We start from the raw sequence: 111,962 nt of genomic DNA on the forward strand, positions 1-111,962 counted from the left end.
GTCCAGCTTTAGCAATAATTTCCGCTTCTTTAGCATGGTTTTTAGCATTTAAAACTGCATGAGGAATATGCTCTTTATCTAGACGCTGCGACAAATATTCTGAAGTCTCCACGGCTACAGTCCCTACCAAAATCGGTTGCCCTTTAGCGTGTCTTTTCTTAATATCATCCACAACCGCATTAAACTTACTTTTTAAATTTATATATAACTTATCGGGATGATCCACCCGTGCAACAGGTTTATTGGTAGGAATGACAATAACTGCCATATTGTAAATTTCACGAAATTCTTCTTCTTCTGTTTTCGCAGTACCGGTCATGCCGGCTAACTTATCATACATTCTAAAAAAGTTCTGATAAGTAATATTAGCCATAGTTTTGGTTTCATCTTGAATTGGTACACCCTCTTTAGCCTCAATGGCTTGGTGCAGCCCATCTGAAAACCGCCGACCTTCCATGACCCGTCCCGTAAAGGAATCGACAATCATAACCTTTTTATTAGTGACCACATAATCTTTATCTTTATCCATAATAAAATTGGCCCGCAAAGCCTGATCAATATGATGATTTAATAAGGTATTATCAATATCATACAGATTTTTTAAACCAAAAGTTTTTTCACCTTTTCGAATACCGCTTTCAGTTAAGCCAATAGTTTTGGTCGGCCAATCAATCTTATAATCATCGGGTACTAAGCTTTTCGCAAAACGGTCGGCGCGCAAATACAGCGCTGTTGACTGTTCGGCTTGCCCGGAAATAATTAAAGGCGTCCGCGCTTCATCAATTAAAATCGAGTCTACCTCATCGACGATAGCATAATTTAATGGACGTTGAACCATTTGCTCTTGATAAACCACCATGTTATCCCGTAAATAATCAAATCCCAATTCGCTATTAGTGGAATAAGTGATATCACAGTTATAAGCTTCCCGTTTTTCATCAGGAGATTTAGAATTTAAATTCAAACCAACAGAAAGTCCTAACCAATTATATAAACGTCCCATTTCTGTAGCATCACGTTGTGATAGATACTCATTAACAGTAACAACATGGACCCCTTTACCTGTCAGAGCATTGAGATAAACCGGCAAAGTGGCTGTCAAAGTCTTTCCTTCACCAGTCTTCATTTCAGCAATATTACCTTCATGCAAAGTAATACCACCAATTATTTGGACATAAAAGGGATATAATCCTAAAACTCGTTTAGCGCCTTCACGAGCCGTCGCAAAGGCTTCAGGTAAAATATCATCAAGAGTTTCTCCTTGTTGCAGGCGTGCTTTGAATTCAGGCGTCTTAGCCTGCAGATCAGCGTCGGAAAGTTTGGCATATTCGTCAGCGTAAGCGGCCACTTTATCAGCTGTTTTACTCATACGCTTAACTTCGCGCTTATCACTTTCTACCCATTTTTTAATTGGATTTACCATTTATTTAAATCTCTCCTGTACTTTTACATATCTACAATATCTTATCATTTTAACACTAATAATCAAACTAATATTAATTAAGACAGTCAAAAAAGTGGTTGGAATCCAAATAATCCCAACCACTAATCGCATGAATCTTATTCACCGGTTTCAATCAAACCATAGCGACCGTCATTTCTTTTATAAACGATACTAGTTCCATTAGTCTCAGCATCCTCAAATACAAAGAAGTTATGACCTAACATATCCATTTGTAAAACTGCCTCTTGGGCATCCATTGGTTTTAGGGATACATGTTTTGTCCTTACAATTGACAAATCATCAGATTTCTCAGCTTCTTCGTCACTAGGGCCAATTAAATCAAAATCTTTAATTCCCTTTTCCCGCGATTTGCGATTAATTCTGGTTTTGAATTTACGAATCTGACGTTCTAATTTTTCGAAAACAATATCAATTCCCCGATACATATCCGGATCTGTTTTTTCTGCTCGTAAAATTAGATACGGAAGCGGAATTGTTACCTCTACTTTGGTACTTTTATTACCATAAACTTTTAAATTAACATGAGCAATCGGATTTTCCGTATCTTTAAAGTATTTATTTAAATTATTGAGACGCTTGTTAATATAACTTTTAATAGCATCGGTTACTTCAATATTTTCTCCTCGAACATTGATCTTTAACATCAGAAACGCTCCTTTAAGGTTATTAGGAATTGAGTAAAGAAAAATAGGGCTTTATAGTAAGTTTTCTGTTAATTTTAAAATAACTAACCACAACAGAAACTTTATCATCTCAAATCCTTCACTTCTATTATAATTTTTTTTAGAAGGAACAACAACATAAATAATTATTATCGCGCCAAAGAAAGCGAAACCAACTTTCCGGTATAACCTTGTTGACGTAAGCAATCATGCACATGAAAAATGGTTCTTCCCGTAGTATAAATATCATCTAAAATAGTAATTTGTTGAGCCTGCAGTACCGAAGTATATTGCGAATTAAATTGTAAAAATTGTGGTGCTTGCATTCTTTCCTGGCGACTCTTTTGTGCTTGAGCTTTTGTTGTAGGCAATTTAATCAAAGCCGGTGTTAATTTTACTATTTCGCTAAACAAGCCCCATACCGGGTCAAATTGACGGCTTTGCCAATGTTGAAAATCACTGGGGACATAAATAAAAGGCGGAGAAAAATGACGCAAGGCTCGTAATAAATAAGGCTGAAAAACTAAACGTAAATGATAATCCCCATAACGCTTATAACGTTTAAAATAATCATGCATCGCTGTATTATACTTAAAGAGTGCTCGATGCTGAAAGTTGGAATAACCCTGCTGTTGCCACATTTGACAATCCTGACATTGTTTAATACTGCCACTTCTGCCACATGTAGGACAGCAAGGTTTTCTAATCAACTGAAATTCGGCCCGACAGCGTTGGCAAAGATAATCCGGCATTAATTTTTTCCCTGCTAAAATTTCCTGAGGGCGCAGTTCATGAATTATCGTACTTTGACATAAAAGGCATTTACTAGTCATGATTCAGCTTCCTGATTTGGCAAATAGCCTGGTTAATGGCTTGAGTGTATTTCTCAGCAAAAAATATTACTTGATTATCACTATGTTGCGCACTTCGCCCCGCCCGACCGGCAATCTGTACTAAGGTTTGGGTATTAAAGCGAGGTGAATCAGCTTGCCAAACTATTACATCGATATCAAAAAACGTAACCCCGCGTTCCAATACTGTAGTAGTTACTAAAGCCTGCCATTTTCCTTCACGAAAGGCTTGTATTTTAGAACCCCGCCAGGGATCTTTTGCATGAACAAAAGTTTGTTTTAACTGGGGTAGCTGCTTTTTGATTAATTGGGACAATAATTCTGCCTGACGAATACTTGAGACAAATAATAAAAAGCGCTGCTGAATTTGGGTCAAATTGTTTAAGCAGCGGCGTAATTGCCGGTTAAGTTTACCTGCACGTTGAGTATAAATTAACCGAAATTGCGGTTCCGGTAAATCCTGTCCATGAAAACGCCGATTCAATAAACTATAATTTAACTGCTGGTGAGCAATTCGCTGTTGATATTCCCAACTCGGAGTCGCTGACAAATAAATAAGGGTATGTCGAAGTTTCAATGCTTGTCGTACTGCTTGATGGAGCATTAAGTTATTAACATAGGGATAGGAATCACATTCATCCAAAACTAATAAATCAAAGGCTTGACGAAATTTTAATAATTGATGAACCGTACAGATTAATATTTGCGTATAATGATAAATTTCCGCTCCTTGACCATGAAGTAAGCAGATACTTACCGCTTTAAAGGCTGCTTTAATCCGCGGATATAATTCATTACAAACATCAACACGGGGTGCAACTAAAGCAATTCGGTCACCTTGCACTACAGCTTGAGCAATCATTGCAAATAACATTTCCGTTTTGCCGCTACCAGTAACTGCCCAGACTAAATGTTCCTGTTTTTGTTGATGAACCTGACATAATTTTTGCGAAATCTGTTGCTGCTTGTGCGTTAAAGTTCCTGTCCAAGTTAGCGGCGCTGGCGGTATTGAAAAATTATTTTGTTCAGGATAAGCTAAAAGATAATCTTGATTAGTTAATCTGCCTAAACCCAAACAGGCCGGACAATAAAATAATCCCGGATAAATGGTATAGACACTTTGATCATTAATCATTTGACAACGCTGGCAACAAAATTGATTATTAGCCAAACGAATAAGTGCCGGAAATTTGTGATCATGCTGATCTGCAGCGGTCGTAACTATTAAACGTCCCGACAAATTTTCTTGCTGACTCAAAATATCACCCAGTATTTAATTACAATAACAAAGGAGAATCATTCTTATCAAAACTTATATTACAATAAAAAAAAATTATCAACATGAGTTGATAATCAAAAAATCCCGCTTTATTACGCATTTGGCTCGAGTAGATACAGTTTTAAAAGCAGAAAATTTCATTCAACAAATTAAAAAACAAGAAGCTAGTGCTACTCACAACTGCAGTGCTTATTTAATTGGCGAGCGCAATCAGTATCAACACGCTAATGACAATGGTGAACCATCCGGCACTGCCGGAGTTCCTATGCTTCAAACTTTGCAGCAAATGCAGGTACAAAATGTGGTAGCGGTAGTTACCCGTTATTTTGGCGGCATTAAACTGGGCAGTGGTGGTTTAATTAGAGCCTATCGTAATAGTGTCTCTCAAGCTATTAATGCAGTGGGACGTGTCCGCGGAATTCCAAAACAAGAATTAATTATTACAATTAATTATAAACAGCTAGATATTCTCCAATACTGGCTGCAACAAGAACAACTGCCGCTCCAAAATATCGCATATACTGAGCACATCACTGTGAATACTTTGGTTTCCCCAAATCAAGTTTCTACAGTTAAAACAACCTTAAATAATTTGTTTCACGCTCAGTTGCCCATTAAATTAGGAACAACTACTTTTCAGGAAGTACCATTGGCAGACGATTAATGTTTTTCTAAACGTTTCACCAAATGCTGAATAGCGTGTAATAAGGGTTGGCGATTTTCCCCTACTAAACCGATTGATTCTACAAATAATTCTAAACCGATCACCACCGCGATTGTTAAAAGAATTCCACCCCAAAAAGATGATACCGGATATAACAAAGCTATAAATGAAAACACCAATGATAAACCATAGATAACTAAAACCGTTTGGCGATGAGATAAGCCTAGCTGCATTAAGCGATGATGCAAGTGATGCCGGTCGGCCTGCGAAATCGGCCTATTGTTCAAAAAGCGGCGTAACATAGCATAAACTGTATCCGTGATAGGAACTCCTAAAATTACAATTGGAATAATTAAAGAGACAAAGGTAACATTTTTTAGTCCCTTTAAAGAAAAGACAGCAATCATAAAGCCGATGAACAAAGCACCGGTATCTCCCAGGAATATCTTGGCTGGATGAAAATTATGCGGCAAAAATCCTAATAATGAAGCTACCATAGCAAAAATCCAGATGGAAACATAAGTATCGGTCGTCGTTAAAAAGAAATAACCGATTACGCCCATGGTAAATAACGCAATAATCGAAACTCCCGTGGCTAAACCATCTAAACCATCAATTAAATTGACTGCATTAGTAATCGCTAAAATCCAAAAAATTGTGACCGGTAAACTAAGCCAGCCAAGTTGAAAACTCCCAAAAAATGGTAAAACCACATAGGTCATCTTAATCCCGGCCAAAAAATAAACCACCAAAGACGCAATAAAAATTCCCAACATTTTTTGTGCCGGTTTCAGTTCACGAATATCATCAATTAAACCAGTCAAAATTATAATGCATTCTGCTAAAAAAACACTAAATAATTCATGAGTAGGAAATTGGGGGCGCAGCAGTACAAAAGTCGAAAAAGTAAATGATAAAAAGATCGCCAATCCTCCGACTGTGGGCATGGGCTTTTTGTTAACTCGGCGCGCATTCGGATTATCAACTGCTCCCAGTACAAAAGCTAATTTGCGCACGAAAGGAGTGATTATTGCTGCAATAATCATTGTAAGAAATAATTTGACGATAATATTAAACATGTGTAGCAAACTCCTTTCACATAATATGAATTATAATAGTTAGCACAAATTTATACAACTTTTCTCAAATTATTTACACTAAAAATGCTTATGCCTTATTTGGCATAAGCAATTTTTCTAATTTCTCTAATTACTGTTACTTTGATATGTCCCGGATACTCTAACTCTTTTTCAATTTGGTTTTTAATCTTCCGAGCTAAAATGGTAGCCTGATTATCTGTTATTTTCTCAGGTTTGACCATCACTCTAATTTCCCGTCCAGCTTGAATTGCATAGCAATGATCAACGCCATCATAGCTATTAGCAATTGTTTCCAATTTTTCCAGACGATGGATATAATTCTCCATTGATTCAGAACGAGCCCCTGGGCGAGCAGCAGAGATCGCATCTGCTGCTGCCACCAGAGTTGCGATCATCGAAGTTGGCTCAACATCACCATGACTAGAGGCAATAGTATTAATTACTACTTTGGGTTCTTTGTACTTAGTAGTAATATCAACACCGATTTCCACGTGTGAGCCTTCAATTTCGTGATCTAGAGCTTTCCCTATATCGTGTAACAATCCTGCGCGTTTCGCTAAAGTCTCATCTTCTCCTAATTCAGCAGCCATTGTACCAGCTATTTTGGCAACCTCAATCGAATGACTTAAGATATTTTGGCCATAACTAGTCCGAAAATTAAGACGACCGACAATCTTGATTAAATCCGGATTCATATTATGAATTCCTAAATCATATACCGTCTGTTCTCCTAATTCTCTAATTCTGGTATCCATTTCTTTTCTAGCTTTATCAACTGTTTCTTCGATCCTGCCCGGATGAATCCGCCCATCGGCAATTAATTTCTCCAAAGTTAATCGTGCTATTTCCCGACGAATTGGATCAAACCCGCTTAAAGCTACCGCCAAAGGAGTATCATCAATAATAATATCAATACCTGTTAATGATTCAATTGTTCGAATATTACGGCCTTCGCGGCCAATTATCCGTCCTTTCATTTCTTCGTTAGGTAAAGCTACAGTTGTTACAGTAGATTCAGAAACTGTATCAGCAGCCGATTGTTGAATGGCCTCGACGATTAATTGTTTCGCCTGTTTTTGGGCATCCTGTTGCGCTGCTTGTTCACTGGCCCGAATCATCTGCGCTTTTTCTTGAGTTAATTCATTATCCAATTGATTTAATAAATAATTGCTGGCCTGTTCATGCGTCATTCCCGCAATTTCTTCCAGCTTTTGCTGCTGTTTTTCTAAGGTAGAAGTGACTTCTTTTTGTTGATTCTCTAACTTTTGCTCTGTACTATCAATTTTTTCTTCGCGCTTTTCTAAAGAATGTTCACGTTGATCCAACGAGTTGTCCTTACGATCTAGGGTTTCTTCTCGTTGTAACATTCTGTTTTCTTGCCGTTGAAGTTCTTTGCGTCGTTCACGCAAATCATCTTCTTGTTGCTGACGATACTTATGGCCTTCTTCACGAGCCTCAATCAGGATTTCTTTTTTAGCTGAAGCAGCTTCTTTTTTTGCTGTTGCCAGAATATTTTCAGCTGATTGTCCTGCTTGTTTTAGGCTCTTTTCATAAGCACCCTTCCGCACAAAAAAACCGATTACAGCACCAATTATTAGCATCAAAACTGCGACCGCGAGGATAGCGAGACTAAATGACATTTGCTTACCTCCAAGTCACATTGTACTAGTTTGGTTTAAAAAATTTTATGGTACACAATAATATTATGGTTTCTTGGACTAACTGTCAACGATGTTTACCTAATAAAAAAGAAGAATCATTTAAGATTCTTCTGGAGTTGCAGTTTTATTTGTAAGAGGGGATGATTCTTTTTTCTTTTTAGTTGCAGAAGCACTCTCCTTCTGGTTTTCACTGGCCTCATCCATGCCATAAGCTGCTCGAACCTTTTGCCGAATTTCTGATTTTATGTTGGGATGTTCATCCAGATATTTCTTGGCATTTTCACGACCTTGACCAATGCGTTCATTATTATAGGAATACCAAGAACCACTTTTATTAACAATATCTTTGTCGACACCCATATCAATAATCTCGCCTGTTTGGGAAATTCCCTTACCATACATCATATCGACCTGAGCTACTTTAAAAGGCGGGGCTACTTTATTTTTCACTACTTTAATTTTCACACGATTGCCAATAGCTTCAGAACCATCCTTAATTTGTTCAGCCCGTCTTACTTCCAAACGAATAGTAGAATAGAATTTCAATGCCCGCCCGCCAGGCGTAGTCTCCGGATTACCAAATACTATTCCCACTTTTTCACGGATTTGATTAATAAATAAAGCAATAGTCCGTGTCTTGTTTAAAGTACCTGATAACTTACGCAAGGCTTGAGACATCAAACGAGCCTGCAAGCCGACATGAGCGTCGCCCATTTCACCATCAATTTCTGCACGGGGAACTAAAGCTGCTACTGAATCAATAACCAAAATATCAACAGCGCCACTGGATACTAAGGCATCAGCAATTTGCAAGCCCTGTTCGCCGGTATCAGGTTGAGATAATAATAAGTTATCGATATCAACTCCTAAAGCTGTGGCATAGGCGGGATCCATCGCATTTTCAGCATCAATATAGGCCGCTGTCCCTCCATTTTTTTGAACTTCAGCGACTGCATGTAAAGCTACTGTGGTTTTTCCAGAACTTTCCGGACCATAGATTTCGACAATTCTTCCCCTTGGAAATCCCCCTACGCCTAAAGCATTATCAAGCGCTAAAGATCCGCTAGAAACTGTCGAAATTTGTGTCTGGGCACTCTCACCCAAGCGCATAACAGCGCCTTTACCAAAATCTTTTTCGATCTTTTTTAAAGCAATATCTAAAGCCGCCTGCCGCTCATCTTTTGCCAAAAAAATACCTCCCTTTCGAACGTACGTTCTCACAAACAATATTATAACTCATCTGTAATCATAATGAAAGCAGCGACTACACTTTTCTGCCGAACGTCATTGCGGGAACCAGAAAAATGAAATTGCTGGGCTTTTAAACTATTAGGACCTTTAACTGCAATCCACACGGTGCCTGCCTGTTGTCCTTCTAAGGAGTCAGGTCCGGCAACTCCGGTTAACCCCACTCCCCATTCACTATGGATAAGGTGTGCACTTTGTTGTGCCATTTGTTCAGCTGTCCAACGGCTCACTACTCCATAATGTTGTAATTTAGCAATCGGTAAGTTTAAAAGTTGAGCTTTCATTTCTAACGAATAGGTAACAAAGCCGCCCTTTAAAACTGCCGAAGCTCCCGAAATTGCGGCTAAAGTAGCTTGAAACAAACCGGCAGTTAAGCTTTCAGCTGCTGTAATAGTCTGGTGATGCTGGGTTAAAGAATGTACCGTCTGTTGGAAAAGTGGTTGATAAGCTGTTAACTTAAAAGGTTCTTTGCTTGCTATTGCTGTAGTAAACTGTTGAATTAATTCATGCATAAATTTCACCTTCATTTTTAATTACAACTAATTATAAAATTTTTACAACTACTTTAAACAAAAAACGAGTCCTTTCATCTTTGCAGATTCAAGATCTCGTTTCCAATAAATTATTTAAAATCTGAGTAGTACTGTTTATTTTGCACCAGATAGTCATAAGCAGAATAAACAGTGAATATCAAACAGATATACAGCATAATTGTTCCAAAAGGCAGATGCCAATAACTGAAGATCGGGTCATTTAACAATAAAAAGACAATTGCTAACATCTGGGTAGTAGTTTTTATCTTTCCCGGCATTTGAGCGGCCATAACCTGCCCGCCTTGTTCTACTATTAGTAATCGCAAGGTGGTAATTAACAATTCACGACAAGCAATAATTGCAATTACCCAAGCAGGTGCTTGCTGATGAGCGGCCAAATAAATAAAAGCTGTCAACACCAGCATCTTATCGGCCAAAGGATCCATAAATTTCCCAAAATTAGTAACCAAATGCCGGCTACGGGCAATTTTACCATCGGCCAAATCCGTCAGTGCTGCAACTACAAAAATAATAGCCGCAATCAAATATTCCCAAGATATCGTAGTTCCCAAAAATTGTACTTGTCCCAAATGAAAATTAATAGACATAAAAATCATAAATATTGGGATTAAAATAATACGAACAAGAGTTAACTTGTTAGGTAAATTCATTAATACTACTCCTTAATCGTTAGCGTATAAGTGTGCACAGTTCCAGTCTGATGTTCGGAAACAGGTAATTGCTCATCATTAATATAAACCTGAGTTGCCGGTGCGTTACCAGTTTTAATTTGCACTTCATTAATATCATTCGGTAAATCTATGCTCTGACTACTTTGGGCATTAATCACACCTTGCCATAAAGCTTGACTTTGATTATTGGTGCTAACGGTTATCCAAGCATTGGCGGTTGTTGCATTTAATTTTAAAACATGATTGCTGACACTTTGCCAATTATGGGCAATAAATTTATCACTTTGTGTCGAATCAGCTTTGAGAGACAATTTTTTCTGAACCGCAGCAGCATTTTTCTTCTTGGAAGAAGTTTGCGATTTTGCTTTTGTCTGGGCTTTCTTTTTGGCCTTATCAGTCTTAGCTGGTGCTTGTTTAACTTGCGTTGTTCTCGGAATTTGCTGGCTATTTTGTTGATGAGCTCTAACCATTACAAATCCCACTAAACAAACAATAATAATGGCTGCCGCTAAAATTCCTATCTGTGGCAGATGGTTACGAATATTATTCCACAAAGTTTCTTTTTTAGGTTTTGGCGGTGTAACAGGTACTTCTTCTGGCTGCACCCGTGGAATTTCATTACTATACTCTTCTAGCAAAGCCGTACTATCTAAGCCAACACTATCAGCATATTGCTTTACAAAAGCTCTAACATAAAAATCTCCTGGCAATTGGTCAAACTTGCCCTCTTCAATCGCCGCTAAATAACGTTTTTGAATTTTAGTTTTCTTTTGTAAATCATCAATCGTATATCCTCGCTCAATTCGAGCACTCCGTAATTTTTCTCCTATTTCACTCATTATCAAACCACCGTCATTTATTTAATTTGAGTATAACATAATCTTTCAAATTTATTCTAGCCAACCGCCAGTAATATATAAGGTTTGGCCTGTTAAATACTGAGATTTCTTATTCAACAAAATTTGAACCCAATAGCTAATATCTTGCCCCTGCGCTAGTCGACCAGTAGGAATTTGCGTTCGCAAATCTTCTAAATTAGCTGGTGAAAATTGATCTAACATTGCTGTAGCAACCGCACCAGGGGCTAGAACATTAATGGTAATACCTAAACTGGCAATTTCCTGGGCATAAGCTTTGGCAAAAGCTGATAAGGCACCTTTAGTCATGCTATAAGCAACCTCCATTGCACTACCGTGTTTGCCATAGACAGACCCAATTAAAATAATTCTTCCCGCTGTCGCATGAGCTAATTTTCCCTGCAAACGCTGAATTATCAACAGCGGAATGCGGACATTAATATTTAACAATTGGGTTAACTTCTCACTGGTTAATTGGGAAAACAACCCATAAGTTGTTGCTCCTTGAGCAGCAATAAGAGCATCCAAACTAAAAATACTCTCTACGACCTTGTCTACAGAATTCTCCTGTCGAAAATCAGCCGAAATAATCAAAAAATCCTGTTGAGGATATTTTTGCTGCCATATTTTTACTTTTTGCTTTAATCTTTCTAAATGCCGATTACCTTGTAAATACAAAGACCAGCCCTTTTTTGCCAAATCCGCACTGATTTGCTGACCAATCCCACCACTAGCTCCTAAAATTAAAGCCCATTTCATTCATTTACTCCGGATATAAAATTGTTTTGGTTAAATTGGCTGACTGTAAAACCTCCAGCGCTAAACTCTGTAAATCGCTCACTTGAATTTGCCCTAAAAGTCGCGGGACTTGATTAATGGCTACCCCATAAAAATCCAACTCGCAAGCTTCAGTAGTCAAATTTTCCAAATAATCTTGGGCAAACAGATAAGCCCCAATACTATCACGACGAATAAGTTCTAAATTATCAACGGTTAGCTCTGAGCAATATTGCTGCTGTATCAAATACGACTCTATTTGAGCTAGCAAAGCTTGGGGATGTTGACTTTCACCGCTAATAAGAATAAAAGCATATTGTCTTTCAACTACTACATTATACCCAAAAGAATCATCAATCAAACCCTCTTTAATTAAATTTTGATGAAATTTTGACATATCACCTAAAATGAGCTCTAACAAAAGGTCCAGCTGGTTTTGTAATAAGATCATTGCTGATAAATTTGCAGCTTTTGGAGTCACTCTAATGCCTACCATAAAATGGGGTCTTTGAGCTTTAAAAGAAAGCACTGCTTGAGAGTGAACGACCGCTTTTCGCGGTGCCAATCGTAACGGAACCGTTTCTTGGCGCTTGGTCAATTGTTGAAGTGCAATATTTTTATCTAAAGCTTGATTAATTGCTGCTTTAACCTCAGAAACATTGACTTGACCGGCAAGATATAGCCGTAAATTACTGGGAACATAATACTGTTGATACGTTTGTTGCAGCAGCTGGGGGGTAATTTTTTTAATAGACTGGATACTGCCCGCAATATCTTGAGCAATAGGATCTTGGGGAAACAGATTATTTAAAGTAGTCTGCTCAATCATCCAATCCGGCATATCAGCATACATTTGAATTTCCTGATTAATAATAGCTTGCTCTCGGGCTACATTTTCTTTGGTAAAATACGTCTGACTAATCAAGTCCAAAAGTGTAGCTACATTTTCTGCAACATGACCGACACATTTAAACTGAAAAGCTGTCTTCGTATAGCTAGTAAAAGCATTCGTCTCGGCTCCAAATTGTGCAAAACGCTGATCGCTATTATAGGTGGGCTTTGCAAACAACTTATGTTCCAAAAAATGAGCAATACCAGCAGGAAAATCAGCTAAAGTATCAACTGAACCAAAATCTACCATGACCAGGGCATAAGTTTGATTAAATTGTTGATTTATTAAAGCGCGGACTGGGAAATTTAATTGACTATCAATATCTTTAATTTCTAAATTATTCATGAAAATACTTTTACTCCTTATCTTGTCCGATTAAATAATAACCAGCTATTTTGTGCAGCTGTTGAGTAGCAGCTTGCACGTCAGCCAGTTGAACTCGCTTGATTTCTTGAATATATTGTTGATCATCGATAATGGCCTGCGGATTCAAGGCTTTCAGTAAAAGCCGATTAGCAGAGACGGCAATAGTATCTGCCAATTCCAAGCGTTGATTAATGAGGGCCAATTGAGCATGGTGCAATAATTCGGTCAAATTTTCCTGAGTTAAGCGCACAATTTGTTGTTTTATTAAAGTTTCTGTCAAAGATACTTGAGAACCGTCAACACCGGCTTGAACATAAATAAGTTGTTGATAGGTATTAACATTACTATAAATAGAATAAGCCAGGCCATGATGTTCACGAACCTGTTGAAATAATAAAGATTGATCATCACCGCCGAACATCATATTTAAAACTTGCAAAACGGACCAGCGGCCAGAGGTTTGATAGGCTAGAGCCAGTTGACTTTGCTGTAGCGGTTCGATTTTAGTTTGCTGCAAAGGCTTTGGCGAATTACTCTTCAAATCTTTAATTCGAAAAGCAAATTTTTGTTGCCGCGGACTAAAATTCTGTAAGGCAGTTAAAACTTTTTGCACGGTTTTTGTAGACACTGCCCCGACGAGCGTAACAATAATTCGGTTATTTTTTAATAAGTTATCATATTGCTGACGTACTTGAATGGGTGTTAACTGTTGCAATTGCTCCAGAGTCCCAAAAGCAGGAATTGCTAAGTCTCTAACATTTTGATACACAAGCCGTCTTAAAGCCAAAGAAGCTTGTAAAGGGTAATCATCAGCGATGCTTTCATAAGCATGGTTTAAATTAACTTGTTCTATTTTAAAAGCATTCGCAGCAAACTGCTGTTGTTGTTCATCAAGGTTGGGCCGCCACAAACAATTCCATAACAGTTGTTGGGCACTTTCAAAAATCTCCTGTTGTTGATATTCCAAAGCTGAACTGATAGCTACTGATAAGATATTAAGGTTTTGTAAAATCGTTGTTCTGGCGACTAATTCCGCACCATATAATCCGGCTAATTGGCGAGATAATAAAGCTTCAGTGGGCCATTCAGCACTGGAACGTTGTAGTAAATTAGCTAACATTTTTCGAGCGGTGGTTTCTGGTAAATGTTGTGGCGTCAAAAAATTGACTTCTAAACGGGCAATATGGAATTTAGTCGTCGGCAACCACCATAATTCCACTCCCGGAGCTACAGTAAAAGTATGGATTTCACTCATCTTGATTGTCTTTTTCACCTGGCTTTTTAATTAAAACTTTTCGCGGTTTAGCCCCACGCGCTGGGCCAACAATACCGCGTTGTTCCATATAGTCTACTAAACGGGCCGCTCTATTATAACCGATCTGAAAATGCCGCTGCAACATTGAAACACTTGCTTTTTGTTCTTGAGTAACTAAAGCAATAGCTGAACGCCAATATTCATCATCAGGTTCCTTCTTTGAATTTTCCGCAGCTTCATTATCACTATCTGTCGGGATCATATCTTGATCGTATTTTACAGTTTGCTGAGCACTGACAAACTTGACTATTTTTTCAACATCGGCCGAGGAAATATAAGCTCCTTGAATACGTTGCGGTTTAGATTGACCCATCGGTTCAAACAGCATATCTCCGCGACCTAACAATTTTTCAGCACCCGGAGCATCCAAAATAGTTCGCGAATCAACATTGCTGGAAACTGCAAAAGCCATTCGCGAAGGAATATTAGCTTTAATTAAACCAGTAATAACATCTACAGACGGTCGTTGCGTCGCAATAATTAAATGCATCCCTGCAGCTCGCGCCTTTTGCGCCAAACGCACAATCGAAACTTCCACTTCATGTCCCGCTGCCATCATCAAATCTGATAATTCATCAATAATAATGACAATATAAGGCAATTTTTCCAGGGGTGAATTATTTTTGTTACTATTATTTTTTTCCACGGCTTGATTATATTCTTCAATTTTACGATGGCCGGTTTTTTCAAAGAGCCGATACCGCCGCTCCATTTCACTAACAGCTTTTTGCAGCGCAGAATTGGCTCGTTTAGCCTCGGTTACTACAGGAATTAACAGATGAGGAATTCCGTTGTAGACACTTAGCTCCACCATTTTAGGATCAATTAGAATTAGTTTAACTTCACTAGGATGAGCCTGCATTAAAATGCCTGTAATAATTGTATTAATAGCCACCGATTTACCACTGCCCGTAGATCCCGCAATGAGCAAATGCGGCAAGTGGGTTAAGTCACACATCGCAATTTGGCCATAAACATCTTTTCCCAACGGCACAGCCAAAATTTGGCCCGGATGGGGCGGTTCATGCTCTACCACATCTCGAAAAGAAACAATAGAAGGTGTCTTATTAGGCACCTCAATTCCGACATAGGGTTTACCCGGAATTGGTGCTTCAATTCGAATATCTTTAGCTGCTAAGGCTAAAGCTAAATCATCTGCCAAATTGACAATCTTACTAACTTTGACCCCTACAGCAGGCTGAACTTCATATTTCGTAACTGTGGGTCCTAAAGTAGCTTTTTTGACTTCAACTTGAACTCCAAAACTATCTAATGTTTGTTTTAATTTTTGGCGATTAGTAGCAATTAAATGGTATTCATCAGTTTGATCAGTTTCTGGAATGGCAGTTAATAAATCTACTGTGGGTAATTGATAATCGTCATCATTCTGATTACCAGCTGCTGTTGTCCCAGAGTCTTCTTTAGCACTAGTTACCTGAGTTGAAGCTGTGGGCTGAGATTTTGGTAATTCAATTTGAAACTCATCAGTTTGCTCCGCAGCAGTAGTTTCTATATCCGGCATTGTTGGCTGAGTAAAATCATGCTTCGATGTTTGCTCTGGTACTTTTGCGTCCGGATCACTTTCTCTAGCAGTATGGTCACGATGCCTTTGTCTAACTGCACCTATGAAGTGGTATAAATTATGCCCCCATTTTCGGCAGCTATTAATTACCTGTGCTAATCTAATATTACAGATCAACAACAAACCAATGATGGCGAACACCGAACTTATTAAAAAAGTCCCTAATAGCGAAAATAAAGGTTTAAAGATGCTGAATAATAAGGCTCCTAACATGCCGCCACCCACATCGGTTGCCACTTGATTATTATGCAGATCACTTAAAAGCAAACGCCAAGAAACTCCCAGAATATCATTATTTAAAGCCAATTTTTGAAATAGTAAAGCCTGCATAATGGTTAGGATACTAATTGCTAAAAGTAAAAAGCCCAAATAAAATTTAAATCCTAAAGCGGGCATTTTCCCTAATAAAAACAGCAAAATTCCAAAAATAAATAAGATTATAGCCAAAACCTGAAATCCATTACCGGCCACAATTCGATAACAATTGGCCAAAAAGCGTCCTACCAAGCCGCATTTTAAACCTGCTAGAATTGAAACAAAAACTAAGAATAAGCCCAAGATGTTAAGCGTATAATTAGTAGAATTTGTTTTTTTGCGTTGGGAATTTTTTCCCTTTCTTTTTCGCTTAGTTGCCATTTCCGTCTCCTACTTTAATAGTCCAATTTATATTATTACATAAGATTGTTGTTTACTATAATTTGGAAACTCTTTTTAAAACTTTTTTAAGACGTGTTAGAATTTTACTTAATCTAAAAAAGCCGCACAAATGCGGTTTTTATTTTCTAATTGTCAGATTTAACTTATAACTAATTCAAAGAACTTAGCGTTTATTTTGCTAATAATATTTTAAGTCTTGATAAAACTGGGGCCTTAAGTATCAACAGACCTGCCAAATAAATGGATATTCCTGCTGCTACCTCTACAAAGAAGGTCAAAAGGGTAAATTTCCAGTGTAAATGTAAATAAAAAACAATTACAAACATTATCAGACCAGCAAAGAGATATTTCCAAAATTCATTAAACAAAAAGCGTAACGGTAACTCTTGACGAATAGCGTACAGCTGATAAAAGGCTACTGCAAATTCACAGACCACAGAGACTATCATTGCTCCTTGGGTTTGAAACAAAAGAATTAAGGGAACATTCAGAACAATACTGATCAGAGCTCCCAAAAGTACAGAATTAGTATAAGTCCGATTTCTACCTAGCGGAATCAAATATTGATTTCCAATGACGCTGGTCCAAGTCACCGGTAAAATTAATAAAGTTTCTATTATCATCAAATAAGCTACTGGACTATAACCAGCTCCCAAAAAACTGGGTACAAATTTTAAAGAAACTGCTGCAATGCCAAACATCAACGGTACTGCCAAAGCACTAGCAAAATCAAAAGATAATTGAGTATACTTATTAACTTGTTTTATGTCACCATGAATAAAAGTGTTAGCTACACGCGGCATCATCACTGTTGCCAAAGAAGTCCCCAAAGTTAACACGGCACGAATAGTATTATCAGAATAAGTATAAAAACCTGTAGCTTTCACCGAAACTAACCAACCAACCATTGTTTTATTTAAAATTAAGTAAATTTGCATAGCCACTTGCGGCAAAAATAAAGCCAAAGAAGGTCGTAAATGCTGCCAAATTTGTAGTTGACGCCATTGAGGCCAGTTAATATAGTGCCGTAAATACGGAAATAAGGCTAAATTACCTAGCAATTGCGATAAAGATAAAATAAAAATATAAATGATTACATCGTTTTTCGTCTTCACTAAGGTAAAGATGAATAAAATAGAGAAAATTTTAACAATCACATTACGTGAAACGGTAACCTTAAAATTCTCTACTCCCATAAAAAACCAAGATATATCTAACGCAGTTGCTATAATTAAAATTGACTGCATCAAATAAGCCCCTTGATATGTATGATTAAAATAAACAAAAATGTAAAAACTACTTAATGCAACTAAGGTCGTTAAACACCGTAGTAAAAATATTTCCCAAAAAGCTTGGGAAACTCGTTGTTTATTATCTCGTAAATAAGCAATCTGCCGATTACCATAAAGTGTTATGCCTAGACTTCCTAACAAAATAAAATATTGTGTATTAGCACTGGTCAAATAATTAATCCCGCTACCGGTAGGACCTAATACACGTGAGATATAGGGCATGGTAATTAGCGGCACAATGAGAATAAACAGTTGGTAAAACACGTTATAAAGATAATTTTTAATTAGTTGCAAATTAATTACCTACGAATTATTTTTTTCGATTCAGACATTTTTTTAAGGCCGCTGGCCACTGAGGCAGTGAAAAGCCGGCAGCTAAGACCTTATCGAGGCTTAACAAAGATCGACGGGGGCGATATGCTGTTTGTCGATATTGCTGTGATGTAACCGGCACAACTTGGACAGGCTGGTTTTTTAAAATCTCTTGGGCAAATTCATACCACGAACAGCTGCCGGCATTAGCCAAGTGATAAGTACCGAATTGCAGAGCATGCTCCCAAGCAAAAACCATAAATTCAGCCAACGTTCTGGTCCAAGTAGGTCGCCCAAATTGATCGTTAACCACCGTAATTTCAGGTTGCGACTTAGCTAAATGCAACATTGTTTGAACAAAATTATGACCATATTGACCAAAAAGCCATGATGTGCGAATTATATAATACTTGTTTAATATCTGTCTAATATGTTGTTCACCAGCTAATTTGGCTTTTCCATATTCATTTTGGGGATTAGGTTGATCCTCAATTTGATAAGGCGTTGGCTGCAATCCGTCAAAAACATAATCAGTACTTAAATAAAATAAGGTGGCATTCAGATTTTGAGCTGCTTGAGCCAAGTATAATGTTCCTAAATCATTAATTTGCCAGTTTAAATTTTTCCCCGGATCTTGCTCGGCTGCATCAACGTTAGTATAAGCGGCACAATCAAAAATAATTTGTGGCCGCCATTTTGATAAATAATTCATGATGGAATTTTTGCTGGTGAGATCCAATTGTTGTGAATCAGGAGACAAAAACTGTAAATTTTTACTTTGTAATAGAATCTGTAATTCTGTCCCTAATTGTCCACTGGCGCCAATAATTAAAACTCTGCTATTGTCCATTTTTTTGATACGCACTTTCTACGGCTTTTTTCTCGGCTCGCCACCATGCTTGATGACTACTATACCAATCAATTGTTTGCTGCAACCCGCTTGCAAAATTAGTAAATTGCGGCCGCCAGCCGAGCTCTTGTTGTAATTTAGTAGCATCAATCGCATAGCGTAGGTCATGTCCGGGTCGATCTTTTACCCAGTCAAAAGCATTTTGAGGTTGATGCATTAATTTTAAAATCAATTGTAAAACTTCCAGGTTGCTTTTTTCACCATTAGCACCAATTAAATAAGTTGCTCCGATTTGTCCGCGATTTAAAATAGTCCACACAGCGCGGGAGTGATCTTGGGTATGAATCCAATCACGGACATTTTGCCCATTACCATATAATTTAGGACGCAAGCCGCAAAGGATATTGGTAATTTGGCGGGGAATGAATTTTTCAATATGCTGATAAGGACCATAATTATTAGAACAATTGGAAATAGTTGCCTGTAAACCAAAAGAACGTACCCAAGCCCGCACTAACAAATCTGAGCTAGCCTTAGAGGCAGAATAAGGACTACTGGGATTATAACAGCTTTTAGTAGTAAATTTCTCCTTGGGACCTTCCCCATGGTGAGGCAGATTTTTACGTAATGGTAAATCTCCATAAACTTCATCAGTGGAAATATGATGGTAACGAATTTTATATTTACAGCAAGCCTGAATTAGAGTATAAGTGCCTACAATATTAGTTTGAATAAAAGGATCCGGATTTCTTAAAGAATTATCATTATGAGTTTCAGCAGCATAATGAACTACAGCATCTACTTTGGAGACTAATCTTTCTACTAAAGATTTATCGCAGACATCGCCTACTATTAAATGTACTTTATTTGATGGTAAATCGGCCAGATTAGCACGATTACCCGCATATGTCAGTTTATCCAAGACCATTATTTGTTGTACTTGCGGCTGGTTTTGAATTAAGTAATGTACAAAATTAGAACCAATAAATCCAGCTCCACCAGTTATTAAAATTTTTCGATACATTAAATTTCTCCATAAATAAAAGGATTATTTTCTAAAAATTCACTTAAGCTGGGCTGATGCGCATCTTTAGTTGAGACGATCACTTGTTTTAAGTCAACTGGCCATTCAATATTGAGCTGCTCATCACGATAGGAAATTCCGGCATCGGCTTGAGCATCATAATAATTGTCACATTTGTATAAAAAATTAACATTATCCGTTAAAGTGACAAAACCATGGGCAAAGCCTTTGGGAATTAATAATTGGCGATGATTAATTTCTGACAAAAGATAGCCCTGCCATTTTAAATAGGTAGGTGAACCATCACGTAGATCGACAATGACATCCCAGATCATTCCACTCACTACCCGCACTAATTTGGTTTGGGCTGCTTGACCATTTTGAAAGTGTAAACCTCGTAAAATACCTTTTTTACTGGACCAAGAATGATTGTCTTGAACAAAACTATAATTAATTCCCCCAGCTTGAAAATCGCGTTGCGAATAAGCCTCCGTAAAGAAACCTCTTTGATCACCAAAAACTTGAGGTGTCAGTAATTTAACATCTTGTAAATCAGTTGTCTCTATTTTTAATTGACCCATTATTATTTTTCACCAACCTTAATAAATATTGACCATAATCAGTTTGTTTTAATGGTTGTGCCAATTTATCTACTTGTTCTGAAGTAATATATCCCATTCGATAAGCGATTTCTTCTAAACAAGCCACTTTTAAATTTTGATTATGTTGAATAGTTGCAATAAAGTTACTGGCTTCTTGAAGCGAATCAGGCGTTCCCGTATCTAACCAAGCATAGCCGCGGCGCAGAATCTCAACCGATAATTGCCCTTGAGCCAAGTAATATTGGTTTATGCTAGTTATTTCCAATTCACCGCGGTCTGAAGGCTGCACTTGAGAAGCAATATCAACTACTTGATTATCATAAAAATATAATCCCGTAATCGCATAATCACTAGCAGGATGCTGTGGCTTTTCCACAATTGATTGCACCTGCTTTTTAGCATCAAATTCTAAGACCCCAAAACGTTTCGGATCTTTGACATGATAGCCAAAAACTGTTGCTCCCTGATTTTTTTTGGTACATTGCTGTAATAATTTAGATAAGTCACTCCCATAAAAAATATTATCACCTAAAATTAAACAAACAGTATCTTTGCCGATAAAATTTTTACCAATAATAAAAGCTTCTGCTAATCCACGTGGAGTTGTTTGCACCGCATAACTGAGATTTATTCCCAAGTACTGGCCGTCAGTCAACAATTCTTGAAAGCGCGGCAAATCTTTAGGAGTAGAAATAATCAAAATATCGCGAATACCAGCCAACATTAAAACTGATAAGGGATAATAGATCATAGGCTTATCATAAACGGGGAGTAATTGCTTGGAAATCACTTTTGTCATTGGATAAAGCCGGGTTCCTGAGCCACCAGCTAAAATAATACCCTTCATTATCAATCACACCTTCACAATCAAAATTGTTAACAAAAGTAACCAGAATCAATGTGTGTATTTTTTAAATTTTTGCCATATATCGTATAAGTAATCATATAAGCGAGCATAATTTAAACTTAGTTTAAAAAGCCTTTTTTAAGTAGCCTATTTTCCAAACCGAATCATTTAAATCGCCAAATCGGCGTGATCCTCTCAAAGTGGGCTGAGTTTCTAGCTGATATAAAGGTGCAAACATCGTCTTACTATCCAGATTAATATAATCAGCTATAGAATTATTATTAAATTCCGACACAAACTTTAAAGCTCCCTCTTGCACAGACTGGCTAAACTGACTTTGCTTATTTTGTTGATTGCCACATTTCAAGCTGTCCTGGCTTGTCTTGAGAGTATGGTTACTCACAAAGTCAATTAAAAATTTAAAATCTTGTAAGTGACAAACAAATAAATCTTGATAATTCTTTATGGTGCTAATCTTATCGAAAGTTGATCTTAGTAACAACTTAGGCATTGCTCAAACCTCGATTATTGAAGGATTTCAATCTATAACGGATAGTCAATTTAATTCGTTAAAGCAATATCTAGAGTAGCAATATTTCCAAGAATAGATTCAGCTCCTATTTTATTATTTAATTCAAAAAAAATTAAATGAAAACCATTTCTCCCAAAATTCTAATAAGTCCAAATTTTAAATAACCATTTTTTAGAATTATAAATATTCGAACAATTTTATTCTGATGTTTCATAATATTGAGATAATTATTAATAATTTCTGTACTTTGAGAGTTGAAATTATAATTATCTTGTAAAAATTGAGCTTGAATAAAAGTATCATTCAATGATTGCTTAACCTGTTTTAAATTCCCTAACTTCTTTATTAGATCTACTAGTACATTTTTAATACCGACTAAATTATCTTTATGCTGTCGATAAAGAACAGTCGCTTGTGGTATAAAAATAATTTGACCAGAACAATTGGCGATGAGAGCAATAAACCAATCATGCATAATAGCTTTAGTAAAATCAGGTTGAATAATTTTCATTAAAGCTTTATTCCAAACCATCGTACAGCCAGTAACATTATTTTGAACTAAGAGTCTTTGCAATTTATGATTAAAACCATTAATTTTACCCATTTTTACAAAAGAACGATTAATCAATTTTAAATTTTGGTCTACGACCGTTAGATCAGTATGTACTAATATCGGTGGCTGCTGATAAATTAATGGTTGTATACTTATCGCTATTTTATTGTTTTTCCAAAAATCATCTTGATCACTCAACATAAAATAATCAAAATCATGGAGGCAATTGGCTTTAACGTAGCTAATCAGATTGGCAAAATTAGTTTTAACTCCTCGAACATCATGATCGTTTTTGATTAATAATATTTTTTGGGGATAAACTGCCTCATAATCGTGAATAATATCCAGGGTATTATCAGAAGAGTGATCATCACTAATAAATAAAACAAAGTTTTGATATGTTTGCTTCAAAATAGAATTAAGCTGTTGTTTAAGGTACTTGCTACCATTATAAGTTGCCATCAAAATAGCCACTTTACCACTATTATTCTCCATAAAAGCTCCTTATGTTTTTAATTAAATCCGAAAGGCTACATATTTAATGGCACTTCGAATAATTAAACTCGGAATTAAGTAAAACAATTTTTGAGAAATTAAAAAATCCAATTCATATTTAACTAATTTTATACCTTCGGATGTTGCACCTCCAAATTGTTTTCTAATCCAGGGATACTGCTTATGAAAATTACTAATTTTACGATAACGCTTGTAAAGCTGGTAATAGTTCAAACCTTGGTTATGAATACAAGTAGCCTGAGCACAGTAACCAATACTATACTGAGCCTTAATCGCCAAGGATGCCATTAACATATCTTCAGAAAAATTAACCTTTTCCGGAAAATTACCTAGTTTCAGTAAGATATTTTTATCATATATTGCAAATGCATCAGAAGAAAAAACAGTCTTTAAACCATAAAGTTTGCGGTTTTGCCAATTTTTTATTAAAGAGGTATCAGAATAATTAAATTGACGATCTAATGCATTTAACCAGCCCACTACCTGAGGGTCACTGCGTTGTTTCCCATAAGCAAGAGCCATATTACGATTTGAGCGAATAAATTCCAAGATATTTTTCAGTGCATTTTCTTGTAAATATACATCTTGAGATAAAAAGACAATATAATCGCAGTCAGAAAGTAAATTAACAGCTATCCTTCTTACTTTACCATGTGTAAAAGTTATTCGCGGAATAGTTTTATATTCAAACCCAGCTTGCTGAGCTAGTTGAATGGTATTGTCAGTTGATTCACTGTCAATAATTAATTTGCGTAATTCAAAGTTTCCAGCTTGCTGATTAACCATACTGATAGTTTTTTTAAAATTAATTCCGGGATTAAGAGTAGGTATAAATAAGCCAATTTTTAACATTATTAATATATACCCCTTTTATTGAGATAAAAACTAAATTAGTAGTTTTAACTATCGCAATTATTTTTATCATTTAATCTTCAGCTAATTAGTTTTAGTAAGCAGTATTAGGCATAATCATGATCTTGACAGTCCGTAATAATATTTTCAAATCCAGCCAAAGATTACAATGGGCGATATAAGTTAGATCAAGTCGCAGCATGTCATGAAAACCAACATTACTACGAACACTAACTTGCCATAAACCGGTACATCCTGGTTTCACATTTAATCTCTGTAGATCATAATCCGTATAGTCAATAACTTCTCGTTCTAAAGGGGGGCGTGGACCTACTAAGGACATATCTCCTTTTAAAACATTAAACAACTGCGGAATCTCATCTAAACTATGAGATCTGATTTTTTCACCAATTTTAGTTACACGGGGATCATGTTCCATTTTAAACATGGGACCTTCAGCCTCGTTTTTAGTTAACAAACTGCTTAGTTGTTGATCGGCTCCTTCTTTCATTGACCTAAATTTATACATTTTAAAAGGTTTTCTATTTTTGCCAATCCGAATTTGTGTATAAAAAATCCTTCCTTTTGGTTCTTCAGCCTTAATTAAATAAGCAATAACTAATCCGGGCAGAATAAATAATAATAAACCTAATAAACTGAGAACAATGTCAAAAATTCGTTTGAGAGTTCGATACACATAGCGCTTTTGTTGAAAAGAAAAATCCAAATTATGATTAGCTATAGGTTTATTAACACTTACTAAATCTTTTTTCACTTTTCTTATCCCCAATTAGAATATTACCCTACTGATGGTCGGGTTTTTGTTTCTCACCTGTTGTAGGCTGAAAATCTAATTGATAACCATGATCCAAAGTCATTGCAGTTAATTGATAAGTAATAATTTGAATTTGTTCCACTAGTGGTTGTGATAGCTCTTGCATCTGCTCGGCATTTAATTGTAAAGGCTCATCCGGTTTCCAATCAGGAAATTGAATAACTTGCCCAATCAAACCAGAAATGGCAAAAGGAGCCTTTTCCGGATGAATACCAAACGGCGTCATAATTTGAATCATTTTCCCTTCTGACTGCTGCTCGGAATCTTCATAATCTTGAACTTGAACTTGTAAGTTGGTTCTTATTTCACTATCGGGATCTACTAAATCGTAATGATAGGACTGAACCACAATTGGACCTTTCGCTACTTTCATATTGATTTCCCCCTCAATAAACAAAAATTAATGCAATTTATCATGTGCATAACGATGAGTTAATTCCATTCCCACAAAATGTTGTTGACAAACAGCTTCATAGATCACCAACGCGCATGAATTGGATAAATTCAAAGCTCGGATGTTAGCAGTCATGGGAATACGCAAACATTTTTCTGGATTTTCCCGCATAAATTTTTCAGGTAAACCCGTTGTTTCTTTGCCAAACAAAAAATAATGATCTTGCGTAATATCAGAATAATCAACATCTGTATAAATTCTATCAGAAAATTTAGAAATTAAATACAAATATCTTTGATCAGGGATTGTTGCTAAAAAATCTGCCAAATCATCATGCACAATTAATTTCACTTTATCCCAATAATCCAAACCTGCTCTTTTCATATGTTTATCATCCAAACTAAAACCTAAAGGCCGAATCAGATGTAAAACAGTATTAGTACCAGCACAAGTCCGGGCAATATTACCAGTATTTGCTGGCATTAATGGTTCAAACAAAGCAATATGATTAGTCATTTCAACACTTCTTTCAATCTTTTTAATTTTAACATAAATAAACGAAAAAAACGCATTCTCTCGGCTCTCGCAGCAAGAAAATACGTTAGTACGCAGATATCGAATCCTTTTATCAAACCAGCATCTGATAAAAGGCCCCGAATTGGCGCTTAAAACAATATATCTCAATTAATTGTTAAATGCAAGTATAAATTAAGGCTTGACTTATTTATAAAATATATTTAAATATTAAGTGGCGAACAATTATAAAATAATTTTTTAAATAGTTCGCAAATAAGTTTAAGGTGGTTTCTTTTTAATGGAGAATAATCCTTTTAGTGTTTTTGATTACGAAGATATCCAATTAATTCCCCAAAAATGCATCCTGGAACACCGCTCACAAGCAGATACTTCTGCTCAGTTAGGCTCGCATACCTTTAAAATTCCCGTTGTTCCAGCGAATATGTCCAGTATTATTGACGAAAAATTAGCGCAATGGCTGGCAAAAAATAACTATTTTTATGTTATGCATCGTTTTGAACCTGACAAACGTTTGGCCTTCGTGCAAAAAATGCAGGAGCAACATCTGATTGCTTCCATCAGTGTGGGAGTTCAACCTCATGACTATCAATTAATTGATCAATTAGCGCAACAACAGTTAATTCCGGAATACATCACGATTGATATTGCTCATGGCTACGCTAAAACTGTTGCTGATATGATTCAGTATATTAAAAGTAAATTGCCGACTACGTTTGTAATTGCGGGTAATATTGCTACTGCTGATGCCGTTCACTTCTTAGAAGAAGCGGGAGCAGACGCTACTAAAGTCGGTATCGGCCCTGGAAGAGCCTGTATTACTAAAATTAAAACTGGTTTTGGCACTGCGGGCTGGCAATTAGCTGCCATCCGGCTCTGCGCCAAAGCTGCCCGTAAGCCAATTATTGCCGATGGCGGCATTCGAACCAACGGTGATATTGCCAAATCTCTCAGATTTGGAGCGAGTTTTGTTATGATCGGTTCTCTCTTAGCTGGTCATGATGAAAATCCGGGTGAAATTTTAGAACGTAATGGTCAAAAATTTAAGGTCTATTATGGTTCAGCTTCTGCCCTACAAAAAAAAGAAGTTAAAAACATCGAAGGTAAAAAGGTAATTGTACCTTATAAAGGCTCTTTACAGGCTACTTTAAAAGAAATGCAGGAAGACTTGCAATCGGCTATTTCTTATGCGGGTGGTACCCAATTATCTGATTTACGCCACGTTAATTATGTAGTAATTAAAAATTCTATTTATAACGGTGATGCAGCTGTAATTAATCATGATTTAGGTAACCTTAACAGTTAATAAATTTTATTATTTTCCAACTCAAGAAGAGGATAAGATAGATATCTATCTCGTCCTCTTCTTTTTTAATAAGCAATTATAATTTTAATTATTTATTTTCTTCCGTGGAAGTGTCCTTTTCATACCAAGAAGAATTTTGCTGAATCCAAGCAAATATTTTACTTACTAAAATTTTTAAAATCGCATAGAGGGGAATCCCGCCAATGACGCCCAATAAACCAAACATTCCCCCGGAAATTAACAAAACAAAAATAGTAGTTACCGGATGCATGTTCATTTTATTACCTACGACCAACGGTGACACTACCCGAGTTTCAATTGTTTGTTCGATAGCAAAAATGATAATAACATATAACAGCATATTATGACCATTAATTAAAGCCAAGATAATTGCTGGTATTAAACCAATTGCAGAACCGATATAGGGAATCAAGTTACAAACTCCCGCAAAAATTCCTAAGATAATTCCATAAGGCATGCCCGCAATTAAATAACCCACAGCAAACATTACCGCTACCCAAAATGCTACCGTCAATTGGCCACGCACATAAGAACTTAAAGCTTGATTAACCTCTGTCAAAGTCGCTGAAAGCGAATCCTGAAGACGTTGGGGTACATATTTTAAAATGCTTGGTTTAATTTTTTGATCATCTTTTAGCATAAAAAACAATACAAACGGCGCAGTCAAAATAATCATAACTACATTACTTACTATGCCTACAGCCGAAGTAATATTGCCCACTGCATTATTAAAAACTCCATTCAGACTACTAGAAAGAGATTTGGTTAATTTTAAGGGGGAAAATTTATTGGCGAGATGCAGGCTCTGTAAATGAGGTTCCGAACTGAGTTTCATGAGCATCTCTTGTAAAGTTCGCCAATAATTGGGAATATTATGAATTAAAGAAGTGGCTTGATTTTGAATAATAGGAATTAGCGAAACAATAATCCAAACCAGTATGGCAAAAATAATAATAAAAATCACACTAATTGACCAAACCCGCTTAATATGAAAGCGCCGTTCCAACAAATCAATTAAGGGATTAATCAAATAATACAAAATACCAGCTACAATCAGAGGCGGTAAGATAATTCCTAATATCTGTTGGATCGGACGAAAAATATAACTAACTTTTATAAAAGCAGAAATAATTAAGAAAATTAATAAAATATTTAGTAAGACAATTGTTACTTTATTATTTAAAAACCACTTGGTAAACCACGTTTGGTGATTAGAATTCATACTTGTTCCTCCGTTATCATATAAATCAGTTATTCCAAAAAATCAATAAGATATTATCTAAAAAGTGCAACAATAGAATCCCGATCACTTAATTTTTATTCACTATTTTGCATTATAATAACAATTGTTCAGTGAATATACTTAAGATAATAATGCCGTCAATCCCCTAAGTATCGACCAGCAATCAACTTTACTTATAATCTTACAGTAATTCTACCAGCATTTTGCAAAGGTTTGTTATAAAATGTTGTTCAAAGGAGTGATTTCTAACATGCAAGAAAATCTACTAATTGGAGGCTACACACGGCAAACCAGTAAAGGCATTTATCAGTTACAGTTTAATACTGAAAATGCTCAACTTTCAACTGCTGACTTGGCAATTAAATTAGCTGGACCCACTTACTTTGCAATTTCTAATGAAAATATACTTTATTCTGTGATCAAAGATGGTGATCAAGGTGGCGTAGCTGCTTATGATATCAAGCACAACTTTAAATACTTAGGCAGTGCCCTGCAACCCAAAAATTCACCTGCTTATGTGGAAGTTTCCGATCGTAAACAACTGGTTTTTTCTGCTAATTTTCATACCGGTATTGTAACGGTGCATAAAATTAATTCAGATAAAACTCTAACTATTACTGATAAAATTCAATTGACCGGTCACAGCGTGCGTCCTGAACAGGATGCTTCGCATCCGCATTTAGCGCATCTTACACCCGATGGTAATTTGGTTATTTGCGATTATGGTAGTGATAAGATTCTCACCTATAGTATAGATGCCAATGGAAAAGCTTCTTTTGTGAGTGAATTCCAAGCTCCGGCTGGATCTGCACCGCGACATTTGGTTTTTAATCCCCAACATCCTGATTGGGCTTATTGTATTTGTGAGCTGGCGTCAATAATTTTAGTCTTGCATTATCATCAGGGTAAATTTACCCAACTATGTACCTATCCTTTAATGCCCGCCGGCTATCAAGGGGATAATATTGCTGCTGCTATTAAGATTAGTGCTGATGGACAATTTTTATATACTTCCAATCGAGGCCACAATTCTTTGGTTACTTTTAAAGTTAGTGCGGACGGGCAAACTCTGGAGCACCTGCAAACTATTCAAACGCAAGGAGACTTCCCTCGTGATTTTGCTTTTGATTTAACTGGAAAGTATATTTTAGTTCCGCATCAAAAATCTAATAACGTTTCGATTTTTCAACGCAATTTAACAACTGGTTATTTAACCTTTATCAATAATGATACCCAAGTACCGGAAGGAACTTGCATTGTTTTCTATTAAATTATCTGGAGTGTAGTCTTTTATGTTAAATATTATTAAGGCAGTTATTCTTGGCATTATTGAAGGAATTACCGAATTTTTGCCTATCAGTTCAACGGGACACCTTTATTTAGCCAATGAATTTGTTAAATTACAAGAATCACAAGCTTTTATCAATATGTTCATGGTAGTTATTCAGTTGGGCGCTATTTTAGCAGTTGTCGTCATTTATTTTCATAAATTAAATCCGTTCTCTCCTCAGAAAAATCCTTCTGAAAAAAAGGCGACTTGGATTCTTTGGCTAAAGGTCATCGTGGCGTGTCTTCCTTCCGTTATTATCGGTTTACCCCTTAATGACTTCATGGATGCTCATTTTAATAACTGGCAAGTAATTTCAGCAACCTTACTAATTTATGGTATTTTGTTTATAGTCGTGGAAAATTATAATCATCATCGGCATCCGCATTTGACTGATCTTAACACTTTACCGTATTCTATTGCTTTAGCCATTGGTGCTTTTCAAGTTTTATCCCTGGTACCGGGAACTTCACGTTCTGGTGCTACCATCTTAGGGGCGATGTTAATTGGCAGTTCACGATTTGTCGCTACTGAGTTTTCCTTTTTCTTAGCTATTCCTACAATGTTTGGAGCTAGTGGTTTAAAACTATTTAAATACTTTATTCATGGTCATAGCTTTACCGGCGCTCAAAGCATTGTCTTAATCGTAGGTACTTTAGTATCTTTTATTGTAGCCTATGCTGCTATTAAATTTTTACTGGATTATATTAAGAAAAATGACTTTAAAGCTTTCGGTTGGTATCGCATTATTCTAGCAATTATTGTTATTGGTTATTTTGGATTTCTCAAATAATTATTAAAATTATAAATAAAATTTCTCGAAAAAAGATGCAAACCCTCAAGGCTGCATCTTTTTTTAAATAATTTTTGCTTTTATAAACCCGTGAAAAAGCCCATAAATAAACTAGCAATATTAAAATAAATCAATACACTGGTTAAATCACTTAAGGTACTAATAAAGGGGCCACTAGCTACAGCAGGATCAAAGCCGATTTTAGCCATCAACATGGGAATTAAACTACCCGCTAAATTAGCAACAGTAATAGCCACCATCATGGCAAGTCCAATAACAGCGCCCAAAACAAAATTCTTCTTCCACAAACCGACTACTACTAAAATCGTCAGCCCAGTAACTAAACCAATAATTAAGCCCGTAATTAATTCTTTCAGTAATAACATTAATAAATGCCGCGGTTTGTTATTGGTCAAAGACAAACGTCTGACTGCAACAGCTAAACTTTGGGTTCCGGCATTACCAGCAGTTCCCGTAATTAAAGAAATAAAAACCGCTAAAATGCTGGCTTGACTAAGTAAATTTTCAAAATGGGAAATTAAAGTTGCAGTAATCATTCCTAAAAACAGTAAAGTAATTAACCATGGCAACCGACTGCTCGCCGCTTTCACCGGAGTGCTTTTAGATTCATCCACATCAACACCGGCTAATTTGGAATAGTCATCTTGTGCTTCATCATCAATAACTTCGATCACATCATCAACGGTAACAATGCCCATCAGTTTATGTGCATGATCAACTACCGGCAAAGCCACAAATTCGTAATCCCGAAATACTTGCGCTACGGCCTCTTGATCATCATCCACAAAAACTGAAATCACATTTCTGGTCATAATAGTACTCAAAATTGCTTTTTGGTTATGAACAAATAATTCTCGTAAAGACAATGTGCCCACTAAATCATTATCAGCATCAATGACGTATAAATAATAAATGGTTTCAGCAGTACGTGCATATTTACGTAGTAAATCTAAAGCTTCTTTGACGGTTAAATCCTGATACATAACTACATAATCAGTGGTCATTAAACCACCGGCAGTTTGGGTATCATAATGTAATAAGCCTCGCAATTGATTAGCATCTGCTTGCGGCATTAACGATAAATAACGATCGACTTCACTTTTATCTAAATGCTCCAAAAAATCGGCCGCATTATCATCATACATACTGTTAAGCACTTGTGAAGCATATTTAAGATCCATTTCTGCCAGAATTTGGGACATGTCTAATTGATCATCTTCCAAAGTATCAAACATATCTCCCATTTCATCAGGATCCATAATTTGATACAACAGCTGGCGCTGATCGTGATTCAGGGTTAAAAAAAATTGTCCCTGCTCATAAAAATGCATATCTAAGAAACGTTTGCGAAATTGCTTGGTATGTCGTTTATTTAATAATTCTCTTAACTGCCGAAATTGTAATTTAATATCTTTTTCTAAAATTTGCACAGTCGTCACCTCACATTCAGAAAACAAAATAATCATTTTTCTAGTTTCTCATAAATTTGAGTAATTTTCCAAAATTTAATCTTCAGAATGCAATAACTTTTTTAAATCTAATGGCAGTGGCGCCCTTACCGTCACTCTTTTTTGTACAGGCTGGTTCAAAAAACTAATCCTACAACAATGTAAGGCTTGGCGTGAAAGCAAATCGTGCCGCCCGCCATATGCCTCATCTCCTACTAAAGGATGTCCTAAATAAGCAAAATGCACCCTAATTTGGTGGGTTCGACCAGTTACTAACTGAACTTTAACCCAAGTAAAATTAGAATATTGACGTATTACACGATATTTGGTTACAGCCCATTTGCCTTGGTCAGTAACACAGCGTAAGTTATGATTATGACAATCTACGCCAATGGGAGCGCAAATTTGCCCCTGTAACTGGTCTTGGGAAAATTTTCCTTGGACAAAGGCATCATATTCTTTAGTAATAGCTGTAGTTTGAAATTCACTCGCTAACAAGCTATGGGCATATGCATTTTTAGCAAATGTTACAATCCCGGAAGTATCACGATCTAAACGGGAAACCAAATGAATGACGTCATTATTGGCTTGGCTGGTTTGCAGATAAGATTTTACATAATTAGCCAAAGTAGCACTATTAATATTCATAACCGGCAAAGAAGCCAGGCCAGCCGGTTTATTAACCAATAAATAATTATCATCTTCATATAAAACTGTCACCGGTCCTGCCAGAGGCTGAATTTTAGTAGAAGTTTTTTCTTGGGGTAACACTACATGAATTTCATCATTTTGCTGTAATTGATAATTAAAATAGCGTCGATGATGATTTACATAAACTTGACCCTGATGAAATCTTAGTTTTTTTAACTGAGTTTTGGAGAAACCTTGTCGCCCTAGGAAATTCCCTAATTTTTGCGGACAGGCATCCTGTTTTTGCCATCGATAAATCATTAGTTATCATCCACCAAAAAAGCATTACGTACGCGCAGCCAAAATCTCTTGGGACGATAAGAGGCAATTTTAATTGTTTCCTGAGAAATTTGGTACTCTACCTTTTGCACAGAACAATGATCATAGGATAAGTTATCAATGGTAATGATATAATCCCCTTGCGGCTCCGGCATTACTGTTAAGACTTGGCTCTGGGGCAAAATCAATGATGAATTAACAGTCCGGTAAACACGATTATTAATCGGGGCAATCTCATTAAATTGCATCACCGCCAACGAGGGATCAACAAGCGCACCTCCTAAAGATTTGGAATAAGCAGTAGAACCGGTTGGCGTAGATAAAGCTACCCCATCACCACGAAAACGTTCAAAACGCCGACCATCAATCAAAATATCAGCACGCATAGTTTGCGAAACCCGTTTTAAAATGGACTCATTTAAAGAAAGAAAATGACTCACTACACCACTTTTAAAAGTGACCCTGACCTCTAACAAAGGAAAACTGATTACGCTTCTTTTCCCGTTAGCAATCCGTCGGGCAAGTTCTTCAACTTCGCTATCTTGCCAATCAGTATAAAATCCTAAGTGTCCTGTATGAATTCCCACAAATTCCACATGTTCTAACTGATTATTAAAACGATGAAAGGCACTCAAAAAAGTTCCATCACCGCCAACTGTAACTACCAAATCGGGATTATCCTTACTAAATTGAACTCCATAAGCTAAAAGTCGATTTGTTAACTTATGGGCAACATTTTGCGAGATGTCTTTAGTGTTATTTTGAATCCAAACTTTCATGTTCTGACTCCTTGGAAAGTGTCGGCTCTGGGCCCTTTTGATGCGAAAAATACTGTTGTGCTTCTTGAATCTCACCCCGAATTTTAGACATTTCTTCATCTAACATAAAAGAAGCCTCGGCGGCTCTTTTTAAGCGGGCATTAATGTCCTTCGGAAAATCACCCTGATATTTATAATTTAATGAATGCTCAATGGTGGACCAAAAATTCATCGCCAGAGTCCGAATTTGAATTTCTGCTAAAATATCTTTGACACCAGTAGCTTGTTGAATTGGATACTTAATTACCATATGATAAGAGCGATAACCGCTGGGCTTACTATTAGCAATATAATCACGTTCTTCAACTACTGATAAATCGGTGCGATCATGCAGCAAATCCACTACCTGATAAATATCTTCCACAAACTGACATTGAATGCGAATCCCAGCTATATCCTGCATATCTTGCTCCAAGAGTTCTGCTTTGATATAGCGACGCTGCATTTTTTCTTTAATACTGTCGACGGATTTAACGCGCCCAATGACGTATTCAATCGGTGAATGTTCACCTTTTTCAATATATTCTTTACGTAAACTACGTAATTTGATTTTTAATTCGTTAACTGCTTGTTCATAAGGCAATAAAAAAACTTTCCAATTTCTTTTTGTCATTGTGACCACCTCAACGTGTCTACTATACCATATTATGTTAGAGATTCTAGAAATATATTTTTACCCGTAAAAAGCGCAAAAGGATTGCAACTTTGCCAAAATTTGGTAATGTAGTATGTGAACTTTAGCCAAACTTCATTATTAAGGAGGGTTTTTCATGTGGGAAATTTTCATCTTTGTTAACCCCATTGGAAATCGCTGTTTAAAAACTGAAAAAACCATTATCCAATTTACTCAACAACATAAAATTAATGCTCACTTTAAATTTGTTGCGCTCAATAATGTTTATGCAGTTGATGATTATATTTTGCGCAATCATTTAGATATACATAATATTGCATTGCGCAACCAAATTACTCGAAGTATTCATCAAGCCACTTTGTATTATACGGCGGCCACTTTTCAAGGAAACCGTAAGGGCCGCAATTTTCTCATGTTATTACAAGATGAGATCAACCTGAAACACTATAAATTCAGCACGGAATTAGTTCGTTTCGTTGCCAGAAAAGTAGGCCTGGACTGGCCAACGCTTGTGCAAGATAAGAATAGTCAACTCATCAGCAGCCAATGTCAACTAGATCGCAATAAAGCGGCGCAGTTTGAAATTAATGCCACTCCAGCCATAGTTATTTATGACTATTCCAACCATTTATACGAACAAGGTGTTCTGATTAAATCCTGTTCTCCGCCGCAACTGTTAAGTTATTTAAATAAATTGGTCAAACAAGATTATCAAATTTTGCGTAATCAGCAGCTGCACATGCTTGAATAGCCGCAGTTGTTACTAATGGCAAAAAAGTCGTGACTGAGTAATGAAGTTGCCACAGTAAAGGCAAATAACAAGGTCGATAAATATATACCGGAAACATCGTCTGCGACGGTGTTTTTTTAATGAATTCTATTAAGGATAAGCGATGCGAGTAACACCAATTCTGTAAGATAATAAATTGGCGATTAGGATGTTGTTGTTGCTGTTGATACCATTTTTGCCAATTAATTGGCTGTAAAGAATAAAACGGCTTTGTGATTCTTAACTGTAATAATTGTTGCCAGTGTTTAATTTTTCTTTGTTGCCAATGTAAAATTGTAGTATGAGGTTCTATTTGGTAATGACAATTTAACCGTAAAAAGTTGTCCTGCGGTAACTTAAAGAGCACATAAAAGCCCCATTGCGAAGAATAACTGACAATATTTTGCAAATGACGTAAGTTATGTATTCGTCGATAATGTTGCGGACCAAAAATCCAGAGCGGACGTAAAGTTTTCTTTATGTATAATTGATTACGCCGGGCTAATTCTGCCTTGCTAATAGGTGAACATTGATATTCGACTGCTAAACGCCAATGCGAATTGCGAACGAAGAGATCCAAGCGCTGTTCTGCATCCCAAACATATTCGAGATCTACTTTAAAAAAGGGCCGGAAAAAATTAGCCAGCCATTTTTTACCTGCTAAATGCACAGCCGATTCAGCCTGCAGATTTGACTTTACACCAATATGACGAAAATATGGACGCTTTTTCCCAGTAATTAATTGGACTATTTGATGACATTTTGGACACATAAAAGGTCCCTGCAACCCTAATTGATTGGCATAAACCAGCTTGCCTTTGCGATCATAAGCAGCAAAAATAAGATCACCCTTATTTTAATTACCGCAAAAAAATAGAAAAAATTCCTATTATTCTGATATAAATTACTAGATCATACTTCATATCAATTTTTTGACTCTACAATTTTTATGCTATAGATATCACTAATTTTGATTAACTGTTTCCCGATCATAATATAGTCTTGAAAACAACCCATAATTTTGCCCTGGATGCAGTAATTGGCTATTAAATCAGAATTAACAATTGCCGGCTCCACTTTGACGGTCAAATGTTTCATTACAGCTTGATTAATGATTTGTATAATTTGGGTCTCAGACATTTGTGCAGAAGCTAAATGTTGATGTTGCAATCGCGCTTTTGCTTGTTCTTGGTCTTGATTCAGTTTAGCAGTATGATCACTCAAATAAAATCCCTGCCATTTTAACATACCGCGATCTTGATATTCACTGAGAAAGCGCTGCACTAAACTAGGATCATAGTCATAATTATTGCTACTCATAAGCATTACCGCCAGCATGACCCCCGACCAATCCATCACGACTAATAGCAGTTGCTCCTGGTACTAGACTGGATAATTTAACAATAGACTTGAAACCATACTTACGTCGAATTTGATCAATGGTTTGATCAAGAGAATGTTGTTTGAGAAGGGTTTTATGAGTATCAAAAAGCTCCAGTTGAATTTGACTGTCAGGTACTAATTGGGAACAGCTTACAGCTAAATTACGTACACTTTCCCCCTGCCATGTTTGTTCAAAAAGCTGAATAATTGTTTGGGCTAAGATTTGATTATTATTAGTTGCAGTAATCTTGGTTGAACGGCCAAAGCCGGTGCGGCTGTATTGTTTCACGGCTGCAAGAGAAAAACCGACGTGCAGACTAACTACAGTAGCAGCTAAATGATGCGCTCGAATCCTTGCTCCTACTTGTTCGGCAATTTCGCGCAAAATAATTTCAATTTCTTGTTTATTAACATAATCTCGGGGCAAAACTTGCGAATTACCATAAGATTTATCAGCAACTTGATACTTTTGGCGAATTAACGCCCGGTCAATGCCCCACGAAAAGGCAAATAATTGGCTGCCCATAACCCCCATCATATCCTTTAATTGGTAGGGATTATAGTGAGCTAAATCATACATACTAGCAATACCAATTTTATTTAGTTTACTAGCAGTTCGCCCTCCAATTGACCACACGCTGGTTAAATCGGTTATAGGCCATAATTTATCGGGCAGGTTCTCATAATGCCATTCACCAAGCAAACTATGAGCATATTTAGCCTCTAAATCCAGCGCTAATTTAGCCAGCAAAGGATTATCACCAATTCCTACTGTAACATATAAGCCTAACTCTGATTTAATTTGAAGTTGGATCTTACGGGCCACTTCATAAGGACTATTACCAAACAGCTTCCAGCTCTCATTCATATCAATAAGAGATTCATCAATGGAATAAGGATGGATATCTTCTTCGGCAGCAAATTGCTGAAAAATTTTATTAATGGCCAAATTATATTTAATATAGAGATTCATGCGTGGCGGCACAATGATTAGCCGTGAATCATTAGGTAAATCACGCCGCCGAGTAACGTTATTAATACCAAAAATTTTTTTAGCCCTGGGGCTGCTGGCTAAAACCAAACCTCCATTAGTATTGGCAGTTTCAGACATCACTACCAAAATTGCTTTTAAAGGATTCAGTCCTCGCTGGACGGCCTCTACACTAGCGTAAAAAGACTTGTTATCAATCATAAAAATTACCCGACGGGGTTCATTACTGTAATCGTACATCAGATTTCACCTTGAACTAATCGAAATTATATTCTTATTATACGAACATATGTTTGTATTTTCAAGAAGTGGTTTTCTTAGACAAAATTATTCTGCCCTACTAAAACTAGAAAACTGTGCTTGACTAACTTTTCAAGATGCACTTGCTACCATACAATTATAAACAGCACTTTTTTATAATTTTAAGGTTAATCAAATATCAAAAAAGGACTAACACCGAAATACCGGAAGCTAGTCCTTTTTTAAAATTTAATAATCTGCTCTTTTTAGATGACTCAGATCAGTTTTGGTTCAGTGAGTAACAACAATAATTACTTAAAATAATAACGCGCCAATTCTAAAGCAGACTGCTCCATCACAGCTTGACCAAATTCCGCTAAAATCTCTGGCGATTCTTGCACCAATTGGCCATACTCTTGAATTAAAGCTACTAAATTGTCCATCGTAATACTATGCAATTCATCTACATAAACAGTCAATTCCAAGTAATAGGTGCCTTGATACTTAAAAAGTGTGCTCAAAATGCTTTCAGCCGTCAGCACTTTACTTAAAGAAACAAAATCTTCAAAATCTGTAAATTTAAAAACCAGCACCTTAGTAACTGAAGAACTATCAGTATTGTCAACTGTATCAGCCACATCATCTGTCGTATCTACAAGGCCTAAGGTTTGTAATAATTGATTTTCATCTTGTGAAGACTTATCTTGGCCATTTTTAGGTGCTTTAGAAATTAGTAATTCTAAACCATTATTTTTGGGCACAACTTGAAAAGTAACTGTCTGATCTTGAGTAAAGGTATGGTCAGTATCTACTTCTTCTAGAATACTATAAAAGAAGGCCTCTATTTGCTTGCGATTTCCCAGCAGATCCAGCATTGTTACCCCACGCTCTTCCAGATCATGACTGCCTAAGACTACACGAATCATATTTTCACTTACGTGCTCTACTTCCATGGCTGTCAACCACCAATCTTTTCTTACTTATCTACCTATTTTAACAGTCGCGTGATGAATGTAAAGTGATTACCCCCGAGATACAAGCTCAGAAAGACAGATCATCTAAAAATTATGTTTCAAAGTTCAAAAATCTCACAAAAAAAGTGAAACAAAAATGTTTCACTCATTAATCAGCTCTGCAATTCTATTAAATAGACTGAGCTTGCTGTAATTGCTTTAATTCCATGACACGAACTTTACGTGGCAAAAATCGACGAATTTCATCTTCATTATAACCAACTTGTAAACTCTTATCATCCATCATAATCGGACGGCGTAAGAGTCCTGGATTTTTTTCAATCAGACTAATCAACTGATCAATCGTCAAATCGTTAATATCCATTTTTAAGGCTTGATAAGCCTTAGAACGAGTGGAGATGATTTCTTCGGTACCATCTTCAGTCATTTGGAGAATTTTCTTAATCTCATCTTTCGAAAGTGGCTGAGCAAAGATATTACGTTCTTTAAAAGGAATATTATGTTCCTTAAACCATTTCTTTGCCTTTCGACAAGATGTACAGCTTGGAGATGTATATAAAGTTACCATTAATGAATCTCCCCTTTCATCATAATGTAGTAACTATTATGTTACAAAATTTATTATAATATTTTTTTATAGCAATGTCCATATATTTTGGAAAAAACGCGAAAATTTGTTCTGTTTTCACAAGCCCATTTATTTTAATTAACTAATATATTAGCTCTTTTTTTTCAAAGTAAATTATTATTGTTCAGCATTTTCACTAATATTTTTAATAATTTAATATTTATACTAAAAGACAATTTTTAAACCTGTATGAGCCCGTAAAGTCGTTACTTCCCCAGCTGCTTGTTGAGCTTCCATTAATAACTGATCCAAAGAATATTCTTGAGGTAAGTGCGAAATAATTAGTCTTTGTACCTGAGATTGCTGCGCTAAATAGCCTGATTGTTGTGAGGTCATATGCCATATTTGACCCGATTTGTCCGCTGGAAAATTAGTATCCGTAATGAGTACATCTGCTCCTTGAGCAAAAGTGATTAATTCATTAAAATAAGCAGTATCAGCCGTAAAAACTAAAGTCTTGTGATCTCTTTGTGAAGTAATCCGGACAGCATAAGCTGGCACTGGATGGATTGTTCTTAAAAAGGTTAATACAAATGGCCCTAAATTTAAGGACTGCAGATCAGAATACGGATAGCCTTGACTAACTTGGGGTAAAGTTAAGGCCGCAAAATGAAGAGGATCCTGCGTATGTCCGTAAATAGGCAAAAACTGCTGCTTTTTGGCACCGGATTTCAATTGCCAATAATATTGCAACACACCTAAATCAGCCGTATGATCATGATGATAATGTGTTATTAATACTGCGTCTAGTTGGAGCGGATCCAAAAACGACTCTAAAACATTTAAAACTCCACTACCACAATCGAGTAACAAATTAAAATTTTGTTCTTGAATCAAATAACCGCTGGTTGCTTGTCCACGATAAGGATAACCACCATAATAACCGAGTACTGTTAATTTCATTATCACACCTCATAGGAGAAAATTATGTTTGATTTAATTATTAATTTAGGAACTAAAAAATTTTTGGTTCCCTACATTACTAAAAATAGTATTTTTGCTTATAACATCCAATATGCTGAAGATTATATTTTAATCAATTTTCACCAGTCACCACAATTAGCCATGACAAGCTGTTGGCAAGCACAAAGCCTGAAATTAAATCCCTTTTTAAGTAAAGACTTTTTCTTAATCTACCTCAATTTAAATCTTGATAATCAAAAATTACTTTTTAACCAAGCAAGACAAAAGCAATTAGATTGTAATTTATACCAACGTGCAGATCAAAGAGAATTATTAGTCTTTACCAAAAATCCCGGGATTTTATCTACAATCGCTGCACTACTACACTTACAAACCAAGCAACTACCAGCTGCCATAGTACACTATTGTCGGGTTACTAAAGACAGCTAAATTTTTAAAAGTAAAGCATTAATGGCAACTACTACAGTAGATAAGGACATCAAAATTGCTCCGACTGCCGGGCTCAAGACTATCCCGGCAAAAGCAAATAAACCACTAGCTAAGGGTAACGCAATAATATTATAACCTGCGCCCCACCATAAATTTTGAATAGTTTTACGATGCGTATTTTGCGCTAAATTTAAAAACTTTAAGATATCCAGCGGATTGCTATTAACTAAGACCACATCAGCGGAGTCAATGGCTACATCTGTTCCAGCCCCGATTGCCACTCCAATATTAGCTTGCGCCAAACTAGGAGCATCATTAATACCATCACCAACCATCATTACTTGATGTCCTGCCGCTTGTAATTTCAAAATTTCAGTTTGTTTATCTTTTGGCAATAAATCAGCTTTAAATTCGGTGATTTTTAATTGTTGCGCCAGTTTAGCAGCAACCGCTTGATTATCACCAGTAAGCATCATCGGTGTAATATTGTGTTGCTTTAGTTGAGCAATTAACTCAGCCGCCCCGTCCTTTACCTGATCTCCAATACTTAAATAGCCCTGTACCTGTGCATCAGTTATTAAATAGCTGGTAGTTAAAGTTGAATCTTGGATTTTGGGTAGTTTTAAGCCCTGTTCTTGAACAGCTTTAGCGTTTAACAATTGGTACTCTTTTCCGGCAACTTGTCCCTTTAAACCCTGTCCGGCAATCGTAGTTACTTTTTCCGCAGTCAAAGCTGACAAATCACGTTTTTGCCAATACTCTTGTACACTTTTAGCAATTGGATGATTGGAATGGGCTTCTAAAGCGGCAATAATCTGTAAGATTTTTTGATCAGATAATTGTGAATTCACAGAACGACATTCACGTACTTGGAATTTACCTTCAGTCAAGGTTCCCGTTTTATCTAATAGGACATAATCAATTTTTGAACTGGTATCAATTACTTGTCGATGACGAATGAGAAGTCCATTTTGTGAACTCAAAGTCGTACTACGGGCGTTAACTAAGGGAATGGCTAAGCCTAAAGCATGCGGACAAGCAATCACCAAAACTGTGACCATTCTTTGAAGACCAGTAGCAAAATCAATAAGACTCGCCCACACAATTAAGGCAATCACACCAATAATTAGGGCAGCATAAAACAGCCACCCTGCGACTTTATCTGCCAATGATTGTAACTGTGATTTGTTATTTTGTGACTCTTGCACTAAATGCTCTACATTAGCCAGAAAACCGGTTTTTACAGTTTGGGTAGCTTCTACAATCAGCGTTTGCTCACCATTAATTGAGCCGCCAATTACTTGATCGCCACTTTTTTTACTGACAGCTTGGCTTTCACCAGTGACCAAAGATTCATTAACCGAACTCTGTCCAGTTATTACTTTCCCGTCTAAAGGAATTGCTTCGCCCGAGCGGACTTCAAAATGGGCTCCTGTCGCTACTTGATTTAAAGCCACGTCTTTAATTTTGCCGTCTTGTTGTAAATGTACTTTGTCTGGCAGTAAAGAAGCAAGGTCACTGACTGAACTTTGCGCCTGCATCAAAGTTTTCATTTCCAACCAATGTCCTAATAACATAATTAGAATTAAGGTGGCTAACTCCCAAAAGAAATCCATGACCATGGTTTCACTATGGAAAATATTATTTACCACAAAGGCATAAAGACTGTAAACGTAAGAAACAGTAATTCCTAAAGAAATTAAAGTCATCATTTCCGGACGACGCTGTTTAAGTTCTGCTTGGGCCCCCTTTAAAAAGGGTGCTCCACCATAAAAAAACAGGGCCGTTGCAAAAATGACAACTACAAAATCAGAACCTGGAAATTGAAACTGAAAAGGCAAATGAATTCCCATGGCTGGCGATAAAAACAAGATTGGAACTGCCAATATGAGAGAAAGCCAAAATTTTTGCCGCAAGTTGCCCATATGCATCATAGAACCCCCCTGCATCATGGACCCTCCATGCATCATATTATCATGCGAATTATTACCCATCTTCATATTATTCATGCTCTAATCTCCCCCTTAAACAATCACAAGCAACTTCTTGAGGTGCGCTCAGCGCCTTTTGCTTTAAAAGTGTTTGTAATTTTACAATATCACTTTGCGATAAAGTAGTGGCGTTTATTAAAGTCAATAAGGTATGGCCTTTTTTCATATTGCAGAGATGTGAAAAGAGATTTGTAGCTGCTTGATCCATTGCCTCATTTTCGGCAACTAAAGGATAATAGACGTAAGGACGTTTTTGCCGCCGAACAGCTAGACAACCCTTCTTCACTAAACGGCCAATTAAAGTTTTAATAGTGGCTGGCTGCCAGTTATAATGGTTTAAATTTGTAATAACTTCTTGTGCAGTGGCCTGTTTTAAAGTCCAAATCACACGCATTACTTCCCATTCAGCATTGGTAATTTCTTCCATAAATAAAGCTCCTTACTCAGATTATCTTAAATTTACAGTTGTAAACACAGATTGTCAATTATTTACTATTAACTACCTTAGTTTGAAAACTAATCGGTAACTAAAGCTCTCCACAACATGAAAGCAATCTAGAAAGGTCAAAGACAGTACACTAGTGCCAGAAATAGAAGTAAGCATTGGTGTCTAATTACTCCATTGTGCAGATTACTAAATAAGGAGTTTTTCATATTAGAAGATTGGGCTGATACTGGCTTTACCTTTTATATTAAAAAAAGACCTAACCCCAGAAAAAACTGAGTTAAGTCCTTATTTACAATAATTAATGACGATGCTCTTCGACAAATTTAGTTACCAACTGCTTATTTTCCTCATTAGTCAGAGAAACGTTAATGGCCTGCTCTACTAATTCTTGCAGTTCATTCGTATCTAAATGTTTCATCAAAGAACGCACCCGTAAAATGGAAGTAGCACTCATTGAATATTCATCCAGACCCATACCCATCAGTAAAGGAGTCATAATCGAATCGCCCGCTGCTTCACCACACATACCAACCCATTTACCTTCTTGATGAGCCGCATCAATTGTCCGCTTAATGAGCCGTAAAATCGAAGGATTATATGGCTGATAGAGATAGGAAACCTGATCGTTTCCCCGATCTGCTGCCATCGTGTACTGGATAAGATCATTAGTTCCAATACTAAAGAAATCAACTTCTTTAGCAAACTGATCCGCTAAGACAGCAGCTGCAGGAATTTCTACCATAATTCCAACTTGTAAATCTTTTTCATCATAGGCAATTCCATCAGCTTTAAGTTTTTGCATTTCCTCTTGCAAAATAGCCTTAGCCTGTCTAAATTCTTGCAAAGTAGCAATCATCGGAAACATGATACATAATTTCCCAAAGGCAGAAGCCCGTAATAAGGCTCGTAATTGAGTCCGAAAAATATCTTGCCGATCTAAACTAATTCGAATAGCCCGATAACCTAGAAAAGGATTCATTTCTTCTGGTAGTGGCAGATATGGTAAATGTTTGTCACCGCCAATATCCATGGTTCGCACTACCACAGGCTTATTATTCATACCTTCTAAAACTGTTTTATAAGCCTGAAATTGATCTTCTTCACTAGGTAACTCCGCAGAATCCATATACAAAAACTCAGTGCGATAAAGACCAATAGCCTCAGCCCCATTAGCATTAGCCCCGGCCAAGTCTTTGGGAGTTCCAATGTTAGCAGCAATATCAAAATGCTTGCCATCAGCAGTTACGGTAGCACTATTTTTTAATTTGGACCATTCTGCTTTTTCCGAAGCATATTCAGCGGCTGCTTTTTGATAGTGATCACTATCAGCTGCACTTGGTTGAATGACGACATCACCATTAACTCCATCTACAATGAGCTCATCGCCATTGGCAACGTCTTTAGTAATTGTATTAGTCCCGACAACAGCCGGAATTTCCAAAGAGCGAGCCATAATGGCAGAATGTGCTGTCCGCCCGCCAACATCAGTGGCGAAGGCTTTGACATATTTTTTATTTAATTGTGCTGTGTCACTAGGAGTCAAATCATGAGCAATAACAATAACTTCATGATCAATTAAAGCTGGATTGGGTAATTGCACCCCTAATAAATGACTCATAATTCGTTTAGTTACATCACGCACATCAGCTGCACGCTCTTGCATGTACTTATTATCAGTCATCGCTTCAAAAGTTGTAATAAAATTATCGGTTACAGTTCTAAGAACTTGTTCCGCATTCAGCTTTTGGTCCTTAATTTGGCTTTCAATTGCTCCAACAAATTCCGGATCAGCCAGAATCATTTTGTGCGCATCAAAAACTTGGGCTTCTTCTTCGCCTAAGGTTTTCTGAGCTGTATCACGAATTTTGGTTAATTCTGCATCGGATTCTTGAACCGCTGCTTTAAGGCGTTGTACTTCCGCTTGAACGTCTTTGATCGTTGTTTTCTTAAAGGAAAGATCAGGTTCAACCAATAAGTACGCTGGAGCCGTTGCAAAGCCATCACTAGCAGCAATTCCCTTTAAGGTTTTAGTCATTATTCTGAAAGGCCTTCCTTTGTCATAGTCTCCGAAATTGCAGTCATGGCATCGCTCGCATCATCCCCATCAGCTGTAATGGTAACGTCAGCATTTTGACCAACTCCAAGAGACATTACACCCATAATTGATTTTAAATTAACAGTTTTACCAGAATATTCCAAGTTAATGTCAGAACTGAACTTACTTGCAGTTTGAACTAACATTGTAGCTGGACGAGCGTGAATACCTGTTTCTGCAATTATATGAAAATCTTTCTTCTCCATTTTAAAAAACCTCACTTCAACTAGTAATAATTCCCAACTTTAATGTAAAGAAATAACTTAACATCAAAATTAACATTACCATTATTCAAAATACATGGCAAGTCTTTAGCCATTAAACTTCAAACCCCAGTCTCATTAGGCATTGCCGTCTTTTACAAAATGATAATCAACTTTGCCATCTCGCTGAGCTGTACCAATGATCTGTTTATGCTGTGGACATGCTAACCAAGCCTGATTAAAAGCAAAAAAATCCCCTTCGTTAACCTCAATTTCCTGAATTTTGCCGGCGATCAGATCTTGCAGTAAGCTAGAAAAATCCATTTATGCACCTTCTTTAACTATTTCTACTATTATAGTATAACTAATAAATTGCCCGTTAAATAAGCAAATAAAAATTTTCTATTTCCAAGACTTAGCACTTGCATGTTCCGAGTGCTAATCGTATAATAATAATCGTACTAAATGATTAGTACAGATTTATAGTTATACAAATGATTAATAAAATAGATGGACCTCAAAATTATTAAGTTTTACTCGGCATTACTTTTATTAGTTTACTAATTTAACTTAAGAAAGGTGGAATCGGGTTAATGCTTTGTCAAAATTGTCATAAAAATGAAGCAACTATCCATCTCTATACGAGTGTTAATGGTCGCAGAGCAGAAGTTAATCTCTGCCAAAACTGTTATCAAAAATTAAGAGAACAACAGGCCCAAGGAGGTAGTTCAATGATTTATAACGATCCTTTTGGCTTTGGTGATTTAAGTGAATTATTTGGAACAATCGATCCGCAACAAGCGGCCCAAAGAGGCCAGGAAATTCCGCGGCAGGCTCAACGTGGCGGTAATAACCGTCGCGGCGGTGGCAACGGCATTTTAGATCAATATGGTGTTGATTTAACTGCTCAAGCTAAAGCTGGTAAAATTGATCCGGTCATCGGTCGTGACCAAGAAATTGCCCGCGTTATTGAAATTTTAAATCGACGTACTAAAAATAATCCGGTTTTAATTGGTGAAGCCGGAGTCGGCAAAACTGCCGTAGTTGAAGGTTTGGCTCAAAAAATTGTTGATAGTCAAGTGCCTGAAAAATTGCAAAATAAGCGTGTTATTCGTCTAGATGTAGTTTCTTTAGTTCAAGGTACCGGTGTTCGGGGACAGTTTGAACAAAGAATGCAGCAATTAATTAAAGAACTGGAACAAAACAAGAATATTATTCTGTTTATTGACGAAATCCATGAAATTGTTGGCGCGGGCAACGCTGAAGGTGGAATGGATGCCGGCAATGTTTTAAAACCGGCACTGGCACGTGGCGAGTTGCAGTTAGTCGGAGCCACAACTTTTAATGAATATCGTCAAATTGAAAAAGATTCCGCACTGGCTAGAAGACTGCAGCCAGTGGAAGTGAATGAACCGTCTGTAGAACAGACTTTACAAATTCTAAAAGGTATTCAGCCGAAATATGAAAGCTATCATCACGTTAAATATACCGATGAAGCTATTGAAGCAGCCGCAACTTTATCTAATCGCTATATACAAGATCGTTTCTTGCCTGATAAAGCCATCGACTTGCTGGATGAATCCGGATCACGCAAGAACTTAACTCTGGATGCTATTGATCCTAAAGATGTTCAACAAAAAATTGATTCAGCGGAGCAACAAAAACAAAATGCTCTCAAGCAAGAAGACTATGAGAAAGCGGCTTTTTATCGCGATCAAGTGAAAAAATTTGAAGCTATGCGTGATAATAAGGTTAATACCGAAAAAGAACCTACTGTTAATGAAAAAGACATTGAAAAAATTGTCGAAGAGATGACTAATATTCCGGTCGGTGAACTAAAATCGCAAGAACAAGAACAATTACGCAATTTAACTCCGGATTTGGAAGCTCATGTAATTGGTCAAAACAATGCTGTGGAGCAAGTTAGCCGGGCTATCCGCCGGAATCGGGTCGGTTTCAATAAGACCGGTCGCCCAATTGGTTCTTTTCTCTTTGTCGGACCTACAGGAGTAGGTAAAACTGAATTAGCTAAACAGTTAGCCCGCCAGCTATTCGGCAGTAAAGATGCGATGATTCGTTTTGATATGTCGGAATATATGGAAAAACACAGCGTTTCTAAATTAATTGGTTCGCCTCCGGGGTATGTAGGCTACGAAGAAGCTGGTCAATTAACCGAACAAGTTCGGCGTCATCCTTATAGTTTAATCTTATTAGATGAAATTGAAAAAGCTCATCCCGATGTTATGCATATGTTCTTACAAATCATGGATGACGGGCGGTTGACTGATTCTCAGGGGCGGACAGTCAGTTTCAAAGATACTATCTTAATTATGACATCTAATGCCGGCCAAGGAACTACTGAAGCCAGCGTCGGTTTTGGTGCGGAAGCGAATGGAACCACTAATTCTGTGATTGATAAATTAGGCAATTATTTCAAACCGGAATTTTTAAACCGTTTTGATGGTATTATTGAATTCAAGCCGTTAGCGAAAGAAAGTCTGTTAAAGATTGTCGATTTAATGATTGCCGACACCAATCAAATGATTGCCGATCAAAACTTAAATATTACCGTTACAGATGCCGCTAAAGAAAAAATTGTACAGTTAGGATATAATCCCAGCATGGGAGCACGGCCTTTAAGAAGAGTCATTCAAGACCAAATTGAAGACAAAGTGGCCGATTATTATCTGGATCATCCTGATGTACAGCATTTACAAGCTGACGTTCAAGACGACAAAATTCAAATTAGTGCTGCGCCAACCACTGCATCATCCGAAAATGCTTAAAACTAAAAGCCAAAATCTAACGATTTTGGCTTTTTTTTACATATGTTACACCAGCTGCTCTTGAAGCAAAATCAATACCTGATTAATTCATTGAGGAAAGTTAATCTAAAAATATTTTCCAATATTAATTTCTTAGACTAAGGTTTCTAATTATACTTTTCAGCTGCTGAAACATCTCAATTCCATTATTGCAGTACTCAGGTGCTCTACTTTGGCATTTTGAGCTGAACTCTCAATCTTTTATTTTAATAAGACCTTGATCGCCGCTAATTTCTAAAGTATTGGTGGTACTTTTTTGCCGTCTTAAAGATCCAGCGTATTGTTTTTGATGATAATAAATTGTCGTATCACCATTAATCATTAAACTTAAATCGGGATTATCAGAGTAACAGTTTAAATTTAATTTCGTAGCTTGAATTTTATTTTTTCCTTTCATTTCTGTAGCTAAGATTTGTCCTTGGAGTTTATCAGCTTGCAGCTGCATTGTTTGTAATTGTGACTGCTTAATAGTTAGCCGGCTGCTATGAGCTGTACTGATCAGATTATGCACTTGACAATTATTGAAGTAGATACTATTTGCATCCGCATTGAAAGTTGCCTGCTGTTGAATTTGGGTTCGTTGTAAAAACAGAGCTGACTTTTCTCCCGACACATGCAGCTGTTGCATTAGCAAATTACTAATAGTTACAGGAGCTTGGGCAGTTATATTTAAACTTTTTAAGGCTGCTTTAGAAGGTAGAGTAATTAATAATCGTGGCCGCGATTGGCCTAAACTTTTTTTATAATTATTAATTTGAAAAGTTTGGGGAAAATTATTCTCCAGTTGTTTTATTTGCAGTTTGTCTTGTTTTACTGTAACTGTTAACAATTGCTGCGACTGGACTTGAACTTGATACTGAGAGCCTAAACGTATTTCCACTTCTATATCTTGAACATCAATATCTGCCCGACTAAAGCTTTTCTTTATCGAGTAATTGTGCGGATTATCCGATAAAACCAGTAACGGACTTGTAGAGCTGGTACTGGCAATCGTTTTAAACCCCTGATGACAATAGCCCAGCAGACACAGTAAAGCTCCCAGCAACAAAACACTACCACTTATCAAATAATATTTCTTCATTTGTTTTCTCCTTAAAATCGCTTCTTTTTAAAAATTAAGTAACCTAAAATCAAGAAGAAAAAGATATAAGCTAGTGATCCGGTTAATAATTGCAGATTATTTAAATGGCTGGTTTGATGATAAACGGGATAATTATAATATTGAGTTACTAAATTAGTCATATTGAGCGGATTCCATTTAATTAAATCCAACCAACGACTTCCACTTCTTAACCAATCAGCCGACAAGCTGCCACCCATAAAAAAGATACCTAAATTAACGGCAATAACTACCGCATTATTATTAATCAAACAAGAAACAAGAAAAATTAGGCTAATAATTAAAGTTGAAGCAATTAAATCTAAAAAAGAAGTATGCAGCATGTTTAACCACAAGGGTTGCTGATATTGATAAGTCGCTATCCAATTAACAGTCCCGCCAAGGGCAAAGGCTTTGAGCAGCAACGTAAATACAATGGCTAAAACATGTAAAGCCAAATTATAAACAAATATCACAATTATTTTGGCTAAGTAAACCTCGCTTTTATGTGGTGCTTTATAAAGCAGTATTAAAATGGCATTATTTTGAAATTCCATTGAAAAAATTGTAGAAGCCGTAATAATCAATAACAACATAATCCAGTTATCAGAAAAATAAGTATCCATCGCTAACAAACGATTTTCTTGAGCACTCAGACTCAAAGCAGCAAAAATCATTAACAATAATAAAATGATTGGGATAATCCAGATCATTTTTTTATGAAGTAGTTTATAAAATTCCTGTTTTAAGCACGTTTTCACTTTGAAACCTCCCTAAACACCTAAAGAACTCACACTTTGTGGTTTTGAAAAAATTGATAACCCAGTCCTAAAAAGATAAGAGTATAAATTAAAACTGCTAGCAGCAATTAGGAATTCTCTAAAGTTGAATGCTGTGCATAATTAACCTGCGGCAACTGATTAATAATATTGATCATATTTAAAGGGTTCCATTTTAAAAGATTTTGATAGTGGGGAAAAGAATCCATCAGAAGCTGCGAGAAACTGGCGCCTAAAAACCCCAAGGCAATCCCGATACCAATTACAGCCACATTGACTTTAATTAAAGTAAATAAGAAAAAACAGAGTGCTATGATAAAGAGCAAATAGACAATACTTCCCCCAATATTAAGTAATAAAGTCGTGATTAGATCTTGCGTATTTTCATAAATGATCGTCCAAGAATATTTATCCCCGACAAAAAGACTTTTCAGCCCTAAGGCAAAGATAAAGCCGCCTGCATCCAACAATAGTCCATAACTAAAAGTTAATAAGAATTTAGCGCAATATATATTTTTCTTATTAGAGTTCTTATAAAAAAGAGTAATAATCGTGTTATTTTTATATTCCAGAGCCAAAAATGTGGGACTGATCGTTATCATAATTAAGATCACCCACTGTCCCAAACCAAAACCTTGAGCAATAATGCGCGGTTTAATTGGACCGGAAATAGCAGTTTCCAGCATGAATAACGCTAACGCGGCCATACCGTAAAAGGGAAAATGTTGATGCCAAAATTTGAAATTTTCTTGTTTTAAACAATCAATCATACGTGCATCTTCCTTTGCTGCTGTAACAAATCTACAATAAGTTCTTCAAAATTGGCTTTTACGGGCGCCAATTCTAATAAATGTAAGTTATGTGTGTAAAATACGGTTTGCGCTGACAAAATATCAGCGTGAGAAATCAACAAATAAGGTCCGCTGGAGCTAAACTTAATCTGCTTTTTTTGTAGTAACTCTTGGGCTTGACTTTGATTATCGGTTAATACTTGATATTGCTGTTGAGGTTCTTGCGTAAACTCTTTTACGGTTTTATCCATGACAACTTGACCTGCATTGAGCAAAACAATTCCGGTCATCACTTTTTGTAGTTCACTGAGAACATGGCTGGAGATTAAAAAGGCAGTTCCTTGCTGAGCGTATTGCTTAATAACTTTTCTAATAGTAATCGTGGCCTCAATATCTAAACCGTTCATCGGCTCATCTAAAATAACCAGCCGGGGTTTATTCAATAAAGCCAGCGCAATGCCCAATTTTTGTTTCATACCTAAGGAATAATTTTTGGCTCTTTGGTTCAGATAGCTCTCCATTTGCACGAGCGAAACTACTTCTTGCAGATCCTGGTGATCCTGACTATATAATTCTAAATTTTGTAAACCGGTTAAAAACGGATAAATTGCTGGATGTTCAATTAAGGCTCCCACTTGTTGTAAAGCTTGGTGATTATTTTCGGTTACCTCTTGATTATCAATCTGGATGCTGCCGCTAAATTTGGTTAAACCTAAAATTGTTTTCATAATAGTGGTTTTTCCAGCCCCATTAGGCCCTACCAACCCTATAACTGCTCCGGCAGGCACTTGAAAAGAGGCTTGGTGAATAATTTCTTTTTGATTAATAAACACATCTACATTTTGTACTGACAACATTATTAATTAGCCTCCTTGCAGTTTCAGTTGACCATCATCGCTATGAATATCTAAAAAATTAATTGAAGAATTATTTTGCTGCAGCTGGCGCCGCTTAGGCTGATGATTATGAATAATATCTAAATGACCACTGGTGTTAATGCTTAAATCTGGATTGAGATCTTCTAAAGTTAGTTGTAAATCATTAGCCTTAATTAAGTTATCTTGTCCTAAAGCGGTCGCTAATATTTTCAAGGTTATCGTATTGGCGTTTAGATCCAAATTGGTTAATTGCGAATGTTGAATTTGCAAGTGGGCATCATTGAGGTCAAATTTAGGAGCTACCAAGCGGCAATTATCTAATTGATAACGGCAATCACTATCGTTAATTTGGGCTTGACGGATAATGCTTACTTGATGCCAGTCAGCCTGGGAGTTAGTATTATCTAAAACTAACTTATTAACAGCCACATTTTGAAAAGATAACCGACAATTATCCGCTTTTAGTTTCAAAGCCGCTAATGTTTGCTTAGGAGGAATAGTAATAACTAAGCGGGAGTATTGAACTGGGGAACGATCTTGGGGAGCTCGAAGATGAACTTCATTAACTTGGTTGGGATATTGTTTTTGGATAATTTGTAGTTGGTGATCTCTTACTGCCACTTGGACATACTGCTTACTGGTAAATTCTGCTTTCAACTGCGGGCCGGGTTTAACAACCAGTTGCGTATTTTTAATAGTAATATCTGCTGTTGTAAATTGTTTAGTTGTCGTCAAGGTTCGCTGAATTCTGCGCGGGTTATTTTTCAAAACTACCAGCGGTCCTTGGCCATTATTAGTACCAATAGTTTGGAAACCCCGATTGAAATAGCCGATACCACAAATTAAAAGTCCGAGAAAAAACAGGCCGCCGATTATTTGATAATATTTTTTCATTTAGCAGCGCCTCCAGGATAATATTTACCAATTAGAACTTTACGCCCTAACCACCTTGCTATCCGAGCTACTAAAGAAACGACTCCGCGAACCATTCGCCAACATACAGGCCCCACGAGAAAAATCACTGCGAATACTATAATACCGGCACCAATATAAAAACAGCCCACCGCCCAATTACTAGTCAACAATAATGGGAAAGCTTTATACATAATCCAGCCGGTGGGAAGCAAAAGACCAGCCAACACTCCCACAAGAAGCACAATTAAAATGATAAAAAAGAGGATAACCGCCACTAAAATTAAAAATAACGGCAAACCTAAGGGAACAGCACATAATCCCAACAAAATCCATTTAATAGCCTGCAAATTATGCTGCGGTTGCTCTACATTAGCAGTGGCTGGATCGGTCTTTGAAATGGTTAAAGAATAATCGGCCATAATTTTATGTGCCAATTTTTTGGGAGTGCCTAGTTCTTTTTCAATGTCATAACGACTAAATAAATGAGCATCCAAGAGAAATTCTCGATAGAATTCTTCTAATTCTGCACGTTCAGTGGGATCTAACTGTTCTAAATTCCTATCCAATTGCTTGATATAAGTTTCAATTTCTTGATTCATCTTGATCTCCCAATACTTGATTTACTTTCTTATTAAAATCTTGCCAATCACACTTGATACTAGCCAGTCGCTGTTGACCCAAGTCGGTTATTTGATAATAACGACGGTTGCGTCCTTGATAAGGTTGATCGTAAGTCGTTAAATATTGCTCTTTTTTCAGGCGACGTAATACGGGATAAATTGTTGATTCCGAAATATCAAAGATAGATTGCACTTGTTGCGTTAAAGCGTAACCATATAAATCAGCCTGCTGTAAAGCTGCTAATACAATTCCTTCTAGAATCTCGGAAGAAATTTGAATTGCCATGTAGTTGCTTCCTTTCATACAAATGAAGCTGGTTTTTAGTTTATATCCAATACTTGCTGTTATCTTAACTGTTTTTGATTAAAGCTGGTTTTATTTGCAGCTGATATGAAAAAATTTTAATAGCTATACTATATTTCATATAATATTGTACTGTAATTAATATCAAAAGACAATAAAAAAGCAAATCACCGAGTTTGATTTGCTTTTAAACAATTAATCTTTTTTTGATTACAATTTAGCAGTCAACTTAACTTGGGGATATTTATCTTTAAACCAGTTTTCAGCAAAACGATTCTCAAATAAGAACAACGGCTGTTCGGACATATCCTTTACTAATAAATTACGGGCTGAAGACATAGTAGGATCAAGTTGCTGGGGATCAATCCAGCGCGCAATTCTCGAACCAATTGGTTTCATTACTACTTCTGTATTATATTCATTTTGCATCCGGAATTTAAAAACTTCAAATTGTAATTGTCCAACAGCACCTAAAATATAATCCCCCGTTTGGTAATTACGATATAACTGGACCGCTCCTTCTTGGACTAACTGCTGCATCCCTTTATGGAAGGATTTTTGCTTCATCACATTTTTAGCGGTAACTTCCATAAAAATTTCGGGTGTAAATTGTGGTAAAGCTGGATATTTCCGTTCAGGTTTGCCACTATAAAGTGTATCGCCAATTTGGAAATTTCCTGTATCATACAAACCGACAATATCACCAGCTACTGCTGTCTTTACTTGTTCACGCTGTGCTGACATAAATTCCGTTGCATTATTTAAGCGCAAAGTTTTAGCGGTTCTTTGCAAGGTGACATCCATTCCCTTATCAAATTCTCCTGAACCGATTCTTACAAAAGCAATCCGATCACGATGTTTAGGATTCATATTAGCCTGAATTTTAAAAACAAAACCTGAAAACTGTGGATCACTAGCTGGCAAATTGGCACCATCCTGCATTTCATGAGTACTAGGTGCAGGAGCCAATTTTAAAAATTCATCCAAAAAAGTTTGCACGCCAAAATTAGTCAGCGCCGAGCCGAAGAAAATTGGAGTTTGCTCTCCGCGGGCAATTTTATCCGGGTCAAAAGTGTTCCCTGCCCCTTTAATTAATTCAATTTCATCTAAGGTCTGTTGATAAATACTGTCTTGTGTTAATTCTTCTGTAGCTGCCAACTTTCCGGTGGCATCTAAGGGTAAAAACTGGGATTCATTAGCTTGGGGCCGGTATAGTTCAATCCGATTATGATAAATATCATATAAGCCCTTCAGCGTTTTTCCGCTGCCCATAGGCCAGTTCATCGCGCAACCTTCAATTTTTAAGAGATCTTCTAATTCGCCAATCAGATCTAACGGTTCGCGCCCATCACGATCTAATTTATTCATAAAAGTAAAAATAGGAATACCGCGTTTTTTAACAACCTTAAATAACTTCTTAGTTTGCGCCTCAATTCCTTTTGCCGAATCGATAACCATTACTGCTGCATCGACTGCCATCAGTGTTCGATAAGTATCTTCTGAAAAATCCTCGTGTCCAGGAGTATCCAAGATATTAACATGTTTACCTTGATAATCAAATTCCATCACCGAACTGGTAACAGAAATACCCCGCTTTTTTTCAATTTCCATCCAATCAGAAGTGGCGTAATTTCCTGTTTTTTTACCTTTAACAGTGCCGGCGGAGCGAATAACTCCCCCAAACAATAACATTTGTTCAGTAATTGTAGTTTTTCCCGCGTCCGGGTGTGAGATAATTGCAAAAGTCCGCCGCTTAGCTACTTCTTGTTGTAATTCTTGCTGATTCATTTTTTCGCCCCATTTAACATACTGATTAAAATTATAGCAAAAAACTGCTTCTGTGCATGTTTTTACTCAACTAATATTGCTCGATAAGTTATAATAATGACGAAAGGAAATCATTATGTCAAATAAAAAAATCTTCATCATTTATACTTTTCTCTTTATTATTCCCTATTTCTTATGCCTCTCCTTAATTGGAACAGGTTATAATGCCCTAATTAATCACTACAATAGCTGGTGGCGGCTGGGTATTTGCGCCTTAATCGGTGCAATTTTAATGGTTGCTGTTAAATCTATTGCCCACCGTCCAATTAGTATTATTGCCAAACAGACCAGTAATCCTTATCTGCGTCGATTAATTAATTTTTTTAACATTTTAGACTATAATTCTAGTAATTTTTATTGGAATTTTGCGATTGATTTTGTCTTAACTATTATTTTTGCCAAATTAATTCATCAACTTTTTGCTCCTTATCAGATTCTGGGAACTTTAGCAGGATGGATTATTGCACTTTTAATTATTTCGTTAATTTTAGCCTCTAATTTAGAATATAGTACTTTAAGCATCGATCCGGAACAAAAATAGAGAAAATTATCATGAAAAAATTATTTAATGCCACTATTACTTCACCTTTAGGACCGCTTTTAATTGTCGCTACTGCTCAACAATTGTTGGCAGTTTGGATGCAGGATCAAAAATATTTTGGCCATAAAATAGATTTAAAGAGCTTATCAGGACAACAAAATCATCTCACTGACGCTGCTAGTCGATGGTTGCAACAATATTTTGCCGGTCAAAAGCCTCAGGTAACTGCCTTGCCCCTTAATCCTCAAGGAACAGCCTTTCAACGCCAAGTATGGCAAGCAATTAGTCAAATTCCTTATGGTCAAGTTAAAACTTATCAACAACTGGCAGAGGATCTGCAACGTCCTCATTCAGCCCGGGCTATTGGTCAAGCAGTAGGACATAATCCCATCTCCATTATTATTCCCTGTCATCGCGTAGTAGGAAGTCAAGGCCAATTAACCGGATATGCAGGAGGTCTTTCCCGTAAGCGGTGGTTACTTAACCATGAGCAAAAATAGAGCATGCTATAATTTTATTATTAAAAAGCATTTTTAATTTCCCGCCGCAGTGCAATTTAAGGCGGGCTTTTTATTTTTCTAACTCATTGTTCTTCAAAATTGCTTTTATTTTCTATAATTAATAAAAGTATTTGTGATATTTTTACTATGATGGTTAAAATTTTAGTTCGTCATACTGCTTAACTGTTGCCAAAGATGCGCATTTGTGCACTTTGACTGAAGTTGTTTTAAACTGATTGGCGCTGATTATTTTCTCAATCAAACCAGCAAAACAAAAGGGCGGGGATTGATCCCGCCTTTTTCATAGCTAATTCATTAAGCATGATGTAATAATTCTTGATAACGTCGCTGCCACAGTTCCACATATCCGGGGGAAAAGGGGCCCTTTTGCTTTTTAATCCAACTAATCAAGACTTCCGTACTATACTTTAAAATATCATCGATGGTATCTGAATAATGCCATAAATGACGATGGGCTGCATACTCATCAACATCCAAAAGCCGAATTTCACCATCGGGAAAAACCTTAATATCCAGATCATAATCAATGTACTTTAAGGCTTCGGAATCTAAAACAAAAGGGGTTGCTAAATTACAATAATATGATGGTCCATTATCGCGCAACATAGTAACAATATTAAACCAATAATGCCGATGAAAATAAACTAAGGCTGTTTCGTGTGTATACCAACGTCGTCGATCTGATTCGGTTACTAAAGTATGATCATTACAACCAATAATTTCATTTTCGCTGGTTTTTAAAACCATCGTATCACGCCAAGTGCGATGCAAGTGGCCATCATGTTTATAACTCTGAATTGCTATGTAATCTCCTTCTTTAGGAACTTGCATAGTTTGACCCAGCTTTCCAATTTCTCTTGCACTTTGATTATAACAAAGCTATCCACATGTGCCACCCTTAATTTAATTCTTGTAAAAAATTACTAATTTCCCCACTGTTAAATCCGCGCCGGGCCAAGGCTGCATATAATTTTTGCCGACCATTAGTCTGCTTTTGATAGCGACGCCATAACTTCTGCCCCGTTTGAGCCAGTAATTGCTGCTCGTGTTTTAAATCCGGCTGCAAATCTAATTGAGCCAATGCTTGTGTAACAACTGTTGCGGGATAACCAGCAGTCTGCAACCGTTTTTTTATTTTTTGTAAAACGGCTTGGTAAGATTGGTTATGGGCCTGCTTTTGAACTTTTTGTGCCAATTTGACAGCGTTTTGCTCCATTAAAGCTGGCGTAAATAATGTCAAAGATTGCTGGATTTGCACAGCCGCTACTTTTTTACGTTGTAATTTTCGGGTAATTTTACCAGGTCCATCCAGAGAAATTTTGATAGCAGTCCGCACAAAACTATCGGCATATTGTTGATCATTTAAATATTGCTGTTGACTTAGCTGGGCTATTACTTGTTGAATGAGTGCATTATCATATTCTAAAGTTTGTAAATGTTCTCTTATTTCAGCGACACTGCGTAATTGATAACTCAAATAATTGAGCGCCTGATTATAGGCTTGAAAATACTGCTCCGTTTCTTGAATTTGTTGGATTATCGCTGGATCCAATTCTTGACCCTTAGCTAAATGATATTTAATTAAAACGTCCTCAGTTACTGCCCAAGCATAATGGCCGTCTAAAAAAATATTATAGCGGCCCTTGCGTTTTTGTGTACTAATCTTAGTAATTTTCGCCATACAGACCTCCACATGCTATACTGGATAATATCATAGCAGAAATAAGGAAGATTTTTTTGAAAAAAACTCAAAATAAACTCAAAATTGGTATGCGTATGCAACTAACCATTAAAAGAATGGGAATTAATGGTGAAGGTATTGCCTATTATCAAAATACTCTTATTTTTATTCCTCAAGCTTTACCCGGAGAGATTATTCTGGGCGAAATCACCGCCATTACACATAATTTTTGCCGCGCCCGCCTGTTACAAATTATTCGCTCCAGTAAGCTGCGCAATCCCAACCCGCCCCAACTTTTTGGTCAAGTAGGCGGCTTAGAATTAGCTCATTTAAGTTATCCCCAACAATTAAAATACAAAAGATTAATGGTAACTGAAGCTTTGCGCCACTTTCGTCCCCAAGGTTACCGTTCTTATTTGGTAAAATCCACCATCAAAGCTGATAACCCCTGGCACTATCGTAATAAAGCACAGTTTCAATTACGTCAAAAAAAGGGCAAGTTAATTTGTGGGCTTTATCAAACTGGAACACATCAAGTAGTTGATTCTTTAGAGATTCCCACCCAAAGACCACTAACACTCCAAATTCTTCAATCACTCTTGCCCATCATTGAAGAACTACAAATTCCGATTTATGACCCGCACAGTCATTCCGGAATTATTAAAACACTGGTGGTGCGTGAATCGGTAGCTTATCAGCAAGCTCAGCTAACTTTTATTACTAATTCGCGCAAATTACCACACAAATCACAGCTAATTGCACAAATTAAACAAAAAATTCCTGCCGTAATTTCCATTGCCCAAAATTTCAATCCACAAACTACCGGTCCTTTATGGGGAGCAGAAACCACTATTTTATGGGGCGATAATTATCTGCGGGAAAAAATTGGCAATTATGATTTCTTTTTATCACCAGCAGCTTTTTTCCAACTCAATCCGGAACAAACTACCAAATTATATCAAATAGCCACAGCTGCTTTGAATCCGCAACCTAATGATATTGTGATAGATGCTTACGCGGGGGTGGGTACCATTGGTATTAGTTTAGCCCAGCAAGTCCAGCAAGTTCTGGGTGCAGAAATCATTCCGGCAGCAGTTAAAGATGCGCAATTGAATCTGCGGCAAAATCACATTACTAATGCTTCTTATCAAGTAGGCGCCGTCGAAAAGCTTTATCCACAATGGCTGCAGCAAGGTATTCAGCCCACTGCCTTAATAGTTGATCCACCTCGCAGTGGATTAACGCAGGAATTTATAAAATTTATTCAGCAGTCACAACCCGCTAAGTTCGTTTATATATCTTGCAATCCAGCCACTCTGGCACGCGATTTGAAATATTTAACCAGCTTTTATCATGTAGATTGGCTCCAGCCTTTGGACATGTTCCCGCAAACTCCGCAAGTTGAAGTCATAACCAAATTAAGCCGAAGATTTTCCTAAAACTTATTTCACTAAAGGGCTCTGACAGCAGAAATCTGCTGTCAGAGTCTTTTTTGAAGCTTGGAAATCAGTTTATTAATTAAATTTTCCCAATGTAAACTATTCTTTTAGATCAATTAACTAAAAAATAAAAGACCGTGAATTGAATCACGGCCTTAACGTGGCTTAGATGATGGCAACTGCTTCTTATCCGAACAGTAACTCTACACCCTTTTACATCTAGATGAAAACATCTCAATGACGCCATGTTTACTTAAGAAATTTTGATGACTGATTTTCAGGATCATCCTTGTATTCAAATTATTGTCATTTTAATGTATCCATCTTTTCTTCTACAACAATCTGTCTTTTCAGACGATCATCTCCATCAATAATATTTCTTTATATCCAGTTTGAATCAATAACCTTTAATTAAATATCGCTGATATTTAAACCATGCAGTTGCAGGTAGGCTAATCATCTTTCCACAACCCCATAATAGCATGCTTTTAAAATTCATGCAAGCGTTTTATTTATAAAAGCGTTCATGATTTTCCACTTTGAAGAGACGATGACCGGTTTCTCTTTTAGAAGGAATAAGTTGGCTAGAGCCATCGGTCACTAGATGCTGTTGGAATATCTGCTCATACTCCTTAATAGTTAATTTTTTCCTTTGCGCCAGTAATTCTTGATGCTTGTGCGGATTTAGACTATTCTGATATCCTGGTTGCAACCGCCCAAAAAATAATTCAGCTACAGCACCTGAGCCATAACTAAAAAGACCAATGCGATCATTCGGCTTTAAAGTATCATCATTTTCTAAAAGTGATAATAAACTCAAATATAGTGATCCAGTGTAAATATTACCCACATTTTTGCCATAAATAATACTCTTATTAAAGCGTTGTTCCAATCTTTGATAATCACTATCTGTCAGTTGCGTTGTCAAAGTTTGTAAAGCTTTCCGTCCCATTTTAGAAAATGGAATATGAAACAAAAGTGCAGCTAAACTTTTTTCACTAATTAATTCGGCTGCCTGCTGATAAACTTGGCTAAACATCTGTAAATAAAGTTCTTCTGAGTATTTACCTCGAGCAAATGCTTCTTGAGAATAATTAGGCCGCCAGAAATCATTAGCATTTTGACTCCGATAAATTGACTGTTTTTCAAGAGCCAAAATACGCGGCTTTTGACTAATGAGTAAAGCCACTGCTCCAGCTCCTTGAGTTACTTCTCCCGCAGTTTTTAAGCCATAACGGGCAATATCACTGGCAATCACCAAAGCTTTTTGCTCTGGATGTAAACTAACAAAATCATAGGCCCATCCAAGAGCTGCCGTAGCTCCGTAACAAGCTTCTTTAATCTCCACAGCCCGCAAATTATGATGCAAGTGCAATAATTCTTGCACAAATAAAGCAGCTGCTTTAGATTGATCGACCCCACTTTCAGTAGCAACAATTAACAGGCCAATTTTTTGTCGATCTTCAGCATCTAAAATTTCTTCAGCGGCATTGGCAGCCATAGCTACTATATCTTGATCCATATCTGCTACAGCCATTTTACTTTGGCCAATTCCAATTAAATACTTATTCGGATCGACCTGACGAGCTTGGGCTAAATCTTTTAAATCCAAGTATTGCTGAGGAGTATAAAAACCTATTTTATCAATTCCAACCATGATTCTTATTTTTCCTTTCGTAATTGTTGTAACTTTAATTTAACAGCAGCTAAATTGGCCTTTTGCGGATATTTCTTTAAATAAGAAACTAGCGGCGTAATTTCCTCTGCTTGAGCTCCCGCCATGAGTGCCAAACTTTGCCATTGTAGATTCATATGACCTGCTTGAATGCCGGTGGTCACTAAGGCCCTTAAAGCAGATAAATTCGATGCCAGTCCCACAGACGCAATAATGCCCATTAACTGTGCGGCATTGGGTCGACGTAAAATGCGCAGAGCTAATTGTGCACTCGGTAAGGTGGAAATGGCTCCGCCGACACTTCCCAACGGCAAAGGTACTTTAATGGTTCCGATTAAATTTTGCCCTTGCAGCTGCCATTTAGTTAATAGCGGATGCTGCTCATTTAAAAATGAATAAATTGCAGCACTCAGATTTCTCGTATCATTACCAGTAGCTAAAGCCACCGCAATAATGCCATTCATGATACCTTTATTATGAGTGGCAGCTCGTGCTCTTGACATTTGGGCAAAACGGCTGGCAGCTACCATTCTTTGGGCTACTTGCAAGCCATCACACTGCTCAGTTGCCAATTCACTAACCTTAACTTTTACTTGGGCTTGCGCTAATTGTTGCGGATTATGATTAGATAAAATCGACATTAGCAATTGTAATTGCGGCAATTGCTGCTGCAAATAATGAGCTTCGGCCTCTAAAATCGTATTAACAATGTTAGCTCCCATGGCTTCAGCTGAATCAATTAATAAATCAAATTCAACAAAATCATCATATTTTTGGATAGTAATATTTTTTAACCCACCGCCATGCTGACGCAAAGTAGGATGAGTTTGATCCGCAATTTCTTTTAATCGGAGATATTGTTGCTGCAAAAATTGTTCGCCATCAATAGACAATTGTCCTTGAAAGACAATTTGGCCCTGAATACCCACGCGCTGAACTTGAGTATGAAAGCCGCCACAATGACTGATCCGCTGAGCGGCATTACAGGCTGCGGCAATCACTGAAGGTTCTTCTGTGACCATTGGAATTAAATAATCTTGCTGATCAATCACAAAATTATTGGCCAGTCCTAAAGGTAAAGAAAAATTTCCAATGTAGTTCTCTACTAAATGACTACCTGTTTGGGTAGTTAAAGTGCTGCCAGTCTCTAAAAAATAGCAGTCTGCTTGACTAAGATAGCCTTGCTGATATAATTGTTTAATTCTTTGAGCAGTTGTTAATTTATAAAATTTGGTCATTGCAAATTTTCCACCTCTAAAGCAATCGCTTGACCGCCGCCAATACATAAGGCTGCAATTCCGTATTGTTGACGGGTCCGAATTAAATTATGAACTAACGTAGTTACAATTCGGCTGCCGGATGATCCTAAGGCATGACCTAACGCCAGAGCACCACCGCTCACATTATAGCGTTCCGGAGCAATTTGTAATTCTTGTTGCACAACCAATGCTTGGACCGCAAAGGCCTCATTAACCTCAAATAAATCAATATCACTTACTTGCTGATTTTTTTTTGCCAAAAGTTTTTGGATAGCAATTACAGGAGCATATCCCATCAATTCCGGATAATAACCGACCTCTTGATAAGCTGTAATCCGGGCTAACGGCAACATTCCTGCAGCTTGTGCAGTTTCGGCTTTCATTAATAACAAAGCTGAAGCTCCATCACTTAATGGTGAAGAGTTACCCGCAGTCACACTGCCTTGTTTTTGATACACTGGTGGTAACTTCCCCAAAGTCTGCAAGTCAGTATGAAGACGTATAGGTTCATCATAACTCAACGGAGATATTTTTAAAATTTCCTGATCAAAGTTCCCGGCTTGCGATGCTTTTGTGGCCCGTTTTTGGGACTGAAGTGCATACTGATCTTGCTGCTTGCGGGATATGTGAAATTTTTGTGCAAGTTTTTCTGCCGTCACTCCCATTGCATAATGGCCAAAATCATCCTGTAAGCCATCTTCTTGTAAACTATCATGAATAGACTGTTGTAAAAATTCATTTTTCCCACTTCGGGGTACAAAAGCCGGTGCATTCGACATACTCTCGACTCCCCCTGCAATAACAGCACGGGCATCATTCATTACTAAGGCTTCTTGAGCTAACCGAATAGCTTTTAATCCGGATCCGCAGACCTGATTAACAGTCATGGCACTTCCTGTGGGCTCTAGACCGGCATTGAGTTGGACTTGGCGCGCCAAATTTTGGCCCGTTCCACTACTTAAGACATTACCCAAAATCACCTGATCGATAATGTTTTTCTCAAAATTGGTTACGGCTAACATTTTTGTCACTAATTGACTAGCTAATTGGGCTGAACTAAAGGGTTGCAATTGTCCCCAAAATTTTCCTGTTGGAGTTCGATAGGCTGCAGCAATAACAACTTGTTGATCTATCAACTTCTTACACCTCATTTTAATTATTACGAAAGGAATTTACGGTGAACGTAAAAACTTTAATTCAATTACTTGCCGATGTTAAAAATAATAGTCCTGTCTTCTTTGAAGATGAACAACATCGACACTACAGAATCTCCAGTATATCATCAGAAGTTATTGATGAAAACTATTATCTATTGCTCAATGTGAATTCTCATTCTTCAAAAACTTTAAAAATCTGGGAACTACTAGTACTATTACAACAACAAGAGCCAACAGCCTTAATTTTTATTCACAAACAAAAAGATCGCCAGCAAATCTTTGGTCTTAGATTTGCTGACGGTCAAGTTTATTTAAAATAACTCACTTTATTTTTTTGCCGCTAGTTTTTGTCCCAAAGCAATAATGTATTGTCTCAATTCATCTTTAATTTCCGGATGCGTTAGGCCGTATTCAATGCTGGTTTTCATATAACCAAACTTATTTCCGACATCAAAACGCTCACCGGTAAATTCATGCGCAAAAACCCGCTGGGTAGTGTTTAAACGATCAATCGCATCAGTTAATTGAATCTCGTTACCAGCGCCCGGCTTTTGAGTTTCTAAGACATCAAAAATATCGGGTGTTAACAAATAACGGCCAATAATAGCTAAATTGCTGGGAGCCTGATCAACCGCCGGCTTCTCTACAAAATTTTTCACACGATAAAGACCTTTTTTGGCTTCACCATCAGGTGCAATTACTCCATATTTGGAAACATCTTTTTTAGGAACTTGCATCACTGCCAGAGTTGAAGCATGTGTCTCATTATAATCATTAATTAACTGTTGAGTCAGGGGAACTTTATCCCGCATTAAGTCATCCCCCAACATGACCACAAAAGGTTCATCACCAATAAAGGACTTGGCTAAACGAACAGCATCACCTAAACCCTTCGGGTAAGCCTGCCGGATAAAATACATATGCACGCCAATATTAGTTGTATCCTGCACTAATTTTAATAAGTTATCTTTATGCTTTTCTTTGAGATTTTGCTCTAATTCCGGAGCGGAATCAAAATGATCTTCAATCGGCCGCTTACCTTTGCCAGTAATAATTAGTATATCTTCAATTCCCGATTCTTTAGCCTCTTCCACAATAAACTGGATAGTCGGCTTATCAACAATAGGCAGCATTTCTTTTGCCATTGCCTTAGTTATGGGCAAAAAGCGCGTTCCTAATCCTGCTGCCGGGATCACAGCTTTTCTCACCTTTTGCATAATTAATCTCCTCACAATCAGATTAAATATCTTCACCAGAAAAATATATTTCTGCTCACAGTAATTAATTGCTCAAATAGATGCTAGAATCGACATTTGCAGCAGTCCGGTAATAATACCTTCATTTACTACATTACCTATGGGTGATCCGCTACACAGTGTATAAATAAATTTATCTGATGATGATCATTATTTCTCAGTTTTAAATTACAGACATCATTATTATATCACAGCTCTACTGGCTGTAATCAAAGAGGTGGCGACTGCCTTTTAGACAAAAACTTAAGCCGACTTTGCTGTTGTAAAGTACCTACCCAGCCTTCAGTAAAAGCCGCATTCAAAGAAGCTCCAATCATAAAAATGTAGCCAATAAAATTAAGCCATAAAATTAAAATAAAGAAAGTTCCAATCGTGCCGTAAGAATTCCAGCGCCGCCCAAAATAATGTAAATAAAGTGAAAAGAATTGAACCAAAACAATAAAACCGACAGCAGAAAAAATCGCTCCTGGCCACACATAGCGTAATTTCACATGGGTATTAGGTAGTAAAAAATAGGCCGCTAACATGATTAACATCAAAATAGCAACTGTTACCGGCCATTTCCAACGGGCAAAAATATTTAAAAAAGCTGGTACCCACACAAAGAAAGGCTGAATCCAGTTTAACAACTGTTGCCCAATAACCAAAGTAACCAGCAGGGCAATTAAGGCAATAATGAATAAAGCTGTTAATACAATCGACACCAATCTTAATATAATATAATTAATAAAAGATTGGTCAGTTTGTGTGTACATTTTCTCATTATCAAAGCCATAAACATCATTAACACTGCGGCGTAAAATATTAACCACACCTGAACTAGTCCACAGAGTACCGATAATCCCAAAAGACAATAAACCTCCACTAGATTTAGTCAATAATTGTACAACTAGCGGTTCAATCAGTTGTTGCAGCTTTTGCGGGGTTAAAAGCTGTAAATAGCCCAAAATGGTCTGCACATTCAAATGAAACCAGGGAATAATACTCCCCAACAGCGAAATCAGGGGAAAAAAGGATAAAAGGCCATAGTAAACGATGGCTTTGGAAGACAATCCTACATTCCCATTTTTAAATTTTTGAGCTACGAGCTGCCCGAACCCGCTCATTTTAGCGAAAATTGATTGATCAGTTTTAAATAAAGGGCTTTGTGAGTGTATTTTCATAATTATCAGTTTTTATAAATATTTTTTGTCAAATTCCGGATCTTGCGAAGTGAGAATTTTCGGACCATTTTTGGTAATTGCTAAAGTATGCTCATACTGAGCTGAGGTGGATCCGTCTGCAGATACGAAATACTCCCAATCTTCATCTGTAAACTTACTTTTAATTTTCCAAGTACCTAGATTAACCATCGGTTCAATAGTAATAGTCATTCCTTCACGTAAACGCAAACCTTTTCCCGGTTCACCATAGTGCGGTACGTTAGGGGCTTCATGCATTGATGGCTGAATTCCGTGTCCAATTAAATCACGAACATCACCCATATGTTCTTCATCTTCCACATAATGTTGAATTGCCCAGCCAATATCACCGAGACGATTGCCGATCACAGCCTGATCAATTCCCAGATATAAGGCTTTTTTGGTCACATCCATGAGATGTTTTTTCTCAGCAGAAATTTCGCCCACAGCATAGGTCCAGCAAGAATCACTTTGATAGCCATCAAGGGCTACGGTCATATCTACTTTGACAATATCGCCATTTTTCAAAATTAATTTTTCACGCGGTTCGGCATGCGCTACTTCATCATTTACACAAACACAGGTGGCAAATTGATAACCTTCAAATCCCTTTTCGGAAGGAATACCACCATTTTTCGTAATAAAATTATCCGCAAAATTTTCAATTTCCATGCTGGAAATTCCCGGTTTAATAATGTTGCGTAAGCCGATATGCGTTTGTGCAAGTAAGGCTCCTGAACGACGCATACCTTCTATTTCACGTTCTGATTTTAATGTAATCAAACTATTATTACCTCCACTTTCTAACTGTACACATTATAGCGCATATCAGCTATTAATTTATTAATTACCAAACATTTTTAATTCTCAGATCCGTAAATTTGTTATAATATAATTTATGAATTTATATAATGAGGATGGAGATTGTGACTAAAATTAAAATTGTTTACGCCAGTATGACTGGCAACGATGAAGACATCGCCGATATTCTGAGTGAAGATTTTGAAGAGGCCGGTATGCAAGTTGATCTCTCAGAAATCTCTCAAACTGACGTGGCTGACTATTTACAAGCAGATGTCTGCATCATGGTTAGTTACACTTATTCTGATGGCCTAGAAGGAAATATCCCAGACGAAGGTTTAGACTTTTATCATGATTTACTGGAAAGTGATCTCAGTAATAAAATTTTTGGTGTTTGCGGCTCTGGTGATACTTTTTATCCCGAATTTTGTGTGGCTGTTGATCAGTTTGAAAAAGCTTTTCTACAGGCTCACGCCCGCCAAGGAGCTAAGAGTGTTAAAATTGAATTAGCACCAAATAATGACGATATTGTAAAATTAGATCATTTTGCTCAAACAATTGTTGAGAATTGCCAATAACAAAGAAGACAACCCCATGAAAGTTTATAAAAGATATCGCAATTTTATAATCTATAGCATTTTTGGCTTTTTAGCTTCACTTTTAAATATTATCGTTTTTAACTGGCTGCACAATCATGCGCAAATAACACTGCTTATTGCTAATACTATTGCTTGGTTTGTAGCCAATTTATTTTCGTTTATTGCTAATAAAAAAATTGTTTTTCAATCACGTTATCAAACACCAAAAACTTTGCTGAAAGAGATGGTACTTTTTTTATCTCAGAGGATTTTAGCTCTGATTTTAGATAATATCCTAATGTGGCTGGGTATTAATTGGCTGCATTGGCATAATTTAATTGTTAAAGTAATTGACCAAATTATTGTTGGTTTAGTCAATTACTTTTCCACACAAGCTATTTTTACACATGAAAATAAAATATTACAAAAACGCTTGGAGAACTTGCGGCAACGCCAAAAAAATCTCCACTAAAAAATGCTTTCTCTAAAGATAGAGAGAGTATTTTTCTTTGCCTAATTATTTTACTTAAAATCCAAGGGACGTTTTTTAGTTTGCTGAAAGTAATAACGTAAAGCCGCACAAATTCTTTGACTAGCCTGACCATCACCATAAGGATTTTTGGCCTGGGCCATCGACTGATATTCTTTGGGGTCATTTAAGAGTTGTTCCATTTCTTTTTTAACACTGTCGTAGTGCGTTCCCACTAATTTTAAAGTTCCTGCCTGGACTCCTTCCGGGCGTTCAGTAGTATCACGTAAAACCAAAACCGGCTTCTTTAAGGCCGGAGCCTCCTCTTGGACACCCCCGGAATCACTCATTATGAAATAAGAACGATCAATCAAATTATGAAAATCTAAAACATCCAGTGGTTCAATTAAGTGAATGCGTTTTTGCTTACCTAAAATTTCTTGGGCAGTTTTTTGAACTACCGGATTTAGATGCACAGGATAAATAACTTCTACATCGGAATAAGCCTGAACCACATCTCTAATTGCCCGGAAAACCTGCCGCATAGGTTCACCTTGGTTTTCTCGGCGATGCATGGTAACTAATATCATTCTTTTTTGCGGGTCAATTAAATCCAGAACTTGATGATGATAATCAGCTTGAACAGTTTGAGCTAGTGCATCAATGGCCGTATTACCCGTAACAAAAATATTTTGTTGCGGATGATTTTCTTTTAGTAAATTGGCCCGACTTTGAGCAGTAGGAGCAAAATATAAGTCGGCTAAATTATCAGTCATTTGCCGGTTCATTTCTTCAGGCCATGGTGAATACTTCTTCCAAGTTCTTAAGCCGGCTTCAACATGTCCGACTGCAATTTGATGATAAAAAGCCGATAACGCTGCTGCAAAAGTTGTGGTGGTATCACCATGAACCAAAACTATTTGCGGTTGTTCTTTTTCTAAAACCGCATCTAAATCCAGAATCACCGAACTGGTAATACCACTGAGAGTCTGCTTTCTTTTCATAATATTTAGATCATAATCCGGTTTAATTTGAAAAATGTCCAAGACTGAATCCAGCATTTCTCGATGCTGTGCTGTAACCACAATAACGGTCTCAAAATAAGCATTTTGTTTTTTTAATTCTAAAACTAACGGTGCCATCTTAATTGCTTCCGGCCGGGTGCCGAAAATAGCCATTACCTTGATTTTTTGCATTTTTTACTTCCTAATAAACTTATTAAATTATAAAAAAAGAACTGGCTCCAAAAATAATTTCCAGCTCTCCTGGTTAATATCCTAATTTTCCACTAACCTTGAGCAATCTAATCCACAGAACAAAATCTCAACTGTGGAATTAATACCATAAATTTGCTTAGTTAATCAATATTTCCTAATTTATTTGCAGATCAATGATCTCGATCGGATTCGAACCGATGACCTACTGCTTAGGAGGCAGTTGCTCTATCCAGCTGAGCCACGAGACCGAGATAATAAACTTATTATCAAGCAACAAATTTATCTTGCCACGAAATCAGCTTTCTGTAAAGTACTTAATTGGGTTTCCGATGATTTTTTGAGGAGCGTTTCTTTTTCCCAGCCCGCTTTTTCGCGGTTTTAGAAACAGAATTGTCCGTTTTGGTTTTGGCTATGGGAGCTTTTAAAAGTGTACTCTTTTCCAATTTAATTCCCGCTTCTTGCAATAAAGCCTGTAATTGGCGGCGATCATGCTGATTACCTAAAGTAATAATTTCTCCGTGGCGACCCATACGCCCCGCTCGACCACTGCGGTGAATATATTCAGTCAAAGTATTGGGGTTTTCCCAATTAATAACCGTTGTTAAATCAGTAATATCCATTCCCCGCGCTGCTACATCTGTTGTTAACAATAATGAAGTCTTTTGATTGCGAAAATCTGCCAAAGCATCCGCCCGCCGCTTTTTGGGATCACTGGTATCTAAAACTGTAAAATAAACTTTGCGATAACGTAAAGTTGCCGCTAAACGATGCAATTGTTTACTCGATTGACAAAAAACCAAGTTCTTTTTATTTTTTCGGTGGGCTAATCTTTGTAAGATATCCGGCTTATGCTGATTATCAACTTTTAGAAAATAATGCTGTAAACCTGACCGAAAGAAAGAATCATTTGTCAAATCCACCGTTACAAAATCTGAGGCAAACCAAGTATGCAAATCCTTAAATAAAGGAATTTTAGTTGCTGAAAAAAAGGCTAATTGTAAAGAACTATTTAAGCGATTAATTAAAGAACGAATATTATCTAACTGATCTGTCAATAATTCATCGGCTTCATCTACCAGCAGGGTATCTATGTGTTGTAATTTAATTTTTTTTCTGGCAATAAGATCTTGAAGACGGCCTAACGTTGCTACTACTACTTCCGGTTTTTGTTTTAAACTCTCAATTTGGCGTTTTAAATTAGCCCCACCGATGAGGCCATAAATTTGTATATCAGGGTTCAAAGTCCGCAAAACATCACGGGTTTGAATTGCTAATTCCTGGGAAGGTTCCAAGATTAGTTTTTGAATGCCGCCACCAGGTTGAACTTGTTGTAATAATGGCATCCCAAAAGCTAGTGTTTTCCCTGATCCTGTCGGAGCTAAGGCTAAAACATTCTGGTGTTTTAATAATAATGGATATACTTGCTCTTGAATAGGAGTTAAATGTAAAAAATGATGTGCTTGAAAATAGTCCTGGTAGACTATAGGAATCTGCATTTATACCTCATTTCTATCGGCAGCAAATTTGATTTTTGCTGTTAAACGAATTTGTGTTAATAATTGATTTACTTGATCGGCCAATTTCCAGAGAGTCTGAAATTGGTGTTGATCATGTTCAGTAAGAATTTGGGCAAAAGTTTGCGCTTCTGCTAACATTGGATTATGTGACGGTGCGTTCAACTGCCAGGTATTATAATTATTCCAAATTTTTCTAATAGTTCCCCCATCACTGAAAGATAAAGTTTGCTTTCCGCTATAAATTTCCGAGGGCAAATTAGAATTACTGATTTTACCGACTAACAAAGTGGCGTTAAAATGCGGATATTGCAAAATTATCGTGCCCTGTCCATCCACGCCCGTTGCTAACATTTGGGGAAAATAGTGGACAGCTTGAGGAAAGCCGAATAAACACAGCGCATCATATAATAAATAAACGCCTAAATCATACAAAGCGCCTCCGGAAAATTTAGGTGAAAAAATATTGGGCTCTTCTCCTGCCAGCACTAAATCATAGCGACTGGAATATTTTTGATAGACCAGTGTCGCCCCATCTATCTGCGGCAAATTGTGTACCTGCTTTTGTAACAATTTAAACTCATTTTCATGAATATGACGCGCAGCTTCCAGCACGAATACATCTGGATATTGCGTCAGTAGTTCTTGGATCTTTAAAAATTCCCTGCGCGTCGATACCAGCGGCTTTTCGACAATTACCTGCTTATGTGCTCTAATTGCTTGGCAAATATAATGATAATGCAAACTATTCGGTGAGGCAATATAAACTACATCTAAGCGCGGATTATTAAAAAAATCCGTTAAGTCAGTTGTTATTGCCACTTCGGGTTTTGCCAGCTGATTAGCTAAATTTTGGGCATGTGCAACGCTTCGAGAATAAATTGATAATAAGTTAAAAGTATGCGTAGTTTGGACAGCTTCAATAAATTGCCGTGTAATCCAATTAGTTCCAATAACACCTAATTGTAACATTTAATAACCTCCTGTTTGCAGAAAATGCTGCCAATTACTTTGATCTCCGACAAAAACTGACATATGAAATAAATTTGTTGATGCTAAACTGGGTATTTTCCCCTGATTGTCATATTCCCAAAAAACTAGACGTGATTTTTGTCGCGGCTGCCTAGCACTTTGTATCCAAATTGCGGCATTCGGAAATAAATCAGCAAAAACAGGCGCGGTTTGAATAATGACTTTTCTTTGATACGTTGTTACCAAGAGCGTCTGTAATTCCAAAACAGATTTCTTGATTTTGGATCGGGCAGGGCGCGGTTTTTGATAATCATTTACCTGAATAACAATCGGTAAAGTGCCAATTTGCGCGCCGACACTATCACGAAAATTCTGCATTTGTTCCTGCGGCGAAGAGGTAAAACTAAAATAGTGATACACTCCTACAGGTAATTGTGCTCCTTGAATGCGCCAATAGTTATCTAAAAATTTATCATCAAAGTAATCAGCTCCTTGTGTAGCTTTTAAATAAACAAAACCTACACCATGATTTTTTAAAAGATGAAAATCTTGATAACCATCTTCTTGGCTTAAGCTGATCCCCAGCACCGGATAAGTATTTTTATCAGGTCGACCGGAATTTTGCCAATGACGCAAAAGCCCGAAACCAATAAGAACACTGATTAAAAGCGCCGAGACTATCAATAAAAACCATCTTTGATGCCAAAGTAAAGTTTTTTGAACGTGCCGAGCATGATACATTGTCATATTAAAAGCTCCACAATCCTTATTAAGTTTATCTTAGCACGACTTGCACCTTAATAGTTAGGCAAAAAAAAGACGGTCACAGCCTGAATTAACTGGACCAGCTTTAATCTTAAATTAATCATTTTTTATATGAACTAAAGTATAATTCTTTTTACCTTTACGAACAATCATATATTTACCCTCAAAGTGTTCATCCGGTTGCACAAGTAACTGTTCATCTGTGACTAGATTGCCATTGAGAGAAATTGCTCCATTGTGAACATCTTCTCGGGCCTGGCGTTTGGAAGGTTCCAATTTTAAATCTACAAGCCAATTAATAATGTTCTGCGGCTGGGCACTGGCTTGTACAGAAGGCATTTTGGCAAAGGCTTGTTCAATTTGGGCAACAGAAAGTTCTTTAATATCACCGCCGAAGAGAATTTGCGATATCTTTTCTGCTTCCTGCATGGCGGCTTTACCGTGGACAAAAGTCGTTACTTCCTGCGCCAAGCGTCTTTGTGCTGTCCGTTTTTCCGGATGATGCGCTACTTCGACTGCCAACTGATCAATTTCTTCATGACTCAAAAAGGTAAAGAATTTTAGATATTTAATCACATCTCGATCATCTTGATTAAGCCAAAATTGATAGAATTCAAACGGTGATGTCTTTTTCGGATCTAACCAGACCGCACCGCCGGCAGTTTTCCCGAACTTGGTACCATCAGCCTTTAACATTAAGGGAATTGTCAAAGCAAAAACTTCTGCTTGGGGTTGTTTTTTATGGATTAGATCCATTCCCGCTGTTAAATTGCCCCATTGATCGGCACCACCAATTTGTACTTGTACTTGTTCGTATTTAAATAAATGCCAAAAATCTACTGATTGGAGAATTTGGTAAGTAAATTCGGTAAAGGAAATCCCGGCTTCCAAGCGCCGAGCCACTATCTCTTTATTAAGCATGGTATTTACATTAAATAATTTCCCGTAATCTCGTAAAAAATCCAGTAAAGATATTTTACTGAGCCAATCATAATTATCCACAATCGTAAAATTATCTTGTCCAAATATATGCCGCATCTGTTGGGTTAAAGCCGCCTTATTGCGATTAACTTGATCCATAGTTTGCAGCTGCCGCTCAGTTTTACGGCCACTGGGATCACCAATAGAGCCGGTACCTCCGCCAATGACAATATACGGATGATGACCAGCTTGTTGAAATCTTTTTAACATAATAAATGGAATTAAATGTCCAATATGCAAACTGTCACCAGTGGGATCCACTCCACAATATAAAGAAATCTTTTTGCCAGAGGCCAATAATCTTTTGAAATTAGTCTCATCACTAACTTGCTGAATTGCTTGACGCCATTGTAAATCTTCTAAAATATCCATAATTTCTCCTTTATTTGATAAACAAAAAATCCCAGAACTAAATTAATAGTTCTGGGACGAAATAGCCGCGGTACCACCCATTTTCGTGCTGAATGCACCTCATATAATTATAACGTTATTAACTATTAGACAATTAAAAGCGAGAAGTGTAATTGAGAAAGTTGCTTTGCATAGTTCACAGCCACCACTATGTTTCTGAGCCAGGGAACACTTTCCTACTGAAATTCTCTTGCCAAAAATATTAAATTTTACATTTCTAATATTAAAAATCTTTAAATCTGTAATTAGTTATTATGAAGCTATTTTGCTAAAAAAGTTAATTTGCTGCTACTGAACTTTAACAACCCAGCCTTCAGGGCCTTTTACATCGCCAAATTGAATTCCTGTTAACAAATCATAAAGCTTCCGTGTTACCGGTCCAACTTCCGTTTCACTATAAAAGACATGCAATTTACCATTATGCTCTAAGCCGCCGATTGGAGAAATAACAGCTGCTGTCCCACAAGCTCCTGCTTCTTTGAAACGATCCAAATCATCAATATAGACATCCCCTTGTTCTGTTTCCATGCCTAATTCATGTTCGGCTAAGTATAAAAGCGAATATTTAGTGATACTTGGCAAAATAGATGGTGATTTAGGGGTCACAAATTTATCATCTTTGGTAATGCCAAAGAAATTAGCGGATCCAACTTCTTCAATCTTTTGATGGTTAATTGGATCTAAGTAAACGCAGTCAGAGAATCCATGTTGATGGGCTTGCTCTCCGGGCATTAAACTAGCAGCATAATTACCACCGACTTTGCTTTGACCTGTACCTTTATGGGCCGCACGATCATATTCTGAAGTTGTAAAATTAGTTGGAGTTAAGCCACCCTTAAAGTAATTGCCAACCGGCATGACAAAAATTCTAAACAAATATTCATCTGCGGGATGAACTCCAATTACTCCACCTACACCCCACATTACCGGGCGAATATATAAAGTAGCGCCGTTACCATAAGGGGGAACAAAATCTGCGTTAGCTTTAACAACCTGCTTTACTGCATCAACAAACATATCCGTGGGTACTTGAGGCATTAATAAGCGTTCACAACTATGCTGCATTCGGACAGCGTTTTGATCGGGTCGAAATAATTGAATTGTACCATCTTTAGTTCGATAAGCTTTCAAGCCTTCAAAATCAGACTGGCCGTAATGTAAAGCAGTAGAGCCTTCACTAATGCAGACATCACTCTCTTCTACTAAGCCAGCATCTTGCCACTTACCATCTTTCCAGTATGCCTGATAACGATAAGGCAAGTCCATATAATCAAAACTCAAATTATTAAAATCAACATCTGTTGCCTTAACTTTAGCCATGATTAATACCTCCATTTTTAATTTTGTTTTAATAAAAACAATACCATTAAATCAAATAAAGTCAATGATTATTAGAGAAAAAATTATCAAAAAATGAGAAATCGCTAAACATTTGGTAATAATATCCAGCAGAATAAGTCTTTATAAAATCTTCCTTGAAAAAAATTATTATAGAAAAGAGCAGCAGATCATGCCCTAAATTATCTTTTTGAACTTTTTTGCACTAAAAAACCATGCTGTTGCAAAAACTGGTGTGCTACCTGCGAAGCTTTTTTATGTTGAACAGTAACTTGATAATTCATAGTCTGCATTTGCTTAGTAGTAATCTGTCCTTGTAATTTATTGAGACTTTTTATTATTTGCGGATGACTCCGGGCAAACTCGGTTCTCACTAATGGTGCTCCTTGATACGGTGGGAAAAAAGAGCGGGAATCATTTAAGACAACTAACTTATACTTTTTAATTTGCGGATCAGTAGTGTAACCATCAGTAACAGCTACTTTACCCTTAGCTAAAGCTTCATAGCGTAAAGCCGGTTCCATCGTTTTGACATTTTGAAAATGTAAATGATAGAACTTTTTTAAACCCGGATAGCCATCACTTTGTTGATAAAAATCAGGATCAAAAGCCGCCTTTAAAGCCGGAAATTGGGTCAAATCGGCAATGGTGTGTAAATGATACTTTGCAGCGGTAGAACGACGAACCACTACTGCATAACCGTTTTGATATTGCATGGGCGCTAAATAAGTCATTTTATACTGGGATTGCAATAACTTCTGGGCCTGTTGATAGGCCAAGCGCGGCCGATGCGGAATTGCTTTATCGGTTTTAACTAGCGACTGCAAAACCGTCCCCGTAAATTCAGGATAAACATCAATTTTTTGACTCTGTAACCCCTTAAATAAAAAACTGGTTCCTCCAAAATTTGGTTTTAATTTGACCTTGATTTGCGGCTGATCGTTTTCAATAATATCCTTATACATATTAATTAAAATTTCGGGTTCACCACCCATTTTACCGGCAATGGTTATTGTCTCTTGCTGCTGAAATTCCAGCGACTTTACACCCCAGCCAATCCCCGCCAGAGTAAAAATTCCTATTATCGCAAAAGTCAAATATTTTAGCGGTACTTTAGCTAGTAATCTGATTAATCCACTGGCTATTAAAGCTAATGCTGCTGCCAAAACGGCGCCTACAATTAAAGCATTATTATTATTAGTTTGAATTCCCAGTAAAATATAAGTTCCTAATCCTCCACCGCCAATCAATGCTGCTAAAGTAGCAGTTCCAATAATCATAACTACAGCTTGGCGAATACCGGTTAGAATCATCGGTAAGGCTAAGGGAATTTGAATTTTAAATAATTTAAAGCGCCACGAAACTCCAAAAGCATCCGCAGCTTCCATTAAGAGCGGGTCAATATTCGTCAATCCAGCATAAGTATTCGCAAAAACCGGCATCAAAGCATATAATACGAGCGCAATAATTGCGGGAATAGTCCCGATTCCTACCAACGGAATCAATAAACCCAAAATAGCTAGGCTGGGAATAGTCTGAATAACACTGGTAATTTGTAAAACTAATTCGCCAATTTTGCGATGATTAATTAAAATAATAGCTAAAGGCACAGCAATTAAAATGGCAATTATTGCCGCAATAAAAGAAATCGTCAAATGCTGCCCTAAAGAATTAATAATTTCACCACTGTTTGTATTTAGATAATTAATTACTGGCTGCATTTATTTTCTCCTTGGCTTTAAATGGGCCACATACTGTAGTAAATCCTGCGGCTTCAAAATCAAATTATTAACTTTAATATTTTGGCAAGGATGCTCTGCTAGTAATTGGGCCCAATCAGCCACAGTTTTTGTCGGTGCAAACTCCAGCGCGGCCCCAGTTTCTGCGGGTGTACCCCAACCTGCCGCCAATACTTGCTGTAGATATAATTGTTTTCGTTCCAAACCTTGGAAAAAATCATGGACAAATGAATTTACCGGTTGGGCCAAAATTTCATCCGGGGTGCCTACTTGCTGCAATTCACCTTGATAAATAACTGCTAAACGATCAGCTAATTTGACCACTTCTTCCATATCGTGAGTAACAAAGATAATCGTCATTTGTAATTGCTGATGCAGTTGTAAGACTAACGCTTGTAATTGTTCACGTGATAAAGGATCTAAGGCACTAAAAGGCTCATCCATCAAAATAATATCCGGCTTAGCCGCCAAGGCGCGGACAATACCGATACGTTGAGCTTCACCGCCGGATAATTCATGCGGATAACGTTGCATAAAAGCTTTTGGCTCCAGTCCGACTTGTTGCAATAATTCTGCAATGCGCTGGTGCTGTTTTTGCGGCGGCCAATGCAAGGCTTCTAGTTGAATTGCCGCATTTTCTGCGACATTTAAATTAGGAAATAAAGCCCCTGCTTGCAGAACATAACCAATATGACGCCGAAATTGCTGAACATCATCAATTTGGGAAACTCGTTGGCCATTCACTATGATTTCACCGCTAGTCGGAGTATTCAGCCGATTGACCATCTTTAATAACGTGGTTTTACCACTGCCACTGGGTCCAACTAAAACAAATAATTCATGCTTAGCAATAGTTAAACTTAAATTATTTAAAACTTTGTGCTGGTCATAGATTTTAGTCACGTGTTTAAAATCGATCATTGAGCTGTATACTCCTTAATAAATTAACCTCATCTCGGTTCTGGATTTAATATAAACCTTAGCGATTATTCGGGCAAATAATAACCGCTCACCACTTTATTTATAAAAAATTCTGTTAGCGAAAATTGGGCACAGTTTCCCTTTCAAAGCAGGAATAATTTATCATTTTTACGTGTTATATATTTTCACTAAGTACAATTTTTCCTCCAGCTTTTCCCATTTGCCTAAATTAGTTATACAATACATCTATGGACTAGAAGGGAGTTTTACATTTTTATGACCTCATCAACAAATAATGCTTTATATCTCAATTTAAAACGTAAGGTGGCGGTTCTGAACTACAATTATAAATATCCGGCAGATGTTTTTACTTTGCTAAATAGCACAGAACTCTTAAATGTCATCCAACTTTTTTTGCAACAACGTCACCACAGTAATCGGAGTAATTCTTTTGAAGATTTGACCGCTGCTGATTATATAGAAACGATCAAAAATGTGATTTTGGATCAGCCGCAGGCTTTCGAACGCTTTGATCGCAACGAGATTCTTCAGAGTATTGAAGATTTATACTCATTTTATCGTTCCTTTTTGCGGATTTCCGTTTTAAATCTGCACCATTCTAATGTCATGGCCAATAACTTCATGAATATTGACAATCAATTTAATGATTTGGTGCTCTATCTCTACCGGCTAGTAGAAGAAAAGCTGCAAGCAGCTACTAACAAAACTTATCGTCAAGTTAGTGCCGGCTCTTCTGCCTGCATCCTAACCCAGTCTCATAATTGGCCGCTGCCTCAAGGATATGAGGCTTTAAAATCAATCCGCTTTTTAGATACAATTATGCTGAGACCGCCAATGATGATTACTACCCCAAGTAATAAACGTGAAGGTACCTTTAGTGCTGTTAGTGAAAACCCCATAGCCAAATTTCACGGTCAGCAAGACGAATGGTATTGTTTTCCTGCGAAAATTGGTGAAAGTTTGGCTTATATTTATTTTCACCGTGATTATTTTGCGAGTGGTATTTCCTTAGCCAACCTCTTTGAAGTGGCATCGGCTCAAGAAGTAGAGGGCCACAAGCCGGATTTAATTTTACTATTTGGTTTGGATCAAACTGAAGGAAATGTATGTCATTATTATCACGATACCGCTAATAATATTTGGGTAGGTGAAGTTCCTTACAATGATAAAACTACTTATTTTGGATATATGAAAAAAATGTGTTTAACCTTGCACAATCTTCATTCTATCTATCAGGGAAGACTCCCGATTCATGGTTCCATGGTTCATATTAATTTTGCTAACGGACAGCAAAAAAATGTGGTCTTTTTTGGAGATTCCGGAGCGGGAAAATCGGAATCCATTGAAGCTCTTCAAGAAATTGCGGATGATCAGATTATTAATATTGAAACCATTTTTGATGATATGGGTAGTTTTGCCGTTACCGCTGATGGTCAAGTCTATGCGCAAGGAACCGAAATTGGCGCCTTCGTACGTTTAGATGATCTCAGTTCGGCAGTAGCCTTCAATAATATGGATCGCGGTATTTATTTGAACCCCGACCAAAAAAATGCCCGGGTCATTATTCCGGCTGATTCTTATAACCGGGTTATCACACATCATCCCATTGATATGTGGGTATATGCTAATAATTATTCACAACAAATTGGAATTCATCGTTTTGAGACCCAAGAAGAAGCTAAGAAAACCTTCATTGCTGGTAAACGTAAAGCCTTAGGCACAACTGATGAAGTAGGTATGAGCACTACCTTTTTTGCCAACCCCTTTGGTCCGGTACAGGAACAAGAACGCACCCAACCTCTTATTGATCAAGTCTTCGAGCGCTTATTTGCTAAAGATATCTATGTTGGCGAGATTTATACCCATTTAGGAAATGATAAATCTAAATCCAGTCTGCAACAATCAGCGCAAGAATTACTGGAGATTCTAATGAATTCTTAGTAGTTGGGACCAATCTAATTAGAGCTCAACTAGATATTCGATTCTCTGATTAAATAAAATAAAACCAGTGAGCAAGCTAATGTTCACTGGTTTTATTTTATTTTTGTAGATTAACAGCTAATTCAATACCCTTGTGTTCTAAATTAATTAGACAAATTTGTAAATAATCTTGGTCATGTTCGGGATAAAGGGGATTGGTCCACGAACAGATATTTAATTGCAAATACGGAGAACAATATTGACCCCGATAATAAGGATCATACCACATCGCATTAGGATGATAGTGCCGGTACTGCATTTCTGCTAGAACCAGTAAGTGAAATTGATAAAGTTTATAAGGTGAATATTGAAAAACATAATTTACTGTTGCGTGTGCTTTCCCCCAACCGCGACCACGTAAGGCGGCAAGTTCTCGATGCTGTCCGAGTAATTGCTGGCGCGGCAACCAAGGAATTAAATCCTGATGCCATAATCTCATTTTTGTACTCCTATTTCTTGAATTAGCCGAGAATTTAGTAAATAACTTACTTGATATTTAAACGCCAATTGCTGTAAAAAAAGGCCTAGTTGGTCATTTTCAGGAGTTAAACTTTGCAATAATTGTAAATAAGTTTGCTTCTCTTCTTTAGAACAAATTTTTTTAAAATATCCCCAAACATGTTGATAAGTGTTCGTTAAAGTAGAAACTGTAGGCTGTTGGCCAGCTGCCTTTTTTAAGAGCCGTTGAAATTGGACATCTTTTTGTTGGGACCAGACGTTATCCCTAGCCAAAAGCCGAATTTGATCATAGCATTGTTGACAATGCGCCATCACCCAATATTTATTATAAGCCCATTCTTGTTGCCAGGTCTCCATAGTCAATAACCTCTTTATCTTATCTCATAAATAGAGACATTAAAAAACATTTTAGGAAAAAAGGCAATTGTTTTGTTTCAAGTTCATTCAAGATATGACAGAAGTAGCAGGTTAGACTACAATTTTTTTAAATGGAGGGTCTTATTTGATTTTCATTATAATTTTTGATAATTTTCTTACCAAATCATGATCCAATTTTATATTTTTCCATTACTTTACTGTGTAAGAAACTTGATCTGTGATGTCACAAATTTCAGAAATTTTTGCAATAATAGCTAAAATAACTGTTGCAGAGAAATTAGTTTCAATATTAACACCATTTTCAAGCTTAACAGAATGGAGAAAATTATTCCTAAAAAGCATTCGTCCTAATTGTCTATTTCCTTTAATAAGATCATAATTATGGCTATCCTTATTCCAAATATAATTAAGAAATGTGACTAACATCTGCCGCCAAGATTTTACTGGATATTCATTTTCACTAATAGTTATTAGAATAGGCTTTGTACCGGTTACATTTACTGTTTGATCAATTGTATACTCACCCGTTATTTCTCTTTCGCTTACTTCTTTTATATTTGGCATCGGGAAGATTTGGATCAATTCTTGAGCAAGCTTTGTAGTACGGTCTATAATAGCTTCTCTGCCCCAATGATCGTAGTTTTTAGCTATCTCTCGAGTAAGAGAAACATTTGAATTTCTATAGAAGTCTTTTTTTTCATTATAAGTGTTATTACTCATTTCCTGATTATATTTAGTAAGAGTTAGATTACCAATCGTGTTCCCATACTGTTCTTTAACTTTATCAACATTATTTATTTGCAATCGCCATTCGGCATTTAATCTTTGAGGCAAAATATGCTCCACTTGTGCATTATTAAAGTCAATTGTCTCCTTTGTGCGATGTTCTTCCAAAATCACTAACACTAACTTCGCCAAATGATTTCTTTGATGATAAATATCCCCTTCTATTAAACTATCTGCTAATTTATGGTCATCTGGAAAGTTGGCTTTTAACACGCGTAGCAATCTAAGCCTTAAATTACCGTGAGCCTTTGACAAATCACAAAGCCCAACAACGATATTGTTCAATCCATTTGACGGTAATTGACACACTTTCAATCGAAACAAGTAGCTTTCTAAAATACTAGCTAACTTATTAGCCTCTTCACGTTGGATCTGACCAGAATTAACCAAATCCATCAATAACATTAAGTAAGGGAAAACAACCTTACTATCCATGACATTGATATGCTCTAAGACTTTATTAAATTCAGTATCTTTCGTCTTATGGTTCAATATTTGATCGTAATAGTTAGCAAACTTAAATAGATCGGCTAAAGACTCTTCAGAGTTTAATCCCTCAGAAATAAAGTAGTCCTTATAACTGCCATATACATCATTCTTCCTAACTGATACGTGAGTTTTTACAATAAGATAATGACGAATAAATTCGGCAAAAGTCTTAGTTGCAAACATTTGTTCAATCTTTACCCAATATTTTTTATAAAGTTCAGATTGTTGTTGAGAATTAAGTTTCATTAAAAGAAAATTGCGTACTAAATCAGAGGATGAAAGCGATACTCCTGTAGAATTTAAGCTTTCAAAAATAACCTGAGGATTTTCCTCATTTGGGTTATTATTCAACTCAATATAGACCATATTAAAATGATTCATAGCTTCGTACAGTTTAGAACTCTTAATCGCTGAATTCTTAATCAATTTTTGAAAAAGATGGTAATTATCAATTACTTTAGAGGGTTTATCAACATTGACCATACCATTCATAACTGAACTAAATGCTTCATAATCATGATCTACTGGTTTTAACTTTAAATGGTTATTATCATGCAGATATTTATTGGTTAAATATTCTTCTTCTATTTCATCCTTATCCTGCTCATCAGCAACTGATAACGCTTTCAGCAGTAGAGTCAGACTTGTTAATCTCTGCTGACCGTCAATAATACGATAGATATGACTCATTTTATTACCAGTCTCTGTAACATAAACAATGGCCCCTATAAAATGGTCAGTATCATTTTGAGCCGCAATAGTTAGATCATTAAAAAGCTGTTCACACTGACTTTTATCCCATTCATAGTTTCGTTGAAAAACTGGAATTTCAAAAATTGTTTTTCCACTACCTAAAAAATCAAATAGATGTATACTATCTGCTTTCAAAATACTGCTCCTCCCCACAAATTGTATTACTTTTTTTGCGTATCTTTTTTAGCATATTTAATTTGGTTATGATATATTTCATTAAAGCCTTAGGATAAAGTTCTGATGGATCTTTTATACGGAATATAGTTAAAAATATCTTCGCTACCATTATTTAAAAAAATACTAAGTTAGTTCTTTTCTAATAATCACTGAATTGAATCATTAAAAACAAATTTATCAAATGTTTCTTTTCGTGATAATGAGCATCAGCACAATCTCTGCAATTACATACGAAATGAAATTTAAGTTCCGTAATCCTTGTTAGTTATTGGATAATATCATTCATACCGTAATTAGTAATCAACCCAAACATTTTTAACTGTTTTTGTTTTTGGTTTTGAATGTTATATCTCAGTTATGAGTATCAAGTACAGCGAGCCCATCAAATAATAATGCAGCTATTACTTCAATAAATATCTTTGCTTATCATTCAACATCCTCTTATGGAGGTAACTAATTTTAAAAAATATGCATACCGACTAGTGAAAGCCCTTTATGAGTTTGATTATAGCAAACATGAATGCAGGTGGACAAAAAATATTTATATTTCTCAAATTAACAGAGCACATGTGCTGCTTTATACACACGCCGGTGTTGCAGAAAGCATCAAGTAAAGTTAACTACAAAAAAATAAAGAACATAATAGCTATGTTGCTAATTTCTGCATCAACCATTCTTAATGAAATAATAATTTTGCCATTTACGTTGGATATACAATGTGCTGTCAACCGCATTAACAGGGTTCTGCAATAAATAAAAATGTACTTCTTCTGTTTTAGTCTTTAAAAAGAAGAAGTACACTTTTGTTATTTATCAATACTATAACAACAATATCCAGCGTCTATTTTTCTCTATATTCAAGGGTTGTGACAGATTCAACATTCAGGTGGCTGGTTTCAGCCAATTACAGATCAGCTATAAGCCGTTACATTAGGCAATTTTCATTGTTTACAAATGACTAGTACAATTTGTTTTATCCAGCTATAAAACACTATATTTTGATGGATTTCAGGGCAGAATATTAGTGCTAAGTTCTATTACTTTACTTGATTATCTAACCCCCGTTTTAATAGAGTCCTTCACTACTCAGAGATAGAAAAAATTCAAATCATTTCCTGATCAGCTCAAAACTGAACAAGAAACAATGTAATTGAATTACATGAACAGATAAATCTGACGTGGTTAAATGAAACAATTGATCCTGTTCTGATTTCAAATCTTCTAGGTGATTAAAGAAAACAATATCGCTGATTAGGCCGCACCAAATGATATCATGTAATAATAACGCCGTTATAGAAACTAAAAAAATCCCCCAAATATGAAGGATTTACTACTTATAATATTTCTTTGAACTATTTTTATTAGAAAACAGGCGATCATGCGAACCGACTCGAACACCAACTGCAACCAATTCATGACGCTCAATGTACCAAATTACTAATACATCATTAGTATCACTAGGCTGTTTGCCATGAGGAGTATCCCGGACATGAAACTCGCGATAACCAGATAAGCGCCGCTTAAGTGGATGATCACCGTATTCACCAGATAAAGAGCCATTTTCAAGCAATTCGTCAATTGCTGATCGTACATCATCAATAATAGTTGGATCGATGCGACCGAGTCTTTTCAAATCAGCATTAAAAGTTGCTCGTGGCCTAAATTGTAATCTAACCATATTATTTAAATTGTTCCCAGTAATCATCATTAGACTTAATAATAGGGTCATCCGGTAAAACGTCTCGTTGAATCAATTGATCCCGAGCAATTGCGTAATCCAGAGAATTTTCCTTAGCCTTTATTGCTTTTTCCATCCAATAGAGTTTTTCTTGGGTAAGAACGGCAACTGAACGACTATTAGATCTGGCAATGTAAACCACTTCATCATCATCATTTACTTGATCTAAGTACTTTTTAATGTGATTTCTAAAATCACTTTGTGTCAATACTACAGTCATAGTCAGCACCTCCTTGTACATAATATTGTACTTGATTTTGTCAATTAATCAACAAATAAACTTTAAAGATAAAGAAAAGCACTGACGATATTTATTAAAAAGAAAATTAAAGACCTAATTTCTGCTGATTACAAGTACACGAAAAGACCAAGAGCAAAAAGATCTTAATTATAAAAAGGCTAGATCTTTTGATAAAAATATTCGGTTACATTGATCTCTTTATTTGAAATCACTAAACCGGTCATGTTGTTGGCAGCCATGAGTGCTTAAAGGTTATGCAAATTCAAGGTAATAAAGAGAAAGCACCCTAATATTGTTCTGAATAAAATCATTGATGATTTGGATAAAACTGCTCATGACTAACATTTAAGCACTTCAGCTATTTTTTATTCTTTAATAGTTTGTATTGTTTTAATTCATATACCTTAAATTATCTCTGATAGTTAAATAATATGTCGTTTATACTAATTTCTATCTTTTTGAGATAAACGCACTGATTTATCGACTTACATTCGTTAACTTCCAGTGCTAAATTGCCCACACTAATGAACATGACTAAAAATAATATAACAACAATATCCAGCATCTATTTTTCTCTATATTCAAGGGCCGTGACAGATTCAACATGCTTGGTCATCGGGAACATATCCACTGGAGTTGTTTGTTGAGCCTGATAATGTTGACTTAATAATTGAATATCCCGTGCTAAAGTAGCAGGATTACAACTAATATAAACTATTCGTTGGGGTTTTAAAGCAAAAATACTACTAATTAAACTGTGATCCAAGCCCTTTCTGGGGGGATCAACAATTAAAACATCGAAGTAGCGTTGCTGCCGTGCCCATTTATTGAGCACCTCTTCTGTTTTTCCTTGTACAAACTGAGCATTGTGAATATTATTTAAAGCTGCGTTAGCTTGTGCATCTTTAACTGCGCTGGCAACACTTTCGATACCAATAACTTTTTGGGCTTGATCAGCCAAACTTAAGCCAATAGTTCCAATTCCACAATAAGCATCGATCACCGTCTGCTCACCTGTTAAATGAGCCGCTTGAATAGCTAATTGATACAATTTTTGCGTTTGCTGAGGGTTAATTTGGTAAAAGGATTGCGGCGAAATACGGAAAGTCTTGCCTAAAATTTTATCTTGAATATAAGCTTTGCCACTCACTAATTCAAAATGAGAGCCTAAAATAACGTTAGTTTTTTTAGCATTGATATTGATGTATAAAGAAGTTACCTCTTCATTAGCAGCAATTGCTTCTAGTAAAGCATCCAGATTCTTTATTTTGGAGGAAGTAAGAACCAGAACTACCATCATTTCTCCGGTAAAATAAGCTCGACGTATTACAATATTACGCACATCACCCTGATTATTAACTTCATCGTATCCTTGAATATGAAATTGTCGCATTAAGTCCCGAATTTGATTAATTTCTTTATCAATTAACGGATCTTGAATCAAGTAATCCTCTAAAGGTATTAAATCATGCGATCGTTGCCGAAAAAATCCGGTCGTGGCTTGATTCTCGACATTGCGTACAGGAATTTGGGCCTTATTGCGATAGGCTAAAGGCGACTGTGCACCGACAGTCTGTGCAACTGGTATTTCCAAATTTAATTTATGAAAATCATTGATTACTTGCTGACGTTTAAATTCTAACTGCCGCGGATATTTTAGATGGATTAAAGGGGCAATGCCGGTTTGAACATATTTTTTATCATACTGTTCCACACGATCAGGAGATTTCTGGAGGATTTTTAAAGTTTTAGCAAAGCCATATTTACGCCCGACCTTCGTAATCAAGGCCAAGACCCGTTCATTTGGCAAAGCATTTTCAACAAATACAGAATAACCGTCAATTTTGGCAACGCCCAAGCCTTCATAGGACAGATCGATAATATCTACAGTTATTTGTTGATTTTTAGTTAAATTAATAGTTTTCATTGTGCTCCTTTAAAAAAGAGGACTGGAACAAAGTTATTCCAGCCTCGTTACTTTTTATAATGATGATCAGTTTTTTCAACTTAATCATGTTTATCTTGTAAAGAGCTAACGCCCTGTACAAAATTCTTTTCTGCTTGTCTTTCCGCTAAAGTTTCAGTATTAATCGACTTATCGGGAATTGCATCTAAATCGGCGAACATCTCAATATGCCGCGGTAAAACAGTTAGAGTAATGGGGGCATCGCCACCATACTCGCCATCTAAATTAATCATAATTCGCTGATTATCGTTAGGTTTGACAAATAATTTTCGGGTTTTCGTATAAATAATATTGGGATCATTAATATGTTTTCCCCCGTTTAAGGCTTTAGCAATGAGAATCAACATTTCAGCAATATTAGTGCCTTTCACAATGAGCAATGATAACTTACCATCACCCAATTCTGAATCTGGAGCTACTTGTTCAAAACCGCCCACAGAATTAGTTAACCCCGATAAAAAGAGGGTCACCGCACCATCGTAAGTGCCTTCATCATATTCTAAATGCATATTCATCGGCCGTAAACGCGGCAGCATTTCAGCTCCCTTAACTAGGTAGGCCAAATATCCCAAAATTGATTTATATTCAGAAGGTACTTCATAAGTCAATTCCGACATCGAACCGCCACCAGCTATATTCATAAAATAGTGCTCGCCAGCTTGACCAATATCCATCGGTAAAGTTTGATTTTTCAAAATAATACGTGCCGCTGCTACGGGATCATTACGGGGAATCTTTAAGGCTCGCGCATAATCATTAGTAGTTCCTCCTGGAATAATAGCCATTCGTGGACGTTTAGCTAGTGGAGCAATCCCATTGACAACTTCATTTAAAGTCCCATCACCACCAGCAGCCACAATTAATTCAAAACCCGCTTGAGCGGCTCGGCATGCTTCTTTAGCTGCTGATAAAGGTTGCGGCGTTGTTCGAAAGGCACTGGCTTCATAACCAGCCTGCTCCAAAACGTCCAAGATATCAGCAACGTTTTTTAAAATACTCTCATTTCCCGAAGTCGGATTATATATCAAACGAGCTTTCATTGGATTTCCTCTTAACGTTTCTTAATTTCAGCGGTTAAGATCTGATTGACGACTTTTGGATTGGCTTGGCCATGCGTTTGTTTCATAATTTGTCCCACTAAAAATCCAAAAGCACGGTCTTTACCATTTTTAAAGTCAACAACTGATTGTTGATTATCATCTAATACTTGCGTAATAATCGGTGTTAAAACCTGCGGATCCGATTGCTGTATCAGGCCTTTAGATTGCACCCAAGCTTTCGGCTCACTACCATGAGCGATCGTTTCTGCAAAAACCTTTTTGGCAATTTTCGAAGAAATTGTCCCGTCTTTAACCAAACCTATCATGGTAGCTAAATGTTCCGGCGTTAATTTAGTTTGCTGTAATTCTAAATTATTTTCATTCAGATAAGCATTCACATTTACCATTAACCAATTAGAGACTTGCTTAGGATCAGCACCTAAAGCTACCGTTTGATCAAAGAAATCAGACATTTCTTTAGTATCAGTTAAAACACTGGCATCATATTCCGGAATCTGTAAGTCTTCAATATAACGTTTGCGCCGTTTATCAGGCATTTCCGGAATTTCCTGACGGATTTGTTCAATCCATTCACTATCAATATGATAATCAGGTAAATCAGGTTCTGGGAAATAGCGATAATCGTCAGCGCCCTCTTTAACCCGCATCAAAATTGTTGAATCACTAGGTTCATCATAACGCCGCGTTTCCGGTTGAATGCTGCCGCCTGCCATTAAGATTCCAATTTGCCGTTTTTCTTCAAAGGCCAGACCATTTTTAACATGCTTGAAAGAATTCAAATTTTTTAATTCAACCTTTTGGCCTAACTTATCAGAGCCAACCGGACTTACAGAAATATTAGTATCAACCCGCATGGATCCTTCTTCCATTTTAACATCTGAAGCACCTGTAAATTGAATAATTTGACGTAATTTTTCTAAATAGGCATAAGCTTCATCAGGTGATTTAATATCGGGCTTCGACACAATTTCTACTAACGGCGTTCCCTGACGGTTCAAATCAACATAAGAATAGCCGGAGTCACCATGGGTATTCTTACCCGCATCTTCTTCAATATGCAATTCTTCGATGCCGATTTTTTTCTTTTGTCCGTGAACTTCAATTTCGACCCAACCTTCACGACCCAAAGGTTCTTCTTTTTGAGTAATTTGATAGGCTTTGGGATTATCCGGATAAAAGTAATTTTTCCGATCAAAATGCGTATCTTGGGTAATTTTAGCATTTAAGGCTAAAGCGGTCATAATGCCTAATCTATAAGCATTTTTATTGAGTGTCGGCAAAGTTCCGGGAAAACCAAAATCAATAACATTAGCATTCGTATTCGGATCTGTTCCGTAAGATACCGGTGCCGGACTGAAAATTTTAGTTTTGGTCTTTAACTCTACGTGAACTTCTAAACCAATTGTTGTTTCAAAATTCATTAATTTTGGCCTCCCATCTGTGGCCGTTGTTGCAAAAAGTTAGTTTCATTTTCCACAAGCTGAGCCGCATTAAAAATCGTCTGTTCTTTAAATGCCGGAGCAATCATTTGTAGTCCTACCGGCATTCCATCAGCGAAACCTACCGGTACAGAAGCTGCTGGTAATCCGGCCAAATTAGCGGGAATAGTTAAAATATCGTTCATATACATTACCACTGGATCATCAATACGCGAACCAATGTCAAAGGCCGTTGTCGGAGAGGTCGGACCGACAATCAAATCAAAATCTTGAAATACTTTGTCAAAGTCATCGTTAATTAAAGTTCTAACTTGGGCAGCTTTATTAAAGTAAGCATCAAAGTAACCTGTTGATAAAGCAAAAGTTCCCAACATAATCCGGCGTTTAACTTCGTCACCGAAACCTTCACTGCGGGAGCGAACATAAACATCTTCCAAATTTTGAACGTCTTGAGCCCGATAACCATAACGGATACCGTCATATCGTTGTAAATTAGATGAAGCTTCACTGGAAGCAATAATGTAATAAACCTGAACTGCATATTGCGCATGTGGTAATTTTACTGTTTCCACTAGAGCGCCATTTTGATCTAATAATTTGATTCCTTTTTGAACTTGTTCTCTAACACCAGCATCAACTCCCGCACCCATAAATTCTTCAGGAACGGCCACTTTTAATCCGCGAACATCAGCTTTAATTTGAGAGAAATCAGGTACAGCTTGTTGAGAACTGGTATTATCACGCTGGTCAAAACCGCTAATAGTCTGCAAAACTTGGGCAGAATCAGCCACATGACGTGACAAAACTCCAACTTGATCCAAACTGGAACTAAACGCAATTACGCCCCACCGTGAAACCCGGCCATAAGTAGGTTTAATCCCAAAAATACCGTTAAAAGAAGCCGGTTGACGAATTGAGCCACCGGTATCAGTTCCTAAGGCAGCCAAAACTTGTCCTGAAGCTACCGCTGCTGCCGAACCACCAGAAGAGCCGCCCGGAACTTTTTGGGCATTCCAAGGATTTTTAGTAACTCCAAAATAAGAAGTTTCAGTGGAAGAACCCATTGCAAATTCATCCATATTGGTTTTACCAATATTGACTACTCCAGCCTGTAAAAGTTTTTCCATAACTGTTGCTGGATATACTGACTGAAAATTAGCCAACATTTTACTGCCGGCAGTTGTTTTTAAATCAGTGGTTAAAATATTATCTTTAATAGCTAGCGGAATCGCCTGTAAAACCTGATCTTGAGACACTGTTTGGGGTGCAGAAACATGATCATTAATAGCAATAAAAGCATTTAAATCAGGATTTAACTGCTTAATATTAGCTAAAGTCGCTTGAACAAGCTCACTAGGACTAATCTTTTTCTCCACAAGCTGTTGATGTACTGAAGCAATTGTTTCATCAAAATAATCCACTATTATTCCTCCTCATTATCTAAAATTGCTGGTACTTTAATTAGTCCATCTTCTTGTTCTGGAACATTCTTTAATAACTCATCACGACTAGTAGTTAATGGATTGTCATCGGCTCTAAAAGTCGTTTTTTGACGCGAGATATGAGTAGTCGGCTTTACATTTGTAGTATCTACTTGAGCCAACTCATCCTCCATTTTAATAATCTCGGCTAACTGTTGCGTAAATTTGTCCAAATCAGCCTCGTTAAATTCTAATTTTGCCAAGTGGGCAACGTGCTGCACTAAATTCTTATCAATCATTAAAGCATCCCTCCGTCATTTTAATAAGAAACCAAAACATGGCTCGTAAACTGCTTACTATTATAGTCCTTGGTAATTAAAGCTTGCATATCTTGAACAGTTTGAATCCGAATCTCTAAAGCCGGCTGCTGTGGTAGATAACGGTTTGCTGATTCTTGAACAAATTGCGTAAAACTCCTAATTTGGGCTACACCATAGAATTGCGTGGTAATCGTGATTGCAATGCCACTTAAAGAACCATCTTGATAATGTACTTGCGCTGTCACTCCACTTAAATTAGGAAAATAATTTTCAATGTGGTTTTTAAAATTGGAAAAATCATTCGCATCATTGCTGTTAATAGGGTTTTCGTTATTTACCACGGGCAACACTTGACTCTGTTCTTTGATAGCCTTCCAATCATTAATTTTATCACCAAATTTATGACTAACGCCATAACTAAAGAAACTTCCTCCGACTAAGGAATCATTAATATTTTGGCGATACAGGCCGACCACGATCGGAATATCTCGTAAATTTTTGTTTTTACGCAGACGTTGAATAATTGTATTGGCCATTTCTTGACCCATTTGCTGGCGTTGACTATCAGAAATTTTCGTTTCAAAAGTAGCTCCATAACGCTCTTTGGTATAGTAGTCCACCGCATTTAATGACAACCCGATTGTCATACCAGCCAGATTATATTCTTTGTCGTTTTGCGTATAAAAGTCCTGTTCTAACAGTTGTTGTAAATAAATGGGATTACGCTTGTCCGCATCTTTTGAACCATTATCAACCGGATTCAAACCTAGCGGGTTCGTGTTGGATTTACGATTCAACCATTTTTGAGCAAGCGGCGCAGAAATCATCTGGCCTTCTTGAAAATAATACTTATCAGGTGAAAATTCTTTTTGAGAAACAGCCAATAAGCCCGCTTCAAAGGCCTGTAAATTGTGATTATTGCTACTATTACTATCAGCACTTAAACCGCTGATCGCACTAACTTGATAATGACCATTTTGTAAAAGCGTACTATATTGGCCTGACTTGGAAGCTTGCGTAGTGGTAGTGACCTTCTTCCCGTTTTGGGAGTGTGAAGAAAGCGAAGAATTCCCTAAATTGCCACAACCTGCCAATAAAAATATAGTCATTAAGGTCATAATTAATTTTGACAATTTCTTCATTTCTGAAACTCCTACTTTTCTTCTTGAAGCATCTGTTGCAATTGGTCTTCGTTGACCACTCTGACACCTAACTTCTGAGCCTTAGCCAATTTACTGCCAGCGTGTTCTCCGACAATTAAAAGATCTGTTTTTTGGGACACTGAATTCGTCACATGTGCTCCTAAACTTTCTAATATATCACTTAATTCCTGGCGTTTATAATGTGCCAAAGTACCGGTAATAACAATAGTCTGCTGGCTCAAACTACTGGTAGTGTTAGCCGCCGTTTGGGGTTGCTTAAATTCCATATTAACATGTAAATTGGTTAATTCTGTAATTAATTGTTGCACCTTTGGATTTGCAAAATAAACTTGCAGACTATCAGCGATAGTTTCTCCCATGGAATCAATTGCTAAGATCTCATCTTTTTGAGCCTGCATTAAATTCGACATTTTTAAAAACTTTTGTGCTAATAGTTTGGCTGCTTTGGCTCCAACATGCCGAATTCCTAAACCAAATAATAATTTTTCTAAAGAATTTTGCCGTGAACGATCAATTGCCTGTAACAAATTATTAATTGATTTCTCTTGAAAACCTTCAATTTTTTCCAAATCTTGATAAGTTAAGCGATATAAATCAGCTACATCGTTGACTAAATGCAACTGCCAGAGTTGTTCCACAATTTTGGGTCCTAAACCATTGATATCCATGGCGTTGCGGGAAGCAAAATGCGTTAATCCTTCCTTAACTTGTGCAGGACACATTGGATTAATACAACGCAAAGCTACTTCATCTTCTAAATGCACTAATTTAGAACCACAAGAAGGACAGTTTTCCGGTGCTGTATATGGCTGTGTATTATGCGGACGCTGAGACAACATCACTTGAGAAACTTCCGGAATAATGTCACCGGCTTTATGCAACAAGACAGTATCACCTAAGCGGATATCTTTTTGCTTAATCAGATCCATATTGTGCAAAGTTGCCCGATTAACTGTAGTTCCTGCCAACTGGACTGGATCCATTACTGCTGTGGGGGTTACCGTACCGGTACGCCCGACAGTCCATTCAATTTTATGAATAACTGTTTGCGCTTCTTCCGGAGGAAACTTATAGGCAATTTCCCAACGGGGTACTTTAACAGTATTACCTAATTGCTCTTGTAAAGCAAAATCATTAACCTTTAAAACCACCCCATCAATTCCATAAGGTAACTGATCCCGCAGGTTTTGATATTTTGCAATATATTCTTTAACCCCCTGCAAATCATGACTCACTATCCGCTCAGTATTCACGTTATAACCTAATTGAGCCATTTTTTGCAAAGCTTGATTTTGGGTTGTTAAAGCAGCTGTCTTTGGATTAACTACCGTATAAATAAAGGTACTTAACTGTCGATGTGCCGTTACCTGCGCATCCAATTGGCGCAAACTGCCTGCAGCTGCATTACGGGGATTGGCAAAAGTAGTTTCCCCATTTTGCTCTCGGTGATTGTTTAAGCGGGCAAAGGCTGCTTTGGGCATAAAACATTCTCCACGGACTTCCAGATCTAGCGGCTGTGCTAAAGTTTGCGGAATATTTTGAATGGTTAAGACATTATTCGTGACATCTTCTCCAATAGTACCATCTCCGCGCGTTGATCCCTGAACTAATCGACCCTGTTGATAAATTAAAGATAGAGCTAAACCATCAATCTTTAATTCTACACTATAATCAACTGGATGACCAACTGCACTTTTGACCCGTTCATTAAATTCTTCCAGTTCCGCAAAAGAAAAAACATCGCCCATCGACAGCATGGGTACTTCATGTGTTACCTTTGATAAATTGGACGAAGGAATATCCCCTACTAATTGACTGGGAGAATCAGCGGTAACTAAATCAGGAAACTGCTTTTCTAATTGCAATAATTGTTGATATTTTTGATCATAAACACTATCTTCCACTAAAGGAGCATCTTCAGTATAATATGCCCTGCGATATTTATTCAACTCTGTTCTTAATTGCTGCAGTTGTGCTTGTGCTACCTGCCGTTGCATGTGCTCGCCTCTTTAAATTTTTTTAATCGGAGCAAATTCAGCTAATAAACGTTTAATTCCTTCTTGTTTAAAAGCCACATCTAATTCAGCATCTTCTCCTTGACCATTGACTTTGACTACAGTACCTTGACCCCAGTTTTTATGTTGTATCCGATCACCAATTTGCCAAGCAACATCACCAGCCGTAGTTTTGCCCGCAATTTTTGGTGCCGCTGCAGGTCTAGTTCTAGTTGGTGAAGTCTGTTGCGACTGGGCAAACGGATAATTAATTTTAGCATACTGCCAGCTGCTGGTCTCTTCTGGAGGTGTCTCTTTCTCTAATAAATCCGGACTAATTTCTTCTATAAAACGCGAAGGTAAATTAGACTGAGTTTTACCATATAAGGTCCGATTAAAAGTATTAGTCAGATATAATTTGGTTTGAGCCCGAGTAATACCGACATAAGCTAGTCGCCGCTCTTCTTCTAATTCGTCAGGGTCATTCAGCGAACGTGCTAAAGGAAAAATTCCTTCTTCCATTCCTACCAGAAAAACTACCGGAAATTCTAAACCTTTCGCGGCGTGTAAAGTCATTAAAGTAACTTGATCATAATCGTCATTGTCTGTATCTTCACTACTGATTAGAGCAATATCAGCCAAAAAGTCATTTAAAGGATCAGCTTCTTCATCTTCTGGCAAATATTCTTGGTCAAATTGCTGAGTAACCGTTAATAATTCTTGAATATTCTCCAGGCGAGTTTGAGCTTCTAAAGTATTTTGTTTTTCTAATTCCGACTGATAATGACTCTGCTCTAAAGTAGCCGTCATTAATTCTGTCAGTGTTTGACCGCCACGATGATTAATCAACAGATCCATCATCTGGGCAAACTCTTCTAGTTTATGACTAATCCTTGTAGTTAAAGGAGCAGCACTAGCCTGACGAGCCGCTTGCAACAAGCTGAAATTATGTTGGGCTGCAAATTGAGATAACTTAGTTAAAGAAGTTGCCCCGATTCCTCTTTTGGGAGCATTGACAATTCGTTCAAAACTTAAGGAATCTTGTGGATTGGCTATTAATTGTAAATAAGCTAAAATATCCCGGACTTCTTTGCGTTCATAAAATTTATGTCCGCCAACTATTTTATAAGGTATGTTGGCTTTGAGTAAACGATCTTCTAAAATTCGTGATTGTGCATTCGTCCGATATAAAATAGCAAAATCTGTATAATGGAACCCCTTTTGCTGACAGTTCTTTTTAATCTGATCAACTACATACAAGGCCTCACTTTGTTCATTACTGGCTTGATAATAAGTGATTTTGGCTCCCGAATCATTATCAGTCCATAATTTTTTCGGCTTTCGATAGTTGTTATGACCAATAACATCATTAGCCGCTTGCAGAATATTTTTCGTAGAACGGTAATTTTGCTCCAATAAAATGGTTTGGGCTTGGGGATAATCTTTTTCAAAATTCATTATATTTTCCATATTAGCGCCACGCCAGCCATAGATACTCTGATCTCCATCGCCGACAACACAAAGATTCTGATATTGGCGCGCCAGCAAATAAATCAAACGATATTGGGCATCATTAGTATCCTGATATTCATCAACATGTATATAACGAAATTTGTCCTGATAATAGCCCAAAATGTCAGTATTCTTTTCAAACAGCTCAATAGTTTTCATGATTAAATCATCAAAATCCAGACTTTGATTATTGAATAAGGATTTTTGATATTGCTCATAGACTTGAGCTACAACTTGTTCAAATGGAGTTTGCGCAGCCTGACTATAGTCTGCAGGTGTTTGTAATTCATTTTTAGCCTGACTAATTGCCCCTAAAATGGCCCGCGGATTATTCCTTTTAGGATCCAGCTTGAGGCGCTTGAGGATTTGCTTAACTAAAGTTAATTGCTCCGAAGTGCCTGTAATTGTAAATGTTTTACTGTAACCAATTGCTTCAGCTTCCCGTCGCAAAATTCGCGCACACATCGAATGAAAAGTTGCTACCCAAATTCCGGCTGCTTGATCCTCTAATAAATGATCTACACGTGCTTGCATTTCCCGGGCAGCTTTATTAGTAAAGGTGATCGCCAAAATATGCCATGGCATAACTTGCTTTTCTTCAATTAAATAGGCGATACGATGCGTTAAGACCCGAGTTTTGCCACTGCCAGCACCTGCTAAAACTAATAAGGGGCCTTCGGTAGTAATAGTGGCTTTTTTTTGCTGGTCATTTAATCCCTTCAGAATTGCAATTTCTGCCATGAAATTCTTCCTTTTCTACTTTCAATTAATACTAATACCTCAATATTACAGTCATCATTATAGCAAACTCAACGCCACAATACAGAACTAATCACCCATAATTAAAAACAAAAAAGGGACCCCGGCAATTACCACCGTTTATCCCTCTAATATTTTCAAAAATTAAAAATTATTGAATTTTTTCAAGTGAATGAATTAACAGCCTGATTCTAAGAAGACAAACCTACGCGCTGAAAAATCTCATCTACATGGCGCAAATGCCAATGATAGTCAAAAGCATCATCTAAATCAGATTTTGACAAATGTTGTTGAATCTGCGGATCAGCTTCTAGTAATTGGCGAAAATCACATTTTTGTTCCCAAACTTGAGCGGTCAAGGGCTGCACAATATCATAGGCAGTTTCGCGACTTAAACCAGTTTTGATTAATTTTAACATGACTCTTTGCGAATAAATCAGTCCATGTGTAATCTGTAAATCTGCTTCCATTTTTTGCGGAAAAACAGTTAAATTTTGAACAATTTTAGTAAAACGATGCAACATATAATCAAGAATTTCGGTTGTATCCGGTAAAATAATCCGTTCTGCCGAACTATGTGAAATATCACGTTCATGCCAGAGTTCAATGTTTTCTAAAGCTGTAAATACGTGACCTTTAATCACCCGTGCTAAGCCGGTAACATTTTCAGAGCCGATAGGGTTACGCTTATGCGGCATAGCTGAAGAACCCTTTTGTCCCGGAGCAAAAAATTCTTCCACTTCGCGAACCTCGGTTCTTTGTAGATGACGAATTTCTAAAGCAAAGCGTTCAACACTGGCAGCAATTAAAGCTAGTGTCATAATATATTCTGCGTGCAAATCACGCGGTAAAACCTGTGTCGAAATTTCTTGCGACCGCAATTGTAACTTTTCGCAGACCAAAGCCTCTGCTTGAGGTGAAATATTAGCAAAGGTGCCGACAGCACCACTAATTTTTCCTGCTTCAACGCCCGCAGCCGCATGCTCAAAGCGTTCCTGATCACGCTTGATTTCTGAATACCAATTAGCTAATACCAAGCCAAAAGTCGTAGGTTCAGCATGAACCCCGTGAGTGCGGCCAATCATGACGGTGTCTTTATATTGGCGCGCTTTGTTAGCAACAGTAGCAGCTAATTCCTTTAAATCTTGACGTAAGATGGCATTAGCTTGTTTCAACAAATAACCATAGGCCGTATCAACGACATCAGTCGAAGTTACTCCATAATGAATCCACTTTTTCTCTGGTCCCAAACTTTTGGAAACTGTTCTTGTAAAGGCAACCACATCATGTTTAGTGATTTTTTCCATAGCTAAAATATCTGCCACTTCAAAATGGGCGTTCGCTTCGATTTTTTGCAAATCAGCATCAGGAATTACTCCCAACTTGTTCCAGGCCTGATCGACAGCAATTTCCACATCTAACCATGCCTGGTATTTATTTTGATCACTCCAAATGCGGGCCATATCCGGTCGCTGGTAGCGTTTAATGACCATTAAGTTACACCTTCCATATTTTTGATGAATTAATATAATGTTGCAATTTCTGATAGTTAGTTCCTAAAACAGTTACGACTCCTAAGTAAGGGTTCAAATAATCATCCTCTAATTGTTCCGGAAGCAAAGTTAATTGCCACTGCGGATGCTGTTTTAATTCAGTAACTGCTAAAGCTAAATTATCTTTCGTTACTACTAGATTACACCCACTAGTTAGCGGAGTCACTTGCGGTAAGGGCCAATCACATAAACTGCGCAAAAAAAGTTCTTCTTGCGAATATGCAGTTACGGCTTGATAAATATTGGCCGCAAAGATAGTCCCGGCGTAAATTCGCTCAACATACAAAACCTCGGAATTGGTAGTACACAATTTTACTGCGATTAGTCCCTGAAAATTAATATTAGCAGCAATAGTTTGTGCAATCTCTTGAACTTCGGTTTGCAAAATACTATTGGGCTGTTGTTCCACTAAAGCAGTATACAACCAGCGATCCTGCGATGTCATCTGAATTAACGGATAAACATTAATTTGGCCATAAGCATCTTTACTGGCCAAAACAATCATTTCTTTTTTGATATCTAATAAAGATTCCAGAATAAAAGAACCCCGTGGCAGATGATAAGCAGCTACTTGTGCTTGATTTTTAAAAATAACTCCATCTAAGAAATCAATATCTTTTTGAATTGGTTTTAAAATACAAGGAAAACCAATTTCTTCTACGGTTTTACGTAAGTCCTGATCGTTAACAACCGCAGCAAAAGGGACCACGTTCAAATTATGATTATTTAAAAAACTTTTTTCCAGATAGCGATCTTGCACCAAATCTAATAACTCTGTTCCTTGGATTAATTTTTCATGACCTGAAATTTGCTCTAGTGAATCTAAATGCAAATTCTCATTATCATAAATAACTAAATCCACTTGAGAAAATAACGCCTGCAAATCCTGCATATTTTGGCTGGAGCCGTTTATTAGTTGAACATTTTTTTGAGCAGCTAATGCTGAATGTTCTGCTAAAATCACAACATGAAATCCCATTTTTAAAGCCTGTTGTGCTAGCAAAAAGGTTGATCTGCCATCACCAATAATCCCAATCGTACTTGCGGGACCCATAAAACTCATTACCATTTCTCCTATTCTTCGGCAAAGACGACCTGACCATTTTTAAATGCCTTAATCCTAGCTAAAGATAAGATGGGAATATTTTGCTGATCAATCAATTGCCGTCCTTTTTGAAAAGTTTTCTCAATAACAATGCCAATACCTTCTAGGGTCGCATTAGCCTGTTTAATAATACTGGTTAACCCCGAAACCGCCTGACCGTTAGCTAGAAAATCATCAATAATTAAAACATGATCTTCTTCATTTAAAAAATGTTTTGCAATACTAATTTTATTAGTAGTTTTTTTAGTAAAAGAATAGACATCAGCAATATAAGTATCATTATTCATTGTAATTGATTTATGCTTACGTGCAAAAATTACCGGTTTTTTAAATTCTAGGCCGGTCATTACTGCGGGGGCAATTCCTGAAGATTCTACTGTTAAAATCTTAGTAATAGGTTTGTTGTGAAAATAATTATAAAATTCCTGCCCCATTTTTTGCATTAAGACCGGATCGACTTGATGATTCAAAAAACTATCAACTTTTAAAACATCATTTCCTAAAATACGACCATCTTTTTGAATGCGTTCTTCTAATTCTTTCACAGTTTTTCTCCCTTAAAAATTTAGTTTATTTCATTTTAACAGGACTCGGCCTTTGACAAAAGTCGATCCTGCCAACTGCCACCTTCAACTTCACTGCCAATAACAATAACTGCTTTTTTAGTTAATACTAATGATCATAGCGATCCAAATGATATTTTTGAATAATTTGAATAATTTTTTGTGTATAATCGGGGTCAGTCGCATAACCATCACGCTGTAAATTATGAGCCGCCTCCAAATAATTAGTCGAAGCTAAAACATGTTGATACTGCTGCTTATTCCAAGTCGTTCCGTTAGCTAATAGGGCAGCATGATCTTGAATTGACTCTTCAAAACTGGCATAAACCCGAAAACGTGCAGAAATAGTTATCCACTGTCCATTTTGATACTCTTGCGTTTCCAATAATTGGGAATTATTGGGATCATCACTTTTGATCCCGAATAAATTATGATAATTACTGGCTAATTGGCTTTGACCCCAGTCACTTTCCAAAATTGCTTGGGCAATCGTAATACTAGGCAAAATTCCGTAATTATGGCTAGAATTAACGGCCGCGGGGGCAATACTTTGAATAAATTCTTCATGCTGTTGTCGGATACTTTTTACCTGAATCGGCGGCTGAGCTAAAGAAGAATTTTGTCGAATAAAATTTCTTACCAGCAAAAAAGCCAAAATCAAGGCGATCAGTGCAATCATACTTGCAAAAATAGTTGCTAAAGTCCGCCGCTGTTTTTTAGTCATTAATTTTCTTTTTGCCAATTTTCAGTTCTCCCAAGAAATTACCCTTATCATAACATTGAATACTGACTTGGGGTATAAAAAAACCAGCCTTGCGGCTGGTTTTAAAACTTCCAATCATACTTATTAGTCTTTATCAACATTAACAGCTTGTGGGCCACGGTCGCTTTCTTCGATATCAAAAGTCACTGATTGACCTTCTTCTAAAGTCTTATAGCCTTCGCCATTGATAGCAGAAAAGTGAACAAAAACATCACTGCCATCTTCACGAGTAATAAAACCATAACCTTTTTCAGCGTTAAACCATTTTACTGTTCCATGTTCCATGTGAACAATCCTCCTAAAACTACTTTTTGCATTTCTTTGTGGCACTGGAAGTTAGTTACACATGAACCATCGAACCATGACCATTCAAAAATACAAGTTAATAATAACATGCAAACCCAAATCATGCAAACTCAAATATGGCAAATCCTTTATAAAACGAATAATAAAAACCGACATCAATAATTATTGATATCGGTTAATTACTTGTGCCTAGATGCGGGCAAGAAGACTCGAACTTCCACGGAGATTACCTCTCCACAAGATCCTTAGTCTTGCGCGTCTGCCAATTCCGCCATACCCGCAGTGAACACTTAAATATTGTAGTATTAATTGTCACATTTTGCAAGATCTTATTGACTTAATTGACCCATTTTCATCAAATATTTGCTAATTTTATCTAAATACAGATCCTGAGCTTCTTCGGCAGCTTGAAAAGCAGACTCATCCACTGTCCGATCATCTTTCATACTTTCAATCATGTTTTGACAAGCCTGCGTATAATTCTGTAAAGCCTGAACTAAAGATAAATGAATTCCCATCAATTTTGCAGGTGCTTTGACGGAATGCAACTTTTCTGCCAATTTGCCATAATCATCGGTTCCCCGCTGAAAATCTCCTTGGATTTTTAAATATTCTGAAGATTTCATCGCAGTTAAATTACCAGCCGCCAGCGCTGTTTTAATCTTTTCAAATTTGGGGTTTAAATCATCTTGTATGGACTGCATTTTTTCAATAACATCATTCAAGACGCGAGCATAATTAGCAGCCCGTTGCTGCATACGATTCATTAGCTATTCTCCTTTTTTAAATGTCAAATACGGTATAAGGTAAGCGCCTTTTATGAGCCGTTTTTTGATACCAGGTTTCAATCTGTTGGGCCGCCTGTGCGGAAATCTCCTGACCTTCTAAATAGTTGTCAATGTCCTCATAGCTGACACCCAAAGCCGCTTCATCTGCCAAGCCCGGTCGTTGATCCTCTAAATCCGCTGTCGGTACTTTAGTATAAAGCTGAGATGGTGCCCTTAAAGCTGCCAATAACTGCCGCCCTTGACGCTTATTCAAGCGAAATAAAGGCGTTAAATCTGCAGCACCATCGCCGTATTTTGTATAAAAGCCGGTAACATTTTCCGCGGCGTGGTCGGTACCGACTACACAACCCTTTAAGTCACCAGCAATGGCATACTGAACAATCATACGCTGACGGGCTTTGATATTTCCCTTGTTAAAATCAGAAATTTCTAATTTATTATTTTCAATACTTGCTACGGTCGCATCCACCGCTGGCTTAATATCAACCCGCAGTACTTGATCAGGTTTCATCCAAGATAACGCCGCCAGTGCATCACTTTCATCAGCTTGTTTACCATAGGGTAAACGCACCGCTACAAATTGGTATTGCTGTTGGCCAGTCTTTTGCCGCAACTGCTCAACTGCCAGTTGGCATAAACGTCCGGCCAAAGTAGAATCTTGACCGCCAGAAATACCTAAAACTAAAGTTTGCAAATGATTTTGCAGTAAAAAATCTTGTAAGAAATTCACAGAACGTTTGATTTCTGCCTCGGGATCAATCTGAGGTTTGACTTTTTCATAGTCTATAATTTGTTTTTGTAGTGGCCGCATTTTTAACTTCTCCCTTTAATCGACAGTGCCCATATTTTTAACCCATTGATGAACATATTCAATATAATGCTTTTTATGATCATACAATCTTTGTGATAGATCTACAGGATAATTTTGCGGATTCAGATCACGCTTATATTCATCCCACAAAGAGTCCAAATTTTGCCGACAGTAAGTTCGGATTTGCTCTAAAGATGGTAAATCATAAACCAAATGTCCATTTTCAAAAATTTTTTGTAAAATCGGCCGCGCTTTAAAATCAGTAATAGTCTTACTGATGTAAGTATATTGGGGATGGAACATATGCAATTGTGACAATTTATTCGGTTGCTCATCCTTTAATGTTATATAGTCACCTTCAGATTTATTATCCTTTTTACTGTTTGTGATGCGCCAAACTTGCTTTTGTCCCGGCGTACTAATTTTTTCTACATTACTAGACAATTTTAAAGTATCAAGCATATTACCATAATTATCTTCAATAGCGACCATTTTATAAACAGCACCTAAAGCTGGTTGATTATAACCGGTAATTAAGCGGGTCCCTACACCCCAAGTATCAATCTTGGCTCCCTGCATTTTCAAATTTTGAATGGTAGTTTCATCTAAATCATTCGAAGCCACAATCTTAGTATCAGTATATCCCGCATCATCCAGTTTTTCCCGCACTCTTTTGGAGATATAGGCCATATCCCCCGAATCAATACGAACTCCTTGAAAACTAATCTTATCTCCCATTTCCTTAGCAACCTTAATTGCACTCGGAACACCGCTTTTTAAAGTATCATAGGTATCAACTAAAAAAGTACAGTCATGATGGGTTTGTGCATAGGCTTTAAAAGCATCGTAATCATTCTGATAAAACTGTACTAAAGCGTGAGCATGAGTTCCGGCTACCGGGATCTTGAACAATTTTCCGGCCCGAACATTACTTGTAGCATCAAATCCTGCAATATAAGCAGCTCTAGCGCCCCAGAGACCAGCTTCTAATTCCTGAGCGCGGCGGGATCCAAATTCTAATAAAGTGTCAGTGCCGGCAGCCGATTTAATTCGAGCAGCTTTAGTCGCAATTAAAATTTGATAATTCAAAATACTCAAAACAGCAGTTTCAACTAACGAGCACTGATCTAAGGGACCTTCAACTTGAAAAATCGGCTCGTTGGCAAAAACTAAATCACCTTCTACCACTGAGCGAACATCACAACTAAAGGTAATATTTTTTAAATATTGCAAAAAACCTTCATCAAATTCACCATTTGCTCGTAAATAGTCAATATCACTATCACTAAAATGTAAATTCTGTAAATAAGAAACTATCTGTTGCAAACCGGCAAAAACCGCATAACCGTTTTTAAAAGGATTATGGCGAAAATAACATTCAAAAACTGCCCTTTGCTTATTAATACCCTTCTTCCAATAAGTGTACATCATATTTAAAATATAATAATCCGTATGCAAAGCTAAGCCATCATCTAAATTATTAATTTTCATTTTTATTTCGCTACCTTTTTAATTAAAGACTTTGATAAACATCCATCAAAGCTTGAGATAAACGCTGACTAGAAAAATTCTGAGAACAATATTGATAAAATTTTTGTCCCATTGGTCGTAATTGATCTTCCTGCCATTTTTTATAAGCAGCAACCAAGGCCTCTTTTAATTTATCCGAATTGGCAGGGGGAATTAACCAACCAGTTTCGTCAGAAATCATCTGATCACAAGATCCGACATCTGTAGCAATTGCAGGTATCCCAAAATTAGCGGCCTCCAACAAGACTAAGGGAAAACCTTCTGAATTAGAAGTTAAAATAAACAAATCTGATTTCTGATAGTAAGAAGAGGTATCATCATGGAATCCGGTAAATTCTACTTTTGTTTCTAAGCCCAAGTTTCTGGACAAATCTTGAAGTTGCTTACGAAGTTCTCCGTCACCAACAATTTTAAGACGAAAATCAAAATCTACTTGAGCCAAAGTTTTTAAGAGCAATGCCTGATTCTTAACCGGCGTTAGTCGCGCCACATTAACTAAAGAAAACACATCATGGTGGACAGTTTGCGGCAATTTCTCGGAAAAATCCATTGCATTAAAAATAGACCCCATTCTATTTTTATCAATACCTATTTCTTCTAACACCGGTTGAAATTTGGGTGTTATTAAAATGAAGTGCTCAGCTTTCTTAAGAGCTCGTATATTCATTTGAGTTAACAGCTTACCTTTAATATTATCAGAAAAATCCAATAACGGATTACTATGAATAGTAACAACCCATTTGGTTTTTACTTTTTTAGAGACTAAACTCATAATAAAATTAGCCCGCGGTCCATGTGTATTCACAACATCAATTTTATTATCAACAATAAATTTACGCAAACGATGAACAACTCTTAAATCAAGTCTTCCTTCTTGATTCATAACGGTTGTGGGAATGTTATATTTAGCCGCCCAATCTGCTACAGGACCTTTTTCAAAAACTAATAATTGAACGTCAATATTATTTTTTCTTAACGCTCTGATTAAGTTTATGATAATTGTTCGACCACCGCCATTTTCAGTACCTGCGTTAACCTGTAAAATCTTCATAGGCTTTATTCCTCTCAATCGATTGTTTAAACATCTTATCTATCGTAAACTAAGTATATCAGATAAGGAGTCGAAATTAAATTTGAGTAAAACAGTTACCATCCTCAACCTACCATTTATTAATACTACTAATCAACAATTTCTGCTGGCTTTAACTCAACGTATTCAGCAAAAACAAAACACCTTTATTGTTACCGCTAATCCGGAAATTGCAGTTTATGCATATGATCATCCACAATTTCGTCAGCTGATTGCAGCCGCCGACTATATTACTCCGGACGGAATTGGCATCATTAAAGCTAGTCAGATCATCAAGCAGCCTTTAAAAGAAAGAATCACCGGCTTTGATACTCTGGTTAGTTTGTTGGAGCTTGCTAATCAGCACCAGCTTAAAATTTATTTATTAGGGGCCCAAAAGGCAGTACTTCAAAAAACTGTTGTCAATATTCAAAAAAAATATCCCCACTTAGAAATTGTTGGTGCTCATGACGGGTACTTTACTGATGAAAAAGCCATTAGTGCTGAAATTAAAGCAGCCCAGCCGGATATTGTAGCAGTTGCTTTGGGATATCCCAAGCAAGAACAATTTATTGCCCGCAACCGGCAGTTAGCCCCAGCTGTTTGGATTGGTGTTGGAGGCAGCTTTGATGTTTTATCCGGATCAGTTAAACGGGCTCCCCAGCTTTTTCAAAAGCTCAATTTGGAATGGCTTTATCGTTTTCTGAGTCATCCTTCCCGCCTGAGCCGTTTTAAAAATTTACCACGTTTTATTTATCTAGTTAAACATAACTATAATAAATAATAATGTTCATGTTTATATTACCAAAATAAAAGGAAAAAAGATAAGCAACTTTCAAATAATTAAAACGATTAATAACTCATAAGAGATTATTAATCGTTTTATTATTTACGTTGAATAAACGCCGATTAATAGCAGGTTGCTTGACCAAATAAGCCACAATCATGCTAAAGTAGATACTTACAGCCGGGGCATTCAACACGTGTCCCGCCAAAAGTGACATAAAAATTCCAATAGCCACTGCCACATAAAAAAGCAAGTTATCCTGCACCATATCACTGGTAAAATAGCGGAAAAATTCAAACACTAAATATACTATCGCCACTAATAAAGGTAAAATAATGACAACAAAACCAATAATTCCAAACTGGAAAAAGAGATCAAACCAATCCATTTCCACCGTTCGCGGGTGTTTACGGTAATTACTGCCATAACCCATGCCAAATAATTTTTGCGATAAGGGGGCTTTCTTAAAATTCTGACTATTAAATACAAAATAATTGGTACGACCACTTAACAGCTTGGCCAATAAAGGATTGCCTAATTCTTGATTCTTTAACAAAAATTTTTCATAATGATCCAATTTTTTATGATGCTTTTTTCGGTGTAATAATCTTAACTTATTGATTTGATTTTCTTTAATGATTTTCGCCTGAATCACACCATTGTTACGTACCGGCGATAATGGATAAGTTCCAGCTATTCCTACAGTAATTAAACACAACAACATAAAATTAATCATCAAATTACGCTTAATTTTATGTGTGTTTGCCTTGCGCTTATAAAAAATAAATTGGTAAATAAAAGCAAAGACCAAACCAATAATCATCCCGTAGAAACAACTTTTAGTTCCCACCATAATTACCGAGACTGCTGCTAAAGCAACTCCCAGCCAACTCCAATAACGGCCTGTTTGCTGACTACTCTGAAAAGCATACAAAATAACTAAGGGAAAAGTAATAGCTAAAATAGCTCCTAGTTCGTTACCAGCATTAAACCAACCAGTTTGGCCTAATTTACCTTGCGGATAAGTGGAAAAACCAGTCCGGGTAACAGCTGCCAAAAGCATGACTGCATTAATAATCATCTCTGCCCAGTAAACTATGCGCGGCAGCAATTGCTGAATCTGATTTTTAGTTAAATTACAAAAAACATAATAAAAACCTATTAAAATAACAAGGTAATGAACACTTTTAAACAGCGCTGCTACTTCTGTAAAAGTAGCAAATACAGGCTTATTTAATTTGTTAACAATTAAATTAATAAGCAACACGATTGCTAGTAAAATAAAATAAATCTGGACATAACGATCGATGGGGCGACTACGTTGTTTAATTGATAAATAAATAAAATAGAGAATAACGACTAACATTATTGCCCGCACAACAACGCCTACTGTTAGGCCAAAATGGGGCATCAACCGCGTTTGCCAACCAGTCAAAACATCAAGCACCGGTTGCATAAGAATATAAATTAGTAACATCACACTAAATTTAGCTGTATCAATTGTTTTCAAAATATAAAACTCCAGTTATCTTTCTAAATAAAATTCAAAACGTTCACCGGCATATTGAGCCCGAACATATTCAAAGGGGCGACCATTATCCAACATTGTAACTTGTCGTAAACGCAAGATGGATGCACCCCTTTTAATTCTTAATAAATCTGAAACTTTTTCTGAAGCCAGCATAGCAGAAACTGTCTGAAAAGCATGGCCTAAATGGTAGCCATTTTTTTCCAATGCGTGATATAAAGAGCGAACAATCTCTGGGCGACTAATAGGAGCAATAATATCAGCCGGAATGGAAGTAATATCAAAGCAAATAGGAACTCCATCGGCTAAACGAATTCTTTCCATACGCAAAATCTTAATTTTAGAATCTAACTGTAACTGCTCTTTTTCACTAGAAGTGGGATCAGTCAGATAATAAGAAACCAGCTTACTTGATGGCTTTTTGCCCTGCGACAGCATAATATCAGTAAAGCTAGTCGTTCCTGACATCTTTTCTTGAACTTTGCGACTAGCAATATACGTGCCTGAACCCAGTTTTCGGTGCAAAATCCCCTCATCTACCAACGTTTGAATAGCTTGACGAATCGTCATTCTGCTGACCTGAAATTGTTGAGCCAAATCCCGCTCAGAAGGAATCCGTTGACCAATATGCCACTTATTAGCAGCAATATCTTGCCGAATTTGGTTATGAATACGGACGTAAATAGGCTCTTTCAACACGCAGTCTCCTTTAATACCTCTCAAACATTAACTTGCCGTAGATATCATTATTTTAATTGAATTATTAAAATAAGTCGACCTTTTAGTAATAAAAAAGCTGAAACTTCCGTTTCAGCTAAATATTGGGTTAGCTGGATTCGAACCAGCGCATAATGGAGTCAAAGTCCATTGCCTTACCACTTGGCTATAACCCATTCATAAAGGGCGGTATATGAGACTCGAACTCATGTATGCCGGTGCCACAAACCGGTGTGTTAACCAGCTTCACCAATACCGCCACCAAGACAAGAATTATACATTCAATCCATAACTGTTTGAAAGGTCTTGAAAAGTTATCCTTGCCCAACTCTCAATGGAAGGGAGTGGATTCGAACCACCGAACCCGAAGGAGCGGATTTACAGTCCGCCGCGTTTAGCCAGACTTCGCTACCCTTCCTGAATACTAACTTAAGAACAATAAATATAATAATAAATTTATGACCATTTTGCAAGCCCTAATTTAAAATTCTTAAGTAGTATTTTGATTTAATTAACTCCGGCCATCAATTTTTCAATTCTTGGAGTAATTAATAACAGAATAATTGCAAACACGATAGCAACAATTCCCACTACGCCAAAATATGCCATTTGATGCCCTGGATAAAATTGAACCACCTTCGCATTGATTGCTTGTCCCGCAGCATCAGCTAAGAACCACATACTCATCATTTCTGAAGAAAATGCTTTAGGTGCTAATTTTGTTGTGACAGAAAGTCCAATAGGAGAAATCAACATTTCCCCAATTTCAATAATTCCCCAAGTTAAAACTAACCACCAAGGATTAACCTTATTACCATGACTGGTCATGATCGGAATCAAAAGTACTAAATAAGAAAAACCGGTAATCATTAAACCTAACCAGAATTTAGCTGGCGAAGATGGCTGCTTTTGGCCTAATTTTGTCCACAACCAAGCAAAAATTGGAGTATACAAAACAATAAACAACGGATTCAACGATTGGAACCAGCTAGGAACTAACTTATCTAAATGAAAACCGAGAAAATTAATATTTACATTTAATTGAGTATTATTGGCTACAAATAAACCTAAAACTGTGGAGCCCTGCTCTTCAATTGCCCAAAAAATAACTGCAGCAATAAATAAAGTAATATAAGCCCGCACTCTAGATTTTTCAATTTTAGTAACCTTTTTACTCGATAAAATAATCACGAAATAAGCAATTGGTAAAGCAACACCCAAAAATGTGAATAACGAAATAATATTTTTAATATTCACTGCATGCATCGCCAGCAAAATTACAAAAATAACGGCAATACCAACGACACACCAAAGAACCCGCTTAATGAAAGTTCTCAATTCCGCTGCTGATAGCGGATCAGGTGCTTGCAAACTATTATCGGGTAAATATTTTTTACCTTGAAAATAATAAGTAACTAAACCAAAGAACATTCCAACTGCAGCTAGAGAAAAACCTACATGAAAATTAAAAGACTTCCAAGCCTGACCAACAATAATAGGGGCTAATAAGGAACCAAAATTTATTCCCATTACAAAAATACTGAAACCCGCATCACGCCGAGGATCATTTTCACTATACAAGCCGCCGACCATTTCTGACACATTGGGTTTTAATAAGCCGGTTCCAATGGTAATAAATAAAATGGAAAGATATAAAGTCGGCTGTCCCATCGGCAGAGATAAGAAAATATGACCAAACATAATTAAGACGCCGCCCCAAAAAACAGTACGGCGACTTCCTAGGATACGATCACTAATAAATCCTCCTAAAACACTCGTCATATAAACTAAAGAACCATAAATGGACATAATAGAAACTGCGGTTACTTGATCAAATCCTAATCCCCCTTGACTAACCGCATAATACATATAGTATAGCAAAATCGCACGCATACCATAATAACTGAATCTTTCCCAAAATTCAGTCATAAATAAGGTCGACAAACCATAAGGTTGGCCGAAGAATTTTTTTTCTTTTCCTTTAGTAGACATTCACACTTCTCCTAAAACTAAATAGTATCTTCTAATTCTAATATTTATTAGAATAAAAGTCAAAAATCACTCTACATTTAATTAAGCCATCCCCAAGTTGACAACTCCCAGCTTCTTTTAGCAGTGCCTGATACATAAGGATTTCCGGCAACATAAAAACGTAACGGACGATTTTGCCAAGCACCGGCACTGACATTAACCCGTGGTGCAGCAATAATACGACGGGGCTCTTTTTTACGCTGAGGTGAGACACTTAACGGCGATTGTGACAATAATTGTTGATTCAATGCAAAAGAATTGATACCTAAAGCGGCCATTAATTTACCTGGGCCATTAGTCAGATTATAGCCATTTAAATGGCGATTCTGTTCCATAATTTTTTCTCCTTGTGTAGGTTGTAATGCGCGAATCAGAATCCCCTGCGGCTCTCCGGCTGCTTGAGTTGCAATATCAAACATATAATGTCCATAAATTGAATAAATATAAATCGTTCCTGCAGGGCCATACAAGGCCTCATTACTGGGACTGCGGCGACCTTGAAAGGAGTGAGCCGCTGAATCTTTGATACCCATATACGACTCGGCTTCAACAATTAAGCCACCGACCACTCCTTTTGGAGATTGGTATAATAATTCATGTCCCAACAAGTTTTGCGTAATTATATCGGTAGTTGCCTTAGCAAAAAAATTTTCAATAGTCATGTTATCTTCCTTTAATGATGATAAAATTAAGAATGGTGATGAAATTATGAGATTACAATTAGAGCGTATCTATCAGCAGCCCCAAAATACTGCTGGCTATCGGATTTTAGTTGATCGTCTTTGGCCGCGGGGAATTTCCAAAGTGAATGCTCATTTAGATTATTGGTTTAAAGATATTGCTCCCAGTAACGAATTGCGCAGTTGGTTTAATCATGAACCCCAAAAATTTCCCATATTTGCTGAAAAATATAACTTGGAGTTACAAGCCAACCCCAAAACTTCCCAATTTATACAGTTAGTTCAACAGCATTTAAAAACTGAAGATGTAATTTTACTTTATGGTGCCAAAGATCAACAACATAATCAAGCTGTAGTTCTTTATAATTTTGTTAAACAACAATTAAAGTAGGTGCTTCGATGAAAATTATCAGTACTAGATCCCTTAATTCAACTATTTATCAAGATAGTTTAAAAATTCGGCAAAAAGTTTTCGTCCAAGAACAACATGTTCCTAACGATCTGGAGATCGATGAACACGAAAATGACTGCTGCTATTACGTACTCTATAATGAGAAACTTCCTTTAGCCACTGCGCGCACTTATGTCACGAGTGATGGAGGCTGGCATATTCAAAGAGTAGCCGTTTTACAGCCTTATCGTCAGCAAGGATATGCTCGGCAAGTATTGAAATATATTGAGCAACAGGCCTTAAAACAGCAGATACCTTATTTAGTTTTAGGAGCCCAGGATCAAGCCCAAGGATTTTATCTTAAATTAGGTTTTAAAGTCAATGGTCCTCAATATTTAGATGCTGGGATTAAACACCACGAAATGATTAAATCTTTACCAAAATAGTCATTAATAAATAAAAAAGCTGGAATATCATAGATAATCCGGCTTTTACTTTTTATTTATTACTAGACCAATAAAAACAGATAAATAATCATAATTCTTTTTTAAGACTAATAAAAATAAAGCCACATTTTCCTAAGAAATAGGAAAATGTGGCTGTGAAATCCCAATAAAGAGTGGGGAGATGTACATAAAAATGTACACTGCAATTCTACAAAAAAACAGAGAAGTAAGCAAAAGAACTGCAACAAAAATCTGCAACAAATAAATTATGCCAGCTGCAGGGCTCGAACCTGTGACCCCCGGATTACGACACCGATGCTCTACCAACTGAGCTAAGCTGGCTCAAACTAAAATTACAAAAAAAGCCGGAAACCCGACCTTGCC

Annotated in this window: 108 protein-coding genes and 6 tRNA genes (1 of these 114 only partly in view); 17 read left to right on the plus strand and 97 right to left on the minus strand. The window is 36.9% G+C overall.

Annotated elements, in window-relative coordinates; genetic code table 11:
• From secA to JG29_RS05880, 4 genes are all read right to left on the minus strand, one after another.
• Positions 1-1,423, minus strand: the 5' portion of a protein-coding gene (gene secA, locus JG29_RS05865) for a preprotein translocase subunit SecA (protein WP_045923030.1). It extends 935 nt beyond the left edge of the window; only the first 1,423 of its 2,358 coding nucleotides appear in the window; it begins with the start codon at positions 1,421-1,423; its stop codon lies beyond the left edge, outside the window.
• Between the two features lie 137 nt (positions 1,424-1,560).
• The gene (gene hpf, locus JG29_RS05870; protein WP_045923031.1) at positions 1,561-2,109 is read right to left on the minus strand and encodes a ribosome hibernation-promoting factor, HPF/YfiA family; all 549 of its coding nucleotides are present in this window, start codon (positions 2,107-2,109) and stop codon (positions 1,561-1,563) included.
• Positions 2,110-2,276: 167 nt separating this feature from the next.
• Positions 2,277-2,960, minus strand: a complete 684-nt coding sequence (locus JG29_RS05875) for a ComFC family protein (protein ID WP_052696320.1) — start codon at positions 2,958-2,960, stop codon at positions 2,277-2,279.
• Positions 2,953-4,236 carry a DEAD/DEAH box helicase family protein gene (locus JG29_RS05880; protein ID WP_052696321.1) on the minus strand — a complete coding sequence of 428 codons (1,284 nt, stop codon included), beginning with the start codon at positions 4,234-4,236 and terminating at the stop codon, positions 2,953-2,955. The genes JG29_RS05875 and JG29_RS05880 overlap by 8 nt, the downstream gene beginning before the upstream one ends.
• A gap of 58 nt (positions 4,237-4,294) precedes the next feature.
• Here JG29_RS05880 and JG29_RS05885 point away from each other — a divergent pair, with 58 nt between their 5' ends.
• Positions 4,295-4,921 carry a YigZ family protein gene (locus JG29_RS05885; protein ID WP_282432006.1) on the plus strand — a complete coding sequence of 209 codons (627 nt, stop codon included), beginning with the start codon at positions 4,295-4,297 and terminating at the stop codon, positions 4,919-4,921.
• Here the strand turns inward: JG29_RS05885 and JG29_RS05890 are convergent.
• The 21 genes from JG29_RS05890 to JG29_RS05990 all read right to left on the minus strand — a co-directional run bounded on the left by JG29_RS05890 (position 4,918) and on the right by JG29_RS05990 (position 25,726).
• Positions 4,918-6,000, minus strand: coding sequence for a glycosyltransferase family 4 protein (locus tag JG29_RS05890; protein ID WP_045923033.1), 1,083 nt, complete (start codon positions 5,998-6,000; stop codon positions 4,918-4,920). The two genes, JG29_RS05885 and JG29_RS05890, sit on opposite strands and share 4 nt — an antisense overlap.
• Positions 6,001-6,095: 95 nt before the next feature.
• Entirely contained in the window at positions 6,096-7,661 is a 1,566-nt protein-coding gene (gene rny / locus JG29_RS05895; protein WP_045923034.1) for a ribonuclease Y, read from the minus strand.
• Between the two features lie 120 nt (positions 7,662-7,781).
• Positions 7,782-8,870, minus strand: coding sequence for a recombinase RecA (recA, locus tag JG29_RS05900; protein WP_045923035.1), 1,089 nt, complete (start codon positions 8,868-8,870; stop codon positions 7,782-7,784).
• 41 nt (positions 8,871-8,911) lie between these two features.
• A complete protein-coding gene (locus JG29_RS05905; protein WP_052696323.1) occupies positions 8,912-9,442 on the minus strand; it encodes a nicotinamide-nucleotide amidohydrolase family protein in 531 nt (176 codons plus the stop codon).
• 110 nt (positions 9,443-9,552) lie between these two features.
• Positions 9,553-10,134 (minus strand): CDP-diacylglycerol--glycerol-3-phosphate 3-phosphatidyltransferase, encoded by a 582-nt coding sequence (pgsA, locus tag JG29_RS05910; RefSeq protein ID WP_045923036.1) that lies wholly within the window; start codon positions 10,132-10,134, stop codon positions 9,553-9,555.
• 5 nt (positions 10,135-10,139) lie between these two features.
• Positions 10,140-10,994 (minus strand): helix-turn-helix domain-containing protein, encoded by an 855-nt coding sequence (locus JG29_RS05915; RefSeq protein ID WP_045923037.1) that lies wholly within the window; start codon positions 10,992-10,994, stop codon positions 10,140-10,142.
• 51 nt (positions 10,995-11,045) lie between these two features.
• On the minus strand, positions 11,046-11,771 hold the full coding sequence (gene ymfI / locus JG29_RS05920) for an elongation factor P 5-aminopentanone reductase (RefSeq protein ID WP_045923038.1): 726 nt from the start codon (positions 11,769-11,771) through the stop codon (positions 11,046-11,048).
• Positions 11,772-11,775: 4 nt separating this feature from the next.
• Complete coding sequence (gene yfmH / locus JG29_RS05925) at positions 11,776-13,026, minus strand: EF-P 5-aminopentanol modification-associated protein YfmH (protein WP_052696324.1); 1,251 nt, start codon at positions 13,024-13,026, stop codon at positions 11,776-11,778.
• A 10-nt stretch (positions 13,027-13,036) separates the two neighbouring features.
• Complete coding sequence (locus tag JG29_RS05930; protein ID WP_156961639.1) at positions 13,037-14,320, minus strand: M16 family metallopeptidase; 1,284 nt, start codon at positions 14,318-14,320, stop codon at positions 13,037-13,039.
• On the minus strand, positions 14,295-16,580 hold the full coding sequence (locus tag JG29_RS05935; RefSeq protein ID WP_045923040.1) for a DNA translocase FtsK: 2,286 nt from the start codon (positions 16,578-16,580) through the stop codon (positions 14,295-14,297). Before JG29_RS05935 ends, JG29_RS05930 begins: the two co-directional genes overlap by 26 nt.
• A 191-nt stretch (positions 16,581-16,771) precedes the next feature.
• Positions 16,772-18,187 carry an oligosaccharide flippase family protein gene (locus JG29_RS05940; RefSeq protein ID WP_045923041.1) on the minus strand — a complete coding sequence of 472 codons (1,416 nt, stop codon included), beginning with the start codon at positions 18,185-18,187 and terminating at the stop codon, positions 16,772-16,774.
• Positions 18,188-18,203: 16 nt separating this feature from the next.
• Entirely contained in the window at positions 18,204-19,055 is an 852-nt protein-coding gene (rfbD, locus tag JG29_RS05945) for a dTDP-4-dehydrorhamnose reductase (RefSeq protein ID WP_045923425.1), read from the minus strand.
• Positions 19,045-20,079 carry a dTDP-glucose 4,6-dehydratase gene (gene rfbB, locus JG29_RS05950; RefSeq protein WP_045923042.1) on the minus strand — a complete coding sequence of 345 codons (1,035 nt, stop codon included), beginning with the start codon at positions 20,077-20,079 and terminating at the stop codon, positions 19,045-19,047. Before rfbB ends, rfbD begins: the two co-directional genes overlap by 11 nt.
• On the minus strand, positions 20,079-20,660 hold the full coding sequence (gene rfbC / locus JG29_RS05955; protein ID WP_045923043.1) for a dTDP-4-dehydrorhamnose 3,5-epimerase: 582 nt from the start codon (positions 20,658-20,660) through the stop codon (positions 20,079-20,081). The genes rfbB and rfbC overlap by 1 nt, the downstream gene beginning before the upstream one ends.
• The gene (rfbA, locus tag JG29_RS05960) at positions 20,632-21,528 is read right to left on the minus strand and encodes a glucose-1-phosphate thymidylyltransferase RfbA (protein WP_045923044.1); all 897 of its coding nucleotides are present in this window, start codon (positions 21,526-21,528) and stop codon (positions 20,632-20,634) included. The genes rfbC and rfbA overlap by 29 nt, the downstream gene beginning before the upstream one ends.
• Before the next feature lie 124 nt (positions 21,529-21,652).
• Complete coding sequence (locus JG29_RS05965) at positions 21,653-22,039, minus strand: hypothetical protein (protein ID WP_045923045.1); 387 nt, start codon at positions 22,037-22,039, stop codon at positions 21,653-21,655.
• Positions 22,040-22,172: 133 nt separating this feature from the next.
• Positions 22,173-23,108 carry a glycosyltransferase family 2 protein gene (locus tag JG29_RS05970; RefSeq protein ID WP_045923046.1) on the minus strand — a complete coding sequence of 312 codons (936 nt, stop codon included), beginning with the start codon at positions 23,106-23,108 and terminating at the stop codon, positions 22,173-22,175.
• Positions 23,109-23,129: 21 nt separating this feature from the next.
• The gene (locus JG29_RS05975) at positions 23,130-23,981 is read right to left on the minus strand and encodes a glycosyltransferase family 2 protein (RefSeq protein ID WP_045923047.1); all 852 of its coding nucleotides are present in this window, start codon (positions 23,979-23,981) and stop codon (positions 23,130-23,132) included.
• A 94-nt stretch (positions 23,982-24,075) separates the two neighbouring features.
• Positions 24,076-24,756, minus strand: coding sequence for a sugar transferase (locus JG29_RS05980; protein WP_376890645.1), 681 nt, complete (start codon positions 24,754-24,756; stop codon positions 24,076-24,078).
• 28 nt (positions 24,757-24,784) lie between these two features.
• Positions 24,785-25,189 (minus strand): DUF1149 family protein, encoded by a 405-nt coding sequence (locus JG29_RS05985; protein ID WP_045923048.1) that lies wholly within the window; start codon positions 25,187-25,189, stop codon positions 24,785-24,787.
• Positions 25,190-25,216: 27 nt separating this feature from the next.
• On the minus strand, positions 25,217-25,726 hold the full coding sequence (locus tag JG29_RS05990; protein WP_045923049.1) for a tRNA (cytidine(34)-2'-O)-methyltransferase: 510 nt from the start codon (positions 25,724-25,726) through the stop codon (positions 25,217-25,219).
• A 298-nt stretch (positions 25,727-26,024) separates the two neighbouring features.
• On the opposite strand from JG29_RS05990, the gene JG29_RS05995 reads away from it, so the two are divergent.
• On the plus strand, positions 26,025-27,050 hold the full coding sequence (locus tag JG29_RS05995) for a GMP reductase (RefSeq protein ID WP_045923050.1): 1,026 nt from the start codon (positions 26,025-26,027) through the stop codon (positions 27,048-27,050).
• An 88-nt stretch (positions 27,051-27,138) separates the two neighbouring features.
• Here the strand turns inward: JG29_RS05995 and JG29_RS06000 are convergent, their stop codons facing one another.
• The gene (locus tag JG29_RS06000) at positions 27,139-28,293 is read right to left on the minus strand and encodes an AI-2E family transporter (protein WP_045923051.1); all 1,155 of its coding nucleotides are present in this window, start codon (positions 28,291-28,293) and stop codon (positions 27,139-27,141) included.
• A 271-nt stretch (positions 28,294-28,564) separates the two neighbouring features.
• Between JG29_RS06000 and JG29_RS06005 the strand changes: the two genes are divergently transcribed.
• Both JG29_RS06005 and JG29_RS06010 read left to right on the plus strand, forming a co-directional pair.
• Positions 28,565-29,584, plus strand: a complete 1,020-nt coding sequence (locus JG29_RS06005) for a lactonase family protein (protein ID WP_045923052.1) — start codon at positions 28,565-28,567, stop codon at positions 29,582-29,584.
• 22 nt (positions 29,585-29,606) lie between these two features.
• Positions 29,607-30,434: an undecaprenyl-diphosphate phosphatase gene (locus JG29_RS06010; protein ID WP_045923053.1), complete on the plus strand. Its 828-nt coding sequence runs from the start codon at positions 29,607-29,609 to the stop codon at positions 30,432-30,434.
• Between the two features lie 80 nt (positions 30,435-30,514).
• Here JG29_RS06010 and mgtE read toward each other — a convergent pair whose 3' ends face one another.
• From mgtE to yjbM, 4 genes are read right to left on the minus strand one after another with little or no spacing between them, the layout of a single operon-like run.
• Positions 30,515-31,921 carry a magnesium transporter gene (mgtE, locus tag JG29_RS06015; RefSeq protein WP_045923054.1) on the minus strand — a complete coding sequence of 469 codons (1,407 nt, stop codon included), beginning with the start codon at positions 31,919-31,921 and terminating at the stop codon, positions 30,515-30,517.
• Positions 31,922-31,960: 39 nt separating this feature from the next.
• Positions 31,961-32,854 carry an RluA family pseudouridine synthase gene (locus JG29_RS06020; RefSeq protein ID WP_045923055.1) on the minus strand — a complete coding sequence of 298 codons (894 nt, stop codon included), beginning with the start codon at positions 32,852-32,854 and terminating at the stop codon, positions 31,961-31,963.
• Positions 32,854-33,651, minus strand: coding sequence for an NAD kinase (locus JG29_RS06025; protein ID WP_045923056.1), 798 nt, complete (start codon positions 33,649-33,651; stop codon positions 32,854-32,856). The genes JG29_RS06020 and JG29_RS06025 overlap by 1 nt, the downstream gene beginning before the upstream one ends.
• Complete coding sequence (gene yjbM, locus JG29_RS06030; RefSeq protein ID WP_045923057.1) at positions 33,629-34,303, minus strand: GTP diphosphokinase; 675 nt, start codon at positions 34,301-34,303, stop codon at positions 33,629-33,631. Before yjbM ends, JG29_RS06025 begins: the two co-directional genes overlap by 23 nt.
• Positions 34,304-34,460: 157 nt before the next feature.
• On the opposite strand from yjbM, the gene JG29_RS06035 reads away from it, so the two are divergent.
• Positions 34,461-35,075, plus strand: coding sequence for a DsbA family protein (locus JG29_RS06035; RefSeq protein ID WP_045923058.1), 615 nt, complete (start codon positions 34,461-34,463; stop codon positions 35,073-35,075).
• On the opposite strand, the gene JG29_RS06040 is transcribed toward JG29_RS06035, so the two are convergent.
• The 6 genes from JG29_RS06040 to JG29_RS06065 all read right to left on the minus strand — a co-directional run bounded on the left by JG29_RS06040 (position 35,023) and on the right by JG29_RS06065 (position 40,212).
• On the minus strand, positions 35,023-35,865 hold the full coding sequence (locus JG29_RS06040) for a competence protein CoiA family protein (protein WP_045923059.1): 843 nt from the start codon (positions 35,863-35,865) through the stop codon (positions 35,023-35,025). The two genes, JG29_RS06035 and JG29_RS06040, sit on opposite strands and share 53 nt — an antisense overlap.
• Positions 35,866-36,017: 152 nt before the next feature.
• Positions 36,018-36,449 carry a hypothetical protein gene (locus JG29_RS06045; RefSeq protein ID WP_156961640.1) on the minus strand — a complete coding sequence of 144 codons (432 nt, stop codon included), beginning with the start codon at positions 36,447-36,449 and terminating at the stop codon, positions 36,018-36,020.
• Entirely contained in the window at positions 36,406-37,707 is a 1,302-nt protein-coding gene (locus JG29_RS06050; protein ID WP_045923061.1) for a Y-family DNA polymerase, read from the minus strand. The genes JG29_RS06045 and JG29_RS06050 overlap by 44 nt, the downstream gene beginning before the upstream one ends.
• A gap of 311 nt (positions 37,708-38,018) precedes the next feature.
• A complete protein-coding gene (locus JG29_RS06055; protein WP_045923062.1) occupies positions 38,019-38,660 on the minus strand; it encodes an adaptor protein MecA in 642 nt (213 codons plus the stop codon).
• A gap of 190 nt (positions 38,661-38,850) precedes the next feature.
• On the minus strand, positions 38,851-39,249 hold the full coding sequence (gene spx / locus JG29_RS06060; protein WP_045923063.1) for a transcriptional regulator Spx: 399 nt from the start codon (positions 39,247-39,249) through the stop codon (positions 38,851-38,853).
• 225 nt (positions 39,250-39,474) lie between these two features.
• Entirely contained in the window at positions 39,475-40,212 is a 738-nt protein-coding gene (locus JG29_RS06065; protein ID WP_045923064.1) for an MBL fold metallo-hydrolase, read from the minus strand.
• Between the two features lie 24 nt (positions 40,213-40,236).
• Between JG29_RS06065 and JG29_RS06070 the strand changes: the two genes are divergently transcribed.
• Positions 40,237-40,662, plus strand: coding sequence for a hypothetical protein (locus JG29_RS06070; RefSeq protein ID WP_045923065.1), 426 nt, complete (start codon positions 40,237-40,239; stop codon positions 40,660-40,662).
• Here the strand turns inward: JG29_RS06070 and JG29_RS06075 are convergent.
• From JG29_RS06075 to JG29_RS06095, 5 genes are all read right to left on the minus strand, one after another.
• The gene (locus JG29_RS06075) at positions 40,659-42,671 is read right to left on the minus strand and encodes a copper-translocating P-type ATPase (RefSeq protein ID WP_045923066.1); all 2,013 of its coding nucleotides are present in this window, start codon (positions 42,669-42,671) and stop codon (positions 40,659-40,661) included. The two genes, JG29_RS06070 and JG29_RS06075, sit on opposite strands and share 4 nt — an antisense overlap.
• Positions 42,664-43,080: a CopY/TcrY family copper transport repressor gene (locus JG29_RS06080; protein ID WP_045923067.1), complete on the minus strand. Its 417-nt coding sequence runs from the start codon at positions 43,078-43,080 to the stop codon at positions 42,664-42,666. The genes JG29_RS06075 and JG29_RS06080 overlap by 8 nt, the downstream gene beginning before the upstream one ends.
• Positions 43,081-43,399: 319 nt before the next feature.
• On the minus strand, positions 43,400-45,136 hold the full coding sequence (gene ptsP / locus JG29_RS06085) for a phosphoenolpyruvate--protein phosphotransferase (RefSeq protein WP_045923068.1): 1,737 nt from the start codon (positions 45,134-45,136) through the stop codon (positions 43,400-43,402).
• The gene (locus JG29_RS06090; RefSeq protein WP_045923069.1) at positions 45,136-45,402 is read right to left on the minus strand and encodes a phosphocarrier protein HPr; all 267 of its coding nucleotides are present in this window, start codon (positions 45,400-45,402) and stop codon (positions 45,136-45,138) included. The genes ptsP and JG29_RS06090 overlap by 1 nt, the downstream gene beginning before the upstream one ends.
• Positions 45,403-45,537: 135 nt before the next feature.
• Positions 45,538-45,723: a hypothetical protein gene (locus JG29_RS06095; RefSeq protein ID WP_045923070.1), complete on the minus strand. Its 186-nt coding sequence runs from the start codon at positions 45,721-45,723 to the stop codon at positions 45,538-45,540.
• A 269-nt stretch (positions 45,724-45,992) separates the two neighbouring features.
• On the opposite strand from JG29_RS06095, the gene JG29_RS06100 reads away from it, so the two are divergent.
• Positions 45,993-48,185 (plus strand): ATP-dependent Clp protease ATP-binding subunit, encoded by a 2,193-nt coding sequence (locus JG29_RS06100; protein WP_045923071.1) that lies wholly within the window; start codon positions 45,993-45,995, stop codon positions 48,183-48,185.
• Positions 48,186-48,417: 232 nt separating this feature from the next.
• Here the strand turns inward: JG29_RS06100 and JG29_RS06105 are convergent, their stop codons facing one another.
• From JG29_RS06105 to JG29_RS06140, 8 genes are all read right to left on the minus strand, one after another.
• On the minus strand, positions 48,418-49,305 hold the full coding sequence (locus JG29_RS06105; protein WP_045923072.1) for a DUF4097 family beta strand repeat-containing protein: 888 nt from the start codon (positions 49,303-49,305) through the stop codon (positions 48,418-48,420).
• Between the two features lie 11 nt (positions 49,306-49,316).
• A complete protein-coding gene (locus JG29_RS06110; RefSeq protein ID WP_045923073.1) occupies positions 49,317-50,084 on the minus strand; it encodes an ABC transporter permease in 768 nt (255 codons plus the stop codon).
• Positions 50,085-50,191: 107 nt separating this feature from the next.
• Positions 50,192-50,872: an ABC transporter permease gene (locus JG29_RS06115; RefSeq protein ID WP_052696325.1), complete on the minus strand. Its 681-nt coding sequence runs from the start codon at positions 50,870-50,872 to the stop codon at positions 50,192-50,194.
• On the minus strand, positions 50,869-51,750 hold the full coding sequence (locus JG29_RS06120; RefSeq protein WP_045923074.1) for an ABC transporter ATP-binding protein: 882 nt from the start codon (positions 51,748-51,750) through the stop codon (positions 50,869-50,871). The genes JG29_RS06115 and JG29_RS06120 overlap by 4 nt, the downstream gene beginning before the upstream one ends.
• A 6-nt stretch (positions 51,751-51,756) precedes the next feature.
• On the minus strand, positions 51,757-52,665 hold the full coding sequence (locus JG29_RS06125) for a DUF4097 family beta strand repeat-containing protein (protein WP_045923075.1): 909 nt from the start codon (positions 52,663-52,665) through the stop codon (positions 51,757-51,759).
• On the minus strand, positions 52,662-53,285 hold the full coding sequence (locus tag JG29_RS06130) for a DUF1700 domain-containing protein (RefSeq protein ID WP_045923076.1): 624 nt from the start codon (positions 53,283-53,285) through the stop codon (positions 52,662-52,664). Before JG29_RS06130 ends, JG29_RS06125 begins: the two co-directional genes overlap by 4 nt.
• Positions 53,269-53,592 (minus strand): PadR family transcriptional regulator, encoded by a 324-nt coding sequence (locus JG29_RS06135; protein WP_045923077.1) that lies wholly within the window; start codon positions 53,590-53,592, stop codon positions 53,269-53,271. Before JG29_RS06135 ends, JG29_RS06130 begins: the two co-directional genes overlap by 17 nt.
• Before the next feature lie 228 nt (positions 53,593-53,820).
• The gene (locus tag JG29_RS06140) at positions 53,821-55,398 is read right to left on the minus strand and encodes a peptide chain release factor 3 (RefSeq protein ID WP_045923078.1); all 1,578 of its coding nucleotides are present in this window, start codon (positions 55,396-55,398) and stop codon (positions 53,821-53,823) included.
• A gap of 115 nt (positions 55,399-55,513) precedes the next feature.
• On the opposite strand from JG29_RS06140, the gene JG29_RS06145 reads away from it, so the two are divergent.
• Together JG29_RS06145 and JG29_RS06150 are read left to right on the plus strand one after the other, a co-directional pair.
• Positions 55,514-55,978: a hypothetical protein gene (locus tag JG29_RS06145; RefSeq protein ID WP_045923079.1), complete on the plus strand. Its 465-nt coding sequence runs from the start codon at positions 55,514-55,516 to the stop codon at positions 55,976-55,978.
• Between the two features lie 11 nt (positions 55,979-55,989).
• On the plus strand, positions 55,990-56,478 hold the full coding sequence (locus tag JG29_RS06150; RefSeq protein ID WP_045923080.1) for a methylated-DNA--[protein]-cysteine S-methyltransferase: 489 nt from the start codon (positions 55,990-55,992) through the stop codon (positions 56,476-56,478).
• Positions 56,479-56,793: 315 nt separating this feature from the next.
• Here the strand turns inward: JG29_RS06150 and JG29_RS06155 are convergent, their stop codons facing one another.
• The gene (locus JG29_RS06155; RefSeq protein WP_045923081.1) at positions 56,794-57,330 is read right to left on the minus strand and encodes a DUF402 domain-containing protein; all 537 of its coding nucleotides are present in this window, start codon (positions 57,328-57,330) and stop codon (positions 56,794-56,796) included.
• Positions 57,331-57,397: 67 nt separating this feature from the next.
• Complete coding sequence (gene recX, locus JG29_RS06160; RefSeq protein WP_045923082.1) at positions 57,398-58,180, minus strand: recombination regulator RecX; 783 nt, start codon at positions 58,178-58,180, stop codon at positions 57,398-57,400.
• A 56-nt stretch (positions 58,181-58,236) separates the two neighbouring features.
• On the opposite strand from recX, the gene rlmD (JG29_RS06165) reads away from it, so the two are divergent.
• The gene (gene rlmD, locus JG29_RS06165; protein WP_232297095.1) at positions 58,237-59,619 is read left to right on the plus strand and encodes a 23S rRNA (uracil(1939)-C(5))-methyltransferase RlmD; all 1,383 of its coding nucleotides are present in this window, start codon (positions 58,237-58,239) and stop codon (positions 59,617-59,619) included.
• 508 nt (positions 59,620-60,127) lie between these two features.
• On the opposite strand, the gene JG29_RS06170 is transcribed toward rlmD (JG29_RS06165), so the two are convergent.
• Genes JG29_RS06170 through JG29_RS06180 form a run of 3 tightly spaced genes read right to left on the minus strand, consistent with a single transcriptional unit; the run spans position 60,128 to position 63,689 of the window.
• On the minus strand, positions 60,128-61,276 hold the full coding sequence (locus JG29_RS06170) for a hydroxymethylglutaryl-CoA synthase (RefSeq protein WP_232297096.1): 1,149 nt from the start codon (positions 61,274-61,276) through the stop codon (positions 60,128-60,130).
• A gap of 5 nt (positions 61,277-61,281) precedes the next feature.
• Positions 61,282-62,532, minus strand: a complete 1,251-nt coding sequence (locus JG29_RS06175; RefSeq protein ID WP_052696326.1) for a hydroxymethylglutaryl-CoA reductase, degradative — start codon at positions 62,530-62,532, stop codon at positions 61,282-61,284.
• The gene (locus JG29_RS06180; protein WP_232297097.1) at positions 62,529-63,689 is read right to left on the minus strand and encodes a thiolase family protein; all 1,161 of its coding nucleotides are present in this window, start codon (positions 63,687-63,689) and stop codon (positions 62,529-62,531) included. The genes JG29_RS06175 and JG29_RS06180 overlap by 4 nt, the downstream gene beginning before the upstream one ends.
• Positions 63,690-63,730: 41 nt before the next feature.
• On the opposite strand from JG29_RS06180, the gene JG29_RS06185 reads away from it, so the two are divergent.
• The gene (locus JG29_RS06185; protein WP_045923086.1) at positions 63,731-64,030 is read left to right on the plus strand and encodes a hypothetical protein; all 300 of its coding nucleotides are present in this window, start codon (positions 63,731-63,733) and stop codon (positions 64,028-64,030) included.
• Positions 64,031-64,036: 6 nt separating this feature from the next.
• Here the strand turns inward: JG29_RS06185 and galU are convergent, their stop codons facing one another.
• From galU to map, 3 genes are all read right to left on the minus strand, one after another.
• Positions 64,037-64,927 carry a UTP--glucose-1-phosphate uridylyltransferase GalU gene (gene galU, locus JG29_RS06190; protein ID WP_045923087.1) on the minus strand — a complete coding sequence of 297 codons (891 nt, stop codon included), beginning with the start codon at positions 64,925-64,927 and terminating at the stop codon, positions 64,037-64,039.
• Between the two features lie 248 nt (positions 64,928-65,175).
• Entirely contained in the window at positions 65,176-66,129 is a 954-nt protein-coding gene (locus tag JG29_RS06195) for a YihY/virulence factor BrkB family protein (RefSeq protein WP_045923088.1), read from the minus strand.
• A gap of 12 nt (positions 66,130-66,141) precedes the next feature.
• Positions 66,142-66,930 carry a type I methionyl aminopeptidase gene (gene map / locus JG29_RS06200; protein ID WP_045923089.1) on the minus strand — a complete coding sequence of 263 codons (789 nt, stop codon included), beginning with the start codon at positions 66,928-66,930 and terminating at the stop codon, positions 66,142-66,144.
• A gap of 143 nt (positions 66,931-67,073) precedes the next feature.
• Here map and JG29_RS06205 point away from each other — a divergent pair, with 143 nt between their 5' ends.
• A complete protein-coding gene (locus tag JG29_RS06205) occupies positions 67,074-67,526 on the plus strand; it encodes a flavodoxin (RefSeq protein ID WP_045923090.1) in 453 nt (150 codons plus the stop codon).
• Positions 67,527-67,542: 16 nt separating this feature from the next.
• On the plus strand, positions 67,543-67,998 hold the full coding sequence (locus tag JG29_RS06210; RefSeq protein WP_045923091.1) for a GtrA family protein: 456 nt from the start codon (positions 67,543-67,545) through the stop codon (positions 67,996-67,998).
• 50 nt (positions 67,999-68,048) lie between these two features.
• On the opposite strand, the gene wecB is transcribed toward JG29_RS06210, so the two are convergent.
• From wecB to JG29_RS06255, 9 genes are all read right to left on the minus strand, one after another.
• Positions 68,049-69,191 carry a non-hydrolyzing UDP-N-acetylglucosamine 2-epimerase gene (gene wecB, locus JG29_RS06215; protein ID WP_045923092.1) on the minus strand — a complete coding sequence of 381 codons (1,143 nt, stop codon included), beginning with the start codon at positions 69,189-69,191 and terminating at the stop codon, positions 68,049-68,051.
• Positions 69,192-69,386: 195 nt separating this feature from the next.
• Positions 69,387-69,460, minus strand: a tRNA-Arg gene (locus tag JG29_RS06220).
• Between the two features lie 66 nt (positions 69,461-69,526).
• Positions 69,527-70,708: a DEAD/DEAH box helicase gene (locus tag JG29_RS06225; RefSeq protein ID WP_052696327.1), complete on the minus strand. Its 1,182-nt coding sequence runs from the start codon at positions 70,706-70,708 to the stop codon at positions 69,527-69,529.
• On the minus strand, positions 70,709-71,698 hold the full coding sequence (locus JG29_RS06230) for a Gfo/Idh/MocA family protein (protein ID WP_045923093.1): 990 nt from the start codon (positions 71,696-71,698) through the stop codon (positions 70,709-70,711). It abuts the gene before it with no gap.
• Positions 71,699-72,445: a GH25 family lysozyme gene (locus JG29_RS06235; RefSeq protein ID WP_045923094.1), complete on the minus strand. Its 747-nt coding sequence runs from the start codon at positions 72,443-72,445 to the stop codon at positions 71,699-71,701.
• A 114-nt stretch (positions 72,446-72,559) separates the two neighbouring features.
• Positions 72,560-73,816, minus strand: coding sequence for a tyrosine--tRNA ligase (gene tyrS, locus JG29_RS06240; RefSeq protein ID WP_045923095.1), 1,257 nt, complete (start codon positions 73,814-73,816; stop codon positions 72,560-72,562).
• A 327-nt stretch (positions 73,817-74,143) separates the two neighbouring features.
• Positions 74,144-75,175 (minus strand): branched-chain amino acid aminotransferase, encoded by a 1,032-nt coding sequence (locus JG29_RS06245; protein ID WP_045923096.1) that lies wholly within the window; start codon positions 75,173-75,175, stop codon positions 74,144-74,146.
• 200 nt (positions 75,176-75,375) lie between these two features.
• On the minus strand, positions 75,376-76,914 hold the full coding sequence (locus JG29_RS06250; protein WP_045923097.1) for an ABC transporter permease/substrate-binding protein: 1,539 nt from the start codon (positions 76,912-76,914) through the stop codon (positions 75,376-75,378).
• Positions 76,915-77,853 carry an ATP-binding cassette domain-containing protein gene (locus tag JG29_RS06255; protein ID WP_045923098.1) on the minus strand — a complete coding sequence of 313 codons (939 nt, stop codon included), beginning with the start codon at positions 77,851-77,853 and terminating at the stop codon, positions 76,915-76,917.
• Between the two features lie 276 nt (positions 77,854-78,129).
• Here JG29_RS06255 and JG29_RS06260 point away from each other — a divergent pair, with 276 nt between their 5' ends.
• Positions 78,130-79,815 (plus strand): phosphoenolpyruvate carboxykinase, encoded by a 1,686-nt coding sequence (locus JG29_RS06260; protein WP_045923099.1) that lies wholly within the window; start codon positions 78,130-78,132, stop codon positions 79,813-79,815.
• Positions 79,816-79,912: 97 nt separating this feature from the next.
• On the opposite strand, the gene JG29_RS06265 is transcribed toward JG29_RS06260, so the two are convergent.
• The 23 genes from JG29_RS06265 to JG29_RS06375 all read right to left on the minus strand — a co-directional run bounded on the left by JG29_RS06265 (position 79,913) and on the right by JG29_RS06375 (position 104,980).
• On the minus strand, positions 79,913-80,293 hold the full coding sequence (locus JG29_RS06265) for a TIGR02328 family protein (protein WP_045923100.1): 381 nt from the start codon (positions 80,291-80,293) through the stop codon (positions 79,913-79,915).
• The gene (locus JG29_RS06270; protein ID WP_045923101.1) at positions 80,290-80,670 is read right to left on the minus strand and encodes a YbgA family protein; all 381 of its coding nucleotides are present in this window, start codon (positions 80,668-80,670) and stop codon (positions 80,290-80,292) included. Before JG29_RS06270 ends, JG29_RS06265 begins: the two co-directional genes overlap by 4 nt.
• A gap of 210 nt (positions 80,671-80,880) precedes the next feature.
• Positions 80,881-82,854: a DUF262 domain-containing protein gene (locus JG29_RS06275; RefSeq protein ID WP_045923102.1), complete on the minus strand. Its 1,974-nt coding sequence runs from the start codon at positions 82,852-82,854 to the stop codon at positions 80,881-80,883.
• 1,372 nt (positions 82,855-84,226) lie between these two features.
• A complete protein-coding gene (locus JG29_RS06280; protein ID WP_045923429.1) occupies positions 84,227-84,574 on the minus strand; it encodes a type II toxin-antitoxin system YafQ family toxin in 348 nt (115 codons plus the stop codon).
• Between the two features lies 1 nt (position 84,575).
• On the minus strand, positions 84,576-84,854 hold the full coding sequence (locus JG29_RS06285; protein ID WP_045923103.1) for a type II toxin-antitoxin system Phd/YefM family antitoxin: 279 nt from the start codon (positions 84,852-84,854) through the stop codon (positions 84,576-84,578).
• A 586-nt stretch (positions 84,855-85,440) separates the two neighbouring features.
• Complete coding sequence (gene rlmD / locus JG29_RS06290) at positions 85,441-86,802, minus strand: 23S rRNA (uracil(1939)-C(5))-methyltransferase RlmD (RefSeq protein ID WP_045923104.1); 1,362 nt, start codon at positions 86,800-86,802, stop codon at positions 85,441-85,443.
• 80 nt (positions 86,803-86,882) lie between these two features.
• Positions 86,883-87,881, minus strand: coding sequence for a diacylglycerol kinase family lipid kinase (locus JG29_RS06295; protein ID WP_045923105.1), 999 nt, complete (start codon positions 87,879-87,881; stop codon positions 86,883-86,885).
• 11 nt (positions 87,882-87,892) lie between these two features.
• Positions 87,893-89,323 (minus strand): Asp-tRNA(Asn)/Glu-tRNA(Gln) amidotransferase subunit GatB, encoded by a 1,431-nt coding sequence (gatB, locus tag JG29_RS06300; protein ID WP_045923106.1) that lies wholly within the window; start codon positions 89,321-89,323, stop codon positions 87,893-87,895.
• On the minus strand, positions 89,323-90,762 hold the full coding sequence (gene gatA / locus JG29_RS06305; protein WP_045923107.1) for an Asp-tRNA(Asn)/Glu-tRNA(Gln) amidotransferase subunit GatA: 1,440 nt from the start codon (positions 90,760-90,762) through the stop codon (positions 89,323-89,325). The genes gatB and gatA overlap by 1 nt, the downstream gene beginning before the upstream one ends.
• A 2-nt stretch (positions 90,763-90,764) precedes the next feature.
• Positions 90,765-91,061, minus strand: a complete 297-nt coding sequence (gene gatC / locus JG29_RS06310; RefSeq protein ID WP_045923108.1) for an Asp-tRNA(Asn)/Glu-tRNA(Gln) amidotransferase subunit GatC — start codon at positions 91,059-91,061, stop codon at positions 90,765-90,767.
• 20 nt (positions 91,062-91,081) lie between these two features.
• Positions 91,082-92,224 (minus strand): CamS family sex pheromone protein, encoded by a 1,143-nt coding sequence (locus tag JG29_RS06315; RefSeq protein WP_045923109.1) that lies wholly within the window; start codon positions 92,222-92,224, stop codon positions 91,082-91,084.
• Between the two features lie 11 nt (positions 92,225-92,235).
• Complete coding sequence (gene ligA / locus JG29_RS06320; RefSeq protein WP_045923110.1) at positions 92,236-94,242, minus strand: NAD-dependent DNA ligase LigA; 2,007 nt, start codon at positions 94,240-94,242, stop codon at positions 92,236-92,238.
• A 12-nt stretch (positions 94,243-94,254) separates the two neighbouring features.
• Entirely contained in the window at positions 94,255-96,492 is a 2,238-nt protein-coding gene (gene pcrA, locus JG29_RS06325) for a DNA helicase PcrA (protein WP_045923111.1), read from the minus strand.
• Between the two features lie 209 nt (positions 96,493-96,701).
• Entirely contained in the window at positions 96,702-98,003 is a 1,302-nt protein-coding gene (gene purB, locus JG29_RS06330) for an adenylosuccinate lyase (protein WP_045923112.1), read from the minus strand.
• 4 nt (positions 98,004-98,007) lie between these two features.
• Positions 98,008-99,126 carry an ATP-grasp domain-containing protein gene (locus JG29_RS06335; RefSeq protein WP_045923113.1) on the minus strand — a complete coding sequence of 373 codons (1,119 nt, stop codon included), beginning with the start codon at positions 99,124-99,126 and terminating at the stop codon, positions 98,008-98,010.
• Between the two features lie 11 nt (positions 99,127-99,137).
• The gene (locus JG29_RS06340; protein ID WP_045923114.1) at positions 99,138-99,713 is read right to left on the minus strand and encodes a xanthine phosphoribosyltransferase; all 576 of its coding nucleotides are present in this window, start codon (positions 99,711-99,713) and stop codon (positions 99,138-99,140) included.
• A 127-nt stretch (positions 99,714-99,840) separates the two neighbouring features.
• Positions 99,841-100,473: a glycoside hydrolase family 73 protein gene (locus JG29_RS06345; RefSeq protein ID WP_232297098.1), complete on the minus strand. Its 633-nt coding sequence runs from the start codon at positions 100,471-100,473 to the stop codon at positions 99,841-99,843.
• Positions 100,474-100,578: 105 nt separating this feature from the next.
• The gene (locus tag JG29_RS06350) at positions 100,579-100,779 is read right to left on the minus strand and encodes a cold-shock protein (protein ID WP_045923115.1); all 201 of its coding nucleotides are present in this window, start codon (positions 100,777-100,779) and stop codon (positions 100,579-100,581) included.
• 215 nt (positions 100,780-100,994) lie between these two features.
• Positions 100,995-101,081: transfer RNA gene (locus JG29_RS06355), tRNA-Leu, on the minus strand.
• Positions 101,082-101,129: 48 nt separating this feature from the next.
• Complete coding sequence (locus tag JG29_RS06360; RefSeq protein ID WP_045923116.1) at positions 101,130-101,567, minus strand: hypothetical protein; 438 nt, start codon at positions 101,565-101,567, stop codon at positions 101,130-101,132.
• 16 nt (positions 101,568-101,583) lie between these two features.
• Positions 101,584-102,399 carry an ammonia-dependent NAD(+) synthetase gene (nadE, locus tag JG29_RS06365; RefSeq protein WP_045923117.1) on the minus strand — a complete coding sequence of 272 codons (816 nt, stop codon included), beginning with the start codon at positions 102,397-102,399 and terminating at the stop codon, positions 101,584-101,586.
• A gap of 15 nt (positions 102,400-102,414) precedes the next feature.
• Entirely contained in the window at positions 102,415-103,890 is a 1,476-nt protein-coding gene (locus JG29_RS06370; RefSeq protein WP_045923118.1) for a nicotinate phosphoribosyltransferase, read from the minus strand.
• Positions 103,891-103,912: 22 nt separating this feature from the next.
• On the minus strand, positions 103,913-104,980 hold the full coding sequence (locus tag JG29_RS06375; protein WP_045923119.1) for a glycosyltransferase: 1,068 nt from the start codon (positions 104,978-104,980) through the stop codon (positions 103,913-103,915).
• 82 nt (positions 104,981-105,062) lie between these two features.
• On the opposite strand from JG29_RS06375, the gene JG29_RS06380 reads away from it, so the two are divergent.
• Positions 105,063-105,782 carry a WecB/TagA/CpsF family glycosyltransferase gene (locus JG29_RS06380; RefSeq protein ID WP_045923120.1) on the plus strand — a complete coding sequence of 240 codons (720 nt, stop codon included), beginning with the start codon at positions 105,063-105,065 and terminating at the stop codon, positions 105,780-105,782.
• 76 nt (positions 105,783-105,858) lie between these two features.
• On the opposite strand, the gene JG29_RS06385 is transcribed toward JG29_RS06380, so the two are convergent.
• From JG29_RS06385 to JG29_RS06415, 7 genes are all read right to left on the minus strand, one after another.
• On the minus strand, positions 105,859-107,295 hold the full coding sequence (locus JG29_RS06385) for an O-antigen ligase family protein (protein ID WP_045923121.1): 1,437 nt from the start codon (positions 107,293-107,295) through the stop codon (positions 105,859-105,861).
• Positions 107,296-107,310: 15 nt separating this feature from the next.
• Positions 107,311-108,009, minus strand: coding sequence for a GntR family transcriptional regulator (locus JG29_RS06390; RefSeq protein ID WP_045923122.1), 699 nt, complete (start codon positions 108,007-108,009; stop codon positions 107,311-107,313).
• Positions 108,010-108,134: 125 nt separating this feature from the next.
• Positions 108,135-108,206: transfer RNA gene (locus JG29_RS06395), tRNA-Gln, on the minus strand.
• A 9-nt stretch (positions 108,207-108,215) separates the two neighbouring features.
• Positions 108,216-108,289 (minus strand) — tRNA-His (locus tag JG29_RS06400).
• Positions 108,290-108,365: 76 nt separating this feature from the next.
• A tRNA-Tyr gene (locus JG29_RS06405) sits at positions 108,366-108,448 on the minus strand.
• Positions 108,449-108,537: 89 nt separating this feature from the next.
• A complete protein-coding gene (locus JG29_RS06410) occupies positions 108,538-110,022 on the minus strand; it encodes a peptide MFS transporter (RefSeq protein WP_045923123.1) in 1,485 nt (494 codons plus the stop codon).
• A gap of 77 nt (positions 110,023-110,099) precedes the next feature.
• On the minus strand, positions 110,100-110,723 hold the full coding sequence (locus JG29_RS06415; protein ID WP_045923124.1) for a DNA-3-methyladenine glycosylase: 624 nt from the start codon (positions 110,721-110,723) through the stop codon (positions 110,100-110,102).
• 46 nt (positions 110,724-110,769) lie between these two features.
• On the opposite strand from JG29_RS06415, the gene JG29_RS06420 reads away from it, so the two are divergent.
• Together JG29_RS06420 and JG29_RS06425 are read left to right on the plus strand one after the other, a co-directional pair.
• Positions 110,770-111,132 carry a DUF488 domain-containing protein gene (locus JG29_RS06420; RefSeq protein ID WP_045923431.1) on the plus strand — a complete coding sequence of 121 codons (363 nt, stop codon included), beginning with the start codon at positions 110,770-110,772 and terminating at the stop codon, positions 111,130-111,132.
• 8 nt (positions 111,133-111,140) lie between these two features.
• Entirely contained in the window at positions 111,141-111,578 is a 438-nt protein-coding gene (locus JG29_RS06425) for a GNAT family N-acetyltransferase (RefSeq protein ID WP_045923125.1), read from the plus strand.
• Between the two features lie 269 nt (positions 111,579-111,847).
• Here the strand turns inward: JG29_RS06425 and JG29_RS06430 are convergent.
• Positions 111,848-111,920 (minus strand) — tRNA-Thr (locus JG29_RS06430).
• Between the last annotated feature and the right edge of the window lie 42 nt (positions 111,921-111,962).

Origin of the sequence: Bombilactobacillus mellis, from assembly GCF_000967245.1 — a bacterium.
Classification (GTDB): domain Bacteria; phylum Bacillota; class Bacilli; order Lactobacillales; family Lactobacillaceae; genus Bombilactobacillus; species Bombilactobacillus mellis.

Bases quoted from the DNA above. Each gene is read 5' to 3' on its own strand.
- ptsP (WP_045923068.1), bottom strand. From the start codon at position 45,136: ATGACTAAAACCTTAAAGGGAATTGCTGCTAGTGATGGCTTTGCAACG.
- rfbD (WP_045923425.1), bottom strand. From the start codon at position 19,055: ATGGACAATAGCAGAGTTTTAATTATTGGCGCCAGTGGACAATTAGGG.
- JG29_RS06170 (WP_232297096.1), bottom strand. From the start codon at position 61,276: ATGGTTGGAATTGATAAAATAGGTTTTTATACTCCTCAGCAATACTTG.
- JG29_RS06140 (WP_045923078.1), bottom strand. From the start codon at position 55,398: ATGAATCAGCAAGAATTACAACAAGAAGTAGCTAAGCGGCGGACTTTT.
- galU (WP_045923087.1), bottom strand. From the start codon at position 64,927: ATGCAAAAGGTGAGAAAAGCTGTGATCCCGGCAGCAGGATTAGGAACG.
- JG29_RS06130 (WP_045923076.1), bottom strand. From the start codon at position 53,285: ATGAATCAAGAAATTGAAACTTATATCAAGCAATTGGATAGGAATTTA.
- JG29_RS06000 (WP_045923051.1), bottom strand. From the start codon at position 28,293: ATGAATTCTAATCACCAAACGTGGTTTACCAAGTGGTTTTTAAATAAT.
- ymfI (WP_045923038.1), bottom strand. From the start codon at position 11,771: ATGAAATGGGCTTTAATTTTAGGAGCTAGTGGTGGGATTGGTCAGCAA.
- JG29_RS06420 (WP_045923431.1), top strand. From the start codon at position 110,770: ATGAGATTACAATTAGAGCGTATCTATCAGCAGCCCCAAAATACTGCT.
- JG29_RS06285 (WP_045923103.1), bottom strand. From the start codon at position 84,854: ATGACTGTAGTATTGACACAAAGTGATTTTAGAAATCACATTAAAAAG.
- JG29_RS06005 (WP_045923052.1), top strand. From the start codon at position 28,565: ATGCAAGAAAATCTACTAATTGGAGGCTACACACGGCAAACCAGTAAA.
- JG29_RS05935 (WP_045923040.1), bottom strand. From the start codon at position 16,580: ATGGCAACTAAGCGAAAAAGAAAGGGAAAAAATTCCCAACGCAAAAAA.
- JG29_RS06280 (WP_045923429.1), bottom strand. From the start codon at position 84,574: ATGGTTAGATTACAATTTAGGCCACGAGCAACTTTTAATGCTGATTTG.
- JG29_RS06025 (WP_045923056.1), bottom strand. From the start codon at position 33,651: ATGAAAGTTTGGATTCAAAATAACACTAAAGACATCTCGCAAAATGTT.
- JG29_RS06100 (WP_045923071.1), top strand. From the start codon at position 45,993: ATGCTTTGTCAAAATTGTCATAAAAATGAAGCAACTATCCATCTCTAT.
- JG29_RS05890 (WP_045923033.1), bottom strand. From the start codon at position 6,000: ATGTTTAATATTATCGTCAAATTATTTCTTACAATGATTATTGCAGCA.
- JG29_RS06245 (WP_045923096.1), bottom strand. From the start codon at position 75,175: ATGGCTAAAGTTAAGGCAACAGATGTTGATTTTAATAATTTGAGTTTT.
- rfbB (WP_045923042.1), bottom strand. From the start codon at position 20,079: ATGTATCGAAAAATTTTAATAACTGGTGGAGCTGGATTTATTGGTTCT.
- JG29_RS06225 (WP_052696327.1), bottom strand. From the start codon at position 70,708: ATGCAGATTCCTATAGTCTACCAGGACTATTTTCAAGCACATCATTTT.
- gatC (WP_045923108.1), bottom strand. From the start codon at position 91,061: ATGATTGATAAGAATTTAGTGCAGCACGTTGCCCACTTGGCAAAATTA.
- JG29_RS06425 (WP_045923125.1), top strand. From the start codon at position 111,141: ATGAAAATTATCAGTACTAGATCCCTTAATTCAACTATTTATCAAGAT.
- mgtE (WP_045923054.1), bottom strand. From the start codon at position 31,921: ATGATTATTTTGTTTTCTGAATGTGAGGTGACGACTGTGCAAATTTTA.
- spx (WP_045923063.1), bottom strand. From the start codon at position 39,249: ATGGTAACTTTATATACATCTCCAAGCTGTACATCTTGTCGAAAGGCA.
- JG29_RS05970 (WP_045923046.1), bottom strand. From the start codon at position 23,108: ATGGAGAATAATAGTGGTAAAGTGGCTATTTTGATGGCAACTTATAAT.
- JG29_RS05915 (WP_045923037.1), bottom strand. From the start codon at position 10,994: ATGAGTGAAATAGGAGAAAAATTACGGAGTGCTCGAATTGAGCGAGGA.
- JG29_RS05905 (WP_052696323.1), bottom strand. From the start codon at position 9,442: ATGCATGAATTAATTCAACAGTTTACTACAGCAATAGCAAGCAAAGAA.
- JG29_RS05990 (WP_045923049.1), bottom strand. From the start codon at position 25,726: ATGACTAATCATATTGCTTTGTTTGAACCATTAATGCCAGCAAATACT.
- wecB (WP_045923092.1), bottom strand. From the start codon at position 69,191: ATGCAAAAAATCAAGGTAATGGCTATTTTCGGCACCCGGCCGGAAGCA.
- rlmD (WP_045923104.1), bottom strand. From the start codon at position 86,802: ATGAAAACTATTAATTTAACTAAAAATCAACAAATAACTGTAGATATT.
- JG29_RS06105 (WP_045923072.1), bottom strand. From the start codon at position 49,305: ATGAAGAAATATTATTTGATAAGTGGTAGTGTTTTGTTGCTGGGAGCT.
- JG29_RS06135 (WP_045923077.1), bottom strand. From the start codon at position 53,592: ATGGCAATTCAAATTTCTTCCGAGATTCTAGAAGGAATTGTATTAGCA.
- JG29_RS06415 (WP_045923124.1), bottom strand. From the start codon at position 110,723: ATGACTATTGAAAATTTTTTTGCTAAGGCAACTACCGATATAATTACG.
- pcrA (WP_045923111.1), bottom strand. From the start codon at position 96,492: ATGGCAGAAATTGCAATTCTGAAGGGATTAAATGACCAGCAAAAAAAA.
- JG29_RS06035 (WP_045923058.1), top strand. From the start codon at position 34,461: ATGTGGGAAATTTTCATCTTTGTTAACCCCATTGGAAATCGCTGTTTA.
- JG29_RS06295 (WP_045923105.1), bottom strand. From the start codon at position 87,881: ATGAAAGCTCGTTTGATATATAATCCGACTTCGGGAAATGAGAGTATT.
- JG29_RS06045 (WP_156961640.1), bottom strand. From the start codon at position 36,449: ATGGATTGGTCGGGGGTCATGCTGGCGGTAATGCTTATGAGTAGCAAT.
- yjbM (WP_045923057.1), bottom strand. From the start codon at position 34,303: ATGACAAAAAGAAATTGGAAAGTTTTTTTATTGCCTTATGAACAAGCA.
- JG29_RS06125 (WP_045923075.1), bottom strand. From the start codon at position 52,665: ATGAAAAAATATTATCAAATAATCGGCGGCCTGTTTTTTCTCGGACTT.
- JG29_RS06095 (WP_045923070.1), bottom strand. From the start codon at position 45,723: ATGGATTTTTCTAGCTTACTGCAAGATCTGATCGCCGGCAAAATTCAG.
- JG29_RS06255 (WP_045923098.1), bottom strand. From the start codon at position 77,853: ATGATCGATTTTAAACACGTGACTAAAATCTATGACCAGCACAAAGTT.
- JG29_RS06335 (WP_045923113.1), bottom strand. From the start codon at position 99,126: ATGAGTTTTATGGGTCCCGCAAGTACGATTGGGATTATTGGTGATGGC.
- JG29_RS06360 (WP_045923116.1), bottom strand. From the start codon at position 101,567: ATGAATCGTATGCAGCAACGGGCTGCTAATTATGCTCGCGTCTTGAAT.
- JG29_RS06260 (WP_045923099.1), top strand. From the start codon at position 78,130: ATGACCTCATCAACAAATAATGCTTTATATCTCAATTTAAAACGTAAG.
- JG29_RS05995 (WP_045923050.1), top strand. From the start codon at position 26,025: ATGGAGAATAATCCTTTTAGTGTTTTTGATTACGAAGATATCCAATTA.
- JG29_RS06375 (WP_045923119.1), bottom strand. From the start codon at position 104,980: ATGAAGATTTTACAGGTTAACGCAGGTACTGAAAATGGCGGTGGTCGA.
- JG29_RS06250 (WP_045923097.1), bottom strand. From the start codon at position 76,914: ATGCAGCCAGTAATTAATTATCTAAATACAAACAGTGGTGAAATTATT.
- JG29_RS06065 (WP_045923064.1), bottom strand. From the start codon at position 40,212: ATGAAATTAACAGTACTCGGTTATTATGGTGGTTATCCTTATCGTGGA.
- JG29_RS06145 (WP_045923079.1), top strand. From the start codon at position 55,514: ATGTCAAATAAAAAAATCTTCATCATTTATACTTTTCTCTTTATTATT.
- rfbC (WP_045923043.1), bottom strand. From the start codon at position 20,660: ATGGGTCAATTAAAAATAGAGACAACTGATTTACAAGATGTTAAATTA.
- JG29_RS06150 (WP_045923080.1), top strand. From the start codon at position 55,990: ATGAAAAAATTATTTAATGCCACTATTACTTCACCTTTAGGACCGCTT.
- JG29_RS06040 (WP_045923059.1), bottom strand. From the start codon at position 35,865: ATGTGTCCAAAATGTCATCAAATAGTCCAATTAATTACTGGGAAAAAG.
- tyrS (WP_045923095.1), bottom strand. From the start codon at position 73,816: ATGGATATTTTAGAAGATTTACAATGGCGTCAAGCAATTCAGCAAGTT.
- JG29_RS06350 (WP_045923115.1), bottom strand. From the start codon at position 100,779: ATGGAACATGGAACAGTAAAATGGTTTAACGCTGAAAAAGGTTATGGT.
- JG29_RS05985 (WP_045923048.1), bottom strand. From the start codon at position 25,189: ATGAAAGTAGCGAAAGGTCCAATTGTGGTTCAGTCCTATCATTACGAT.
- JG29_RS06050 (WP_045923061.1), bottom strand. From the start codon at position 37,707: ATGTACGATTACAGTAATGAACCCCGTCGGGTAATTTTTATGATTGAT.
- rfbA (WP_045923044.1), bottom strand. From the start codon at position 21,528: ATGAAGGGTATTATTTTAGCTGGTGGCTCAGGAACCCGGCTTTATCCA.
- JG29_RS06315 (WP_045923109.1), bottom strand. From the start codon at position 92,224: ATGAAGAAATTGTCAAAATTAATTATGACCTTAATGACTATATTTTTA.
- JG29_RS06175 (WP_052696326.1), bottom strand. From the start codon at position 62,532: ATGACCAAATTTTATAAATTAACAACTGCTCAAAGAATTAAACAATTA.
- JG29_RS06055 (WP_045923062.1), bottom strand. From the start codon at position 38,660: ATGGAAGTAGAGCACGTAAGTGAAAATATGATTCGTGTAGTCTTAGGC.
- JG29_RS06075 (WP_045923066.1), bottom strand. From the start codon at position 42,671: ATGAATAATATGAAGATGGGTAATAATTCGCATGATAATATGATGCAT.
- nadE (WP_045923117.1), bottom strand. From the start codon at position 102,399: ATGCGGCCACTACAAAAACAAATTATAGACTATGAAAAAGTCAAACCT.
- JG29_RS06235 (WP_045923094.1), bottom strand. From the start codon at position 72,445: ATGACAATGTATCATGCTCGGCACGTTCAAAAAACTTTACTTTGGCAT.
- JG29_RS06115 (WP_052696325.1), bottom strand. From the start codon at position 50,872: ATGATTGATTGTTTAAAACAAGAAAATTTCAAATTTTGGCATCAACAT.
- JG29_RS06010 (WP_045923053.1), top strand. From the start codon at position 29,607: ATGTTAAATATTATTAAGGCAGTTATTCTTGGCATTATTGAAGGAATT.
- JG29_RS06230 (WP_045923093.1), bottom strand. From the start codon at position 71,698: ATGTTACAATTAGGTGTTATTGGAACTAATTGGATTACACGGCAATTT.
- JG29_RS06270 (WP_045923101.1), bottom strand. From the start codon at position 80,670: ATGGAGACCTGGCAACAAGAATGGGCTTATAATAAATATTGGGTGATG.
- yfmH (WP_052696324.1), bottom strand. From the start codon at position 13,026: ATGAATAATTTAGAAATTAAAGATATTGATAGTCAATTAAATTTCCCA.
- JG29_RS06080 (WP_045923067.1), bottom strand. From the start codon at position 43,080: ATGGAAGAAATTACCAATGCTGAATGGGAAGTAATGCGTGTGATTTGG.
- JG29_RS06155 (WP_045923081.1), bottom strand. From the start codon at position 57,330: ATGCAAGTTCCTAAAGAAGGAGATTACATAGCAATTCAGAGTTATAAA.
- pgsA (WP_045923036.1), bottom strand. From the start codon at position 10,134: ATGAATTTACCTAACAAGTTAACTCTTGTTCGTATTATTTTAATCCCA.
- JG29_RS06090 (WP_045923069.1), bottom strand. From the start codon at position 45,402: ATGGAGAAGAAAGATTTTCATATAATTGCAGAAACAGGTATTCACGCT.
- JG29_RS05965 (WP_045923045.1), bottom strand. From the start codon at position 22,039: ATGCCTAAGTTGTTACTAAGATCAACTTTCGATAAGATTAGCACCATA.
- JG29_RS06020 (WP_045923055.1), bottom strand. From the start codon at position 32,854: ATGATTTATCGATGGCAAAAACAGGATGCCTGTCCGCAAAAATTAGGG.
- rny (WP_045923034.1), bottom strand. From the start codon at position 7,661: ATGTCATTTAGTCTCGCTATCCTCGCGGTCGCAGTTTTGATGCTAATA.
- JG29_RS06210 (WP_045923091.1), top strand. From the start codon at position 67,543: ATGAAAGTTTATAAAAGATATCGCAATTTTATAATCTATAGCATTTTT.
- JG29_RS06120 (WP_045923074.1), bottom strand. From the start codon at position 51,750: ATGTTGTCAGTACAAAATGTAGATGTGTTTATTAATCAAAAAGAAATT.
- recX (WP_045923082.1), bottom strand. From the start codon at position 58,180: ATGGCGAAAATTACTAAGATTAGTACACAAAAACGCAAGGGCCGCTAT.
- hpf (WP_045923031.1), bottom strand. From the start codon at position 2,109: ATGTTAAAGATCAATGTTCGAGGAGAAAATATTGAAGTAACCGATGCT.
- JG29_RS06265 (WP_045923100.1), bottom strand. From the start codon at position 80,293: ATGAGATTATGGCATCAGGATTTAATTCCTTGGTTGCCGCGCCAGCAA.
- ligA (WP_045923110.1), bottom strand. From the start codon at position 94,242: ATGCAACGGCAGGTAGCACAAGCACAACTGCAGCAATTAAGAACAGAG.
- JG29_RS06195 (WP_045923088.1), bottom strand. From the start codon at position 66,129: ATGAAAATACACTCACAAAGCCCTTTATTTAAAACTGATCAATCAATT.
- JG29_RS05875 (WP_052696320.1), bottom strand. From the start codon at position 2,960: ATGACTAGTAAATGCCTTTTATGTCAAAGTACGATAATTCATGAACTG.
- JG29_RS06070 (WP_045923065.1), top strand. From the start codon at position 40,237: ATGTTTGATTTAATTATTAATTTAGGAACTAAAAAATTTTTGGTTCCC.
- JG29_RS06370 (WP_045923118.1), bottom strand. From the start codon at position 103,890: ATGAAAATTAATAATTTAGATGATGGCTTAGCTTTGCATACGGATTAT.
- JG29_RS06410 (WP_045923123.1), bottom strand. From the start codon at position 110,022: ATGTCTACTAAAGGAAAAGAAAAAAAATTCTTCGGCCAACCTTATGGT.
- JG29_RS05975 (WP_045923047.1), bottom strand. From the start codon at position 23,981: ATGTTAAAAATTGGCTTATTTATACCTACTCTTAATCCCGGAATTAAT.
- gatB (WP_045923106.1), bottom strand. From the start codon at position 89,323: ATGAATTTTGAAACAACAATTGGTTTAGAAGTTCACGTAGAGTTAAAG.
- purB (WP_045923112.1), bottom strand. From the start codon at position 98,003: ATGGTCATTAAACGCTACCAGCGACCGGATATGGCCCGCATTTGGAGT.